Source organism: Okeania sp. SIO2C2, from assembly GCF_010692625.1.
Lineage (GTDB): Bacteria > Cyanobacteriota > Cyanobacteriia > Cyanobacteriales > Microcoleaceae > Okeania > Okeania hirsuta.
In genome coordinates this window covers 28,747-141,629 of record NZ_JAAHGM010000017.1, presented here as the reverse complement: position 1 = coordinate 141,629, position 112,883 = coordinate 28,747, and the positions used below count along the sequence as shown (strand labels likewise).

The 112,883-nt window shown below is 35.9% G+C and carries 80 protein-coding genes and 5 pseudogenes; 18 read left to right on the top strand and 67 right to left on the bottom strand.

Going from position 1 to position 112,883, the window contains the following annotated elements; genetic code table 11:
* Positions 1–710: 710 nt before the first annotated feature.
* The 5 genes from F6K18_RS16575 to fraC form a co-directional block, all read right to left on the bottom strand.
* Positions 711–1,391, bottom strand: coding sequence for an SAM-dependent methyltransferase (locus F6K18_RS16575; RefSeq protein ID WP_287522300.1), 681 nt, complete (start codon positions 1,389–1,391; stop codon positions 711–713).
* A gap of 1,047 nt (positions 1,392–2,438) precedes the next feature.
* Positions 2,439–3,266, bottom strand: coding sequence for an ATP-dependent sacrificial sulfur transferase LarE (gene larE, locus F6K18_RS16570; RefSeq protein WP_287522308.1), 828 nt, complete (start codon positions 3,264–3,266; stop codon positions 2,439–2,441).
* Between the two features lie 868 nt (positions 3,267–4,134).
* Positions 4,135–4,908, bottom strand: coding sequence for an ABC transporter permease (locus F6K18_RS16565; RefSeq protein WP_287522298.1), 774 nt, complete (start codon positions 4,906–4,908; stop codon positions 4,135–4,137).
* A 41-nt stretch (positions 4,909–4,949) separates the two neighbouring features.
* Complete coding sequence (locus F6K18_RS16560) at positions 4,950–5,987, bottom strand: DUF5357 family protein (protein ID WP_287522297.1); 1,038 nt, start codon at positions 5,985–5,987, stop codon at positions 4,950–4,952.
* Positions 5,984–6,487 carry a filament integrity protein FraC gene (fraC, locus tag F6K18_RS16555; protein WP_287522295.1) on the bottom strand — a complete coding sequence of 168 codons (504 nt, stop codon included), beginning with the start codon at positions 6,485–6,487 and terminating at the stop codon, positions 5,984–5,986. The genes F6K18_RS16560 and fraC overlap by 4 nt, the downstream gene beginning before the upstream one ends.
* 421 nt (positions 6,488–6,908) lie before the next feature.
* Here fraC and F6K18_RS16550 point away from each other — a divergent pair, with 421 nt between their 5' ends.
* On the top strand, positions 6,909–8,042 hold the full coding sequence (locus F6K18_RS16550) for a cob(I)yrinic acid a,c-diamide adenosyltransferase (protein ID WP_287522306.1): 1,134 nt from the start codon (positions 6,909–6,911) through the stop codon (positions 8,040–8,042).
* Positions 8,043–9,011: 969 nt separating this feature from the next.
* Here F6K18_RS16550 and F6K18_RS16545 read toward each other — a convergent pair.
* From F6K18_RS16545 to F6K18_RS16535, 3 genes are all read right to left on the bottom strand, one after another.
* The gene (locus F6K18_RS16545; protein ID WP_287522294.1) at positions 9,012–9,437 is read right to left on the bottom strand and encodes a hypothetical protein; all 426 of its coding nucleotides are present in this window, start codon (positions 9,435–9,437) and stop codon (positions 9,012–9,014) included.
* Positions 9,438–10,700: 1,263 nt separating this feature from the next.
* Positions 10,701–10,835, bottom strand: a complete 135-nt coding sequence (locus tag F6K18_RS16540) for a hypothetical protein (protein ID WP_287522293.1) — start codon at positions 10,833–10,835, stop codon at positions 10,701–10,703.
* Complete coding sequence (locus F6K18_RS16535; protein WP_287522291.1) at positions 10,828–11,367, bottom strand: hypothetical protein; 540 nt, start codon at positions 11,365–11,367, stop codon at positions 10,828–10,830. Before F6K18_RS16535 ends, F6K18_RS16540 begins: the two co-directional genes overlap by 8 nt.
* A gap of 111 nt (positions 11,368–11,478) precedes the next feature.
* On the opposite strand from F6K18_RS16535, the gene rpsD reads away from it, so the two are divergent.
* A complete protein-coding gene (rpsD, locus tag F6K18_RS16530) occupies positions 11,479–12,087 on the top strand; it encodes a 30S ribosomal protein S4 (protein WP_124146974.1) in 609 nt (202 codons plus the stop codon).
* Between the two features lie 417 nt (positions 12,088–12,504).
* Complete coding sequence (locus tag F6K18_RS16525; RefSeq protein ID WP_287522289.1) at positions 12,505–12,702, top strand: hypothetical protein; 198 nt, start codon at positions 12,505–12,507, stop codon at positions 12,700–12,702.
* Positions 12,703–12,754: 52 nt separating this feature from the next.
* Here F6K18_RS16525 and moaA read toward each other — a convergent pair whose 3' ends face one another.
* From moaA to F6K18_RS16475, 10 genes are all read right to left on the bottom strand, one after another.
* Positions 12,755–13,741 carry a GTP 3',8-cyclase MoaA gene (gene moaA, locus F6K18_RS16520; RefSeq protein ID WP_287522288.1) on the bottom strand — a complete coding sequence of 329 codons (987 nt, stop codon included), beginning with the start codon at positions 13,739–13,741 and terminating at the stop codon, positions 12,755–12,757.
* Between the two features lie 1,012 nt (positions 13,742–14,753).
* Entirely contained in the window at positions 14,754–15,422 is a 669-nt protein-coding gene (locus F6K18_RS16515) for a hypothetical protein (RefSeq protein WP_287522287.1), read from the bottom strand.
* A gap of 191 nt (positions 15,423–15,613) precedes the next feature.
* Entirely contained in the window at positions 15,614–16,204 is a 591-nt protein-coding gene (locus F6K18_RS16510) for a nucleotidyltransferase domain-containing protein (RefSeq protein WP_287522286.1), read from the bottom strand.
* A gap of 180 nt (positions 16,205–16,384) precedes the next feature.
* The gene (locus tag F6K18_RS16505; RefSeq protein ID WP_287522284.1) at positions 16,385–16,891 is read right to left on the bottom strand and encodes a hypothetical protein; all 507 of its coding nucleotides are present in this window, start codon (positions 16,889–16,891) and stop codon (positions 16,385–16,387) included.
* 404 nt (positions 16,892–17,295) lie between these two features.
* Entirely contained in the window at positions 17,296–19,134 is a 1,839-nt protein-coding gene (locus tag F6K18_RS16500; protein ID WP_287522283.1) for a glycosyltransferase family 39 protein, read from the bottom strand.
* 34 nt (positions 19,135–19,168) lie between these two features.
* Positions 19,169–20,386: a transposase gene (locus F6K18_RS16495; RefSeq protein WP_287522282.1), complete on the bottom strand. Its 1,218-nt coding sequence runs from the start codon at positions 20,384–20,386 to the stop codon at positions 19,169–19,171.
* Positions 20,387–20,478: 92 nt separating this feature from the next.
* Positions 20,479–21,234, bottom strand: coding sequence for a hypothetical protein (locus F6K18_RS16490; protein WP_287522280.1), 756 nt, complete (start codon positions 21,232–21,234; stop codon positions 20,479–20,481).
* A 158-nt stretch (positions 21,235–21,392) separates the two neighbouring features.
* Positions 21,393–22,898 (bottom strand): glycosyltransferase family 39 protein, encoded by a 1,506-nt coding sequence (locus tag F6K18_RS16485; protein ID WP_287522278.1) that lies wholly within the window; start codon positions 22,896–22,898, stop codon positions 21,393–21,395.
* Positions 22,899–23,172: 274 nt separating this feature from the next.
* On the bottom strand, positions 23,173–24,657 hold the full coding sequence (locus F6K18_RS16480) for a glycosyltransferase family 39 protein (protein WP_287522276.1): 1,485 nt from the start codon (positions 24,655–24,657) through the stop codon (positions 23,173–23,175).
* 55 nt (positions 24,658–24,712) lie between these two features.
* Positions 24,713–25,165, bottom strand: a complete 453-nt coding sequence (locus F6K18_RS16475) for a hypothetical protein (protein ID WP_375341326.1) — start codon at positions 25,163–25,165, stop codon at positions 24,713–24,715.
* A 79-nt stretch (positions 25,166–25,244) separates the two neighbouring features.
* Here F6K18_RS16475 and F6K18_RS16470 point away from each other — a divergent pair.
* A pseudogene (locus tag F6K18_RS16470) lies at positions 25,245–25,793 on the top strand (IS1 family transposase); the annotation flags it as partial.
* A gap of 27 nt (positions 25,794–25,820) precedes the next feature.
* Here F6K18_RS16470 and F6K18_RS16465 read toward each other — a convergent pair.
* From F6K18_RS16465 to F6K18_RS37315, 14 genes and pseudogenes are all read right to left on the bottom strand, one after another.
* Positions 25,821–27,239, bottom strand: a complete 1,419-nt coding sequence (locus tag F6K18_RS16465; RefSeq protein WP_287522274.1) for an FG-GAP-like repeat-containing protein — start codon at positions 27,237–27,239, stop codon at positions 25,821–25,823.
* A gap of 149 nt (positions 27,240–27,388) precedes the next feature.
* Positions 27,389–28,804: a flippase gene (locus F6K18_RS16460; RefSeq protein WP_287522273.1), complete on the bottom strand. Its 1,416-nt coding sequence runs from the start codon at positions 28,802–28,804 to the stop codon at positions 27,389–27,391.
* A 659-nt stretch (positions 28,805–29,463) separates the two neighbouring features.
* Complete coding sequence (locus F6K18_RS16455) at positions 29,464–30,612, bottom strand: glycosyltransferase family 1 protein (RefSeq protein ID WP_287522272.1); 1,149 nt, start codon at positions 30,610–30,612, stop codon at positions 29,464–29,466.
* 459 nt (positions 30,613–31,071) lie between these two features.
* Positions 31,072–32,757: a glycerol-3-phosphate dehydrogenase/oxidase gene (locus F6K18_RS16450; protein ID WP_287522271.1), complete on the bottom strand. Its 1,686-nt coding sequence runs from the start codon at positions 32,755–32,757 to the stop codon at positions 31,072–31,074.
* Between the two features lie 25 nt (positions 32,758–32,782).
* Complete coding sequence (locus F6K18_RS16445; RefSeq protein WP_287522270.1) at positions 32,783–33,535, bottom strand: acyltransferase; 753 nt, start codon at positions 33,533–33,535, stop codon at positions 32,783–32,785.
* A gap of 79 nt (positions 33,536–33,614) precedes the next feature.
* Positions 33,615–34,673, bottom strand: a complete 1,059-nt coding sequence (locus tag F6K18_RS16440) for an NAD(P)-dependent oxidoreductase (RefSeq protein ID WP_287522268.1) — start codon at positions 34,671–34,673, stop codon at positions 33,615–33,617.
* A 23-nt stretch (positions 34,674–34,696) separates the two neighbouring features.
* Positions 34,697–35,353 (bottom strand): class I SAM-dependent methyltransferase, encoded by a 657-nt coding sequence (locus tag F6K18_RS16435; RefSeq protein ID WP_287522267.1) that lies wholly within the window; start codon positions 35,351–35,353, stop codon positions 34,697–34,699.
* A 123-nt stretch (positions 35,354–35,476) separates the two neighbouring features.
* Positions 35,477–36,463: an NAD(P)-dependent oxidoreductase gene (locus F6K18_RS16430; protein ID WP_287522266.1), complete on the bottom strand. Its 987-nt coding sequence runs from the start codon at positions 36,461–36,463 to the stop codon at positions 35,477–35,479.
* A 154-nt stretch (positions 36,464–36,617) separates the two neighbouring features.
* Entirely contained in the window at positions 36,618–37,340 is a 723-nt protein-coding gene (locus F6K18_RS16425) for a class I SAM-dependent methyltransferase (RefSeq protein WP_287522265.1), read from the bottom strand.
* A gap of 45 nt (positions 37,341–37,385) precedes the next feature.
* Positions 37,386–38,213, bottom strand: a complete 828-nt coding sequence (locus F6K18_RS16420) for a hypothetical protein (RefSeq protein ID WP_287522263.1) — start codon at positions 38,211–38,213, stop codon at positions 37,386–37,388.
* A gap of 4 nt (positions 38,214–38,217) precedes the next feature.
* Positions 38,218–38,760, bottom strand: coding sequence for a metal-dependent hydrolase (locus F6K18_RS16415; RefSeq protein WP_287522262.1), 543 nt, complete (start codon positions 38,758–38,760; stop codon positions 38,218–38,220).
* Between the two features lie 532 nt (positions 38,761–39,292).
* A complete protein-coding gene (locus F6K18_RS16410) occupies positions 39,293–40,963 on the bottom strand; it encodes a glycerol-3-phosphate dehydrogenase/oxidase (RefSeq protein WP_287522254.1) in 1,671 nt (556 codons plus the stop codon).
* Positions 40,964–41,008: 45 nt separating this feature from the next.
* Complete coding sequence (locus F6K18_RS16405) at positions 41,009–42,358, bottom strand: glycosyltransferase family 4 protein (RefSeq protein ID WP_287522252.1); 1,350 nt, start codon at positions 42,356–42,358, stop codon at positions 41,009–41,011.
* 356 nt (positions 42,359–42,714) lie between these two features.
* Positions 42,715–42,934: pseudogene (locus tag F6K18_RS37315) on the bottom strand (HD domain-containing protein); the annotation flags it as partial.
* A gap of 1,449 nt (positions 42,935–44,383) precedes the next feature.
* On the opposite strand from F6K18_RS37315, the pseudogene F6K18_RS16395 reads away from it, so the two are divergent.
* From F6K18_RS16395 to F6K18_RS16380, 5 genes and pseudogenes are all read left to right on the top strand, one after another.
* Positions 44,384–44,701: pseudogene (locus F6K18_RS16395) on the top strand (reverse transcriptase N-terminal domain-containing protein); the annotation flags it as partial.
* A 173-nt stretch (positions 44,702–44,874) separates the two neighbouring features.
* Positions 44,875–45,015 (top strand): HNH endonuclease signature motif containing protein, encoded by a 141-nt coding sequence (locus F6K18_RS36645; protein ID WP_353735087.1) that lies wholly within the window; start codon positions 44,875–44,877, stop codon positions 45,013–45,015.
* Between the two features lie 112 nt (positions 45,016–45,127).
* Positions 45,128–45,736, top strand: a pseudogene (thyX, locus tag F6K18_RS16390) (FAD-dependent thymidylate synthase); the annotation flags it as partial.
* Between the two features lie 688 nt (positions 45,737–46,424).
* On the top strand, positions 46,425–46,853 hold the full coding sequence (gene dut / locus F6K18_RS16385; protein ID WP_287522305.1) for a dUTP diphosphatase: 429 nt from the start codon (positions 46,425–46,427) through the stop codon (positions 46,851–46,853).
* Positions 46,850–47,398 (top strand): dCMP deaminase family protein, encoded by a 549-nt coding sequence (locus tag F6K18_RS16380; protein WP_287522250.1) that lies wholly within the window; start codon positions 46,850–46,852, stop codon positions 47,396–47,398. Before dut ends, F6K18_RS16380 begins: the two co-directional genes overlap by 4 nt.
* Before the next feature lie 429 nt (positions 47,399–47,827).
* On the opposite strand, the gene F6K18_RS16375 is transcribed toward F6K18_RS16380, so the two are convergent.
* Positions 47,828–48,931: a hypothetical protein gene (locus tag F6K18_RS16375; protein WP_287522248.1), complete on the bottom strand. Its 1,104-nt coding sequence runs from the start codon at positions 48,929–48,931 to the stop codon at positions 47,828–47,830.
* A gap of 913 nt (positions 48,932–49,844) precedes the next feature.
* Complete coding sequence (locus F6K18_RS16370; RefSeq protein ID WP_287522246.1) at positions 49,845–51,128, bottom strand: SPFH domain-containing protein; 1,284 nt, start codon at positions 51,126–51,128, stop codon at positions 49,845–49,847.
* A gap of 401 nt (positions 51,129–51,529) precedes the next feature.
* Between F6K18_RS16370 and F6K18_RS16365 the strand changes: the two genes are divergently transcribed.
* A complete protein-coding gene (locus F6K18_RS16365) occupies positions 51,530–53,287 on the top strand; it encodes a VWA domain-containing protein (protein WP_287522244.1) in 1,758 nt (585 codons plus the stop codon).
* A 646-nt stretch (positions 53,288–53,933) separates the two neighbouring features.
* Here F6K18_RS16365 and F6K18_RS16360 read toward each other — a convergent pair.
* The 6 genes from F6K18_RS16360 to metK all read right to left on the bottom strand — a co-directional run bounded on the left by F6K18_RS16360 (position 53,934) and on the right by metK (position 62,703).
* Positions 53,934–54,581 (bottom strand): hypothetical protein, encoded by a 648-nt coding sequence (locus tag F6K18_RS16360; protein WP_287522243.1) that lies wholly within the window; start codon positions 54,579–54,581, stop codon positions 53,934–53,936.
* Positions 54,557–55,285, bottom strand: a complete 729-nt coding sequence (locus F6K18_RS16355; protein WP_287522242.1) for a DNA sulfur modification protein DndB — start codon at positions 55,283–55,285, stop codon at positions 54,557–54,559. Before F6K18_RS16355 ends, F6K18_RS16360 begins: the two co-directional genes overlap by 25 nt.
* Positions 55,251–57,419 (bottom strand): PAS domain S-box protein, encoded by a 2,169-nt coding sequence (locus tag F6K18_RS16350; protein ID WP_287522241.1) that lies wholly within the window; start codon positions 57,417–57,419, stop codon positions 55,251–55,253. The genes F6K18_RS16355 and F6K18_RS16350 overlap by 35 nt, the downstream gene beginning before the upstream one ends.
* Positions 57,420–58,244: 825 nt before the next feature.
* Positions 58,245–59,450 carry an AAA family ATPase gene (locus tag F6K18_RS16345; RefSeq protein WP_287522240.1) on the bottom strand — a complete coding sequence of 402 codons (1,206 nt, stop codon included), beginning with the start codon at positions 59,448–59,450 and terminating at the stop codon, positions 58,245–58,247.
* A 616-nt stretch (positions 59,451–60,066) separates the two neighbouring features.
* Positions 60,067–60,627 (bottom strand): RNA 2'-phosphotransferase, encoded by a 561-nt coding sequence (locus F6K18_RS16340; RefSeq protein WP_287522239.1) that lies wholly within the window; start codon positions 60,625–60,627, stop codon positions 60,067–60,069.
* Between the two features lie 816 nt (positions 60,628–61,443).
* Positions 61,444–62,703 (bottom strand): methionine adenosyltransferase, encoded by a 1,260-nt coding sequence (metK, locus tag F6K18_RS16335; RefSeq protein WP_287522238.1) that lies wholly within the window; start codon positions 62,701–62,703, stop codon positions 61,444–61,446.
* A gap of 766 nt (positions 62,704–63,469) precedes the next feature.
* On the opposite strand from metK, the gene F6K18_RS16330 reads away from it, so the two are divergent.
* Positions 63,470–63,679 carry a transposase gene (locus F6K18_RS16330; RefSeq protein ID WP_287522237.1) on the top strand — a complete coding sequence of 70 codons (210 nt, stop codon included), beginning with the start codon at positions 63,470–63,472 and terminating at the stop codon, positions 63,677–63,679.
* Between the two features lie 50 nt (positions 63,680–63,729).
* Here the strand turns inward: F6K18_RS16330 and F6K18_RS16325 are convergent, their stop codons facing one another.
* The 6 genes from F6K18_RS16325 to F6K18_RS16300 form a co-directional block, all read right to left on the bottom strand.
* Positions 63,730–64,464 (bottom strand): HAD family hydrolase, encoded by a 735-nt coding sequence (locus F6K18_RS16325; protein ID WP_287522236.1) that lies wholly within the window; start codon positions 64,462–64,464, stop codon positions 63,730–63,732.
* A 166-nt stretch (positions 64,465–64,630) separates the two neighbouring features.
* The gene (locus F6K18_RS16320) at positions 64,631–65,836 is read right to left on the bottom strand and encodes a 30S ribosomal protein S1 (RefSeq protein ID WP_287522235.1); all 1,206 of its coding nucleotides are present in this window, start codon (positions 65,834–65,836) and stop codon (positions 64,631–64,633) included.
* Positions 65,837–66,863: 1,027 nt separating this feature from the next.
* Positions 66,864–67,421, bottom strand: a complete 558-nt coding sequence (gene nrdR / locus F6K18_RS16315) for a transcriptional regulator NrdR (RefSeq protein WP_287522234.1) — start codon at positions 67,419–67,421, stop codon at positions 66,864–66,866.
* A 163-nt stretch (positions 67,422–67,584) separates the two neighbouring features.
* Complete coding sequence (locus tag F6K18_RS16310) at positions 67,585–67,680, bottom strand: photosystem II reaction center protein T (protein ID WP_011613950.1); 96 nt, start codon at positions 67,678–67,680, stop codon at positions 67,585–67,587.
* Positions 67,681–67,863: 183 nt separating this feature from the next.
* Positions 67,864–69,390: a photosystem II chlorophyll-binding protein CP47 gene (psbB, locus tag F6K18_RS16305; RefSeq protein ID WP_287522233.1), complete on the bottom strand. Its 1,527-nt coding sequence runs from the start codon at positions 69,388–69,390 to the stop codon at positions 67,864–67,866.
* 278 nt (positions 69,391–69,668) lie between these two features.
* Positions 69,669–69,983 (bottom strand): hypothetical protein, encoded by a 315-nt coding sequence (locus tag F6K18_RS16300; protein ID WP_124147428.1) that lies wholly within the window; start codon positions 69,981–69,983, stop codon positions 69,669–69,671.
* Positions 69,984–70,147: 164 nt separating this feature from the next.
* On the opposite strand from F6K18_RS16300, the gene F6K18_RS16295 reads away from it, so the two are divergent.
* Entirely contained in the window at positions 70,148–70,288 is a 141-nt protein-coding gene (locus F6K18_RS16295) for a hypothetical protein (RefSeq protein WP_287522232.1), read from the top strand.
* Positions 70,289–71,161: 873 nt separating this feature from the next.
* Here the strand turns inward: F6K18_RS16295 and F6K18_RS16290 are convergent.
* The 13 genes from F6K18_RS16290 to eno all read right to left on the bottom strand — a co-directional run bounded on the left by F6K18_RS16290 (position 71,162) and on the right by eno (position 82,534).
* Positions 71,162–71,344 (bottom strand): hypothetical protein, encoded by a 183-nt coding sequence (locus F6K18_RS16290; RefSeq protein WP_287522231.1) that lies wholly within the window; start codon positions 71,342–71,344, stop codon positions 71,162–71,164.
* Positions 71,338–72,120, bottom strand: a complete 783-nt coding sequence (locus tag F6K18_RS16285; RefSeq protein WP_287522230.1) for an SDR family oxidoreductase — start codon at positions 72,118–72,120, stop codon at positions 71,338–71,340. The genes F6K18_RS16290 and F6K18_RS16285 overlap by 7 nt, the downstream gene beginning before the upstream one ends.
* A gap of 125 nt (positions 72,121–72,245) precedes the next feature.
* Positions 72,246–72,656 carry a DMT family transporter gene (locus tag F6K18_RS16280; protein WP_287522229.1) on the bottom strand — a complete coding sequence of 137 codons (411 nt, stop codon included), beginning with the start codon at positions 72,654–72,656 and terminating at the stop codon, positions 72,246–72,248.
* A gap of 942 nt (positions 72,657–73,598) precedes the next feature.
* The gene (locus F6K18_RS16275) at positions 73,599–74,336 is read right to left on the bottom strand and encodes a sulfotransferase family protein (RefSeq protein ID WP_287522228.1); all 738 of its coding nucleotides are present in this window, start codon (positions 74,334–74,336) and stop codon (positions 73,599–73,601) included.
* 60 nt (positions 74,337–74,396) lie between these two features.
* Complete coding sequence (locus F6K18_RS16270) at positions 74,397–75,761, bottom strand: NAD(P)-dependent oxidoreductase (protein ID WP_287522227.1); 1,365 nt, start codon at positions 75,759–75,761, stop codon at positions 74,397–74,399.
* Between the two features lie 122 nt (positions 75,762–75,883).
* A complete protein-coding gene (locus F6K18_RS16265; RefSeq protein ID WP_287522226.1) occupies positions 75,884–76,036 on the bottom strand; it encodes a hypothetical protein in 153 nt (50 codons plus the stop codon).
* 23 nt (positions 76,037–76,059) lie between these two features.
* Positions 76,060–76,764 (bottom strand): class I SAM-dependent methyltransferase, encoded by a 705-nt coding sequence (locus tag F6K18_RS16260; RefSeq protein ID WP_287522225.1) that lies wholly within the window; start codon positions 76,762–76,764, stop codon positions 76,060–76,062.
* A gap of 313 nt (positions 76,765–77,077) precedes the next feature.
* Positions 77,078–78,007: a 2-oxoglutarate and iron-dependent oxygenase domain-containing protein gene (locus F6K18_RS16255; protein WP_287522224.1), complete on the bottom strand. Its 930-nt coding sequence runs from the start codon at positions 78,005–78,007 to the stop codon at positions 77,078–77,080.
* 412 nt (positions 78,008–78,419) lie between these two features.
* Positions 78,420–79,100 carry a class I SAM-dependent methyltransferase gene (locus tag F6K18_RS16250; protein ID WP_287522223.1) on the bottom strand — a complete coding sequence of 227 codons (681 nt, stop codon included), beginning with the start codon at positions 79,098–79,100 and terminating at the stop codon, positions 78,420–78,422.
* Positions 79,101–79,954: 854 nt separating this feature from the next.
* Positions 79,955–80,311, bottom strand: a complete 357-nt coding sequence (locus tag F6K18_RS16245) for a zinc ribbon domain-containing protein (RefSeq protein WP_287522222.1) — start codon at positions 80,309–80,311, stop codon at positions 79,955–79,957.
* Positions 80,299–80,472, bottom strand: coding sequence for a helix-turn-helix domain-containing protein (locus F6K18_RS16240; protein WP_287522221.1), 174 nt, complete (start codon positions 80,470–80,472; stop codon positions 80,299–80,301). The genes F6K18_RS16245 and F6K18_RS16240 overlap by 13 nt, the downstream gene beginning before the upstream one ends.
* A gap of 420 nt (positions 80,473–80,892) precedes the next feature.
* Positions 80,893–81,051, bottom strand: coding sequence for a hypothetical protein (locus F6K18_RS16235; protein ID WP_287522220.1), 159 nt, complete (start codon positions 81,049–81,051; stop codon positions 80,893–80,895).
* A 196-nt stretch (positions 81,052–81,247) separates the two neighbouring features.
* Positions 81,248–82,534 carry a phosphopyruvate hydratase gene (gene eno / locus F6K18_RS16230; protein WP_287522219.1) on the bottom strand — a complete coding sequence of 429 codons (1,287 nt, stop codon included), beginning with the start codon at positions 82,532–82,534 and terminating at the stop codon, positions 81,248–81,250.
* A 1,031-nt stretch (positions 82,535–83,565) separates the two neighbouring features.
* Here eno and F6K18_RS16225 point away from each other — a divergent pair.
* Positions 83,566–83,718 (top strand): hypothetical protein, encoded by a 153-nt coding sequence (locus tag F6K18_RS16225; RefSeq protein ID WP_287522218.1) that lies wholly within the window; start codon positions 83,566–83,568, stop codon positions 83,716–83,718.
* 940 nt (positions 83,719–84,658) lie between these two features.
* On the opposite strand, the gene F6K18_RS16220 is transcribed toward F6K18_RS16225, so the two are convergent.
* The 5 genes from F6K18_RS16220 to F6K18_RS16200 all read right to left on the bottom strand — a co-directional run bounded on the left by F6K18_RS16220 (position 84,659) and on the right by F6K18_RS16200 (position 91,742).
* Entirely contained in the window at positions 84,659–85,906 is a 1,248-nt protein-coding gene (locus F6K18_RS16220; protein WP_287522216.1) for an FtsX-like permease family protein, read from the bottom strand.
* A 304-nt stretch (positions 85,907–86,210) separates the two neighbouring features.
* The gene (locus F6K18_RS16215; RefSeq protein WP_287522214.1) at positions 86,211–87,245 is read right to left on the bottom strand and encodes a polysaccharide deacetylase family protein; all 1,035 of its coding nucleotides are present in this window, start codon (positions 87,243–87,245) and stop codon (positions 86,211–86,213) included.
* A gap of 215 nt (positions 87,246–87,460) precedes the next feature.
* A complete protein-coding gene (locus F6K18_RS16210) occupies positions 87,461–89,026 on the bottom strand; it encodes a bifunctional pantoate--beta-alanine ligase/(d)CMP kinase (protein WP_287522212.1) in 1,566 nt (521 codons plus the stop codon).
* Positions 89,027–90,511: 1,485 nt separating this feature from the next.
* Positions 90,512–90,715 (bottom strand): hypothetical protein, encoded by a 204-nt coding sequence (locus tag F6K18_RS16205; RefSeq protein ID WP_287522210.1) that lies wholly within the window; start codon positions 90,713–90,715, stop codon positions 90,512–90,514.
* Positions 90,705–91,742, bottom strand: coding sequence for a septal ring lytic transglycosylase RlpA family protein (locus tag F6K18_RS16200; RefSeq protein ID WP_287522208.1), 1,038 nt, complete (start codon positions 91,740–91,742; stop codon positions 90,705–90,707). The genes F6K18_RS16205 and F6K18_RS16200 overlap by 11 nt, the downstream gene beginning before the upstream one ends.
* Before the next feature lie 302 nt (positions 91,743–92,044).
* On the opposite strand from F6K18_RS16200, the gene F6K18_RS16195 reads away from it, so the two are divergent.
* The 5 genes and pseudogenes from F6K18_RS16195 to F6K18_RS16175 all read left to right on the top strand — a co-directional run bounded on the left by F6K18_RS16195 (position 92,045) and on the right by F6K18_RS16175 (position 100,688).
* Positions 92,045–93,337, top strand: a complete 1,293-nt coding sequence (locus tag F6K18_RS16195; protein ID WP_353735086.1) for a transposase — start codon at positions 92,045–92,047, stop codon at positions 93,335–93,337.
* A gap of 187 nt (positions 93,338–93,524) precedes the next feature.
* Positions 93,525–94,520: a phosphoribosylformylglycinamidine cyclo-ligase gene (purM, locus tag F6K18_RS16190; RefSeq protein WP_287522302.1), complete on the top strand. Its 996-nt coding sequence runs from the start codon at positions 93,525–93,527 to the stop codon at positions 94,518–94,520.
* Between the two features lie 829 nt (positions 94,521–95,349).
* Positions 95,350–97,131 (top strand): AarF/ABC1/UbiB kinase family protein, encoded by a 1,782-nt coding sequence (locus F6K18_RS16185; RefSeq protein WP_287522206.1) that lies wholly within the window; start codon positions 95,350–95,352, stop codon positions 97,129–97,131.
* Between the two features lie 137 nt (positions 97,132–97,268).
* Complete coding sequence (locus F6K18_RS16180; RefSeq protein WP_287522205.1) at positions 97,269–98,636, top strand: condensation domain-containing protein; 1,368 nt, start codon at positions 97,269–97,271, stop codon at positions 98,634–98,636.
* Positions 98,637–99,101: 465 nt separating this feature from the next.
* A pseudogene (locus F6K18_RS16175) lies at positions 99,102–100,688 on the top strand (IS1634 family transposase).
* A 484-nt stretch (positions 100,689–101,172) separates the two neighbouring features.
* Here F6K18_RS16175 and F6K18_RS16170 read toward each other — a convergent pair.
* The 3 genes from F6K18_RS16170 to F6K18_RS16160 form a co-directional block, all read right to left on the bottom strand.
* Positions 101,173–106,578, bottom strand: a complete 5,406-nt coding sequence (locus tag F6K18_RS16170; RefSeq protein ID WP_287522203.1) for a type I polyketide synthase — start codon at positions 106,576–106,578, stop codon at positions 101,173–101,175.
* 13 nt (positions 106,579–106,591) lie between these two features.
* Positions 106,592–110,065 (bottom strand): amino acid adenylation domain-containing protein, encoded by a 3,474-nt coding sequence (locus tag F6K18_RS16165; protein WP_287522202.1) that lies wholly within the window; start codon positions 110,063–110,065, stop codon positions 106,592–106,594.
* Positions 110,066–110,067: 2 nt separating this feature from the next.
* The coding region (locus F6K18_RS16160; RefSeq protein ID WP_287522201.1) for an amino acid adenylation domain-containing protein at positions 110,068–112,883 on the bottom strand (2,816 nt) is incomplete at its 5' end.

Genomic DNA, 112,883 nt, shown 5'->3' with positions numbered 1-112,883 from the left:
GCTGAATAAGTCTTTTAGTAGGGGTAGGAGACAGGAGACAACCCACCCCTGACCCCTCCCAGGAGGGGAAGACAGGAGACAGGAGAAATAGGAATTTAGAGGAGGTAGGAGTAACAATTGTAAGAATGATTTTTCTGCCTAAGTCTTGCCTAAAATACTAACTTTTTGAGCATAAAGAGCTGAAAAATTTGCACTGCAATTCGACCCCAAAAAGGCTAAAGCCTTTATATGTCAATGCTTTTAGATTTAATCAGCAATACCTAATTAGAGGATGTCATTTATTATAGACTTTGCCACAATTTTTGGAAATAGGAAACTGTTAAGAAAGAGTTGATTTTTATATATAGCAATATGATTTGAGTTGTGAGATATTGAAGGCTTTTAGGGAACATCAGTTATGGGAACAGGCAACAGAGAAGAAGAAAAAACGTATCATATAAATATAATAATTGCTATAATCTATACTTTTAAGGAACACCTCAATTCTCACAACTGATTCCTGATTGCTATATCAAGGAGAGAAAAGAAAAAAAATCCTTTTTTCGGTAATTGTTAATTCTTGAATTATTCCTTCATTAATTATCTTTATACTTTGGGTTTAATACCCCACTGTCACCCACAATGTTTACAATTGGTCGGGGTTTGAGTCCCCATCCATTTTTCTTCCTTTCTTCTTCCTTCTTCCTTCTTCCTTCTTCCTTCCTCCTTCGTCAAACAAATATTTGCAACATTTGATTACCTCCTTTCTGAAATTCATAAGTTACTTGTTTAATTTCTGCTTTATATCCTTTAGTTGTTAATTTTTCAATTATTGGCGTTAATAATGGTGAAATTTCTCCAGAAAGTTTAAGCAAAGGAAAAATTCGTACTTGTTTAGCAACTCTACACATTTCTAAAATTGATTCTAGATGAAATTCTGCTGAAAGATGATCGGAATATAAAAATAGAAAATGACCGTATAAAGCCAAATCAAATCTGTGATTATCAAAAGGCAGTTTCGGCAGTTCAGCAGTTAAATAACGTTTTTGCTGAAACCCATTAGGAAAGTCTAATAAAAATTTTTCCATTGCTGCCATTCTGACCTTTAGTAGATTTTCTGGCGACTTTAGATTTTGCCAAACAAAAGTATCATAATTTGCCTTTACTTGGTCAATAATATTTTGAGAAGTTGCCTGAATACGTTGAGAAATTTCATCAGCACTAAACTTATATATTGGGTCGCAGGAAATGACATTATATCTTTGAAAAGTCATTTCATAATTAAAACTTGAAGGTCCTGCTGCACAGTCGAGAATTTTTAACTTCTTCTCTTCTGGAGTAAGGTCGAACATAGAAATATATTCGTCAAGATTTCGACCCCAAGGTACTATTTTTTCTAGTTTAATTGTCATAGTTATTTTTTAGGAGTCAGAAGTCAGAAGTCAGGAGTCGTATGGGAATAGCTTTGATACTATTTATTAGGTAATAATTTATCTTTTTCGTCCAATGGATATCTCCTTTAACGAAGTCAGAAGTCAGAAGTTATTTTTGTAACGGGGATGCGTGAGCAACTCTCCAAAAATATTACGCCTTAAAAGGCGGGGTTTTAGACCCATGTTATTTTGACAAAGTATTTTAATTTCTCTTATTATTCCTAACATTCTTTTTCCAAATTGGTATTAGATCCCACTACATCCCTCAAATTTTGGTGCTTCAGAAAATGATTTGACTATTGCGGCATACGCAACACAGAGGGGGAAGTAGATATTTCTCTACGACACACTCTAAAGTTATGCGCTTCAGAAAATGAAATAATTATTGCGGCATACGCAACACAGAGGGGGAAGTAGATATTTTTCTACAACACACTCGGAAGTTATGCGCTTCACAAAATGAAATAATTATTGCGGCATACGCAACACAGAGGGGGAAGTAGATATTTCTCTACGACACACTCGGAAGTTATGCGCTTCACAAAATGAAATAATTATTGCGGCATACGCAACACAGAGGGGGAAGTAGATATTTTTCTACGACACACTCGGAAGTTATGCGCTTCACAAAATGAAATAATTATTGCGGCATACGCAACACAGAGGGGGAAGTAGATATTTTCCCACCACACACTCTAAAGTTATGCGCTTCACAAAATGAAATAATTATTGCGGCATACGCAACACAGAGGGGGAAGTAGATATTTTTCTACGACACACTCGGAAGTTATGCGCTTCACAAAATGAAATAATTATTGCGGCATACGCAATAAAGAGAGGGAAGTAGATATTTCTCTGCGTCACACTCTAAAGTTATGCGCTTCACAAAATGAAATAATTATTGCGGCATATCCCGTTAAATCGCAGATTATAACGGGAGACCCCGAGACCGTATCAAGTTGGCGGATCGAGTGTGGCAACTATATGCCTAATTATGGAAATAATTTAATTTCTCGGAAATCTACTTTAAACTTTTCCCCCTAATACCTCCGGTGACAAAACCTGATTTAACTTCCCACTCCGATATCCTTCTAAATCTAAAGTGACATAAATAAATCCAAACTCTTTAAACCTTTCTACCAACTGAGGCAAATTTATTGTCAACACAAATTCTTTAATTTGTTCAGGTGGAAGTTCAATTCTAGCAGTATCTTTTTCCGAACGAACTCGTAAATTTTTTAATCCCAAATCTCGCAAATATCTTTCCCCACGACCAACTCTTTGTAACTTTTCAAAAGTAATTTCTTCCCCATAAGGAAAACGAGAACTTAAACAAGGTTGAGCTGGTTTATCCCACCAAGGCAAACCCAATTCTTTAGCAAGTTGTCTAACTTCAAACTTACTAATTCCTAATTCTGCCAAAGGCGATCTAGCTCCTCTTTCTTTTGCTGCTTGAATACCAGGACGATAATCTCGTAAATCATCTGAATTTACCCCATCTACTACATAAGAATAACCCCGCTTTAAAGCTAAAGGTTTGAGAGTACCATGCAATTCACTTTTACAAAAATAACAACGATTTATAGGATTAGAAGTATAATTTGGATTCTCCATTTCATTAGTTTCTACCTCTTCATGAGAAATACCAATTACTGCTGCTTGAATTCGAGCATCTTCTAAATCTTCAGGTAATAAAGAAGGAGAAATAGCAGTTATAGCTAAAGCTTTATCTCCCAAGACATTATAAGCGACTTTTGCTACTAAAGTACTATCTATTCCGCCGGAGTAAGCAATCAAAGCTTTCTCCATTTCTGAAAATATTGTTTTCAGTTCTTTGAGTTTTTTTGTTAACATCATTTTCTCTATTTATTGAATTTTACTGTTGTTAATTTAATTATTATTGATTATAGCAATTACACAAGGAAGAGGGAAGAAGGAAGAAGGAAGAAGACATATTAGATATTCTGTTGTTTTAGAGATTCCATAAGTCAAGAGTAGTAATGGAAGTTGCTATAGATGCTAGTAGGGTGCGGTGGAAATACAGCTACTATTTTTATTGATCACTTATTACTCAGTTTTTTGTACAACCTCAAAGCTTCCTCTAGTTAATTGACTTGAGAAAAACCAGACAAATTATTTTTTCTAATACCATTTTCAAATCAAGATTACCCTAGTCAGATTTTCTGGGGAAATTCTCAATTAACTGCCATTGCTAGAATTAACTATTACCCAACTTTTCTCACCTACAACCTCAAAGCTTCCTCTAGTTAATTGACTTGAGAAAAACCAGACAAATTATTTTTTCTAATACCATTTTCAAATCAAGATTACCCTAGTCAGATTTTCTGGGGAAATTCTCAATTAACTGCCATTGCTAGAATTAACTATTACCCAACTTTTCTCACCTACAACCTCAAAGCTTCCTCTAGTTAATTGACTTGAGAAAAACCAGATAAATTATTTTTTCAAATCATTTTCAAATCCAAGTTTCCCTAGTCAGGTTTTATAGGGAAATTCTCAATTTCCTACGATTCTTGAAATGAGAACACTTTGCCCAGATAGTGAGTTACAGTTTTAAAATTAATCTATTTTCCCTACCCCCTACTTCCTACTCCCTAAATTCCTAAAATTTTGTACCTCCAACACTAGAAAAATTGTATAAATATTAGCTCAAACTTTCTCAGCGACAACCTCAAACCTACCACCTAAAACTTTCTTCAATTCAAAACTCTCGCCTAGCAAAAATAGCTATAGTAATTGATAAAATCAACATTGTATAAAGCAAAGCATAACCAAAATTAGTCACTAAAGTAGCTATACTTGGCAGTAGACCATAAACTGAATCATTTTTCAAATCTAATCTGCTTAAATCTGGCAATACGACATATAATCCCATCATTAACTTTTTAATTCCAGGATTATCACTTAACTCACCCAATTTAACCAAATCTCTACTTAAATTCCCCATTAAATAAATGCCAAATGTAAATAATGTCGCTAATAGAGAAGTGGTAAATACACCAAATAAAATTGCTACTGCAGTGAGTAACGACAACTGAACAAAAATAAATATTACTGCTACTAAAATACTAACTATAGGATATGAAATACCACTTAGATTCAGAATTAATCCATATATTATTGTCATAGTCAACAATAAAACAGCCAAAACTGCTGATAAACCAATATATTTACCAATAATTAATTCCGAACGACTTAATGGTTTAGCAATCAAAACATAAACAGTACGTTTTTCAATTTCTTTATTCACCAAAGCAGTGCCAATAAAAACCGTCACTATCAAACCTAAAACACTCATAACTGCTAACCCAAAATCTAAGATTATTTTATCCTCTGTACCTACAGATAATTCTGGGATTAATCTAATAGCAGCAATCATTAATAAAGCAAAAAAAATAATTAAATAAAGGATACGATCGCGAATTACTTCCCAAAATACATTTTGAGAAATTGCCAGAATTCTCCCTAGATTCATAAAATGTTTCCTAACCTCATATTTCCACTTATTTTTTATCTTTAAATTTTTGTCACATCTTCTGACTGTTTTTCTGGTTTAACAAGTTTCTTTTCTACAGCACTACATTCAACATTTCCAACTCTAATTGGTACTGCTGCATTTCGCGAAGTACCAAAACTTCTTTGCCCTACTCTTTCTTCAATTTTACAATTTTTACTCAGATAATAACTTTCATCTTTTGCTGTAAGTCCTTCCCAAAATAATTGTAACTTTAACTGATATCCAGACTGATTAGCAACTATTGGTGTTTCTAACTTCCAGAAATTATCTTCTTTAACTTCAGATATTTGTTTAGTTGCCTCATCTTTAATATCTTGCAGCTTCAACTTCATATTAGGTACTGATAAATCTACTCTTTGAGTTGCTAAATCATTTTTCAGTCTCTCTTCCATTAAACTCAGAATTTTTGCACCTCTATAATCATTTATTGAAGGGGTTATCAACCGATAAACAAATGCACTTTTACTTAGATCATCTTCTCCCATTGTCGGATATTGTTCTACTATTTCCTGAATCATAAAGTATAATCCCAACCAACAACTAACCAAAAAATTTACCAAAATTAAAATGACAAAACTAGGCTTTGATAATACATCAACCTTTTGGTCTGTCGATTCTTCTGGAGTATTCAATACTAAAATTATTGCTGCTATGCACACCGCAATTATTGGCCAAGACACTATAGCTACATACTTCAAATTGCTCTCTAATTTTTCATATAAAAGAAAGCAAATTAGCCCTGCTGTAATCCAGGGACTTAAACTGATACCTCGAAATACAAATGGTTTCTGAGTTGTTAACCATCCGACAGAAAATGTTAAAAATAACCAGCTTAAAACAGAAATAAAATCAACTTCTACTTCCCTATTACTATCAAATTCAGCTACAGCTATTGACACCAGTAATAACATTCCACTCAACAATAAAAATGTTTTCCAATGCCAAAACTGAGGAGGAAGTAATAAATTTAGTAGATTCTTTAAAAAGTCCGTAATACCTTTAAACAGATCGGTAAAACTTTTCCAAATTTCTTTCATATTAATTCAAACCTCTGCAGAAATAAAATAGATACTATTGCTAAATGACTGCAAGTATGAGCCAGTGTAATCACCAAAAACCTTGGCGTTCTTAATTGTCCTAATGCTTGTGATAAATTCATACTAGCACCACTATTTTTATATTTTTCATTCCATAAATTTTCACACCAATTCAAACTGATAAACTTCACAATTAGAGAAAGCAAAAAACTAAGAAATATGAAAAGTATGAATATAGGATAAATTGTGCCAATCTTACCAAATAAAATATAAGCTACGACTTCTTTTTCCCATATATTTGGCACAATACTTACTGCATAAAAAAAGAATATCCACCCTATACAGGTAGAAATTAAATTCATTACAGTTGCATACTGAACACTAACTTTTGGAATGAATTTAAGTCGGTATTGAAGAAAAAATGATTCAATGGCAATTACTAATAATAATATTAAAGAGCTAGAGACAATAGCCCTCAAAGGCAAAATAGTTAAGTTCATCGCTAATTTTTGGGGACAAAGTAAATAAAATATGATTCAGTCGGTCTGAATTTTGATATTATCTGAGTTAAGTGGATATAAATTTCGCTAATTTTGTTAAAAAATGTTAATTGCTTTAATAGGCATCTCCAGAAAAGAGGGAAGTAGGGAATAAGGGAAAATAATTGATGATTTATGTACGATAATTGATTTTATTTTTTATTGTTGGAGATGTCTAATATAAATTTCGTTTAGTTGAGCTACATAATGATGAAAGTAATTAGTAGCGAGAAGGTAAGTTACTTTAAAGAAATTACAATATTGTCTATTCCTCCTTCCTTATTCCCCGGTCGTGACAGTTAACTTGTAATTTTTTCCAATACGCAATTACTATCAAAAAATAATTACAAACTTTATAGATAACTACTTACTTATGAGACCTATGAGAAGAAACGGCATTGGTATACGCACCGCACAGGCCATGTCAGAAAGAATTGTGGGACAAATTCATGTTTACGATGGCTCCAGCAAAGGTAAATCTCAAGCAGCATTAGGAGTAGTTTTACGTTCCATAGGTCTAGGGATACATTCTGACTCTCCAACTAGAGTATTGCTACTGAGATTTCTCAAAGGACCTGACCGCTCTTATGATGAAGATGCTGCCATAGAAGCCTTACAGAAAGGCTTTCCTCATCTAATAGACCAAGTACGCACTGGTAGAAGCGAATATTTTGGCCATGATGAAATTATTACATTTGACCGTCAAGAAGCCCAAAGAGGTTGGGATGTGGCCAAAGGAGCGATCGCTTCTGACTTATATTCAGTCGTGGTCTTGGACGAACTCAATCCAGTTTTGGACTTAGGTCTATTACCCGTGGATGAAGTCATCCACACTATAAAGGATAAACCAGAACAGTTAGAAATTATTGCGACAGGTCGTGCAGCTCCTCCAGCATTGTTGGACATCGCCGACTTACATTCAGAAATGAAACCCCATCAACACCCAACTGCTCAAGCTCATGGTATTACAGGGATTGAAATTTATACTGGTGCTGGTAAGGGTAAATCTACCAGCGCTTTGGGTAAAGCATTACAAGCTATAGGTCGGGGTATTAGTCAAGACCAATCTCATCGAGTCCTAATTATACAATGGCTCAAAGGAGGTATTGGTTATACAGAAGATGCAGCGATCGCCGCCTTGCGTCAAAGTTATCCAAATTTAGTGGATCATCAACGTTGTGGTGGAGATGCTATTGTTTGGCGAGGACAACAAAAAGAAATCGATTTTGTCGAAGCAGAAAGGGGTTGGGAAATAGCTAGAGCGGCTATAGCTTCTGGTTTATATAAGACTATTATTTTAGATGAACTTAATCCTACTGTAGATTTAGAATTATTAGAAGTAGAGCCAATAGTTGAAGCTTTATTACGGAAGCCAAAAGATACGGAGGTAATTATTACTGGTCGTTGTCTTAATCCACCAGCATATTTTGATTTGGCTAGCGTTCATTCAGAGGTTTTCTGTCATAAACATTATGCTAATCATGGGGTGGAATTAAAACGTGGAGTGGATTTTTAAGGAATATAAATAAGTCAGAAGATAGGGAGTAGGGAATTCATTAATGGATAATGGATAATGGATAATTGATAATGGATAATTACCTCTGGTTAAAACCGCTACGGAATTGAATATAAGGAAATATTATTTCTTCACAGGAGTCGATTGGATATGGCGAAAATACCCGCTCTTATCAGAGCCGCTCCGAAGATCGCCATCCCTCGACCGCTTTTTTCCCCTTAAAAGGGGAGGCTTTAAACCAGAATTATTTAATTATTAATAATTAATAATTAATAATTCGATAATAAAATGTTTTTAGCAATTATTTGTATGAAGTAAAGATATCTTATTTGTTATTTGTTTACTCCCTACTCCTTGCCTGCAAGAAGATGTAGCAAAAATGCGTGACATTTGGTATTAGATTTATACTGAAACAACAGAAAAATACAATTTAAAAGAGGATTTCAACCTAAGTTGGTAGCTGAAAACTGTTAGCCCAGAGCTAGTTATAGCGCTATGCAAATATGTTAATATATTCCTCTGTTTCCTGTTCCCTATTCCCTTACAACTAAAATTTATTGTCCTGACCAAAAGACATCTCCAATAATAAAAAATAAAATCAATTATCGCACTCTTATTCATCAATTCTTTCTCCCTACTCCCTCTTTTCTGGAGATGCTTAAAAGACTTCAATAATTGATAATTGATAATTGATAATGGATAATTGATAATTACCTCTCCCTAAAAACGGATAGGATTGAATAATCATGAAAATTCTTTCTCTCTTGGTCGATTGGATATGGCGAGGAGACCCGTTCTTGCAGACCCGCTCCGAAGATCGCCATCCCTCGACCGCTTGTTTCCCCTTGAAAGGGGGAGGATTTTTACCTGAATTATTTAATTAATAAAGTAAAAAATTAAAAAACTCCCAGCTTTGAGTAACTGGAAGTCCTAGAGAAAATTATTTGCTTCCTATAGCAAGAAAGAAAATTATTTGACGAGAGAAATTTCTTTTTCAGCTTGCTCAGATACAACTTCATTATCTTCAACTAAGTCTAGCTCGCCACCTGGTGCTTCAGGATGCTGTTGAACAAATGTTTCTTCTGCTGGTACTTCCATAAATTCATTCTCAGCATCAACATCAGCTTCTGCTTTACGAGCAATATAACGACTAGCAGAAAAAGCACCTAATCCCATTAAACCTACTGTACCAGCAGCAATACCAGCAATAGCAAAGTCAGACTTACCGGGAAAATTTTTGCTTAACCAAGAGTTTAGCGAAACTAATGATGTTTTCGATATCGAATCTTGACCCTTGTTGCTGAAAATACAAGCTTCTGCGGTACTAGAAAAAAGTACACCACCAGCGATCGCTACAGTGGACAAAACACTGGCCATAATATGATGTTTTTTCATTATTTTTCAGTAAAGTAGCTTTTGATTAAGGGATTTTAACAGCACTTTCCAAAAGTAGCAACCAAGTAGGGGAGTAGGGGAGTAGGGGAGTAGGGGAGAGAGGGAGTGGGGAAGTGGTGGAGAAGTAAATATAAGAATAATTAACATTAACTGAGCTGTTAATTAGCAAAAAGGCAAGCGGAGTAGTTTTAATTACTTAATAACTGAAGTGTTACCTAAATATAGTATTAATGTTTATGAATTAATCTGACTTTTCTCTGTCTAAATTTCATCATTATTAGTATATATCAAATACCAAGTTACCGAAATATTGTGGTGTCGGTACCTCCCCTTTTAAGGGAATAATAAATAAAAATTTTCATAATTAGTCAATCCTCTTCTTTTCCAGGAGAGGTAATTCTAAATTCGTGCATTCGTGCATTCTAAATTCTTTAGCTGCCTCCCTTTTAAGGGGATAATAAATAAAAATTTTCATAATTAGTCAATCCTCTTCTTTTCCAGGAGAGGTAATTCTAAATTCGTGCATTCGTGCATTCTAAATTCTTTAGCTGCCTCCCCTTTTAAGGGGATAATAAATAAAAATTTTCATAATTAGTCAATCCTCTTCTTTTCCAGGAGAGGTAATTCTAAATTCGTGCATTCGTGCATTCTAAATTCTTTAGTTGCCTCCCCTTTTAAGGGGATAATAAATAAAAATTTTCATAATTAGTCAATCCTCTTCTTTTCCAGGAGAGGTAATTCTAAATTCGTGCATTCGTGCATTCTAAATTCTTTAGCTGCCTCCCCTTTTAAGGGAATAATAAATAAAAATTTTCATAATTAGTCAATCCTCTTCTTTTCCAGGAGAGGTAATTCTAAATTCGCGCATTCTAAATTCTAAATTCTTTAGGTACCTCCCCTTTTAAGGGAATAATAAATAAAAATTTTCATAATTAGTCAATCCTCTTCTTTTCCAGGAGAGGTAATTCTAAATTCGTGCATTCTAAATTCTAAATTATTGAAGACTTATAATTTATTTAGAGAAATTCAGAATGCCTCAAACTTGCCTTACAAGTTTAAAAATATATACAGTAATTACCTAATAATTAAGGTTTAAAATATCTTATTCTTTAAATAAATCAAGAAAAAAGGCGTTGCTGAATTAAGGTATGAAAATCAAAACTGAATAATTTAAAATATTTGTTATTCAATAGTTTAGCAATCGCCAAAAAACAAAAAATATAGATATAGCAGTCGAAGGAAAGGTTAGGACAGATAGAAAGCTTAAAACTCAGACAAAGCAATATTTTTCCTTCTTCCTTCTTCCTTCTTCCTTCTTCCTTCTTCCTTCTTCCTTCTTCCTTCTTCCTTCTTCCTTCTTCCTTCTTCAATCTGGAGAAATATCACTGATTTATTCATCAGGATTGAGACAATTAGATAATAATTCTTCTGTAGTTAATCCCACATTCGCACTTAAACTAACCACACAAAAAGAAAAACGCTCGGGAAGTAAACTAAGACGACAACTTTCTAAAATAGCAGCTTCATTAGACTTGTCTTGAACTGATTTATTAATTGTTTCTACACAAGTACCAAATTCATCAACTCTTCTAACTCGTTGACAATTAAATAGAATTTCTTGTGATGAAAGTTCTTTTGTTGTACTATCATAGATTTTTGTGACGCATCCTGATAAACCTCTAGGTTTGAGAGCTGCACCACAAGCATTAGCTACTTCTGTGTCAGACAAACCTACACTTAGCAATTCTTCAGAGCAAATTTCAAAAGATTTTTTATTTGCTTGAGCTATTGCTACTTCAGGAGTAGCTATTAACAAAGCATAACTAAAAACTCCTACTAAGTAAATCCAGCGCCAATGGCAGAATTTAATAGATAGAGGAAACTTCTTAAGGAATAAATTAGAAAAGTTAATGTTAGAAATATTAGGCATAATAAATAAATCAATAGGTTTACTATTCAAGAAAGGTCAATTGACAAAGCCTTGGTTAAATAGTATATAGTATAAGATTGTGGTTAAATTTGATGTTAATGAGGAAATTATATGTCTCGATATAGAGGTCCACGCTTAAGAATAGCGCGTCGTCTCGGTGACTTACCAGGACTAACTCGTAAAAGTCCCAGACGTGCTTATCCCCCTGGTCAACATGGTCAAAATCGCAGAAAGCGCTCAGAGTATGCAATTCGACTAGAAGAGAAGCAAAAATTGCTTTATAATTATGGTCTTAGAGAACGGCAACTTTTACGTTATGTAAAAAAAGCTCGTCGTGCAGCAGGTTCTACAGGACAAGTATTATTACAACTACTAGAAATGCGTTTAGATAATACTGTATTTCGTTTAGGAATGGCACCAACTATTCCCTCAGCACGACAGCTAGTTAATCATGGTCATGTAACAGTAAATGGTAAAGTTGTTAGTATTGCTAGTTATCAGTGTAAACCAGGAGAGGTAATTAGTGTTAGGCAAAAAGAGGCATCTCAGGAATTGGTAAAAACTAATCTTCAATATCCTGGTTTAGCTAATATTCCTAGCCATTTAGAATTTGATAAAAATAAACTTGTTGGTAAGGTTAATAGTATTGTGGAACGGGAGTGGGTGGCACTTCAAATTAACGAACTATTAGTTGTGGAATATTACTCCAGACAAGCATAGAGATTTTATATCAGGGAACAGGGAACAGGGAACAGGGAACAGTAGGAAAAACATTTTCCCTTCTTTGGTTTATTATCAGTCTATGTGCTAATTAGGGTTTGCTGAAAAAGTCTTTGAGTAGGGGTAGGAGACAGCTATACTGGAAACAGGAAAACGGGCAATGAGCGAGAAGGTAGGAGTAAGAATTGTTCCTTAATTTTTCTGTCATGCTCTTGCCTAAAATACGCTTCATGCATGAGCGTCAAGAGCTGAAAACCAGGCACTTTTTTCGACTCCAAAAAGCCTAAAGTCTTTAGATGTCAATGCTTTTAGATTTGATCGGTAAGCCCTAATTAACTCGTTCTTTTCTATAGTTTTTTATCTTAATTTTTGATTTACTCAACTAAACCCCGTCTAGTTTATTTTTAGGCGGGGTTAATGAAGTTAGAAGTCAAAAGTCAAAAATTAAGAGTCAGAATTTTTTTTGGTAACTGGGATTTTGAACAACTCTCCAAAAACATTTCGCCTCAAAAGGCTGGGTTTAGACCCAATTATTTTGATAATATTGAAGAAGACAGAAGGCAGAAGGAAAAATTGCTGATGATAGTCAACGACCGGTCATTTCGTGTCTTATAACCCCAAACAATTTTAAGCACTCCCGTTGATAACTGATAACTGATAACTGATTTCAACCACCAATTTGTGACATAGTTCGACCATAACTTCCAGTAGTGCCAGACTCTCTTTGTTTAAAATTAATTTCTGGTTTAATACCCAACAAATATTCTACCTGCTGCCGTAACTCCTCAACAGAAACCCCACTACGCAGGCCACTTTTTAAATCTATTTGACCCATTTCATTCAAAAGGCAAGGTCTTAACCATCCATCTGCTGAGAGACGCATTCTATTACAGCGATCGCAAAAACATTCTGACATTTGACTAATAAATCCTAGTGTCCCTTTTGCTCCAGGAATCTGAAATACATCGGCAGGTCCATTTCCTTTGACAGAAGATTCTGTTAACCCCCATCGTTTCCTAATTTTTTGCCGTAATTCTTCTGAAGATATCCAACCTCGGTCGTCAAATAATTTATCGTTACCAATAGGCATAAATTCAATAAATCTAACGTGCCAATTACGGTCAATAGTTAAAGCTGCTAAGTCTAAAACTTCATAGTCATTAACCCCAGGAATTACCACTACATTTATTTTTAAAGGGTCAAAACCTACATCATAAGCAGCTTGAATGCCATTCCAAACCAGTTGCCAACGACTACGACCCCGATTACCAATAATTATATTAAAAGTATCTGAGTCTAGAGAATCTAAACTAATATTAATTCTTCTCAAGCCAGCTTGATATAAATCTTTTGCCATACCCGCCAACAAAAATCCATTGGTGGTCATTGATAGGTCTTGGGTCTCTGGGAAAGAGGCGATCGCTTTTACTAAATCTATCACACCAGGACGTAATAAAGGTTCGCCTCCTGTTAACCGAAACCTGGTAAAACCTACAGGAATAAAAATATCTTTTAGTAGAGTTAGTAATTCATTATGAGTTAGTAAGTTTTGTTGTAATACATAGTTAATTTCTGCACCTTCTGGCATACAGTATTGACATCTAAAATTGCAACGATCTATCAGACTAATTCTTAAATAATCAACTTTATTCATGTTAAAAATATTCTATGTAATACAATTTAATATTATACTGAATAGCTAAATATTTAGCAGCTATGGCATTTTTTTGACTATTTCTGTTTGGATAAAGGTTAGTAGTTTAATTTTTTTTATTAGTCAATATTTTCTACAAAATGCTGAATTAACAGCAGTCTACTTTTTGAATTTTTATAGCTGTTTACTTGAGCAAGTTAGTTGCTGTATTCAATCAACATGAAAATTGTTATATCATTTCTTTATAGCAATTACCATATTGGTTAGGTAAAAAATCGGTTGGTTTTAAGGAGCAGGGAACAGCGAATAGAATATAAATAAAGATAAAAGATAGGTTTATCTTATTAGTCTGAGAAACCTTATATGGGGAAGATGGATAATTTATTTTCAGGATACACATTCTATTAGTTAGTGCGATTGAACAGAGTTAGGTGACTCTATATGAGACTAAAGGGAGTTTAATTATGTACCGAAAAATTACACTACGTTAAAATCAAGGAAGTATAATTTCGAGCAAAATTTTAAGTAATTTACATAGATATAATCATTATGAATAAGACTGGAACACTTTTTCAGCTGAAACTCTTTCGAGGCAAGAAACCCTTGTCTCAATCTTAACTGAAATGACTATAAATATATATTTATTTTTAGCGATTTCAGCAAACTATAATTAGTCATAAATCATGTATTATTGTTCAATTTATGATTTTTTTTACTTGATATCAAATGCCCGAACTTAAATTTGATGATTCACTAATAAAAAGCTTACATTATCAAGTTAATATAATTTAAAATATAGCAAATAACGAGTTAATTAAGACTTATACTCATCATGAAGTAAAAGCAGGAAAATGTTTTTAGACTGTTCCTTTTTACCGAATAATTAATAATTAAATAATTAATTCGGGTTTAAATCCTCCCCTTTTAAGGAAAAAAAATAATATTTCCTTATATTCAATCAAGAACAGTTTTAACCAGAGGTAATTATCAATTATCCATTATCAATTATCCATTATCCATTAATGAACTGTTCCCTCCAATAACACAAAAGCGCATAAATAAAAACAACAACTCCTAACATTTCAAGAAACTCTTCAATTGTCACCAATATTTCATAAAAAAAGTTATTAGTATCATATAAATAAGCGTAATATCCACCAACCATTTCCATACCAATTCCACCTCCAACATAAAATATTCCAGCGAGAAAAAATAGATATTTTATTTTTCTAGGCAGAGATTGAAGAAATTTTAGATACACCAATAGAACAGTTATAACTAATATTAATCCTGGAATTACCCAAGTGTAATAAAATATTCCCGTAGCATTCAGCATATCTCGCAAAGGATGAATTAGTTGTTCGTGCAAGCTAATTGTTTCATCAAGTCCTAGATAAAAAAATATGATAGATAGACCTATCCACTTCCAAAGATATTTATCATTTTGTTGCCATTTTTTATGAGCAATTATTCCCAGAATGACACAGCAAAAAAATAAAGTAAAAGATGAAAATAATGAAGGAATAGTATATTCTCCATCTACATTAAATTTATCAATCAATTCGGCAGAATTAGAGAAACCATAATATTGAAAAAACTGCCCGGTAATACTGGCAATAGTCAAGCCAATAACAATAAATATTAGAAATATAATGGTTTTTTTTGGAGATAAATAAATCATATTAAAATTACTAATTTAGGAGCGTAAAATTTTGACGACATAATCTAAATTTTTTAACGCCCCGTTCACCCGTAGCTAGTATCTTTACATATTCACAGATACCCTCTAAGCGCTTGATTTACAAGGGAACTTTTAGGAGTTACTCATGCCAAAATATAGCATAAAATTCTCAATCTTTTATTACTGCTAACCTAAAGAATCTGCTCTCGATTATCATAAATAAGTTCCATTTTTGAGAATTCATTTTCCGAGCAAATAGTAAAATCAATTTTTATTTCACTTCCTTGAAAAGATTTATTTATTTCATTTTTTATAACTTCAATTCCACTCATTGTATTCTTGTCAGGATAAACTAATATTATATCTATGTCATTAAATATTTTCTGCCTAAGATAAGAACCGAAAAGATAAACTTTACAATTACATTTAAGAATTTCACTTTTTTTCAATGCAGATGATAATCTCCTTATCCTGCTTGCTTTCTCATCCTTAAGCAGATAGTTAAAATATTTTTCCCCTTGATAACGAATTGCTCCCATGAATTCTCTGAGCATAAAAAGACCAATATTACTATTGATACATTCTTTTTTAGCACTTATAGAATAATTAGAATAAGGATTAGAGCAAATAATAGCGTCTATATTTGGATCGACTGATTGAATCTTTTCAAGTGTATATTCAGTAAAGTAATAGGTATTAGTAACAAATACTTTGAGTTCCCTTTCATCACTTAAAATAACTTTGAATATTGCCCTATTTAAAGCATTCATTTCTTTGATCAATGAATGATTTGCTAAATACTCATTTATATATTTGGAGATGGTATCTTTTCTGTACTCTATTTCCTCTTCCCCTCTAAATTATAAATCTTGCGTTTGTATTCCTAATTTATTTTTCACAAAATGATCGAACTCTCGTGGAAAAAGTTTGTAATCGTTTACCTTCTCTTCAAAAAGACAATTTTATTTGAAAGAATCCGCATGAATTTTATATTCAAGCATTTGTCTATAAAGCTCCCAAGGATATTTAAAATTGCGTTTATTCCCTTCAATTAAATCAATAATTTTTTGATTATTAGGTAAAATTGTGTCAAGACATCTTTTCTTCCATACTTTTTTCACATCGCCTGAATTTCCTTTTGTTGCCTGTTCTGAAAATGCACTATATTCCTCAAAAATAGACCTATTTTCTTCTAAAACATCATTTACTTCTCTCAAAATCTCATTTTCATCAGTGGTTATCAGAGTCTTAAAAAGTGCTTGGATTTTACTAGAGTGTTGCTCTTTCCATTTGCAGATTTTTTCGACTGAATATTTATCCTCAAGTTCATCTATCATCTTATGACAATCAAGACAAAGCATAATTAAGTTAGACGTACCATTCTTTTGTATAGAATCAGCTAGTGCTTGTTCTGAGCGAGGTCCAGTATTTCCTGCCCCAATAATATGAGCAGCATTGGCTATACTCACAGATTCATCTCCAATATCCGAAAACAGGTACTTATGACAACTAGGGTTTTGACAAAATCCTCCGCACTGAGACCATAACTTTCGTTTCGTATTAGTTGATCTTGATTCCCTAGCCATTTATGATATTTACTGTATTGATTTGGATGAAGGTTTGAAGAAGTAATACTAACATGATATTTTTAATATTTAGACAATTATTTAATGTCTAATTTATAGTTAAGAAGCACCGCCTTTTTAGGCTTATAAAAATCCCTTTGTTCAAAAGTTTACAACCAATACATCTAACAATAAGTTTACCTTTGAGCGTTAGTTTTAATGGATAATTTGGCAGAAAAATATAGTATTTTAAAAAGCATATATTAATCTTTGAACCCACTGATCTATCCGACAAAAAAAATCAAATTTTAACGGCAATGATATAACTTATAACGATAACCATTAATTTTAGGTTTAGGACGAGAAGATTTCAGACAATTGAAAGTTTCTAGATCACTTCCCTCTATCTTCAAATTAACTCCCCATAAATCTAGAGGTCGTGGTGTTTGAGATAGGAATTTAGCTAAAGCTGAATCAGTAGTTAATCTTTGTTCTTGCTGTCTTTTCATTAATAAAAATTGAGGTTGAAAAAAGTCAGAGATATTGATTTTCTCTTCTTGACGTTTAAATTCCAGACCAAGTGCAATTAAAGCCCGAATTTCAGCATGAGTTTGATAAGTTGTAGCAATTAAATACGGAATTTTAGACTGTGTTTTAATTGCCTCAACTAGAAGGTCTGCACGCCGTGATTTTTGATAGCCATAATTACTAACCACCGTTAACCCACCGCATAAACCCATTAACAAAACAACAACCACAACTCTTTTATTAATCAGTTTTAAATTTGCCAAAATTAAATCTTTTTTAGTTGCCCCTTCCTCTTTTCTTTTCTCACTTTCCCACCTCTGCAAAAAATCTCTTAACTTCAAAAATTGAAGACCTCTATATTTCTCAGAAAAAACATTTTTCGCCTCTGTCTGATTTTCCAAATTATCCCAACACTTTCCCAATATTGCAGCTAATAAAATAATGACAATAGGAAAATAAACAAAATGATAACGAGCAGCAAGAGATAAATCTTTACCCATACCGTAAATGATGAGCAAAAATAAAGCGATCGCCCCTACAAAAAAACCGAGAAAAACCTGAAAAGATAAACGGTTATCAATATCATTCATCTGTGCTTTCCCACCTCGCCATAAACCAGGAGCAACCCAAACCAACATAATCAAAAGTGTCACTCCAGATAAAATAGTCACAAACAAACTTGTCCCTTCAATGGGCAAAAGCCATACCATTGTCAATACCCAACCCAATAAACGAGGGATAGGATGCCAAATTTCATCAAGCTCAAAGCTAGTTGATATCCAGTCAGTAAGTTGACTATTGCCAATACCACCTATAATAGGCAACCAAACCAAACCAGCAATAAACGTTCCCAGAGCAACCAAATAAATTTGCCACCAATAACGTTGAAATAGGTTTTGAATATCTCTCAACCACAACCAACCAATAACTAATCCCTCCGCAGTCAACGCCAAGGCAAAAAAATAGTGAGTGGAAATTCCCAAACTATTAATTATAACCCAAAGAAAGCACAGCCATATCGGAAATATCTTGCGTTTTTGGAGATAGGGCATTATTGCTGTCAAACAAGTTACAGAAGCAATAATCCATAAAATAGTTAAAGTGTAATGACGAGATTCTTGGGCCAGGTAAATGCCATAAGGAGAAATTGCCATTAATACTGCTGCTATATGACCTATTAATGGAGAAAACGCCAAGCAACCCAAGCCAAAAATTGCCGGAATAGTAGCTACACCAAAAATAGCACTGAGCGATCGCCCTACCCAAAGAGAAACCAATTCTCCGTCAGTGGTGAATAATTTAAACCACAAATGATTTAGTACAAAATAGAGTGGAGGATGATTATCTTCACCCAGTAGATGATCAATGACATCGGTAGGAGTAGAAGTTGACTCAAATTGTAAGGGTGACAGCAATTGGTCTAGACTAATAACTAGATCTAAAGGCAGGTCAAAAAAACTATGGCCTAGACTATAACCCAATGTAGCAATTTCGATAGATGAGGCAGACTTGTCAGCTAAGTTTGTCCAACGTAGAGTAATGCCTAGAAATATCCAACTAAATAGCAGTATTAGATGCAACCACCTCTGATGATTTTGGTTAACTCGATCATTTCTCATTCTTTTGAGTGATATCTCCCACACTAAGCTGACGCTATAGTTGGGCTTCTCGTTTCGCAGTCCCGGTACCCCGTCGGACTCCACGAGCTTTAAGGACGGAATGCCCTACCGCCCTATTTTTGATATTTATCGCCGCATTTAAGTCGCGGTCTATTACTATGCCACAATGCGGACAAGAATGAGTTCGTATGTCTAATTCTTTAGGGACTTTTTCTCCACAATTTGAGCAATCTTGGCTAGTATTTTTGGGGTTCACAGCTATAGTCTTTTGTCCAGCATTTCCAGCTTTGACAGTTAAAATAGATAAGAATTGTCCCCATCCAGCATCGTTAATTGATTTACTCAAACGGGTCTTTGCTAGCCCTTTAATATTTAAGTTTTCATGGGCGATAATTTCAGCTTTTGATAACAACTCATTTGCTGTTTTCAAGTGGAAATCTTTACGCTGATCAGCAACTTTTTTATGTTGTTTAGCTACAGCTAGAAGAGCTTTTAACCATCTTTTACTACCTTTCTTTTTACGAGATAAACGTTTATGTAGAGTCTTTAATCGCTGCTGAGATGAGCGATAATATTGAGGAATGGGAACCGACTCTCCGTTACTTGTTACCAAAAAGTCTTTTAACCCCATATCTATCCCCAAAGTATTTTCTGAGGTAGGTTTAACTTCAGTTGTGAACTGAGGAACCGACTTATCTTCTAGGGATAGCGTCACATAATAACCATCAGCTTTGCGACTAATAGTAACAGTTTTGATTTGAAATTCTTCTGGTATTGGTCGATGCTGAATCAACTTTACCTTACCTATTTTGGGCAAGTTTATCTTGTTTCCTTCTATGCAATCAAACTTCATTTGAGGATAACAGAAGCTTCGATAACGTCCTTTTCCTTTAAACCTTGGTTTCCCTAATTTATGTCCATTTTTGTCTGCCTTAAACCATCTATCAAAGGCAAGTTTTACCCGTTTTGTGCAGTCTTGTAATACCTGAGAATGAATTAGCTTGTACTCAGGAAACTTGTCTTTGGTATTGACCAAATCTCGTTTTTGAGAGTAATAATCTGGATTACCTCTGAGTTGAGGAATTGGCATCACCAAGGGACAAGCGTTAACTGGACAACGATTTTCTGACCACCACGAAAACCGCTCTCCTAATCTATAGTTGTACTGCCGACGCAACAATTCTAACCACATTTCTATTGTGGCTATTTGTTCTTTGTTGGGTAATAGCTTGTACTGGTAGGCGGTTCGCATATTTACTTTGATTTGGTGTATGCTTTTATTATATAGCAATGAGCGCTGGTATATTTACAAAATTATTAATTATTAATTGTCGAACATATTCATCAATTTTTTCCAGGTGCTAAACAAGTAAACATATTATTCTTTGATTCAACTACTGGCTTAACTTGATAAATATATTTATTAATCACTTTTTCTACTTCAATTTTTACATAATCAGACATTGAAGATAACCATCCATCAATATCAATATGCATCCACTTTTTACTAGCCTTATTATCAACAGCAAACTCAAGCAAACGACTCATATTTGCTGAACCTGCTGTTTCACTCACTTCTTTCATCATAGAGTAAGTCAAGCCGTAAAAAGGTTCGGAACCTTGTTGAAAATATGTTTCCCAACCACTCCAATCTAAATCGTTACGAGTTAATATTTTCTCAGCAAAAACAGTAGCCAGACCCTCTACATAACAATCAAGTAATTGCGCATTTAATAAGTGAAAAATTTCATGACTTAACTGTCCGTGAAAAGCATATTCAGAGGGTTTACGACTTAAATAGATAGTAAACTCACCTTGATTTGCATTATCAAGTGAAGCTAAAGGAGTTGTATGTAAGCGTAAATTTACTTTTTTTACTGCTATCCTTGGCTTGCCGTAGAGTTGTTGACTATAATTAAATACTGATTGAACAAAAGAAGAAATACTAACATTATTTAAACTATCATCTAAGGCATTAACTTCAGGTGATGAAATAAATTGAGCGGAAATTTTCTGCAGTTTTAAATTAGGAATGTAGAGAAAAATCAGCAATGAAATAAATATAGTGAATAATAGCTTAGGCCTGATAAACTTTAGCATAATTTGTATCAAAATCAACACGGATTAATTTTAATTTTTTTATTTCGCTAATTAATATTGATATTGATGAAATCAAAAAAAATCTATGACTATTTCCCAAAAACAAGCGTTCAATAGAGAAATAGCCCATAAAAAAACTCAACTCGATATCGCTTATTCTATATCTCAGAAGTACGGGGTGTTAACAAGAAAAGCTCTAATGTGCCATCAACCTTAATTTTGTCAACTTCTTCAACTTTAAACTTCTTTTCAATGCCAGACAGTAGGGTTGGTGATGGATTAGCATATGCTAACCAGATGCGCGATCTAGTTTTTGGTAAACTTTCCAGCCAACTTTCTACAGCTTGGGGATTATCTTCAGGTTCGTCTATTCTTACCTCAATAGTTGCAGAACCCCTATAGTAATGATTCAGTGCTCTGGGGCGTGACTGATTAGCTTTCCAAACAATTACGTCCCCAGACTGCTCGTTGGTTTGAATAAGTTGGACAAGACCCCGCCAATCTTCTCGATCCTTTACTGTATAGTAACGCTTCAAACCCCCACCAATAGCAACAAAATATATCAGAGCGATCGCCACTGCCGGGATTCGCCACCGACGCCAAACCCCCATAAACCCTGCTGCCAAAAGGATAAAAAGATAGGGGGCAGTAAACAGAAGGTAACGATCTACCCAGAGAGAACGGGAAATTTGAGAAACTAAAAATATTGGAATTAAAGGTAAAAATCCCCAGGCAGCTGCCCAACCAAGTTTATGTGAATTTCGTTTCTCAAAAAAGGCTAAACCTATTAAACTAGCTACCATTACGGAGTAGAGATTATAAAACCAGAAAATTGCCGTTGAATTAGGTCTGCCAAATGACCAAGCAGTAAAACGTCCAGGTTGTAGTAGTACATTAATTATAGTGGGGACAGATTTTAAATTAGATTTTACATTTTCTACACTTGGGTCTACTGTTCCTCTGAATCCACCCATAAATCGAGCCGAACGAATAGCTAAATCAATTATAAGGGGAGACCATAATACAATAATAACAATCAATCCAGTAATAAAACTCAATAATACACGCTTTTGCTTACGAAACTTCCAACCAAATAAAACTATGTCTGGTAGTAATAAGAGTAAATTTAGTGGTGTAGAACGAATAGCTAAGTATCGAGCGACGGCCCAAAAACCGAGAGAAAACTTATTGGGAGATTCTAAAGCAAAAGTTAAAGCCAGAGTACCAACTAATCCAAAAAAAGTGCTCACCCCATACATCCGCACCTCTTGAGCATGATGAATAAACAAAGGAGACACAGCCATAAGTAGAGCAGAAATTAAACCTACAGGTTTACTTGCCAAACGACAACCAAGTTGATAAATTAAGAAAACGCTACCTATAGTACAAATAACGCATAACCCGCGCAGCCAACTATCGCTATAGCCAAATACCATCCAACCTTTGAGGAGAATGAGATGAGTACGGCCTCTCCACAAGAGATCTAAAATATCTCTTTTTGCTCGATCTACACTGATGAGTTCATCTATCCAAAGGCTTTCTGTACCTAGTTGATAGAGATATAATCCAGTAGCTAATAATAGAATTAAAGTAATTGGAATTATCTGCCAAAATAAATCTGATTTAGCTTGATTTTTTGTAAGATTCGAGATTTTTTCTTTCATATCCAAAAAGTACACCCCTTACAATCATCGGACTTATGCAGAGACCATGTATTATGTAGATAGAGTCCAAAAACTATAACGTTATCATTTTTGAAATCTATCTATTCTATTCTATTCTATCTTATATATATATAGTACTATAGTAAATTTTATTATAACTGACCCGTCCGTTAGCGTAGCTCCCCCGGAGGGGGAACATGATATAATTAATTTTGCATAGGCACTTATCTAGTGCTATAATTGATTTGATTTTTTATTATTGGAGATATCTATTTTAATTAGGAGTTGCGAGAAAAAGGTGCATCAAATCTTTTTCTCTATAAAACTGTTCATTAGTAAATGCCCAGTGTTTTTCTACTTTTAACTGATCTCCAAAAGTCTTTTCAAACAAGGTTTGATCAAAATCACGTTGGCAAACTAACCAAAGTCTTTCTATTGGTAATAGATTAGATAACTCTACCTCTAAATCAGTTTTGTTCACCTCCGAAATAGAACAAATATTTTTACGATAAATAGATGCAGTACCATGATAGTAATGAGCTAGTGCAGTAGTCATTTTTTCACTACCTATAGATAAAACTATTTTATCCCCTGGTTTTTCTGTAACATTAATCACTTGTGCGATAGCACGCCAATCTTGGCGATCTTGAACAGTATAGAAACGAACTAACCCATTAGTAGTGGCAAATAAATAAATAATTGCTATTACAATAGCTACTGTACGCTGCAAATTCCACACTCTCATAAAACCAGCAGCAAGTAAAATCAGAATGTAAGGACATACGAATAATAAGTAACGGTCTATCCATAATCTCTGAGAAACTAAAAATATCATAGCTGCAGGTATAAAAGCCCAAGCTGCAATCCAAAGAAGTTTTCCTGAACGATGCTTTTTAATCAGGCCAAAGCTGAATAAAAATAGTAAGATGATTGTATAAGCTTGATAAAATAAGCTGATTGCTTTTGATGTTGAAGGGAATGGAAAAGCTGTAAAATGTCTTAACTTGCGTATTACTTCTAATATACTGGGAAATGCGTGTCTACTAGAGGATGTCTCAACTTTGTCAGATATTGTTAATGCTGAAGTCAAGAAACCTATAGTGCTTGAAACTAATGCCCATAGAGATGGAAACCATAAAACTAACCCTACTAATACCCATTTTCCAAAACGGAATAATACATCACGTTGTTGGCGAAACTTCAAACAAAATATGAGAATATCTGGTAGTAGCAAGGTGGCATTCAGTGGGGCAGTTATGTTCATTAACACTCGCGTGCCAGCCCACCAAGCCATTGAATAATTAGTAGGATTCTCCAGTGCATATACTAAAGCAAGGGAACCACCAATAGCTAAACAAGTACCCAATGAGTACATACGTACCATTTGAGCGAAATTAATGAAAAGTGGTGAAAGTGTCAGCAACAGAGCTCCTATCAAACCTGTTCCCTCTCCAGATACACGACGACCAAGCTGATAAATTAAAAATACACTAGCTAATCCAAACACAACAGATAAGCTGCGTAACCAACTATCGCTAGTACCAAATAACATCCAAAACTTTAGGAGGATGTAGTAGATTGGGCGTATCCCAAATAAAGAGATATTACCTTTAGCATCATTAATACTGTAAAGTTCATCAACCCACATACTTTCTGTGCCAAGTTGATAGATATATAATCCAGTAGCCAATAATAGAATTAATGTGATTGGCATCCATTGTTGCCAGTAAAATTTTTCTTTGTGAGTACTTGTATTCATAAATTTATCAGTAAGAATTAAGTAGCTTATGGGCGTTGGTAAATAGAAAAATGAATTAAACGCGCCAAGAGCTATGAAGCGAGTAAAATCTCTGAGTACTTCTGAGTACTATAAAACCCCTAACCGTATCTTTGCGGGGAAAACCATATTTGTCCATCTGTACCATCTGCCTGCAACCATGTCCCATTGCTGTTACCATTAGGGGTTGATTCGTCAGCATTGTTAACTTTTCAACTTCACCAATACAAGCCGCATCTATCCAATGTTCCTTTGGTAAATCTAATCGACAACGATTGTATTTAGTACGCGCACCACTTCCGGTAGTAATGGGCAAACCTTTTGCTTTTAATGTTTCAAACAATTTCCATCGGGTAGCATTTACAGCAGCAGCATCTTTAAGTGGTGCTTTAGCTTCGGATAAAATTCGTATAGCCAAATTGGGTTTACCCCTAAGAAAATCTTTAATATCTTGGTTTCCCTTCGCTTCATTCCATGGACGACAAGCCAAAGTCAAATTACTAATCCGGTTACTACCACCTTTAGACCATTTAAGCGATTTGAGCGTTTTGATGAGATTTGTGGTTAGTCTTTGTCTCAAAATGTACGGCAATGCTATGCTTTCCGGGGGATTAGTCAAGTTACTAGTGTAGCCCATACGACCATGAGCAATGGGGTGAAACAGGTGGGAGAGCTTTTACCCCATATCTACAGATCCAGAAGACACACCTCAAGTTGTAGAACAGGATGAATTGCAGACTTTTGTCACTAAAAAAACAAAGTCTGGATTTGGACAGTTGTAGATCATTTTCGGTCAGGAATTCTGGGTTGGGTAGTAGGAGACCGTAGTGCTAAAACTTTGATCATTCTTTGGCAGGGGATTGCTGACGCAAAGCTTCGCTAACGCTTATTGGCAGTGTTACTTCTGGGTAAGGGACGGTAATCCTGTCTATGGAAAATTTATACCTAATTGAAGATCGCATAGTTAGTAAAACCTACATGACGAGGGTAGAAGGAGAAAATACCCGTTTGAGGCATTACTAACCTGGAGTTACTCCAAATCCCTAGATCTGCCTAAGCATTCCCTGAGACTTTTAATTCATTATCTCAAGTTCGGCGATCTACCTATTCCTGCTTGATTCATCTTTATAAATTACCAACGCCACTTATGGACTATAATAATTCCATGTCATTTTACTACGGCGATAACGATTTTGAGACCATAATCGAGAGCGATTCGGATTTGGATTTGGTTCGGGGTTACTATAAATGTGCAACTGATTTCCGTTAAGAACAATCAATTCCTCTCGCCAGTCTCCAGACACATCTGCTACATAGAGGCGATCAGCTTTTTCTTTAAACCTGTAGACAAATTCCCCAGTCAAAGGATCGAAAATTGCCACATCTCCTGATTCATGGCGCTCTTTGGCAGCAGCTAACTGTTTCTCTTCTCCTGTCCAATCTATGGTAAATATGACTTCTACACCTCTGACTGTCCAACCTCTAGGCGCAACATTGTCCATTTCATAGTTGGCAATGAACTGACCCTGAGCATCAAACACAAAAGGTTTTTGATGTTCACCATAACGACTGCGAGACCATATTTCTAACCCCGGTCGATTGGGGTCAAAGTCACCAATAGCAGCATTTTGAGGTTCTTGATTTTTGTAGTGAGTTTCCCAGATTAAGCGATCGCTATTAAATAGAAAAACTCGATTACCATCACTACCACCACGCTCTTCCAAAGCTACTACCTCTAATCCAGGAATATCTGGACGCACATCAGTAACATAGATAGCATCAAGATGACCCTTGAGGGGAATTTGCACCAATATCTCTCCATCTGGTGAAATCAGGGTAGCACCTAAAACTTCATCTTTGCCATCTCCATTTAAGTCTGCTACTCGTGCCCCATTATGGGCATTGGGTACAAAATCATCTCTTGTCCATAAGGGTTGGGGGTCTTCTTTTTTCAGCAAGTCATCTATTGCATAGGCAGCTAAAAAGACTCCCGTGCGATATCCTTCTGAGTTAGTGGTTTGCAGTAATAAATCCCTATCCCCTTGCCCACGGAAATTAGTAATTACTAAGTGTTCCCATCTTTCTGTTCCTGCTGGTGATTTCAGAGTGATAGTTTTCTTGGTTTTTCCACTTTCACCCTCAACAATATGAATAGTGTTATCTTTAGTTAAGAATAATACTTCTGTTTTACTATCTCCATCTACATCACCTGCTTGTACTCCAGGTCCGTGCCATCCAGGTAATCCATTCTTCTCTGATTTTTTGGCAACTTGAATATCGATTTGTTTTGCCCAAAGTTTTTGTCCATTTCCTTGATAAACCACAAGATGACCGGGTTTAGTGACGATTAAATCTTTCTGACCATCATCATTCACATCTGATGTAATTAGTCCACCTATTCCTTCATCTTCAGCAGGTAAATCTAATTCTATGCTCTGAGGTTTAATCGAAGAATAGGGTAAACTTGATAATTGACTGCATCCACTACTCAGAAACAATAGAAAAAATAAGAATATGTCAACTCTAAATTTCAAGAAATTTCTTTTGATCAAGTAAGTATTCATAATTGATTTTATTGATTTTTTAGTATCTATAACTATCGCTCTAGGGTTTGCTGATTAAACTATCAGCTGAAAAAGTTAGCATTTTAAGCAGACAAGATTCGATCTCTTAATCCTCTCCGCACTCCCCACAGTCCCACTCTACTTTCTTTTCAGCAATCCCTATCTATACTATTACTATACCTGAAAAATTGCTTGGGAACCATCAAGAAAACAATAGCTACTATACTTGTAGTCATTATTACCATAGCTATACCAGGGTTTAATCCATACAAAATTAGAGATGGTATCCCCGCAATTAATAAGCTAATTGTTGCAATTAAACATAAATATCGACCTATTTTATATCCCATGTAAACCATTAAACCCAAACCAGAAATCGCTAAGATAACTTCACTTAATAAAGTAGCGATCGCTGCACCCACTGCTTGTAGATGAGGAATCAAAATTGCATTAGCAGCAATATTTACGATTACCGTTACTAGCAATAATTTTAGCAAAGATTTTTCCCTTCTGGTAGTCTGTAAAAAAGTTTCTACTAAAGTGCCAAACATTTTGATGCTGAGACTAGGAAGTAGGATTGCTAGAGAACTAATAGCAGGATCAAATGCTTCCCCATAAATGATATCAATGATGATAGTCTGACAAAATCCAGCAACAATAATCGTTGGTAAAACTATAGCTACTAGAAGCTTGGTTGATTTGTAAATTTCTGTTGTCAGACCTTCAGGATTTGTAGTGAAGCATTTAGCAAACCTGGTAAAACCTACACGAAAGACTACGCGAGGGAAAGCAGAAAATATCTCTATTACTCGGTAACTTGCACTGTAAAAGCCTGTTTCTTCTGGGGTTGTCAACCCCTTAAGCATTATTAAGTCAATTTGATAGTATAAAATCCAGAGAACTCCAGATATGGCAAATGGGTAAGCCATTTTCAGGGATTCCCAGAGATTACTAAAATTAATGGGAGACCAAATAGATGTTTTCTTGCTCAGGTAATAAAGTAGTGCTAGGATATCGAGGGTACGAAATACTACTACAGTTATCAACACCCATACCAAGTTCTCAGACCAAAATAATACTCCACTTGCAAATAATACTACTAAAAACCGCTCTATAGCAACAGAAATACTCTCACTACGAAAATCTCCTAAACCTCGTAAGACACACCGTAGAGTTTGTTTAGCACTACGACAGACTTCAGAAACAACGGCTAAGTAGCAAACTATTATACCCTTTCCCTCAAAACCTAGTAATTGTGCAATAGGCAATAAAACTAAAAGAATGGGTAGAGAATTTAATACTTCGAGTAAAAGAAATCTGATAGTAGATTTAGGAGACTCTACTGGATTTGCAGCTACCTCACGAGTCATCAGGGTAGGAAATCCAAATTGAATGAATAGAGAAAAAACTGCTGCTAGAGCAATTGCTCCAGCAAAAACCCCATACTCTTCAGGTCCTAAAACCCTTGCTATAACTATATAGAACATGAAGGTTAGAGCTAGAGTTGCTTCACCTAAAAAAGCGTATATATAGGAGAAGTCGATTCGAGAGAGTAGGGCTTTCATAACAAGTCAAAATCAGGCTAAAAATTTGTTTGGTAAGGGTCTTTGACTGAGGTTGGTACTTAACCAATGGATAATGGATAATTGATAATTAATCCCCAAAGGTTTAAAGCCTCTCCTTTTAAGGAGAAAAAGGGCATTGCACAGTGACGAATGATTTGAGATTTTTGATGAACAAGATTTTGGATTAATCAATTGCTATAATAATTAATATTAGGTTTTTTTTAGTCAAAGTCTAAACTATTTTTTGGCAATATCATTCCATAATGTGCAACCCCAGAAAAAGAAATAAGATTTCCCCATATTCAATCATTTCAGTTTTAACCATAGGTAATTATCCATTGTTGATTATCAATTAATGAAAGCAATTTGAGAAATACCCACAATTTAAAAAACTGGTTGAGAGACTTTTGTTACCGTACCTCATAAACCTGAAATACCCTGTATACATTTTCTTGGCTATAAAGCAATACGGTTCAGTGAAGGATTTTTTTGGTACATCACAGATTTGCCAAAGCCTATTTTTAGGTTCACTATCAGATGAATTTTTATCTTACCTGAACCGTATTGGGCTATAAAGTGCATGCAAAAACACTACTTGTATACCACTACTAAAATAATCAGCTTAATCAAGACCCAGACTTAGATCTACAGTTATGTAATCAAGGAATTTCTGCGGCTTGTATATCCTTATATCCTTCTTCTTGAAAGATTTTAATCAACTTCTCGGCACTCTCCTGCCAACTAAACTTTTTGGCTTGCTTCAATCCTTTTTCCGATAGCTTCTGACTCAGTTCAGGGTTGTTTAATATACTATCCATTGCGTTAGCAAGTCCCTTGAAATCTATAGGGTCTACAAGAAGAGCTGCATCACCAGCAATCTCAGGACAACAGGTTTTTGTAGAAGTAATTACAGGACATCCACAACCCATTGCTTCTACAATTGGAAGACCAAAACTTTCAGAGTAGGAAGGGAAAACAAGCATTTTTGCCAGACTGTATAAATAGGGCATATCTTCCTGATAGACCCAACCAGTATAAAAGAACCTAGGATCGTTAGCCATATCCTGACCAAATACTTCAGCAATGTATTCATCGCATCGGTTTCCTGCTAGTAAAAGCTTCAAAGATGGATATTTTTCTTTAAGTAGCATAAATGCCTTAACGATATTGTCTAGGTTTTTCCGAGGATATAGTTTGTTAGCTTCGTAAGGATGTGGTAGACATATAATGTAGTCTTCAGGTAGTTGATGTTTTTTTCTAATAGCTTCTAATTCTTGTTTATCCTTCCGCGGATAGAAAAGCTCGGTAGTACCAAAATATACAGTTTCCATCTTTTCATAAGGGACTTTAACATATTTATGGATATCGTCCTTTAGATCGTTGGATATGGCAACAACTTTTACAGCTTTCCGATAGTAAAGAGGCAAAAATATCTTGACGTACATTAACAAATACCGTTCATAGAATTGAGGAAAGGTATAGTATTCAAGACCATGACATATAACAACTGTCGGGATTTTTGATAGTAGTGGAACGGTAAATTTAGGACTGAAAATTAGTTGTACTCCCTCCTTATAAGCAGCATTAGGAACCAATACTTGATCCCAAATTAGTTTGTTGGGTGCTTCTAAGAGAATTTCTTTAACGTTTGAATAGTCTTGGTATCTACCAAATGTTTTTGAAGTTTTATAAAAAACAACGTATTCATTCTCCCGATCTAGCTTAATAATATTATCAATATAATGTCTATTACCTATCCCTATTCCTTTACCATCATCAAGAGTGCGACCCATAATAGCAATTTTCATAATATTCTTTCTATCCTTAGAAAATCTATTAATTTAACTGAACTACCTGATAAAATAGGACTTATTTGATATCGCGTTTGTATTTTTGGTAAATATTTCAGATATTTCCATTACAATTAGTATCTTTGCGTAAATCCTATAAACAAACTATTATAACATAAAAGTTTTAAGTAGTCAAGCAAAATCAATTTTTTAGTAAATATACTATTTGGTTCTATCTGCTCTTTTTCTGATGTCGAATGCAGCCTAACATAGACAATTATAGTGCTTCCCGTTATTATGAGGTACAATAGCTAGACTTCTGAGGGGATAAATATTTTTTGTTTGTTTCCCTACTCCCCTACTCCCCTACTTCCCTACTCCCTAAAAACTGTCAGTATATGTACCTCATAGCTTCGGAAACTGCTGTAATTTTCCCAACTACTGACTGCCAGTCAGCATCTGGTCAAAGCGTATTTACTATTGGTATACGACTTCTGGAGTTGGACGGATAATGTAGGAATCTATAACTTCTTGTAGCTCTAATTCTAAACGAGAATTATTCCAATTCAACTCCTTAGCCATCAATTCTCCACATACACGAACAGAGTGATCGCCTGGATAACCTAAAGTACCTAAATCTGTCCGTCGTAAAACTACATCAACTAATTTCTCTGCCATTTCCTCACGAATAGCATAGATTACCTCTACTTGGATAATATTACTGTTTGGTATTACTTCTGCCCATGCAGGGTTTTCATCTAAATAAGACAACACTTTTGCATAATTTGAACCATAGGTTCGGACAAGATGACGAATTACCTCAGAATTGAATCGCTCTGATTCTTTGAGTATAGCTTGGTTCGTAAACTCATCCAAGTACTCAATATCACCTCCCCATACAGGTATTTGGTGAGTGCTACATTTAACTGATTTTAGTTTTAACTTTTTCAACACTAAATCTATTGCTTTTTGTGCTACATCACGAGCTGTTGTATATTTGACTCCTACTACACTAATTACTCCTTCCCAACCATCTTCCTGTAGATGATCTAATATCTCGTAATGTTTAAGTGGAGCTGCGGAACCTTTTTTGTCAGCAGGTATGATTCCCCACAATATATGAAGTATATCTTCGCGACGCAGTTGGGCAGCAGGATAACCCTCATTAATTAGATCGATATAAGCTTTAATTTCTGCTTCTGAGATTGTCACTTTATTGGGATCGTCGTCGCATGGTAGATGTAAAGATCCAATTAAAGAATGACCACGCCAAGGAATAGCGAAAGATAGATTGGACTTTTTATTAATGATTGCGTATTCATCATCATATATAGGTCTATGGGAAATTACGATTGCGTGTTCCTGACTCAATGGACGGGTAATGAAACTAAAAGCTTTAGAAGCATGAACGTTATGGTCTTTAGAATTTTCTCCAGAAAGATTCAAAGTTTTCACTATCCATGCACCAGTAGTATTTAATATGGTTTTGGCACGAACAGTAATTATTTCTCCACTAACTCGATCTTTAGCTTCAACACCGACAATAGCGTTACCAGATTTGATAAATCCTACAACTTCTGTGTAATTTGCAACGTCTGCTCCTCGCTCGGATGCTGACAATACACGGGATAGAGTTAATCGCTCGGTATTGTGCATTTGTCCTTCATACCAAATTACTCCACCAGTAAGACCTTCTGGGTTTAAACCGGGCATAATCTTGAGGACTTCTTCCTTAGAAATAACGTAGGAGTTTGGTACAGCTCTAGCGGGATCTTTTTTCCGCCTGTAATCTATACTTAACAAGTCATAAATTGCAAAATACATGGTCATGGTCTCTCGTCCTTTGATACCATGTCCGTAGATTGGAAACATAAAAGGCTGCTTTTGATCGATTAAGTGTGGAGCAACATCAGCAATTAAAGAACGTTCGCGAATTGATTCCCGCATCCGCTTAAAGTCAGCGTGTTGTAAATATCGCGAGCCACTGTGAGCAATTTTAGCACTGTTAGAAGATGCCGCCCATCCAAAATCATCACGTTCGAGAAGAGCTACACTCAATCCTCTAATGGAAGCATCCCAAGCGCAAGCTGCCCCGTATACTCCACCACCAACAATCAAAAGATCATATTCTTGGTTTGTCAGTTTATTAATGTCCCGTTTCATATTTTACCTCTTAAAATTTTTATAATTAAGCTTGAACTTTTTCTGAGCGAATTTGGCTTTTGACTTGTGCGGGTACACCTGTTGCTACTACAGCATCAGGAAGAGTTTTAGTTACTACTGCACCTGCACCTATTACAGTGCGATCGCCTATAGAAATTCCGTCCATAACTACCGCTTTTAGGCCCAACCAACAACCTTTACCTATTGTAGTCGGTCCATTACTGTAGCTACTTTGGTCTGCCAATGGAATTTCAGAGCGATAATCATATCTACCACCACTTAATATACAATTATAGGCTGCTATCATTGTACCTTCACCAATTTCTACTTCTCGCTTGGAGTATATTTGGCAATTTGCACCTATATTCACCCGAGGTTGAATGTTTATATCTCCATTCTTACAGTAGATAATGGTATTTCGACCAATATAAGCACCATCCCCTATGACAATTCCTGAATTAGAGGTCCCCTTACCATCTAATACGCAGTTATCGTCAATAATCACATTTTTACCAATCTTAATTTTATGGGGATGACGAAAGGTAACTCCACGTCCAAATATTACATTGGAGCCTACCTCTCCTATAATTAGGGGATAAAACTTGCTACGTAGGTATAATCCTAATGCTCCTGGTAGATCTATTAAAAAAAAAGTAATGATTTCATATTTTAATAAGCTGAGTAGGTCTGTTTTTCCTACCATTAATTCTGCATATTGTTTCCAGCGAGGAACTTTTCCTTTGCCAACTTCTTTTACTTTAAAATTTTGTTGCTGCATTATTTTTAGTTTCCTTAAAGAGATAATTTATTATTATTTTTTACCCATCTCTTACTGATTTTATTTTTATGAAAAATTATCAACTTTTAGATCGAGATATCCAGCCATTCTCTAAATACCATTGAGCTTGTTCTTTTAATCCTTCTGCATCTGAATGAGCAGGCACAAACCCTAATAACTTGCTCATTTTTGTTGTATTAAATGAGCGGTCTTTTGTATAAAATGCTAACCTTCTTCTATATATCGGTGGTTCAATTCTTAAAGGGCGACAAATAAATTCTAAAATGTCTCCGAGTGCAAATACAGGAGCTGCAGGGAACTGCAAAAATTTTGCCGAAACTCCATAATATTCACTAATTATTTTTACCATATTTTTAAATGTCATAGCTTCAGGACTACCACAGATAAAAATTTCCCCTACTGCTTGGGGATGAGTTGCAGCTAATATAAAAAAGTCAGTTAAATCGTCAACATGAATAAAATGTAGTAAGTTATTACCATTGCCAATGATTGGTACTTTGCCTTTTGCTACCCATTGAAAAATTTTTAATAGTCTTTTTTCTCCCGGACCGTATATTCCAGTAGGTCTGACTATGCTAACTGGTAATCCTTCTTTTTCCCCAAATGTTTTTATCCAAATTTCCCCCTCTAATTTAGTTTCTTGATAGATATCTCCTGGTTTCATCGGACTATTTTCATCCCCTGGCGGGTTTTCTACATGACCATGAATTCCGATAGTAGAAACGTGAACGAAACGTTGAAAATTTGCTTCTTTTAATGCTGCTTTTGCTAACAATTGAGTGCTTAAAACATGAACGTTATAATAACCAACATCTGCAGATTTTGCTTCCCTAAATGGAGTTACCATGTGAAATATATAGTTAACTCCTTTGACTGCTTCATCTATTAAATTTTGGTCAAAAACATCTCCTTTAAGCCATTTTATTGGCATTCCGGCAAAGGGTTTTAAGTTTGAAGTTGGACGAGCTATCGCTACTACTTCTACCCCTTGTTTAACTAATTTATTTACCAGCACTGAACCTGTAAATCCTGTGGCGCCAGTTACTAAAGCAGAAGAATTAGGAGAAAGTTTATACTTGTAGTCTACCATATAACATTTTTTTTGTTTGTTAACCACAATATATATTCTAAACTATTAATTCATTTTCGGCATTTAAGTAACATCAAACCAGTAAAAACTTTTTTATGATCCATAAACTTATTAATGGTTATTATGTCACCAAAAATTTTTAGCTGAGCTTCTGTTACTAAAGCCTTCATTTCCTTAGTTGTGTAGTATTTAACGTGACTTTCTTCAAAGTACCGTCGTCCCCTATCTTGCAACCAGATAGCAAATGAAACATCTCTTGCTGAATCTAGAATTACAATTGAGCCATCCTGTTTCAGAACACGCTTCATTTCTGACAAGGCACGGACGGGGTTTTGATAATGATGAATAGAGAAGGTACAGATAATTGAGCTAAAAGATTCATCTGGATATGGTATTGCCTCAGAATTACCCACCTGAAATTCTATGTTTTGATTTTCTGCATCAGGAGTTTGTGCTAAGGCATTTTCAATCATCTTGGGAGAGATGTCAATTCCACATGATTTACCAAATTTGAGCTGTTTAGCAGCTTTCCTTACAGCCCATCCAGTGCCACAACCTACATCTAAAAATCCGTGTCCCTCTGTCAGATTTAGCTTGGACATTGCTATAGACTGGTAGAATGTAAACCAAGAGGAAATACGATCCTCACTATATGAGTCTGCCCATTGATCGAAACGGTTTGCTGCTTGCTGGCTATGACTTTTCATTATTTACTTTTTCCAGTTAGAAAATTTATTAACTGTTAGTTACTTGTTAGTTTAACCTTGGAGTAAACCTGAGATATCTACTTATCTGGCCAACTAGGTTTTTTTGATTCCGATAGACTGTTGTCAGATAATGCCCTTTTCCTGATACCATTTAGCAGTTTGTGCTAATCCTGTATCTAAATCTACTTTAGGTTGATAACCCAACTCTCGCTTTGCTTTTTCAATACTGAAGGCACGATTTTGCCTAAACCAATCAACTCTTCGTGGAAATAAAGGGGGGTCTACGCCGGGGAAAGGTTTATAGAGCAACTCAGTTAGAAAAGCTACTGTCCAGACAGGCCAAAATGGGATATAGGTAATTTTGCAATTTATATTTAAAGCTTTAGCTATCGCTGTGACTAGATCGTTAAGGGTAGAGTATTTTTCATCTGCAATTAAGTAAGTTTCCCCATGACATTTATCAGATGCTGTAGCTAATTCAAAGGCATCTAATAAGTTATCTATGTATAGAGGATGGTAGTGACTTGCACCACTTCCGCACATAAAAAAATTTCCTGTCTTCACCCGTTTGAACAGGATGGAAAATCGCTCTGGATCTCCCGGCCCATAAATTGCAGCAGGTCTCAGAATAACAACTTTTAGGCCTTTGTCTACAAATTCAGGGATAATTTTTTCCCCTTGATACTTTGTGTATTGATAATAATCTGCGGGAGCAATAGGAGCATCTTCACCAGAGGGTGTCTGTTTCACATCTCCATGCACCCCACAAGTGCTACAGTAGACAAACTTTTGTACTCCATATTTGAGAGCAGCTTCAAGTAGATATCTTGTTCCCTCTACGTTTACATCCCAATAGATATTTTTAGCAAGGTTGACCTGACGAAATGCTGCTGCTAGATGCTGAACAACTTCACATCCTTGAGTAACCCGATCAACTAGATCTCGGTCAGCTACGCTCCCAATGTGAAGTTCTGCTCCTAGTTCTTTAAGTTCGTCATAAAATAGCCCTGGTTTGTTATCAAGCACTACAACTTCATTGCCTTTTTTTAAAAGACGGCGGGTCAGATGACTGCCTGTAAACCCTGTTCCACCTGTGACTAATATTTTCATTCTTATTCTCCGAAAATACTGTGATCAAAAATTTTCTAGCATTACTTTAAATAATTTTTGACTATCCACTTAATTTATGTTAGTGTTAGACAAACATAATTATGCCATGCTTTCCATTAGATTTAGAGAATCTGAGATGATTTTGTGTCCTCTATTACTTTTGCATTTTCAAAATTACAGGAGAACCAAATAAACTGGTTAATCCTGTCAATCTAATTGACTGTTCTAATACTGAAGAAATACCCGGAGATTTTAAGGCGCGATGAACTACCATTGGCATAAAAAATTGTGCATAGCGTTCTGTTTGTTTTAAACCTAGAGATTTGAAATAATCTAAAATTTCTGATTCTTGATAACAGATAAATGGTCTTGTATTACCTTCCAAACCTTTCTTGAGTTTAAACAAATAGGGAGCAATGGAATTAACACTCCGCACTGTAGGATAATCTATTATTACTGCTTTTTTAGCCACCCTAGTTAGCTCAGTTAAAAAATTCTGCCATTGAGTTACATGAGCTAGAAATCTATAACTAATAACTACATCAAAAGTATCATTTGGATAGGGTAAGTCTAAAACATTCCCTACTTGAAATGAGCAAAGATTAGCATCTACAAATTTCTTAATTCTTGCCTGACAAATCTCGGCACTACCTAGGACTGTAAGTTGGTAGTTCTTGTTAATTAAAGGTTCTGTTAATTGACCATGACCACCCCCTACATCTAGTATTTTAGCATTGGGATGGGGAGCTAACATCTTTAAAGTCGCTTCTTCCTGTATTTTCAGCAACCAAGCACCGATATTTCCCGCAAAACGGGAAGCATAATCATCGGAAGATGTTTCTATATCTGCTGTTTCTGGAAAATTAGTAGTAACCATATTTCATATTCCATTCTTTACCTTGATTAAAAACTTTCTATTTTGCTAATTATGAGCACCATATCTAATCGCAAATTGGTTACGAATAAATCTAAATGGTGTTTCCAGGGAACCATAGGGTTGAATTGAAGTAGTAGGATCTAATAAAATTTTCTTCATGCTTTTTCCTGGTTCCACTATATTAAATTCACCCTCTACTATAAACCCAAAACTTCCTGGCCTAGTATATTCGGATTTTAAGGGTAGAGGGTCTGTTCCTGGTAAAATTTTCCACCCTTTCTCTTCAGCTAGTTGAAAATAAGATGGTCTTGACCAAAAATTAGGACGACCACTATTGTCACCCAGATTTACCATAGAAAGGGTATCTGAATTTAATAACTTTTGTAAAATATTACCTCTCTTTCCTACCCATTTTCCTACTCCCCAAGGTAATACTGGTATACTCTCTTTTGATACTATATTTTTAATGGTAGTTTCTACTGTTAAACCATCTGCAAATTCATTATCTGAAATTAAGGCTAAAACTTCTAATTTTTCTGCGGTTACAATTTGCCGACCAGCAATGATGAAAATTTTTTGATTCTCGTTATTAGTGGCAGAAATTGATATTAACTCTTGAGTTGGAGCTAATTTCCAATTATTAATTTGCTGATGATTTTGAGCAGATTCTAATATTTTACTAAATTCAAAATCACCAAGCATTTCTGTTAAAAATATCAAAAAAACCGAGTTTTCAGTATCGGTTTTCATTCTTGATATTTTCTGAAAATTTACTAGAGATGCATTCAATAGTTGGTCAAGTTCAAAACATTTATGAATATGAACGTGAGCATCCGCAATAATTTTTTGATTAATTGTGACTTGACTATTCATTTGTTCATTCAGATAATTTTCTAGAGCTATAATTTTTCCAAAACCACAATACACTGAGAACTAAGATTGAGTAACATGATTCCCAAATAATAAATATTAAATGACTTGGGTCAAATAATCCTCTGGAGTGATGAACTGAGGGAAAAAACGGTATTGCTGACTTCAAATATGTATCTGTAAACGGCCAGAAAAGTTGTAAACCAGAACCACTTGTGGCAGTGAAAAAATCTAATACCAAATGAGAACTATAGATAACTAAAGTCAAGAAAAATAGTTGTTTAAAGCAAGATTTCCGACAATAACTAATTAGCCAACTAACTATTAAACTAAAAGCAATGGCAAAAACAAAAGTATGAGTAATACCCCTATGAAATCTTTCGCCTGTGATTAACTGAGGCAGAAAATCAAAGTCAGCAAAAATAGCGACAAAAACAGGATAAAAAATTTCCCAGCTCCACCAACGAGAGGGATAATATTTCAATTTTTCCTGGGGTAGAAACTTAGCTAGTACATATCCAGAAACTGAGTGAGCTATTGGAGATGGCATAGTTAAAAATTGTTGATATAAAGGAAAAGTATTAAAATAATTTTGGCGCTGGTATCAGGATAGTTATACTAATTAACTTAAACGTAACTATTCAGGTGCTGGGGTTGACAAATAATCATATCTATGTGTTTATCACTTTCCAGAAACCTTTTAGTCTCATTTATAGACTATTTAGTATTCTTAGATACAGTTTTCAGCTTTGAAACACTGAGTATGCAAAAAATCAATAATAATGCAACCCCAAGACCTGAATGCTTACACTTAAACAATCTCCCCGATAATTTCACAACTAAGGGGATAAAATAATCAGCTCAATTTTTGAGGGCTTAAAGTTGGTTTTTTTTCAGATAATTTTACTTTCAATTTTCTGAAAAAAAAATGTCTCAAGCCTCCACTTTGAAGGGTATGAAAAAAACAAATCCATTAACAGGAAAGGAAAGGAAAAAACATAGTTACCACTTAGGAGGCTAACTGATAAATGATAACTGAAATGACTTGGATAAAACCAAATTAGAGATTTCCTGGAGTTTATCTAGACGGAAATTTTGACTGGGGTAAATCCAAAAATATTTTGGATTTCCTCTACTTCTTGTTGTAATTTTGTCGGACTCCAACCTAACTCTTTGCTCATAACTTCAGCACAGAATAGAATAGTTTCATCCCCTGGATATCCAGCACTACCTAATTCTGTCCGGCGCAATATTACATCACTTAATTTATGAGCCATTTCTTGATGGATAGCATGGAAAATTTCAGCTTTAATAACTTGCAGTTCACTCTCAGGATTATCCAAATAATTCAGAACTTCTGGATAAGCAGAGCCATAGTTATAAACTAGGCGACGAATAGTTGATTCTGTTAAACCTTTTCCTTGGTTTTCTGCAATAGCATTCTGTAAAAAAGCGTTAAAATTTTCTATTTCTCCACCATATATAGGTGTAACTGATGAAACTGACTTAGGAGATTTTTTCCCTAATGATTTGAATAGATAATTAACTACTTTTTCAGCTACGTCTCTGGCAGTGGTATATTTCACTCCTACTATTGAAATTAAACCTAATAATCCAGTTTCGGAATGATCTAAAATTTGATAATGTTTGGCTAAGACGAGTTCGCCAGTTTTAGGATTAACATTAGTTGTTGGTAGCATCCCCCCATGTACAAATGAAATTTCTTCCCGCTTTAACTTTGCTCCTGGGTATGCTTGGTTAATAGCAGTAATAAATTGATTTATGTCTTCTTCTGTGATTTTAAAATCATCGGGGTCTTGAGTATAAACTGCATATTCTGTACCAATCATAGACCGCCCACGCCAAGGAGAAATAAATAGAAAGCGACTACCTTTGTTAACTATACCATCTGAGTCAGCAGAACTATTTTTACTGGTAATACCTACTGCATATTTTTCAAATAGAGGGCGAGTGGTAACTAAATTCATTGCTTTAGCCAAACCAAAAGGCGATCGCTGTTGTTGGTTGACCATACCTAGAATTTTATTTCCCCATGCTCCACAGGTATTGATAACTGTTTTGGCGCGGATGTCAAACTGATTTTCAGTGAGTTTGTCTGTTACTGTTACTCCATTGATGCGATTATCATTTTGGACTAACCCAGTGACTTCGACATAATTTGCTAAAGTTGCGCCTTTTTGGTCAGCAGATCGTAAAAATGATATGTTCAGTCTTTCTGAATTATAGACTTGAGCATCATAGAATATAGCTCCTCCGGTCAAACCTTGAGTCGGAATATCAGGAAGTAACTCTAAACATTTTTGCTTGGAAATGACACGACCATGAGGAATATGCTTTTGGGAGTCTAGGAGTCTGTTGCGATCGCAACTTACCAAATCATTAATTGCTAATGCCACAGATAAAACTTCTTTTCCCTTCAACCCATGTCCATAAGTAGGAACCAAAACTGGTAGTGGATGAATCAGATGGGGTGCTATTTTCATCAAAGCTGTGCGTTCGTGAATTGACTCCCGCATCCGCTTAAAATCGGCATTTTGTAGATATCGCAGTCCTCCGTGAATAGTTTTTAAGCTATTAGCAGAAGTCGCCGCACCAAAATCATTTTTTTCTACAAGGGCTACAGAGAGGCCACACAGACTTGCTTCCCTAGCTAGAGTAGCTCCATATATTCCTCCACCTATTACCAGTATATCGTAAACTTGATTAGTTAGTTCCGTTAAATTTCTTTCCATAATATCTGAAATCTAAGGATGTAGATGAAGATAACTTTACTAACCTTAAGATACTTGATAATCTCCTGATTCCGCAAGCTTTTTTTCAGAATCTCCATTCTGATTTTTGTCAGAGTTAATTGTTTCTTTGACTTGATTGTAAAGACTACCTAACTTTTCACAAAAAGCAGCATAACTATGTTTTTTCTGAACCATGATTTTACCTGCTTCCCCTAATTTCAATCTTAATTCAGGGTCTTTAATTAGAGAAATTATTCCTTTGGAAAAAGCTTGAGGATTAGAGTGAGATAACATTGCTGTTTTGTCATCTAATACCTGAGTATGAGTTGGTAAATTAGTTGCTAAGACAGCTTTGCCACTATCAAGATAAGAATATATTTTCATTGGTGTATTCTTACCTTTTATCCGAGGAGATACTAAAACGTCAGCTTGAGCAAGATAATTTCCTAATTCACTAGCAGGTTTCTTTCCTAGAAAATATACTTTTTCTTGAATGCCTAACTTTTTAGCTTTATTTTGATATTTTTTAATATCTTCTTGTTCTCCTCCTACTATCACTAAATCAACTTCTTTTGTTTGTTTTAGTGCTAAAGCAAGACTATCTAGCAGTAAGTCCATACCTTGGTATTGTTCCAAATTACCCACATACATTAGCATTGTATTGCTAATTTTTAGCTCTTTTTTGAGATTATGCTTAGTTGCAACTTGTTTTTCATTTAACAAAGAAATATCTGGTAATAGTACAACCTTTTTGGGTTGATATTGATTGATATTATTAGCCAAAGCTTGACATACTGGAACTACAACTTCTGCATTTTTGACTGCGTGTTTCTCAAACCACTTTAAGACATAAATAAAAGGTGAAAGAAACGGATATTTTTCGATCATTTGCTGAGATAAAGAAGAATCCATATCATAGATGTAAGGAATATTCAACAAAAATTTCAGTAGTAATGCGATAAATACTGATTCTTCTACAGCATGAATTAAACTATAACGTTTCTGGGAAAGTAGTCTAGCTACTTCTAGGAACATTAATAGGTCATAAATAATTTTCTTCCAAGAAAATCCAGGACGTACATTCTTGACAAATGGGATGTTGATTGTACGGTATATATTAGTATTTTTATAGTCAACATCTTTTCCTTGTGGATAGGTTACTACATCAATTTTATCGTTTTGTTGTGATAAATATTTTAAAACTAAATTATCAGCAATAGGTGAACCTCGGTCTTGATAAAAAGGATGAGGAATTAAAAATAAAATATCTAAAGGAGAATTAGCGTTTTTGGTTTTGTCATTGATTATTTCCAGATTTTCATTGTTTTTTGCACCGTTTTTTGCACCAAAAAACTGTCTTCCGTGATTTTTAGTTAAAGTAAATGATTCAACCATAATTAAAACCTTTTTAGCACCTCATAAATTTTTGCAATTATAATATTTGATAACGCAATTTTATTTGCAGATAAATCAAAAAGCTAGATATACTTGAATTCACAAAAGTATAGGTTGTGAATTCAACAGTTAATTGCTTGTAGTAAGCATGAATTTCAAAGTTTTTTCTATTACTTAGTATCCTAACAATCAGCATCAGCAATTTCAAGTAGTTTCGAGGAACTTTACCAAAACTTTAAAAATTATGGCCTTTAGATCCGATGATCTTCATCAGAATTTCATAATTCTCTTGTAAACTCAAGATTACATAATTAAATTCACTACTTATATTAAATATGTATATTGAAAACTTATTCATATAGAACATTACATTCCTCTCTAGGAGGTTTCGGAGTTGTATCCGTATCGGTACAACCATCTACTATTTCTGTTACTCTCTCCAAACTGTAGTCTAATTTCTGTCCAAATCAGGTTGCCAACCTTGATCTTCTATTGCATCGTGAAGTAGTGCTACTATGGCCTCATCCTCATTCCATATTCAAGGGCAATACTAACTACCCCTAAAAGCTGAGAAATGTGACCCACATCTTGAAGTACAAAATGTAGCACAATAAATATACAAGCATCGTCATCAGAATTATCAGTCTACTTATTCTTGTATAGATAAAAAAGCGAGGGTTAAAGTATTGTTCCTGAACAATAAGTTGCTATAATCACCAGAAAACAGAGGAGCAACAATACTCCCGTAGATCGCGTCAATCAATTTTGAGTATTAGGTAGTGTAATCGCACACCACTCAAATCAGTCATAATATTTTTGACAAGTAGAGGGTAAAATTTCTCAAATAAAGCTTCGTTCTGATGTAAGATTTATTACTTGTTTTCGACCATTTATTATTGTGAATAAGTGAGTTCCTTGCAAATATTGAAATATTCATCTTAATGTTGGATGTTCTGTAAGTTTTCCTATTTGGGTAGGGTGTAACTCAGTGGCGTAGACTAAAGCTTCTGTCAAATTGTGGGAAAGTATCATTTGTTTAAGTTAAAAGTCAAAAATAAGAAAAATCTATCACTTTTTAGATAGTCAATCTGAGGATGCTTTAATAATAATTGTTCTTGGATATCAATCAACTATAAAACTATAAGATTGATTGAATATAGAAAAATTTTATGGATAAATTTCGGGTAGAAGTGATTGCTAAAACTCCAAATCCTCAACAGGTAATTTATGCAGCTCTGCATCAAGACGTGCGGTTCGTTTGAGGTGTAATGGCCTCAGCACCTGTCTTTATATTGAAAGACAGGTCAATAGGGAAGGGATAAAACCCGATACCGAGACAACTCACTTCCCGTAAGGGTGAGTCAAATCACGACCAGAATCACATGGTCAATAAACATCAGATCATGACAAAATTTAACAAAAGTTAATATAACTACGTTAAATAAATATCAAGATTTGACAAGTCCCTTCTCGAAAGTACCTCGATGACAGCATATACCCCAATGTTGAGCAGGTAGCGACTACTGACATTGAAGCGGGTATAAAAGCGAACAAATACCTTAACCTAAATGGAAAATTTTCGCAAGCATTCAGTCATGGGTAACGAAAGTGAACTTCTGCATTTGTCGTGAGCAGCAAAGTTGCGAAACTAGGTTGATACGCAGCGGTCAAAATGACCAAAGGTTAAGGGATAAATATGAGTCTTGGTATTTATCGGTACTCCAAAATAACCTCGGCAAAAAGGAAGACCCTAAAACTGATACCAACGGGAAATGGGAACGAATTAAATCTAAGGATAGGCTCTTAAAGTGGTCGAATCTTTGAGTAGTAGCTAGCGTAAGCCACCTTAGATGGGATTGAATCCGAAGCTAATGCCAATTTGTAATGAGTTGGATATGCCCACAGATTCACGATTTAGGAATTATACGTTCTTAAGTAGGAGTAAATATGTCCAGAACAGAGATAAAATCAACGTTGGAATGGAAAGACATAGACTGGAAAGCAGCCGAATAAAACGTCTTCAAGCTCCAAAAACGAATCTATAATGCTTCTAAAAGTGGAAATGTGAGGTTAGCCCACAAACTACAAAAACTTCTTGTCAAATCTTGGTCAGCAAGACTCATCGCAGTAAGAAGAGTAACACAGGACAATAAAGGGAAGAACACAGCAGGGGTAGATGGGAAAAAATCCCTTCCTCCCTCAGAAACACTAAAGTTAGCTCAAAAGCTAAAGTTAAGTCATAAAAGCACGCCAACCAAAAGAGTTTGGATACCCAAACCTAGAAGGAAGGAACAAAGACCTTTAGGAATCCCAACCATATTACCGCGAGACACAAGCGAGTAAAACGTATGTGAAAGTCAAGGGAGATGCTTCCCCTGACAACGGAGATAATAATTATTGGTCAAAGAGACTAGGGGATAAATATAAAACCTGAGACTCTCAAAAAGCCAGAATCATGAAAAGACAAGAAGGAAAATGTACCGAATGCGGACTAACTTTCGCGCACTGGAGATATATTGGAAAAACACCACATTGAGCACAAAGCTAGAGGTGGAAACAATACCGATAAAAATCTAGAAGTACTACATTTACACTGTCATGACAAAAGACATGACCCTCGGAAGTTGCTGCAAGCAAAGGCAGCAGTCCTAAATTGAGGAGCCGAATGAGGTGAAAGTCTCACGTTCGGTTCTGAAGCCGAGTATATAAGGTAACTTATATGCTTAGGGTAACTATAGTGAAGGATTTGTATTTGACGAACAAGATAATTGGCCTACGGAAAAAAAATGTGGTGAAATAATTGTCAAGAGACTTTTGGCAGGAGACCGTGGGCATTATGGATGTATAGAGCATCCGCAAATTACTTTTAATTGTGGATTTTTTCCTCATAGTGTTATGCAGCAAGCAAGAACTCATCGCGTGGGAGTTACTTTCGATGTACAAAGTTATCGATTTTGTTCGGGAAAAGTTATTGCAGTTGCAGAGGGAAAAACGGATATAGAAACTGCTTTTTATTTACGTCCAGTAGGGGAATATTCTGACCGTCAAGGTAAAAAATATTATTATTCTGCTGAACAACGAGAACAAGATTTACATTGGTGTTTGGAGGCAGCTAAGAAATACAAACTTGATATGGAATTTGGAATGTCTGAAGAACACGCAAGAGGAAAAATTCCTTTTGATTATCGTCAGCATTTTATTGTTAGTTTTAATTGTCGTAGTTTGCTACATTTTTTGGATTTACGTTGGAAAAAGAATGCTCAATTAGAAATTCAAAAACTTTGTGAGTTAATGTGGCCTCATGTTCAATATTGGGTGCCGAATATAGCAGAATGGTATGAACAAAATAGGCTAGGAAAAGGTAAATTATCTCCTTAGTCTACTGGTGAAAAGATGGGAAAATTGGGAAATAGGTAAAGGGAGCAAGGGAGTAGGGGAGACCTGGAATGAAAAAAACTGTGAGTAGGAAACACACCGAAATACATCTTCTATTCTTTGTATGTAATTGAGCTGAGGTAATTTGTCCCAAGTTCAATCAATACCATTACGGTTGCAGGAGCGCCAAAATTGGGAAGTTCCTATCAACCTAATTCTTTTGGGAAATGGAATTATTAGATGATAACTGACCTCAAAATTCTGCTCTAATTTTTGTTTTTGCTCCCCAAATATCATCTGCCTTACTAGCAAATCTCAAAAAGTTTGTTATATATCTTTGTAATGGGAAGATAGGGAGACGGGGAGATGGTAAGATAGTAATTAAACATAGCATTACTATTCATAAATGGTATTACTAGCATAAAGATGTACTTACAGCGCTTTTGAGGATGGTGAGATACATTGATTAATTTATTTTCCCTTTTGTCTGTTCCCTAGAACAATAAAATTTTATATCTCATTAATATCATGTCCGGATAATTAGTGATCAAAAAACTTTCTCCTTTTCTTCCTATTTTTTCTTGCTTCTTCCCTCCTGAATCCTGACTCCTGACTCCTGACCCCTCCGTCGTTTATTTATAACTATTCAACCGGACATGATATAACTCGATAACTGCTGTAATTGAAAATGATGAAACTTAAAGTTAAAAAGTTAGATGAATTAGCAATTGTTCCCTATTATGCACATCCACAAGATGCCGGATTAGATTTATTTTCTATTGATGAATTAACTATTAATCCTGGAGAAAGCCAATTAATTCATACAGGTATTGCTATCGAATTACCATCAGGAACAGAAGCACAAATTCGTCCTAGAAGTGGGTTGGCTTTAAAACATCAAATTACAGTTTTGAACACTCCGGGAACTATAGATGAAACTTATCGTGGAGAAATCGGAATAATTTTAATTAATCATGGGAAAAATTATTTTCAAGTCACCCGAGGAATGAAAATAGCTCAAATGGTTATAGCATCAGTATTATCTGTTAAGGTAGAAACAGTTGATGAATTAAGTACAACAAAAAGAGATATTGGCGGATTTGGTTCTACAGGAACATGAAAGAAGAATTATATCAAAGACCAACCTGGGATGAATACTTTTTAATGATAGCTAAACTAGCTGCTACTCGTTCAACTTGTCTTGCTTTTCCTGTGGGTGCAGTAATAGTTAAAGATAAACAAGTTTTAGCAACTGGTTATAATGGTTCTCCTTCGGGTTCTGTGCATTGTACAACTCAAGGTTTTTGTTATCCTGAATTAAGTAGTTGTGATGCTAGTAAAGTTTTACCATCTCGTTCTGTTCATGCTGAAGCTAATGCTATTGCTCAAGCTGCTAAACATGGAATTTCTACAAATGGAGCTGTTATTTATGTCACCTTAGAACCTTGTCTTTATTGTTTGAAATTAATTATTTCTGCTGGAATTAAAAAAGTTTTCTATGAGACTACTTTTAATAGTGGGGAAAAGGCAGCTTTAAGAGATATGTTTATCAAAGAGGGTTTAGTTACTATTCAGCAAATTAAAGTCTCAGAAACAATTGCTCAAAAAGCAGCAATATCTTTACTTCATCCCACATCAATAACAGAAGAAAAGAAAAATATATAAACAGGAATTTGAAAAATAAAAGAGGAGGTAATATTCCAAATAATCAGGTCAAATAAGATTATTAATGTCACAATTTCCATTAATTTGAATAGACTTTTTCACAAGATAAAATCTATTTATACTAACTATTGACTATTTACTACTAAAAATCACTATTATCTTTAGTAGCAAATATTTCTTAATTGAGTATAACTCTGTTGTGATGTCCCATAGAATATTACTAAAGAGTTATATGGTGATTAATTAATGTTACTTGAGATGAGAATCTTTGTTGAATAATCAAGCGATCGCTACTATAAACAGATTGAACTTGCTAATACTTAGTTTCTCTCAATACTACTGTCCTTAAAAGTTGTGATGATGATGAAGATTTCACCTTAGAAAGATAGTGATGGTCTAACACTATACTTGACTCCCATTCAAAAAGTACTAATTAAATTTTATTACTAAAGTAATAACTATAGCTACCATAGCTAAAGCAAATAAAATAGTAAAAGTTATTTTTAAGATACTGTAAGGGCGATCGCCTTGAACTTCTCCAGTACAAGCATTAACCATTACTTGATAAGTTTTATTTTGATATCTATATGCTGTTAAATAAACAGGAAGCAATATGTGTTTAAAAGTAATTGCACTATAGGAAGTAGATGAATGATTAATATTTTGTTCATCTCCTCCAATATCCCGACGAATATCAGACCTAATTTTTACATCCATAACTCTTTTAGCTTCTTCAAAACCATCTTTAAGAGAAACTTGAGGTTTTTGTGCTTCAAAACCTGCTAAAAATGATGATTCGTAGGGGCGAAGAGATTTGTTTAAATGCCAAGGTTCAAGGGCATCCAAACGTTTTTTATCGACTGAGAAAGTAGCACTAATTAAAATATCATCAAAAAAACGACTTACTTGTCCTGATGCACTATACCACATTGTATGACGAACTGTACGAGTTTTTGTTTCTTGATTTTCTGTATAGGTTTCAGTAGTGTAATAATAAACCCCTCTTTGCCCACGATAATTAGTAGCAGTATAAGCATCATAAGTCCAAAAAGGCAGATAAATTCCTTTTATTTTCTCCATTTGAGCTAATTTTTTTAAAGCATTAGGAGCAAACCATAGTTTATTAATCCATGATTGCACTTCTTCTCTAGCTTTTTTACGTCCAATGGTAAAAGGAATTAATCCTTCTGGTAAAATAGTGGGGTCTGAACTGGTAGGAGATGCAACTATATTTGAGCCACAAAAAGCACATTCTCCAGCTATTTGTGGTGGTTCAAATTCAACAGTTGCACCACAATTATTACAACTAACTTCTAAGGCTATTTCTGATAGAGTAGCTAATTTAGCATTACTTTGATTAAGATATTGTTCATAAGACTGTTCTTGAATTTGTTCGTCACTATCAGGGATAACATCTTCCCAGCCACAATATTCACATTTTAATTGAGCAACTTCGGGATTAAAACTAACTTTTGCTCCACAACTAGGACAAGGAAAGCGTTTAATTGATGAGGAACTATTACTTTGATTCATCTGTAATTTTTTTAGTTAGTATTTAGTTCTTGATTAATTTTATCGGGAAGATTTATTCGTAAAAACTTTGTTCTTCCGGCATTATAAACTTTAACAAACACGTAAGCATTCAGCGGTCAGCTATCAGCTATCAGCTTTATTATCTTTAGTGGACAATTTAAGCTCTTTATTCTTGTGCTTCAATTCTTTGTTTAAAAATGTAGTAGAAGTTAAGCAAGTCCTTGCTTCATTCATTTTGATTGCTGTTTGCGCAGCATTCCGTAGGAATAGCTAACCGCTAATAGCTGAATGCTTACACAAACACAAAGTTTAATGTATTGAAATGAACAGATTTTTAGGCGTTGCTGAATGGAGGTATGAAACTTTTGAAAGTGAAGATTCAAGGTTGATAATACTAAGGTCTAAATAGGGCTTGATGATTAAATATCAAAGCATTTATATATAAAGGTTTTAGCCTTTTTTACTCTGGAAAAATTACCTAGTTTTGAGCTGCTTTATGCTCAAAAAGTCAGCATTTTGGGCAGGAGAGTAGCCTAAAAATCACTCCCCTACTCCCCTACTCCCCTACTCCCCTACTCCCCTACTCCCCTACTGCTTAAAAAAGACTTTTTCAGCAAACCCTAAATATTGTCACTATTGGGAAATAAAAAAACTCTTTTAACTACTAGCTACTGACTACTAAAAAATCATATAATCATTGAGCAACGCCAATTTTTAAGTTTTTTTTGTTTTTTTACCGAATAAATAATTAAGGTTTCAAGTCTCTCCTTTAAAGGAAAGACTTGAAAAAGTTTTCCCTACCGCGTCAATCCTTTTCTTTTCAAGGAGAGGTAATTGTTAATTATGAATTATTAATTATTAATTGTTAATTGTTGAACCTACTTTTTCTATGTCAACAGATAATTAAAAAAACTTACATTAATGGAGGAGGAGGTGGTGGTGTAGAATTTAATAAGAAGGCTAATTCTATCACTTCTGAAGCTTTTTTCCAACCTTCCATACCATTAGTCCAAACATGGGTCTCTCTTGTTAAACCCTGTTGTGATAACTGCTCTTGACTCAAAGGACCAATTTTCTCTCCATTAAGATACATATACCATTGTTTTTCCATACTAGGTGGTGGTGGTGGTGCAGCAGGAAATAGAAAAGTTAATTCAGGTATTTCTGAAGCAGCTTTCCAAGCATCCATTCCTGCTTTCCAAACTTGAGTTTGAGGGGTTAAACCTTGCTGTGATAATTGATTAATAGAAAAAGGACCTAATTGTTGATTATTCTGATAAAGATACCATTGACCTTGAGATGGTGGTGGTGGTGTCATAGGTAACTGTTGTTGAGGTGATGATTGAAATTGCATTCCATTCATCATTTGATTAGCTATTGCCATACCCATACCTAATTCCATTCCAGCATTGCTAGTACCTGGTTTTTGGGCAGATTTTTCAATTGCTTGAGCAGTTTGATATTGAGTATATTGTTGCATATTTCCTAGTAAACCCATAGAAGCTCTCTTATCAAGAGCTGCTTCAACTTCAGCAGGTAAAGAAATATTTTCAATCAGAAGTTGAGTTAACTCAATTCCCACTTGAGCAAAATCTGTTTGAATAGCTTGACGCACTTGCTCTCCTAAAGAACGATAATGAGAAGCTAAATCAAACAAAGGAGTTCGATTTTCTCCTACCCAACTTGCAAAGGAAGTCATAATCATATTACGAAGATGATCGCTAATTTCATCAGTTTGAAAAAGTCCATCCGTACTTACTAATTCTTGTAGTAATTTAGAAGGATCGTTTACCCTAAAACTATAGTTTCCAAAAGCTCTAAGTCGAACTGGTCCTAATTCAGGGTCTCTAATTGTAATGGGATTAGCTGTTCCCCATTTAAAATTAGTAAAAACTTTAGTACTAAAAAAATATACTTCTGCTTTAAAAGGAGAATTAAAACCATATTTCCACCCTTTTAATGTACTAATAATTGGTAAGTTTTGAGTAGAGAGTTCATACATTCCTGGCGAAAAAACATCAGCTATTTTACCTTCATTAACAAATACTGCTACCTGTCCCGGACGCACTGTTAATTTTGCACCCATTTTTATTTCATTTTTATGTCTTTCAAAACGATAAGAAATTGTATTATCGCTGGAATAAAGCCATTCTATAATATCAATAAATTGACTACTAAATTTATCAAAAAATCCCATTTTTTAACTCCTAGATAGTAATTTTTTCAATCTATCTATATTTGATTTTACCTTGGAAATATTTGATTTTTAAGATTTAATAAAAATTAATATTTATTTGAATCTAAAATAGCCCATTTGTACCCAATCTAGATAACTTGTGGTACATAAACAGCTATTCCATCTACTATAGTAAGAAATTTTTCTCAAGTTTCAGGAAAGCGATCGCTCTTTTTTGTAGTTCAGACTAATTTGCTGAAATTACAGCAGTTTTGGAGTTGATGATGTACAAAGTTTTACGAGTTTAGTAAATAGGGAATAGAGATTAGTATTAAACTTTACCTCACTATCCTCAAAAGTGCTGTAAGTAAAAATTTTTAGTCAAATTATTTCAATACTCAATCAATATTAGAGCCAAGAATATGAAGATAAAAAATGTCAAGTTCGACCAATTTAGCCTAATAAAATTATTATTAGGCTTGTTTCCTTTATTAATGTTAATAGCTTGTGGAAGTCAATCAGAAATAACGCAAGAAGCAGTAATTTCATCAGCGCCACCTGCACCTGTACCGCCACCTCCAGCAACTTTAAATACAACTCCTCAAAGCTCAAGATTTTCTCAATTCAGGGAAGGTGCTACTAGAGGAGGAGGTACTAGAGGGCGTCAAAAATCAGCAGATATGGCTCTAACACAAACTGCTCCTAGTTTTTCACAGTTTGAAACGGATTCTACAGTAGAATTAGAATCCTCAAATACAGAAGAATATAACCTCATTAATGACAACCCTTTTAAAATAGTAAAAAATAATCCCCTCTCAACATTTTCGATTGATGTAGATACGGCATCTTATAGTAATTTACGTCGCTTTATTACTGAAGGTAGACTACCACCAAAAGATGCTGTAAGAATTGAGGAATTAATTAATTACTTTACTTACGACTATCCCCAACCAGAGGCTAATCAACCCTTTTATATTACTACAGAAATATCTGATTCTCCTTGGAATTCTCAACAGAAATTAGTTCATATTGGCATTCAAGGCAAAGATATAGTTACAGAAAATTTACCCTCTAGTAATTTAGTATTTCTCTTGGATGTTTCTGGTTCGATGAATACACCGAATAAACTACCCTTAATCAAATCAGCTTTTCAATTATTGGTAGATGAACTAACAGAAAAGGATACTGTTTCAATAGTTGTTTATGCTGGAGCAGCAGGAGTAGTTTTACCTCCGACAAAAGGCAGCGAAAAAGATAAAATTCTCGCAGCAATTAATAATCTAGAAGCTGGAGGTTCCACTGCTGGAGGTGAAGGAATTAAACTTGCTTACGATCTAGCTAAAAGGTTTTATCAATCTTCAGGAAATAATCGAGTTATTCTGGCAACTGATGGAGATTTTAATGTGGGAGTTTCTAGTGATGCTGAGTTGGTAAGAATGATCGAAAATTATCGAGATGAAGGAATTTTTCTGACGGTGCTTGGTTTTGGTACGGGTAATTTTAAAGATGCCAAAATGGAACAGTTGGCTAATAAAGGAAATGGGAATTATGCTTATATTGATAATCTTTTGGAAGCGAAAAAAGTGTTAGTGACTGAGATGGGAGGAACTCTACTAACTATTGCTAAAGATGTGAAAATTCAAGTGGAATTTAATCCAGCAAAAGTACAAGCTTATCGTTTAATTGGTTATGAAAATCGACTGTTACGTTCTCAAGATTTTAATGATGATACAAAGGATGCAGGAGAGTTAGGTGCAGGACATTCGGTTACGGCACTTTATGAAATTGTTCCTGTGGGAGTAGAAAGTAATGTGAAATTGCCAGAAGTTGATGAATTGAGATATCAAGATAATCAAGTTGACCAGGCAGCTTATAATAGTGATGAATTAATGTTGGTTAAGTTGCGTTATAAGGAGCCAAAGGGTACAACTTCTGCGTTGATAAAACAGCCAGTTGTTGATAAGGGAGTGAGTTTATATGATGCTTCAAATGATTTTAAATTTGCGGCTGCTGTGGCTGAGTATGGAATGATTTTGCGAGAGTCTGAATATAAAGGTGATGCTAGTCTTAATGAAGTGTTGAAGTTGGCAAATGAGTCGAAAGGTTTAGATTTAGAAGGTTATCGAGGTGAGTTTATTAATATGGTTGAAAATAGTCAGAAATTGATGGATAAAAAGTAGATGACTGAAATTTCGACATAACTTACCCAATTTTAGATTAGTATACACCAAAATTTGCGACTTTTATCGGTAGTACATCAGAAAAGTGTGGGATAAATAATTATGTCTTTCTAACTCCAAGGAGGGATATAGCTGCTGCTAGGCGGGCCCAACGACCTTTGTGCAGCAGTATTTTCTTTGGGACGGGTGAACCCAAATCCAATTGAAATAGGCGATCACCAACCTATATGAACCATTGGTCCTTTTTGAGAAGCAGCTTTTACCAAACTAACTACTGTATATAGGCCAAATTCACTGTTCGACTAATGCCTCTCAAACTACTGCCCTCAAGTTGAGCTTGTAGAACCATGCGCATCTGTTCAGGTTGAATTTTTCAGAGAATATACACCGTGTCAAAAGTAGAGCGTGTTTGCCCAGCATTCCGCAGTCAAAGTTTGTAGGGCAATCAACAGTATTAAAATAATTCGACAAAAATCGACATACTTATACACAGGACTTACGCACAACCACCATATCTAGTAGGGGCGAATGGCATTCGCCCTCTACAGATAGCGTTTTATCTAAGAATTTGCGTAAGTCCTGATACATTTATTGTGACATAGTGTATATATGTCTAACTTATTAACGGTTTACATTAGCACTGCCTCTATTCCTGGATGTCAATCTCTTTAAGTTTTTTTCTAAACTTCTGGCAGCTTTCGCACTCCCCTTCCCCCCAGACTGTATCACAGTTATTGCAGTGAGCGACTCTATACCCTTCAGGACTAAAACGCCTCCGCTTACACTTTAAGCAGCGACCCTGACCTAATACTTTGTCACATTTAAAACACCATCTGACACGAGGTCTAGATATTCTCACTTTTCCTCGATTCCATGGAAGCAGATATGGTTCATCGCTAAACTTCTCTAATGCCTTTTTTAAAGCCTTGATCACTTGCTGGCGCTTATTTTCTTTTCGTAGAGCAAGTGGTAATCTACTATACCATGTTTGGAGTAGACTGTGATCTGGTTTCTCCTGCCAGTTCGGAGATATTGATATGCGAGAACTTGGGTTGAGTTTTTGAGAGTAGAAATCAAGACAGAGCTGAATCTGGCTGATTGACCAAAATCGGAAGGTAAAACCACAAACGTGAACATAATAAATGAACTCGGGAATGATGGCAGGATCTGGAGAAAACTCAGGAGGAGCTGCATCATCTAACATCGGACAATCAACTAGAAACGAGGGGATCGGGCGACTACTTGGCTTCCATCTTCTATCCTGAACTCTTAGTTCTTTCCAAATCCTTGCCATAGTGTATTGAGAAAATTGATTTCTATAAATACTCTAGCACTAAACTTAGTAATAATTTCTTGCTCGTCAGTTCTAAAATAAACTGCCGTCACCATTATTTTGCAATCATCTTGTATCATTAATTTGACATTTTCATCAGCATAAGAAAATAATCTATGTTGACCATCAATTACAGAAATACTTCCATACTTTTTAGGAATATACAAACAACTATTACCATCTCCATCTTTCATATATTTACATTCTTTAGATAGAATAACCAAAACATTAGATGGGAAAATAAAATCACACTCAGTTAATAAATTTTCTCTTATTTTTTTTAATTTATTGGGATTTAAAGGTCTTTGATAATTATAAGTTGAACTATTCTGTAATGAAGGAAGTTCATCTTGTCTATATACATGAACTATATCTAGTATCTCGTATGGCGATATAGTAAATGTATATAAATCTAATAAAGGAGCATCGTTATCTTCATATTTTTTACTAATTTGCTTATTGGTACTTCTAATTAGTTCATGGTTTTTCTCATAGATTGAAATAGAATTATGTGTCCTATGATTGAGAGAAAATTTATTTAAAAAATAGTTTCTAGTCCATTTTCCTATATTTTTAGAATATTCAGATAATCTAATAAAATCTGATTTATAAAAAATAACTACATCTTCTTTAACTTGAGAGAGAAAACTTAATAGGAATCTCAATTATAAATTCCGAACCTACTCTCGCTTGAGAATTGCAGTACAATTTTCCATGATGTTTTTCAACAATTAATTCTTGAGAAATTGACAAACCTAAACCTATATTTTTTTCCGTATGTTTAGTAGTAAATAGAGGTTCAAATATACGATTAGATATTTCTTCAGTCATGCCATAACCATTATCGGTAATAGCAATCTCTACAAAATTATCTTTTACTTTTGTAGTAATTAAAATCTGTGGTTCAAATGGTTGATGATTGATATTTTTTGTTACTAAATCTTCGTGTTTCTCCTCCAGTGAATCAATAGCATTAGTTAAAATGTGCATAAAGACTTGATTCAATTGTCCAGGATAACATTCTACTTTTGGTAAACTCCCATATTGTTTAATCAAATTAATATCAGGACGACCTCCTTTACCTTGAAACTGATGCTGTAAGATTAGAAGTGTACTGTCTAAACCTTTGTGAATATCTACTGCTTTTATAGATTCTTCTTCTACTGTAGAAAACTGTTTGAGCGAACGTACTACATCTTGAATTCTTTCTGATCCTGCCATAATTGACTCTAATAATTTTGGCAAATCTTCTTGAATAAAATCTAATTCTATATCTTCAATTTCTGACTCAATTTCTGGCAAAAGACGAGGATAATTTTTTTGGTAGATATCTACTAAATACAACAAATCTTTAACATCTTTTATCGCATGAGCAATATTGCCAGAAATAAAATTAACAGGATTATTCACTTCATGGACAATACCTGTAACAAGCTGCCCTAAGAAAGACATTTTTTGCTTTTGAATTAACTGAGTAGTTGTCGAGTTTAGTTTCTGCAAAGTTTGCTCTAATTGATAAGCTTGTTGCCGGAATTTTTCCTGACTATTGCGTAGTGAAGCCTCCATCTCCAAACGTTCTGTAATATCTAAACCGACAAAGACTGCAGATGGTAACGATACTTCATCACGATAATATTTTTGAGCAACTATTAGATAAGTTCTACTATTTCCTCTAACATTAGTTTTTACTTCTTTGGCATAATTCCAATCTGGTTTAGCAAAAAATTCATAAACAAAATCATTAAATTCTGGACTTGTTTGCAAAAATCCTACTTCTTGATTAATAAAAGTTTCTATGGGTAAATTATAAGCATTAGCTAAATGTTGATTAACTCCTATGTATCGCAGGTCTGCATCTACCCATGAAACTAATCCTGGCACAGCATTTAAAACAGCTTGCAATTGTTCCTTAGCTTCTCGTAAATGTAGATTAATATTTCTTTGCTGAGAAATTTTACGCACAAAAACACATTGGTATTCTTTACTCTGAAATTCTAAATAATTAACATTAACTTCTACAGGTAAAATATTGCCTTTTTTTGTCAGAAAATTAGACTCCAATCTCAAAGAACTTTGATTTTTAACTTCTTGCCAATGAGCTTGCCAAACTTCTGCTGATAATTCTAAGTCTATATCGTGAATTGTTAGTTCTAGTAATTCAGATTCCGAGTAGCCAAGAAAATCACATCCCTGTTTATTTGTGTAACATATTTGTCCATCAATTGTTATCCAGAAAATAGCATCAGCAGCATTATCTATTGCTAACTGAGTTAATTCTAATTGTTGTTGAAGTTGTTTGTCTGGTGTTATTTCCTCTATAGATATAATCAGGCCACCAATAACACCTTCATCTGTATGCCAAGATTTGACATTCCATTTTACCCACTGTATAAGTCCATTAGGAGCAGGAAGGGTAATTAGATGTTCTAAATCAAATTTGTCAATCATACCCAGTAGGCATTTTTTAGCTTGTTGATGCCAAGAATCTGGGAGATTAGGAAACAGTTGATAATGATAATTACCAATAATTTCATCAGATTCAACTTGCCAATATTGTAACCACATCCCAGAAGTTGCTAAGTAGCGCATTTCCTTGTCCAGCATTGCTATAGCAACAGGTATGTGTTTGATAAATTGGCATAATTGATGGTGACTTCCATGTATCTCTGGATATTGATGACTCTGGGGAAGGGTTGAATGACCATCATTAGTTGCTTTAGTTGCTTTTGTTGGCCTTTGTTTCATTTTTGAAGTTTCTTCCCTAGTCTGATTTGCTGTTTGTACTGTCAGATTGTACATAATCTCAGTTTGATAAATTAGGGGGTGTTGAATATGATTGGTTTCACCACCTCTACTATCATCTTTTTAAAACTAACTTGTCTATAAATGCAAGTTGTCAAATCTTAATTAATAGTTAATTTTTATATTAAGAATATCTCAGTTGGAGAAGTTAACTATGATTTTTTTTAAATAGAAGAATCAGAAAAATATTTATCAGACTTCTTCATAAATTCAAAAGTTATGAATATGAAATAAGTAAATCAAAAATATAATAACTACTAAATAAAAAAGCAAAAATAACTCTCAAAATAGATTGACTATCAGGATTATTTTCTATTTTCTGTATATTTTTTTTTACTTCAGGAAATTGTCAAAAAAAAGGTAAGCATTCAGCCGTCAGCATTCTGCAGGAAATGCTTACAAAAAAAGTTGATTCAATCTAAAATTCACAAATAGGCCACATCAATTACCTGAATATTAAGTGTATAGATGGTTGAATATAATTTAAGCTACATTTATTGTTTTCGGTAATTTCCCACTAATACATAGTTATTTGTCACTTAATCAAATACAGGTTTGAAATTTTTATACTGAACAATAAATATTGAAATGGACTTTTTCATATATTATTAATTCTTGCCAATAAGCCAATAAAAAAAATCCTATATTTTTTATTATCCAATTTTTATGATTACTTTACCTGTAAACATTTATAAACTCAATTCTAAGTATATTTTCCACTTAGAATTATAATTCTCCTCTTTAAGATATTTTAGCAACCTTTTGTGTAGAAACTAAAGTCTACATCAAAACTTTATAAACCAAACTACATTTTACGCAAATTTACACAAAGCAGTAAGTAAATTCATACATTAAATCTACTCTACCTTTGCGTAAAATAGCTGGATCTAGCCTTTCTTTAGTATTACAGGTCATTAAAACAACTAATTTCTGTTTCAGATAAATCCCTGATTCATCTACGACACTTTGATATAAAGTACCATCTAGCAAACTGAGAATATGTTCTGTTTTATTATTAGTTTGTGCAGCTTGAAGCGAGCGGTCTTGAGCTAAATTATCTGCCTCATTGATAATAATACAAATTTGTTCTAGATATGTTGGTGGTACAAAATTCTCTACTGCATCATGATCTAATATAAAAATTACATATCCTAAAGGAACTAGAACTTCTTTTGCTACTGCTTGAGTCCAAGCTGTTTTACCTGTTCCTGGTTTTCCACTTACTAATACAGCTAATTGATTTTGTTCTAGGATTGCTTGTTGTACTGTATCAGTAAAATTTTGAATATCTTGAGGAAATGTATTGATCAGAAATTGACTTTGAACTTGTCCTATACGACATTGATAACCACTTACCATCACTGCCATATTATAGGTTGATTTTCTTACAAGTGGTGCTATATCTTTAGCAATTAAACTGTAGTAACGTCTACCTTTATCATAAGATTCTATTTGTAACCAACAGGAATATTTTGACCAATAAGCATATACTGTTCCTAAAGTTTCTAGACTTTGCCAACTGATAAATCTTTCTATCGGATAGTAAAAATTTCTTTCCATGAATGACTGGGTAATTATGTCAGGTTTACCCAATAAATCAAGTATTTTAAAAATAGTAATTTCCTGTAGTCTATTGAGTATGTTCTCAATAGCAATAGTGTCTCTAGTAATAGTGCGTATCACAGGTGTTTCTACACTCAATACATCTTGATAACGATAATCTGGAGCTGGAGGTTGAGGAGTTATATAGTCCCAAAACTCATCAAATTCATATCGTGTATTTTCCGAAAAAACATTTAATATATTCGCCCACCAAGGAAATTGATGACGACCCAAAGCATCAGCAAGATCGCTCACTATATCAAGAGTTTTTTGACTGAGTTCCCAAGGATCGTTAGATAATAAGTGCCATAGATATTCCCAATCAAAGTCTCGGTTAAGTGGTCGCCAACCAGCTCCTAATAAACCTTTATTTTGAGGATTATTTTGTTGATAATTTTCTTTGCTGCCGAAATATTCTGTTCCCATATTTTGTCAAAAATCTACTTGAAGAAGGAGTCAGGAGTCAGGAGTCAGGAGAAAAAATTGCTTATGGATTTGCTCCCCCAAACAATTTTGAGCACCGCGGGTGAGGTGTGGGATATTATACCAGTTTGATAAATCTTTGCTACAAATATTTAGGTTACCGCTTAGAAGTCAGGAGACAGAATGAATAGGTTTTATACCATTCTTTATGTAGTAATTTATCTTTATTCGTCCAACAGATATTTTCTATAAATTACTTTAATACTGCTTACTATTTGTAACATTCTTTTTTCACGCATGGTATTAAACCCACAAAAGAAAAGATAAATAAATTCCTTTTGGAAATAGTCTTTATATCATTCAGTATTCAACTTTCATAATTAATTTGATACTTGATTAATGTCAGCATTTCCTGCGGAATGCGGAGCAAACAGCTATTAGCGGTCAGCTCTCAGCAATAAAAATGAATGAAGTAAAAATTAGTTTAACTTATACTACATTTCCCACTCATCAATTGAAGCACAAGAAAGACTTATTTTGAGTTTTTAACCATACAATTTAAGCTAATGAAGCTGATAGCTGAATGCTTAATGCTTAATGCTTAATGCTTAATGATTAATTACTTTGATTCTTTTCTCATTATTTGTAAATACTGTGAGGGAACTTCATCAACTAACCAGACATGATTTGCAGAAAAGTAAAATTTATAATCATCTTTGTACATGGCACTCGCATCTACAGCAAATACTGCTGGTTTTCCTTTTCTTTTCCCAACATTTATAGCAGTATTAATATCTTTTGATAAATGAACATGATGTCGAGACATTTTTTGTAGACCAGTCTGTTTAATCAAGTCAATTAAATGATTTCCTGTGCCATGATAAAGTATATCTGGAGGCTTTATTGTTTCTAGTTGCAAATCAACTGTTAAACTGTGTCCTTGATTAGCACGAATTAAAGTCCTAGTAGAGTCTAAAGAAAAGCGTTTTTTATCATTTTTTTCTACAACCTCATTTAATTCCATCTCAGTTATAGGAAAGTTATGATTTTGAGATTCTTTCAACAGTTCTTCAATAGCAACCCAACCATTGACATCAAGTTTTATTCCTATTTTATCCGGGCTATGTCTCAAAACCCAACTCAGATACTTGCTGATTTTTTCTATATGATAATTATTCATATTATTATTAGACTTCTTGTAGAAGCTAGGGAATAGGGAATAGGAAATAGGGAATAGGGAATAGGGAATAGGGAGATAAAATTGTTGATTTCAGAACTTGAATTAATTTAATTAAAACTTTTGCCACAGGTATATTCTTATAATTCGTTATTTTTTCAAAATTAATATATTTATTTTTGCTTGTTCAACTGAGCAAATTAGGATAGCTTATACTGTCTAGAAAATCAAATACAAAAGTAAAATTAATCCCTTGTAATCCTATTATATTACATTAAAAATACAAAAAGTGTCAAGGATAGGTAAAAATGATGTAATCTTTTTGACTTTGATGAGCTAATACCAATTGGGAAAAAGAATGTTACGGATAATCAAGACAGTAGGGGTTTCCTGGCCATTCACCCCTACTTGACAGGAGATTTTCCTTAGACTAAAAAGATAAATTATGACCTAATAAACTGAATACTAATTATTACAAATTGTTCAAGATGACTCCCGTTATAATCGTTAGCTTTAACGGTGAGATGAATTTTAACCAGAAAAATAATTGAGCAATACGCGCGCAGATTTTTGGTGTTATAATTGTAATCAATAGCCGTGGTGCACACGGTCTGAGAAAAAGCTTGTGGAGATAGTCTGACAGGGGTGCAACTCAATTTGTTTGATTTGTTACCTAGCCCGAGAATCTGTGATACAATAACCTCCCGTTAGAATCGCGAGATTTAACGGTGAGAGTGTCAAAAAACAGCAACCAAAAGAAAGTTCTCTTGGTTGCTCAAAATCAGATATTATTTATAGTTCAAACTCTATAGACACTTATTACACTGTAGAAGCTAACTGTGGACTAAATGCTTCCTTCAGTAACTCTACCTTATCTGTTTGCTCCCAAGGTAAATCTAAATCAGTACGCCCTAAATGACCATAAGCAGCAACATCCTGGTAACAACGACCTCCTCTTTCCGCAGGTAAGTTTCGGAGGTTGAAAGTCTGAATAATTCCTGCTGGACGAAGTTCAAAGTTTTGTTTAACTACCTCTAGTAACTTATCTTCATCTACTTTAGAAGTACCAAAAGTTTCAATCATCATGCTCACAGGTCTTGCTACTCCGATCGCATAACTAATTTGAACTTCACATTTTTCTGCTAGACCTGCTGCGACAATATTTTTTGCTATGTAGCGACAAGCATAAGCTGCGGAACGATCTACTTTTGTAGGATCTTTACCAGAAAAAGCTCCTCCACCATGACGGGAATAGCCACCATAAGTATCAATTATAATTTTACGTCCTGTAAGACCACAATCTCCCTGTGGACCGCCAATCACAAATTTACCAGTGGGGTTGACAAGGAAACGAGTTTGTGAATCTGGCTTAATCTCTATATCTGCAAATATAGGTTCCACAACATACTTCCAGAGGTCTTCTTTAATCTTTGCTTGAATTTCTGATAATTCTGTAATTTCCCCAATTGTAGCGGCGTGTTGGGTAGAAATTAAAATTGTATCAATACCAACAGGACGACCATCTTCGTAAGCAATAGTAACTTGGCTTTTGCCATCTGGCCGTAAATAAGAAAGTTGACCAGTTTTTCTAACTGCCGCTAGTTGACGACAAACGCGGTGCGCCAAACTGATAGGTAAAGGCATTAATTCAGGAGTTTCATTACAGGCGAAACCAAACATCAAACCCTGGTCTCCTGCACCCACTGCATCAAGTTCTTCGTCACTTAACTGCTCGCGAGTTTCTTGGGCCTTGTCTACTCCTTGAGCAATGTCTGCAGATTGCTCATCTAAAGCCACTAATACTGAGCAACTATCTGCAGAAAAACCATTTTCTGCATAAACATAGCCAATATCAGCAATTTTTTTTCTAGCTAATTCTATGTAATTTACTTGTGCCTTAGTGGTAATTTCACCAGTAATTAGGACTAACCCGGTGTTAACTACTACTTCAGCAGCTACACGACTCTGAGGATCTTGGGTCAGTAGAGCATCTATAATTGTGTCAGAAATTTGGTCGCAAATTTTATCTGGATGTCCTTCAGTAACAGACTCAGAAGTGAATAAGTAACGACTAGACAATAGTAGTTCCTCCTATATTTTTCCAGGCATTAGCCGTTCAATCAACTTCAGCTTAGGGGGTTAGGTTGTAAAAAATAACTACTTTCTACTATCTGTGAAGTCGGATGATTTTAAACGGCCTCACCTGAGATTATTTTTACTTGTCAATACATTTTTTTGGCCAGAAGCAGAAAATTCTAAATTACTTTTTACAGTCTCTAAGCTAAAAGTTGTTTTCTACTATAACAGGCGTTGGTTATGCAAATACACAAATAATTAGGGTTTGCCGAAAAAAGCAGAGTGTGGGAAATGTGGGGAGCGTAGGGAGAAAGAGAAAGTAGGAAGAATCATTTTACCTGTATCTTTCTGTGCTTGTCTGCCCAAAGTCCTAACTTTTTGGTCACTCAAGCTGAAAACTTGGCACTTTTTTTAGCTCCAAAAAGGCTAAAACTTTATATATATCAGTGCTTTTAGATTCGGTCGGTAAACCCTAATTAGGGTTTGCGCTCAAAAGTCTTTTTGTGAAGGTAGGGAGTAGGGAGTAGGGAGTAGGGAGTAGGGAGTAGTTAAGAGTCAGGAGGAATGGGAGTTATAGAGGAGGTAGAAGTAACAATTATCTTTTAATTTTTCTGTCCTACTCAACTTTTTCTGCTAACTTTTTGCGCCTTTTTGACCTCAAAGCTGCTACAATTTGGGGACTAAAAATTGCTTTTAGCAATATCAGTCAATGCTTTCATATAATTTCAGCAAACCCTAATTAATCTCGTAGCCAAGTAAATGTCGCGACTTGTATATATTCTTTTTACCTAAGTATTGCTCAGAAATGAACCCAATTGAGCTGGAGTGGAAGCATCTCAAGAAAGATGAATTATCAGGTCAAATGTTTGATGACAAGTTAGATCTTGCTTATGCAGTAATTGACGGTATTCAAGCTAGGGGAGAAAAGGGAAACTACAGTACGGAACGTTTTAAATTTTACTCAAATCAAACTGCTTAAAATTTCTTTACATACTTTGGTTTTTTTTCACCGACTTACTTAATTTCTATTTACAATACTTTGATTTCTTCTAAATGGGCGATCGCTACATCTGCTCCCTGTAAATAGTTAACTTCTGACTTGCCCCAACAAATTCCGATACAACCTGCTGCTCCTGCTTTTTTAGCCATTTCTATATCCATGGGAGAATCTCCCACCATTAACACTTTGTCTGGTGTAACACCTAACTTTTGGCAAGCTTGTAAGAATAGTTCTGGATCTGGTTTACTAGGACCATCATCAACCCCCATTTCTAGTTGGATATAATTGTTAAGTTGATAGTATTTAACAAAATTTTGTACTGCTTTTGTGGAAGCTGCGGATAATATGCCCAGTTTTATACCTTTTTCCCAGAGATACTTCAGCACTTCCATACTTCCTGTAAATATAGGAGAAGGTTCAGATTGTGGCAAGATTTTTTCAGCTTCCTCAAAAGTCTCTTTGGCAATAGCTAGTGACTCTAACCATCCTCGACCTGTTTCAGCAATATAAGCTGCTGCTGCAATTTCATTTTCTCGCCTACTTCCAACTGCCATTAATCCTGTCGGGTTAAGACTTTGTCCATCAATCCCAAAAGACATTAGTAATGGTTCTCCAATTCCTGGTATTTTGGCATCGATGAGGCGAGCTAGCTTTTGTCCTAAATTTCTGAGAAACTCTTGGGAGTTTTCCAAAGTGCCATCTTTATCAAAAATTATTGCTTGAATATCTGGGAATATTACATCTCGGCAGTTAATAGCTACCATTCTTTAAAATAGGGAAAAATATATTTTTAATTATTACTAGAGTTTATTCTGATTAAGAATATCAAGTCAGCAGGATATAGGGAGTAGTTATAAGTTATTTTTGATTTAGTTATTTTCTAACTTATTCTTTTATTTACTCCCTATTCACCTACTAACCTCAATCTACTTATTCTACAGTTGCTGCTGATTTTTCTTCATCTTCTGTTGTTTCTGCTGTCGCTTCAACTTCAGGTGCTTCTGCTGCTTCTGTTGTTTCTGCTGTCGCTTCAACTTCAGGTGCTTCTGTTGTTTCTGCTGTCGCTTCAACTTCAGGTGCTTCTGCTGCTTCTGTTGTTTCTGCTGTCGCTTCAACTTCAGGTGCTTCAGCTGCTTCAACTTCAGGTGCTTCTGTGGTTTCTACTGCTGCTTCAACTTCAGGCGCTTCTGTGGTTTCTACTGTAGCTTCCACTGTTTCTTCAATCGTCTCTCCCCGTTGTGCAGCCAGCATTTTTTCTCTAAACTTAGCCGCCATTTCTTCTGCTTGGTCATATACCAGTTGTGGATTTTTGACCATTGCCCCTGGTTCTGGTTCTAGTTGCTTAGTTGACAGAGATATTCGGCCTCTGTCAGAATCTAGGTCAATAATCATAACTTTTAGTTCATCATTGACTTTTAGTACACTACTAGGAGTTTCAATATGATCGTGAGAAATTTCTGATATGTGCAATAGGCCACTAACACCACCAATATCAATAAAGGCACCATAGGGCTTAATACCACGAACTGCTCCTATAACTACCTCTCCCACTTCTAAACGATTCATCTTCCGCTCAACTAAGGCGCGACGATGACTTAGAACCAAGCGATTACGTTCTTCGTCTACTTCTAAGAATTTCAGAGGCAATTCTTCGTTAAGTAAATCTTCTTTTGGTTTACGCGTACTAATATGTGAACCAGGAATAAATCCACGCAGTCCTTCTATCCTAACTAAAGCACCACCACGGTTTGTTGCAAATACTTGTGAGCGTACTGTTGCATCTTCAGCTTGTAATTGTCGGACCCTTTCCCAGGCCCGCATATATTCTATTCGTCGGATGGATAAAGTTAGCTGTCCATCTTCATTTTCATCTGTTAAGATAAAAAATTCTCTTGTTTCATTTGACTGTATAACTTCTTCAGGGTTTTCGACCCTATTGATTGACATTTCTTGGATAGGGATATAAGCAGCAGTTTTTGCTCCAATATCAATCAATGCTCCTCTTGGTTCTATGCTAAACACTGTTCCTGCTACAATATCTCCAGGACTAAAGTGATAGTCATATTTATCTAATAAAGCTGCAAAATCTTCGTGAGTAAAGCCAACTTCTTTGGCCGGTGTTTTCAAATTTGTCATGCGTTATAGTTTCTTGGGATTTCTCTCCTTAATGTTTTTTACTTGCCTGATTAACACTCTCACTGTTAAATCGCTTGATTATAACGGGAGACTTTTGTGAGTGCTGACGCAACTACGCGTTTTTGGTGCGGAATGCTACGGAAACATATAGCGGAGCTAAACACAAATTCTAGGTCTAGGTAACAAATCAAACAGGTTAAGTTTTACTCATGCTACTACCATCTCCACAAGCTTTCTTGCTCCATCTTTACGGTTAGGAGACTTCAGCGCAGGGGGTGCGCTTTTCTCGGGCGGTGTGCCCGGCCACTATTAACCCTCTACTTCTGATACTGGATTGATTCGCTACCACTCAATTAATTGGCTGGTTAAAATTTGCGTTGGGGCTGTCTGCGTGGGTTTACCGGGCAGTTTATACCCCTCGTCTCACCGCTAAATTCAAAATTATACCGGGAGTCCTCTTTCAAGATTATTTATAGAGCTAAAACTCTAATGTCATTATTGAGGCATTCTTGCACCTAGATATTAATTACAAAGCTCTTGTACTGCCAGGACATCAGCTCTTAGTGAGACCTTTAAAGTCTTTTGGCTAATACTTCTTGCCTAGTTATGGGCTTTCACTTCATTAAATTTAGGTCAGTCTCATTCAGAGTTAAACTTCATCTCAAGTCTTAAAGTCCTCTGGTCTGGTTAAGAATATCATATAGAATATAGATTTTTCCAGCAAAAGCTAACCCTAACCTACAATTATTACTCAAAACAATTTATTTTACCATAAACTTTGATGTTGGTTTTTCATTAACCACTTGTTATCCCAACAGTCCTAACCAATAGTTTTGTATGTCTTTTAGGACAAATATCTTGCAGATTATTGAACCTGATATCTAATAATTTGGTTCGCTTAAGTTACCTAATTCTTTTCTCTAAGTAAGTTTGAGGCCACATTAATTTATTGATCCACTATTCTTTTAACTAGTTCAGCTCCAAAATATCTTGAACTTACTTACTGTTATAGTTATCATCATTAAATTTAAGATGAGGTTGCACAAGAAGCAGGGGTTTCAAAATCAATAGCATTTGTTTTTGGAGAAACTTCAGAACTTTCTAGATGAGTAGAATTAAAATCTAAATTATTTTTTTGATTTTGGAGATGGTCTAAAGTATCTACAAAATCTCTAATACCTTGAAATTTACGATAAACAGAGGCAAAACGGATATAAGCAACTTCACTAATGTGAACCAATTTACTCAGGACAATTTCACCAATTTCAGCGCTGGTAACTTCTCTCTGGGATCTACCCTGTAGTTCAACTTCAATTTCATCTACAAAAGCTTCGAGTTCAGCAGGTTCAATACCAGTTTTTTCACAGGAGCGGATAATACCTCGGAGTAATTTCAACTTGTCAAAAGACTCTTTTTTACCGTCCTTTTTAATCACTGTTACTGTAACAAACTCTATTCTTTCATAAGTCGTGAAACGATGCTGACAGTCCAAACATTCCCGTCGGCGTCGGATACTCTTACCAGATTCAGCTGAACGTGACTCTAGAACACGACTATTTGTATGTTGGCACACTGGACATCGCATACTTTAAATTTCTTAGACATAAATTCAGACATAAATATTCTATCCTAAATTAGGCCAATAGTAACTTATTTAAACTTAGAAGAAATGAGTACTGAGTTAAGAACTCAGCACTCACATATCATAAAAAAAGCAATTTATTTGATAATAAAACGATCAAAACTAATTACTTTCCAATTCTGGGAGGATCGCGGAAGGCGATCGCAAAAAATATCACACCCAAGGCCAAAGCCAATACTAATATATAAGCTGCACTTTCCATAAGGGAATTTCCTGAAGATCCAGTTCTATATTAGTTTACCAGCTGAACGTAAATAAAAGTCCAACGAAAATACTTTGTAACTTTTATCAAAGTAGTCGTTGGACTTTTCTCGAAAATTTGAAGATGAGAGATACCTAGTTGTCTTAGTGGTTTACCTTTATTATTTGTTAAACCACATTCGCTTTAGGTTTCCTTCCTACGAGTACTTAGGTCACCCAATTTCTGGAATAGACCAAACTCTACTTGTTCCTCTAAGTCTGGGTCAATACCTGCGAATACGTCGCGGAACAATGTCCGACATCCGTGCCAAATATGACCGAAGAAGAATAGCAAAGCAAAACAAGCATGGCCATAAGTAAACCATCCACGAGTGCTAGTCCGGAACACACCGTCAGAGCCTAAAGTTTCTTGGTCAAACTCAAAAGGTTCACCTAACTGAGCTTTACGAGCAAACTTCTTAACATCTGTAGCTTTAGTAAAGGTTTGACCATCAAACTCTCCACCCACTATGCTAACAGTTACACCCTGTTCCTCAAAACTATATTTTGACTCTGAACGACGGAAAGGAATATCAGCCTTGACTACACCATCAGCATTGGTCAAGATAACTGGGAAAGTTTCAAAGAAGTTTGGTAGACGACGCACAAATAATTCCTCGCCATCCTTATCCTTAAATATTGGATGACCAAGCCAACCTTGAGCAAGACCATCACCATTATTCATTGGGCCGACACGGAATAGACCACCTTTGGCAGGGCTATTACCAACATAGTCGTAGAAAGCCAATTTTTCAGGAATAGTTGACCAAGCTTCAGAAGCAGTTTGACCTGCTGCTATTTCAGATTGAACGCGACGATCAATTTCTTGCTGGAAGTAACCGCTGTCCCACTGATAACGAGTAGGACCAAATAATTCAATCGGGGTAGCCGCACTGCCGTACCACATTGTGCCAGCCACAACAAAGGCTGCAAAGAAAACTGCTGCAATACTGCTAGAGAGGACTGTTTCAATGTTACCCATCCGCAATGCTCTGTAGAGACGTTCTGGTGGTCTTACAGATAGGTGGAACAAACCAGCAATAATTCCCACAATTCCAGCAGCAATGTGGTGGGCGACAATGCCACCAGGATTGAATGGGTTAAACCCTTCCGGTCCCCAGGCCGGGGCTACTGGTTGAATAGAACCCGTTAATCCATAGGGGTCTGAAACCCACATTCCTGGACCAAATACTCCTGTCAAATGGAAGGCTCCAAAGCCAAAACAGAGTAGACCTGATAAGAATAAGTGAATACCAAACATTTTTGGTAGGTCTAGAGCAGGTTCTCCGGTACGTTGGTCAAAGAACAGCTCTAAGTCCCAAAAAACCCAGTGCCATACAGCAGCTAGGAACAGCAGACCAGAAAGAATAATATGAGCTGCTGCTACACCCTCAAAAGACCAGAATCCAGGGTTAGTAGCGGCTTCTCCAGTAACACTCCAGCCACCCCAAGATTGGGTAACACCTAGACGTGCCATAAATGGCATGACGAACATTCCCTGACGCCACATAGGGTTCAGGACTGGATCGCTAGGATCGAAGATTGCTAGTTCATAAAGGGCCATTGAGCCAGCCCAACCTGCTACTAGAGCAGTGTGCATTAGATGCACGGAAATTAGTCGTCCTGGATCGTTCAGAACAACTGTATGTACTCGATACCAAGGTAGTCCCATTGACTACACTCCTCCTAATTAAGTGATGTCTATTCTGAAAGCTTTTTTCTTTTGTTTGTTATGCTCTTGTCTAAAATTGTCTTAGTTTTAGTCCAATAGTCAATATAGTTACTGACAACATGGCCAATTCTATTCAAATAGGAGCATAAAAATTAAAACTATTTCAAGAATTGTATAGAGTTTTTAAGTTAATAGCAAGCAAACATTACAAAAGGAAAAAGTTGATGATGAATATTCAGTTAGATCAACTTTTGACTTTCAACTTAAGCCTAATGACTTTAGCTAATTTGACAGATGGCTGAGGTAGTACAAAGATATTCCAAGACTTTTTCAGAATTAATCAAGCGAGTCAACACCACGTTGCCAATATTCTGACTAGAAACAGACTTTTGAGCTTCAGCAGTGGGGTAAATCTCTACCATCAATACTGGATCTTCGACTCGATGCAGCCACATTTTTTCATTTTTATCCAAAATACAAAGATTCATTTTTTCAATATCTGGTGCTCGTCTCCAAGCTGTTTCACTCCAGAGACCGCCGACAGTCCAAACTCTACCTACGGCCCATCCCTCTGATAAGAAGAAGTATTTCACAGACTTTTCTAAACTTGAGTAATTTATCAGAAAGTTTATCAAAGATTAAACCTTCTTTATGTTTTCAACTTAAAAGGTTCAGGACTTAAGATGTACGCTATATGTAGCGTACATCTTAAGTTTAGTTGGTAAAGAAAAAGAAAATACTATTTAAAATAGTGTTAATGGATAGTTTATCTGCTACTCAAATACTGATGGCTGTAATTGATAATCTAGATCAGATTTATTATTGTCCTCTCAAGAGTAATCGTTTAGTCGATGATACTGGTGGTGTAAAAAAAATATCAAAATCTGGGAACATTTAAGTTGGATTCAAGGGGAATTATTATCGGGAAAAATTATAAAAATCAAGGGTTTTCCTAGGGATAAAAAAGCGAGTGCGTAATTCTGACTCAAGATAGTCAAATTATTTAGGGGTACTGTTAATAACAGAACAGAATTTATTGTGACTAATGATTTAAATAAATCTGCTATAGATGATAGCGTAGCTCCTCTGAAAGAGGCTGTATAATTTGAGTATCAAACTAGGTGTAAAATTGAGGAGTTTCACAGGGAGTTCAAGCAACTAACTAGACTTGAATGTTGTCAAGGCAGTTCTACACAAATTCAAAAAAATCACATTGCTTGTGCAATACTGCCGAGTGAATCATCTGAAGAATTTAGCATATAATTTAGGAAAAACTATTTATCAAATTAAGAATGGGTTATTATGAAAATATCTCACTTAGGAACTGAAATATCCAACCATAAGAGCTGATTTATAAAGCAAATATTAAGAGATTTAATTCTTTGCAATACAAGGGTTTTAGGAGTTATAGCCCAATAATACCTAAATTTCTGAGAGTTAGATTACATAAAGGTTTTAGCTAAGTTTACAAATCAGCTCTAAAAATGACAGTTATTTAACTTTTTCAAGATTGGGGATTTAGTTAGTAAATTGAGGCTATCTGATTAAAAATCGACTAACATTTCGGTTACGCTACGCGACATGAAAAGCGGAGCGAAAGCCTCAGAAATCCCCAAATTTGTTATGCATTATACCGCATTTTTGCCTGATTCCTGAAATCTTGAGGCGATCGCTAAATTAGTAGGTGCTATATGCTATATATATTGTCTTTGGGTAAGTCCTGAGGTGATTAAAAAAAATATATAGAACTCTTCATTCCTGGATCATACAGTCAAGTGCAGTGGAAGTCGCCCGCAGTGTTATCCATAATGCCAGATTTGATTATCACTAGAAGTTTACCATGATTCATGTAGCAATTAGAGCGATCGCCACAAGGGAAAAACCAATTTCCATCACCTGTTTTCCAACTGACAAATACTTCAACGTTGCTATCAATCCAATTTTTTTTCACCACAGGGAACCTGCTGATATTGTTATATCCTCCATTGTAATACCCAATGCCTCATCACGACAAAGGAAAGCTGCTAGTTTGCCAACTTCTTGTGGTTGTATAATTCTCTTCTGAGGATAGCTATGCTTGATTTCCTCTAAGTATTCAGCAGCAGTTCGACCTTCAATTTTAGCAAGTCGTCCGATCATCCCTTCAGCTAATTTAGTTTCTACCCACCCTGGACTAATTGAGTTACAAGATACTCCATAAGGTGCGCCTTCCAAAGCGACACAGCGAGTCAGTCCAAGAATTGCTGCTTTAGAAGTACAGTAGGCAGCGTGAAGCGGAGCACCTACTGAAGCAGAAGTCGAGGCAATATTAATAATACGACCCCATTTCCGTTTTATCATTCCTGGAAAACATAGCTTAGTAGTGCGATAGATACCATTGAGATTAATATCAATGACCTTATACCACTCTTCATCAGGATGATTGCACATTTGATGCTCATAAGCGATTCCAGCAGCATTGACAAGAATATCAACTTTGTCAAATGCTTTTATTGTAGTATCATAAAAAGCCTGGACTGAGTCAGTTGAGGATACATCCAGATTCATTACTAGAGCTTTAACACCTTGTGACTCAATTTCACCCCGGCATGAACTCGTGGTAGCAGAACGAGAACCGACTGCTACATTAGCTCCACTTTGAGCTAAAGCAATAGCAATAGCTTTACCGATACCAGATGTACCACCTGTTACTATTGCTATGCGATTTTGAAGAAATTTTGCTTGACTCATATTCCTCACCAACTATAAGCCTAAGAAGCTAATTTTACAGAATTTTTGAGAATAGTCAGGTATAATTTAAGACTAATCTAAACCTTGCTGATTTTAGGAACCTCCGATGTTGAGGTGAAACCTATTTATGTAGCAATTAGAGCGATCGCTGTAAGTGCAAAAACAACTCCAATTAGCTGTTTTAGGGTCAAAGTTTCACCGAAGACAATTAACCCCAGAGCAATAACTACCAAGGGATAAAGAGCTGATAGGGTAGAAACAATTCCAACTGAGCCTTTGGAAACAGCTTTGATATAAAATAGCACCCCCAAAAAGTTGAGCATTCCGGCAAAAATTGCCAAAAGACTACCTTTGGGATGAATTTCCAGCCGATCGCTTAGATTGTAAAAAATTAGTAAAGCAATGATCGCTCCTCCTAAACCCTGATATACAATAGCACTCCTGCTACTAATGTACTGAGCAGAAAACCTAGGCAAGAAAGCCCAACCTCCCCAACAAAAAATTGCTGCTAATGTTGGTAAAAACCATTCTTTCATAACTTCAAGTCTCTAGTATTGAGATCGACTCCCGTGGAAAGATTTTCAAAAAACGCATCAGTAGCGATCGCTTCCGCCACGCTTCTGACAAAACTTACTTTCAGTCAATCAATAATTTATTTATCTATAAAATAAATAATGTTTATCTATTTGATAATATAAATGGAGGTTAAAGCAAATTTGGGATATTTTCAGATTTTTTTTAGCTTCTGTTTTAATAATTATTAATATAGTTAGTAAGATTTAATAAAGTTTTTGAAGATGCTCGCTCATGACAAAACTTTTTAGGATAGTGAAGTAAACTTTTAAATTAACTTTTCCTATAAGCATTCAGCGGTTAGCTATTAGCTATTAGCTTTCAGGAAATATCTAAAATTTCCTGCCAAACAATGTATGGGTTGATAACTCAAACCCTCGTTTTTTTACTTCAATTTATGCCTTGAAAATGTACGACAAGTTAAAAGATTTGCTTGACTTATAAAAGATATGATAGCTGATTGCTAATAGTTGAATGCTTACCATGTATGAAATCTCTTTATTTCTCTCATTTTTCTAACAGATAAATTATTTTATTGATAGTGGGAGTCTTAACTTTTTTATCAAAATTATAGTCTTTAAATTTATAGGAGTCAGGTAGGGGAGCCGTCGGATTGGCGACGTACAGGAGTAGAGAGAATTACAAAGATGTAGTAGTTATGAGGATTGAAGATTTTTTTTATGTCCAATTCCCCCGGATTTGATATTAAAGATTAGTGTTGTTTAAAGTCCGGAAAAAGCTCCTTTATAACTGCTGAGTCCCGATCAAGTAATTATACTCAGCAACGCCCTAATCTTCTATTGCCTATTCCTTAAAATCCTAAAATTTTGTACCTCATTAACTCGAAAACTGCTGTAATAATAGACAGGGAGAACCGACTACTTAGTATGCAGAACAAAAAATTGTTATTCAATCCGCAGTCGATTTTCGTAAAGTTTTTGGTAGTAAGGTAAACAAAATTCATAGGCTTTCTTAAGGTGTTCGCTATCTTCAATCTTTACATAATCCTTTTTTTCTCTTTCTTTAAATCCTTGACTAGATAATACATAATTATGCCATCCCCCTTCCCATTGATTGATTGCAGGTTGAGGCTCAGTTTTCCACTCTAAAGCTTTTTCAATAAATGGTATACCTATAACATCACAATAGGCTTTAACAGTTGCTTTAGGTTTCTTTACTAAATCATCCGAATCAATTACTACTGGAAGTTTTCCACTAATTTCTTCAGCCATTTCAAACAGCTTATATAGTTGAGCATATCCAGTTTCTTCTAAGGTAAAATCAGACCAATTGTTAAAAAGAGATGGCAACATTTTTTCTGGATGTCTAATCAGAAAACTATTATTAAAATTAGACAAAAACTCTTGATTAGCTACAGGTGCAACCTGGTAACTCATATCTTTAATAAAAACTGGCTGCTTTTCATTTTCTTGCTTTAATCTTTCCAAAATACAACTAAAATTGTATTGGGGATCTGGTTCTATATCTGGATAACGAGTAGTATTACAACGTTCTTCAGAGTAGTAAAAAGATTTTCCAAAAGGTTCGTCATCTACGAAAAAATCTCCTCTTTCCCGCATCATACGCTCAAATGCAGTGGAAGTTGAGCGTGGTACTGCCCACAAAGCTAATATTTTTTTCATTTTTTAATATCCTTCTTAGTTTACTTTAGTTTAAAATCTCTTAATTTTGTCTTGCTTATCTCATTCTTCTAACACAGCAATTATCTTATTAATTGTGGGAATATTGACTTTTTGATCGAAGTTATAGTCTTTAAATTTGGCAACTATTCTATCACTAGGTTGATAGGAATTTTCATTGTCAGACACCCAACTACTTCCACAACCCCAGCGAATAACATCAACTAATAAGTCTTGACTTAATCCTATATTCTGACCTAATTTATAAGCCTCCTGTAAAATAAGGTAATTGATATATGCCATTAACTCTGTTAGAGTTTGAGCAATTTCTTCTAAGGGTTCTTGTAATTTCTGCTGAGGTCTATCATAGTTGAATTGATAGGGATGAGGTTTTATCCGACCAAAATCATCTTTAACAAACTCATTAGAATAAACATAGTTCCGATTTAAACCATAGGGGGAAGGTGCTGTAAATCCTGGTATTCTCAAATCAATGTTATTCTCATCTTCAACTAATTTAGTTACAATGATGTAGTTATCAGAAAATTTATATGTCTCTCCAGCTTGCCGATATCTAGCCTCAATAATTCTCCCTAGAGGTAAAGGAACATTGAATTCTTCAGCTAATTTCACAGTTAAATCACTATCCTTAGCTGCAATTTCTAAACTACAGGAATTGTCGTAACTGCCATCAAAGATAAATGGAGATATTTGTTCTGCTGCAAAACTATTAGCTTGGGATGCTTTCATAAACTGCCACATCCAATCTAAGGGAATACCACAGGTTTTAGCAATGATCAGCACTTCCCCCAAAACAACTATAGCAGTATAACACAGTAAATTAGTCAAAAGCTTCACAGCTTGTGCTTCACCAATTTTACTCATCACGAAAAAGGATATTTTGCCTACATCATTCAAAACTTCCTGACTAGCGTCAAACCCCTCTTTATCTCCACTAACATAAAAACTCATGTTACCAAAATCTACCCCCATGTGGGATAAATTACTCACAGGAGCTTCTAGACTATAAACACCTTTTTTCTTAGCTTCCCCAGCAATATACTTGGTATTATGATAATCTGTGGTTGAAAAATCAATCCAAGTCGATCCAGTTTTCATTCCATTCAAAGCCCCATTTTCCCCTAATATATTTTCTGTAACATGATGGGGTAAAGGTAGATTAGTGATCAAAATATCAGCATTCTGAGCCACTTCTTGGGGACTATTACACCAAACTGCTCCAGCTTCAATTACTGTTTTAGCTGCTTCTGGATATTTATCATAAACTTGCACAGGATACCCTAATTCTAAGAGTTTAAAAATCATAGGTCGTCCCATATGACCTGTTCCAATATAAGCAACTGTAGCTTTGTTTTTCATCTCAAATTTTTTCTCACTTACTTTAAGATTATTTGTTAAATAAGTCAATTCATTTTTCGGCTTTACGCTCAATCTCAGAAAGGTAGTTTTCAACAATTAATAATTAATAATTACCTCTTCTTTTCAAGGAGAGGATTGACTCAAAGGAATCTTTTTATTTATTATTCCCTTCAAAGGGGAGGCTTTAAACCGCAATTTTTCGGTAAAATAGAAGAAGCAACTAATTTAATTAAGACTTTTCCCGGCTGAGGAATGGGTTTTGGTACTTGGGCATATTCCAGTTTTTCCATTTCTCCATACCCTTTTAGAATAACAGCTTTCATTAATTGTCTTATAATTACTATAATTATTTGTAGCTGACTAAAAACTTGCTATCAATAATCTGATATCCTTGATTAAATCCAGCATCAATCAGCGCTTGAGTTGTCTTTCCCCCATCAAAAACATAAAAACGGCAAAATTGCTCGCTGAGAATTTCCCCACTAGCTTGAGAAAACACATACCATTTATCAAGATAATTTCCCTCCTTCTTGATTTTCTGCTCATAAAAAATATCATCTTTAATTTCCTTTTTATAGTTGGTATGACCTCCCTGAATTCCCAATGCTAATAATCCACCCTCGTCTAACTGACTGTGTAACTTTGCCAGCAACTGCTGATTTTTTTCTGGATCGATTATGTGGCTAGAAATTCTATATTCTCCATCTTCTTCCAATATACAAATAACACCTCCAGTTGAAACTATAGCTTCAAACTTTTCCTCAATTTCAAATTTTATAATATCTTGACAAATCAACCTAACATTTAAATTTGCTAATCTATTCTTAGCAATTTCTAACATTCGGGGAGAAAAATCAACACCAATAATCTTATAGTTTGCCAAAGAAAGCATTTTTTCAGTCAGTAATCCAGTTCCTACACCAATATCTAAGACTTTTCTTCTAGCACCAAGTAAGTTGTACAACGTATTACTAAGGGCATCAAAGTCAAAGTATCCACTTGTCAATAAATTGTCATAGTAATTGGCTATCCCAATGTACTCATTAATCATTCATTTATTCTCATTAATTATTCCTCTGCTGATTAAATCTCAAAGCATTTACAGATCAAGGTAAGTGCCTTTTTAGATATTGAAAAAGTGCCTATTTTTCAGCTATTCATGCTCAAAAAGTCAGCATTTTGGGCATTAGTCGGGCAAAAAAATTACTGCCCCTACTCCTTAAAAAGGACTTTTTCAGCAAACCATAATTATTTTGAAGGTAATCCAATTTATAGTAGGTAATGAAATATTTTACACTACTCAAACAGGATTGGTATATTAAAGCTTAATTTGTGGAAACTCAATAATTTTTATCTATCTATAATTAAACTAATTCTTTCGCCCTACCTGCCCCTTCATGGGTTTCCCAAATTGACACAAAATTCTTCAACATTACTTCTTTAGAACTAATTTTTTCAGTAGTACCAAATGGCTCAATTATTGTATCAATATTAGGATAAACAAAGAAGGGAATTGATATTCGAGTTGCATCAGAATTACTATGAAATACTTCATGGGGCGTACTGACAAATAAACCTTTTGTCCACATTTGCAAAAGATCCCCTAAATTAATCACAAAAGCGTCTTCTACGCAGGGAGCATCTATCCATTCTTCTTTAGTATGAACTCTCAAAGAAGGCTGGGGAAAATATTCTTGAATTAAAACTGTAAATATGCCATTATCAGTGTGTTTTCCTGCTTTTCCCATCCCCGCAGGATAATAAATCGTGCGCTGGATTAATGTCGGTTCTGTAAAATATCGATCGAAGAAATTTGCTTCTAATCCTAAAGCTAAGGCTAATCCTTTTAATAATTTAGGAGTTACCTTTGTCATTATTTCTTTTTGTAGCTGATAATGAGAACTAGCAAAACCTGGAGCTACACTATCATCAGGTATAACTGTCGGACCGGTAAAAGGTTCCTCAGATAGAGGTCTTTCTATACCTAAATCGAAAACTTGTTTGGGGTCAAACCCAATTTCTTTATTCAGAAATTCTCCATACAAAGGAACGTAACCCCTGCAAGTTTTGGGATAAACTTTTTGGATATCTTGACGGTAGTTTAATTTAACATCTTCAGGTAGTTCAAAAAAATTCCGGGATGCCTCAATAGTTCGATTGATTATTTCTGAGGAAACTCCATGTTCTTTAAGATAGAAAAAACCATGTTCGTAGCAAACATCGTACAATTTTTTGATTTCTTGAGGGCTAGCTTTTTCTAATTCTGATAAGGAGATAATTGGCAGACTTTTCATAGAATCAATTTTATTTACCTATATAGTTCAATTTTACGTCTGAATTGCCACAATAAAAACCATAGAGTTAGCTAATTTTTGCTTTCCTCTATTGCTAGAAAATAGTTAAGGTTTTGGTAAAACCTAGGGAGTTGATTCTATCAGGTTTCCTGTTTGACTCTTTTGCCCTATTATGGAAGTAATAAGGGCTATCTTAAAAGTACTAAGACTAATTCAAAAACAGTACCCGAGCGAAACTTTTAACAACCTCCTGTTCATAGAGAGAAACAGGAGTAGTGCTGCATAACTTTTCGGGGTGGAAAAATTATCAGAATCAACATCCTAGGTAAAACTGGCTGCACGTGATCGCTAAAGCTATGTAGTTAGCTTTTTCTTGGGTAGCTTTCACTCTTCGCTCACAGCAGCTTGTCAATTAACAAACTGCAAAAGCCCAATAATGCGCCCCTTCTTCGGCAATATATGGACTATCTTTAACATGGTTGACCAATTTAACTTTACCTTCCTGTTGGTAGCAGTCGCAAACTGCTTGGAAGTTAGTGCTATCATAATAGCTCTTGCGAGTACTTACTACTACCCATCCTCCTGGTTTGGTAATGCGGATTAGTTCTGACAAAGCAGTTGGTGGTACATGACCTAAAGTGAACACGCCACAACAAACTGTCGCATCATATTGGTTGTTCTCATAAGCTTCATTTTTTTTCGTGAGGTCTATTCCACTTTCCAAAAAATTATAAACACCTGTCGAGCGAGCTTGTTCTACCATTCTTTCAGACAAATCAGCTCCATCTATATTCTGATAACCTTTTTGCTTGAGGACAATACCTACTAAACCAGTACCACATCCTGTATCTAAAATTTTTATCTGACGATCACTTGAGTCTACTGTTTTCAACCCATTATCGCTTTTTAGTGTTGTCAAGAAGTTGACTATGTATTCTGGCCCTATATACTGTTCATTGGAGACATCACTGTCATATGCAACCGCCCATTTGTCGTAGTATGTTTGGAGCTTTTCTGCATCACCAGACAGAGTATGAGCTTCTTTTATTGCGTCAAAACTCTCGTTGTCTTTACTTTTTACTGCTTGATTCATTGTTTTTATTCCTAACTACACTATATTTTGTCTGATTTACTATTTTCATATTAAGTTTCTAGCTCGTGTCCTGTTAATTACACATAGCTAGTTAACGTTTGAGGTGCTATCGAGCTTTTGCTAAATTAAACTCTCCCTCAAAATTTTTAATGCTTTACTTACTCTACTGAAGTCAGTCAAACCTAGCCAAAACTGATTTTTTGGGAGACTAGCTTTGGCATTGTTTTGAAGAGTACTAGCATACTTTTTTACACTAGCAGTGGGTTCTCATTTTTTTGTTCCACAGTCTTAGTAATCTGCGGTATATCTACCCACTACAAGTTATAAAGATTCAAATACTTGCTACATCTTCCTCTTTCACAGAGGATTGTGGGTATCTTCTGTAGCATGATTTTTCGTCTTTAAATACAATAACTAATATTTTCACAATTTTTGATTCACTATCAGTTACTATTACTAATATATTGCTTTCCTTAGTGGTATTAAACTTTAGGGTTTTGTTCGCCGTTAGCTGCTTTCTACTATTAAATCCCCGTCGCTACCAGTAGTACCACTAACTAATGAAGAACAATATAGTCCTGGTATTAAGCGCGAGTGATTTTAGCTGATAAATGAATCCTCAAAATTTATAGCTAGCTAGTTAAACTATTTCTCCGTTCTTAGAAACCTACGATTATCTACATAAACCTATGATTTTCGTGCTGATAATCTGTTCTATTCCTGCTTCAACCTGGCAACGTCGGCGTTATCCAGTCTGCAAGCTGTCACGGTCGTTTGCTGCACAACGCTAGCGCGAAACGCGGAACGCGGAGCGTAGCTCTCACTGACCGCCATAGCTAAATTTAGCGCTGCATTCAAATCTCGTTTGCGCTAGCATTGCGGAGCAATCGCAACTGAAATTGCGAACACTGCAATTTGATTACGCGCTCTAATAAAAACAGAGACTTTTTAACAGTTCCACACCTACTGCAAGTTTTAGAACTAGGAAACCATCTATCAACGATGATTAACTCAGAACCATATAACTCACACTTGTACTCTAACTGTCTACGAAACTCATAAAAACCCATATCAGTAACGGCCTTAGCTAGCCTGTGATTTGCTATCATTCCTGATACATTAAGGTCTTCACCCACCCCTCTAGCTCCCCTCCCGGGAGGGGATGGGGGTGGGTTGTGGTTTTTAGCCAAATAGGTTGTTAGTTTATGCAATGTATCTTTCCGAATACAGGATTATTGGAATTGTGATTAAGAATGTTTCTAGTTAGCCATAATCCCCAATTCCAAGCATGGCGAGCCACACCTGCGTGTTTAGCTAGTAAGGTTTTTTGTTGGTTATTTGGGTGCAGTTCAGTTTTGAATCCTAGTAGCATAAAATCAAATATAGATAATCAGAGATTATTATAGATAATACCAGATTATAGACAACAGTTAAAAACCCTCATACCTACTATCTCCCCTGGGACTTGCTTGCGAATGATTGCTATTGGCGATCTTCTTGTGCTAGTAATATATTGACTGGTATTTCAATTTTTTTTTACCTAGCTTTACTTGCTGAATGCTATCTTGTTAGATCAGATTTTAATTGTATTGAGTATTCAATACTTTGCTGAAAAGAGAGCATAAGGCAAGCAGGTTGTCAACATATAACTTTTTCATAGCTAATTGTCCCTATTTTAATATGACAAAGGACTTCATGTTGATAGTTTTTTTAGTTATTTCAAGCATTGCATTAATTTAGCTTAATTTTCGCCTTCTATTATATATATAATATATATAAAATATCATACTTTCTAGATTACGCTACTTACGCCTGTTGCGAACGCTGGTTTTCTTGCTTTTTTATCTCTTTCATCTACTTTCGTCTGGTTGCCTTTTTCAAGTAGTTTGAATATGATTGGACAGCCTATTGTACCTGTGGCAATGAATGAAACTTTAGTTTGATTTTTCATCAAAAACTTTCCTGATTTAAGGATTTAACAAGTTTAACAGTATCAAGTTTAATTGAGAAAGTAACTATCGTCAACAGTCAACTTTTGGCTTAATTGCTGATAAATGGGAAGAAACTCTGGTATTACCACATTTGAGTTTCTATCCCTGATAGTTTTCCTGTTGTTGCTTAGTTTTTGATGGTATTAGACCACTAACCTAATTTCGGCCTTTTGGTCCTAAACCTACTGCACCTGCATAAACTGCACGATCGCCTAACTCGTCCTCGATCCGTAACAGTCGATTATACTTAGCTACTCGTTCGCTACGACAGAGAGAACCTGTTTTGATTTGACCTGCCCGTGTTCCTACTGCCAAGTCAGCAATAGTTGTATCTTCTGTTTCTCCCGAGCGGTGACTGATAACTGAACGGAAACCATTACGAGTTGCTAAGTCAATAGTTTCTAGAGTTTCAGTCAGGGAACCGATCTGGTTAAGTTTAATTAAAATTGAGTTACCAGCACCCATATCAATGCCTTTTTGTAAACGAGAAGGGTTGGTAACAAATAAGTCATCTCCCACTAATTGAATTTTGCTACTTAATTTTTGGGTGAGCTGTACCCAACTGTCCCAGTCGTCTTCATGTAGGCCATCTTCTATGGAGACAATGGGATATCGATCTACTAAACTAGCTAAATAATCAATCAATTCAGTGGGAGAATGAGTTGCGCCGTCGTAAATATAGTTACCATCTTTGTAAAATTCGCTAGCTGCTACATCTAGGGCAAGAGCTACTTGTTCTCCTGGTTTGTAACCAGCTTTCTCAATCGCTGCAATTAATATATCTAATGCTTCTTGGTTTGAACCTAAGTTGGGAGCATAACCACCTTCGTCTCCTACTCCACCTAGTAAACCTTTGTCTTTGAGAACTCCACTTAGGGTAGCGAAGACTTCTGCACCCCAGCGCAATGCCTCTTTAAATGAAGGTGCACCCACAGGTACGATCATAAATTCTTGAATGTCTACGTTATTCGCAGCGTGAGCACCGCCGTTAATGACGTTCATTAGGGGTACTGGAAGCAGACTTGCTTGTGGGCCACCTAAATAGCGATACAATGGCATACCAACAGAGTTAGCTGCCGCTTTAGCTGTTGCTAGGGAGACCGCAAGGATAGCATTTGCTCCTAGGTTGCTTTTGTTAGGGGAACCGTCTATTTCGATCATTTTGCTGTCAACTAAGGTTTGGTTGAGAGCATTAATTTTGACTAGGGTGGGGGTAATTTGTTCTTCTACGTTTTTGACTGCTGTGAGTACCCCTTTGCCACCGTAGCGTCCCTGATCTCCATCCCGAAGTTCATGAGCTTCAAAGCTACCTGTAGATGCACCACTAGGTACTTGGGCCAGTCCAACTATACCGTTGCCTAGGTGGACTTCCGCTTCAATTGTTGGACGACCACGGGAGTCGAGAATTTCTCTGGCGTGGATTGATTCAATAGCTGTCTCCATATTTTTTCTTCCTTATTCTGTCAAGTTTGATGGTATTGGCTAAATGCTAATTACGGGTTTCTTGTGCTATGGGGAGTCACCTTTGTCAACCCAAATTAGCAAAATTTAGTATTTCCACTGACAGAATAGAAGGTTAATCCGGCTTTTGAGCTAGATATCAAAAATGTTTAATAATTTTATCAATTCTCTTTCTATACCACTAATTTTACCTAAATATGTAATTTCATATATTTTTTTAATAATTTTTTAAAATATATTTAATCTCAATATTTCTATTCGTACTCATATCAAAATGATGAGTTTTAGTTGAATATTAATGATGAGTTAAGTTTTAAAAATATACTTTTTTTGACTAGAAAAAATTGATTTAATGGTTTTATATATGCTATTTTTATTGGGATAAATAACTCTATAAATTTATAAAATTCTTACTTTAAATTAAGGACATTATACGTATTTTAATCTTTTTTTTTGCTAAAAAAAACTTGATTTGCTTTAGGTAGTATACTTTTTATAGGGATAGGAAAAATAGGATAGCTGTTGGTTTTGCCAGGTAAATAGGGGAAAAGGTAGTAAGGTAGTAAAGATTAAGACGAGGCATGAAAAACTACTTTTTGATCGGCAGATTTGGTATCAGGAAGATTTAACCGCTTTTTGAATCAAAAAATAAAATTGTAAAAACTTAATACCAAGTTAATATGAAGTTGCATAGAATAATATTTTAATCAGAGTGAAATGTAGATCGAGACAGACAAGTTAATAAATTTCATAATTCTGTGGAGTCTCACATAATATTGGTATAACACCTAACAGCTAATACCTAACACCTAATTCTGTAGAGTCTCACATAATATTGGTATAACGGCAGAAAAAAAATTAGTAGTCATGAATAGAGTTACTTATAGAAATATCAAAAGTTATACCAAATTCAAAAAAGTATGGTCATAGTCTAGAAGAAGGGAACAAGGACTAGGTAACGTGCATCTCGGAACAGAGTTCTATCACTAATTAGGGTTTGCTGAAAAAGTCTTATGGGTGAGGGTAGGAGACAGGAGACAGGAGACAGGAGACAGGAGACAGGAGAAATGGGAATGAGCGAGGAGGTAGGAGCTAAGTTTTGTCCCAAGATTGTTCTGCTCAACTATGCGCCTAAAATACGCTCCTTTTTGAGCGTGAATAGCTGAAAACTAGGCACTTTTGAAAGACCCCAAAAAGGCTAAAACCTTTATCTGTAAATACTTTTAGATTTAATCAGCAAGCCCTAATTATCCGGACTTGATATATAGCGCTGTGCGCAGGCAACAGGCAACAGGCAACAGGGGGGATAAATTGCCTATAATATAAGACTTTTAGCTATTGGGCATCTCCTGCAATTTGTAAATATACCAGCGCTCATTGCTATAAGTAAAGAGATTTGCGCTCCTGTTAATTCTTAGCTCCTGATATCAAATCCGGTAGCATCGGTATAAAATCTTTTGAAGTAGGAGTCAGGAGTCAGGAGTTAGGAGGGAAAAAATTTATGAAGATTTGGTAATGGTGAAGATCAAGAATGTTTTTATACCGAATTAAACGGATTTGATATGACTCCTCCTTTTGCAACAGCCACTATAAAAAGGTAGTCCTGCATAGTAGTGGTAAGATAATTTAAGGATAGAATCAAAAGTTTTTTGATAGTTAGATAATATTGCTAAGGCTTGGGAAAAAACTTATTGTTGCTCGGAAGTGATAGAATCGTTATGATTAACTTTATCTCAACGTTGGCAGAAGACCTGCGCTCTCAGGTCACCGGAGCGTCGGGATGAATGCCAATCAATATTGCGGTTTCACATATTATCTGTTGGGTTCTATAGTAATTATTTTGGTCAAAAAAACAGGGGTGGAAGCATCTTCCTCCCTTATAGCACCACCCGCAAGTCAGATAGGGGAACAGTGGAATTGGTGAGGTACAGAAGTAATTGACTGAGGAGAGAGCATTTATAAACTTCCTAACCTTTGCCTTTACTACTTTACTAGGCGTTGTTCACTCCCATATACCATTACGCGACCAGGACTACTAAACCTAAACCCTAACACCTACAACCTTCTTCAAACCAACTTGCGATCAACAACTGAAATTGTTTATTTCTAAGCTTTAAATACAATTGCAGGATCGATACGAGTTACTTTTTGAATGGCAAAGAAAGCTGACCCGACACACATAAAAACAGTTATACCTAGCACTCCAAGTGCAGACAAAGGTGTAATCAAAATAATAATTCCTTTGCCTGCCACCCAAGTACTCAATCCTAAACATACCAACATTCCAGGGAGATAACCTAAAACTGCCATCCAAATTGCCTGCTCCACAATTACTGCATACAATTCTTGATCAGATGCACCCATTGCCTTGAGAGTACCAAATTCCTTCAGGTGGTCAGACACAGATGAATACAAAATCTGGGCAACCACTACTATGCCTACAATTACACCTACTACTGCACCCATTCCCAAAACTAAACCAATATTTGTTCGTGCCAACCAAAAAAATCTGGTTTTCTCAGATAGTTCATTTTTAGTGTAAGCATTGGTAGCTGGCATCGCCTCTTCTATTTTTTGTTTTAATACTTGTAAATCTTCACCTGGTTTAGCTTTGACTAATATATAAGCGATCGGATCTGCTACTTCTAAATTTTTTGGTGCTGGTGTTTCTTTCAATTTTTGAGTGGGGTCTTTTTTTTCTACTACTTTTGTACATTGAAGATTTCCTGCCCCTACAACTTTGCAGTTAACTTCGGCGTTAATACCTGCACTAATATATGTGTTAGCGTTTTCTAGGGATGTAAATAATAAGGTACTTGATACAATTGACTGAGTACCTTTGGTAACTGCGACTAATTTTGCTGGTAGGGAACCTGCGATCGCCATTGTTCCTACTCCTTCTGCAAGCATGCTAGATAGCCTACTTTGGTCGGCCATCACAGCGAATGGTTGTTTCAGGTCACTGACGTTACCCTCAATGACTTTTCCTGGGTTAAACAGTTGTCCATCTGGGTTAAATCCCACCACCATTAATGGACTCATTTCTCCATTCTGAGGCCGCCATCTGACTGATCCTAAAATCAAAGCTTCTGCTCGTTGGACACCTTCTATAGTTTTGGCTTGATTCAATTGACCGTAAAGTAAGGGGTCTGTCAGCTCGAAGTTGACCATTTGATTAGAGGCGATCCAAATATCTGCTTTGGATTTATCTATTAGTAGGGTTGTGGAACGAGCAAACCCATTTAATATGCCTGTTTGAATTGTCACTAAGCTGACTGCAAATAATATCCCTGCTTGGGCTACTATAAACCGAGGAATATCTTCTAATAAATTTTTGCGAGCTATAGAAGCCATCTTGTTTTAGTCAAAACTACTAATAGATAGGTTTACCAACAATATATAGCAGGCAACAGGCAACAGGCAACAGGCAACAGTGAGAAAAGTATTTCTCTGTCTTACAGTTCATCATCAATCTATGTCCTAACTAACTCGTCCTTTGCTATAACAATATCAATCTGATCTGCTCTGAAGTGTTATACAAAACTCACAACTAAATACGGTAAAAGTATTTCGATCCACCTTCGGTTGAGAGAAGTAGTAAGTAGAAAATCAAAGATCAAATCTTTCTCTTTGGTCGTTGGATTTAATATCTCATTGTTTACTCCTTGTTTCCTTCTGCCTTTGTTTCTTGCTTTTTAATTTCTCTTTGTTTTGCTAATTCTTCCTGATGTAGCTCTCTATCTTTAATTGTTAGTAATTCTGGTATGGTAACAAATTCATAACCTTGTTTTTTCAAGCCAGCAATAATATTGGGTAGAGCTTCAACAACGTGACCTCTTGGGCCACCACCATCATGTAGTAAGACAATTCCACCATTGCTAGCTTTATTCAAAACTTTTTTAGTAATTTCTTTAGCTGACCTGTAATACCAGTCTACGGAATCAGCAGACCATAAGACTACGGTGTGTTTCCGTTCTTTGGCGTAGTCGGCTAAACCATTCACTAGAACACCTCCTGGAGGACGAAATAGATTGGTTGTCCTGCCTGTGATTTTGTATATCAGGTCTGCTGTACGTCCAATTTCACTTTTGATCCGGTCTGGACTCATTTTACTCTTTTTAGAAGGGTGGTTCCATGTGTGGTTAGCAATAACGTGACCTTCTTCTACTATTTTTTTGCCTATTTCTTGACGTACGTTTAAATGTTGGCCGACTACGAAAAAAGTTGCCCGAATATTATGCTTTTTGAGAATATCTAATATTTGTTCTGTAGTTTTGTTCCACGGACCGTCGTCAAAGGTTAAGGAAATAACTTTCTGTTTGCTATTGAGAGTAATATTTTTAACTGTTTGACTTTGGAATCTTTTGGGGACACTAAAGTTAAAGGTTTTTAATTCTAATTCCCTCAATTTTTGTTTAGTATTATTAATTTTTTTGGCAACAACAGAACTAATTTTAATTATTTCTAATGGAGTTTCTTTGCTATTTACCGATTGATTGATTGTCTTTGTACTTGTTGCTGTTTTTACTGTATTTGTATTTGTTGCTGTTTTTACTGTAGTTGCTTTTGTGGTTGTTTGTTGATTTGTCCAGATTTCCATGGGCAATAACATTCCGATTAAGAAACTTCCACTAGCAGCTATTACTGTTGCTAAAGATTTTCCTTGTCTGGATAGCGAACTTAAGTTTGTCATATTTCTCCTACACACCTTGTGTCATTGTGTGAAATTATTCGGTAATTTTTTCAAGTTCAAACTTTTTAATTTTTAGGTACTCTAACCATTATTTTTATTTTGAAATAATAGCTATTATTAAAAAAAAATTATTGAGAAAAATAAAATACTTGATTCTCCTCCTGAGTTTAATCTAACTAATCTTAATCTACTAAGTATTTCCCGGATTAAATGAACTATGGTAGTGGATTTTTTTGTCTGTAAATATCTACAATTTTTTGAGTAACTTCAGCTATGCTTAAACCATCGGTGCTAATTTCTATAGCATCTAGAGCTTTTCGTAAGGGAGAAATTTTCCGGTTAGCATCTTTTTGGTCTCGTTGAATAATATCTTTTTTTACCTGTTCTAAGCTGATATTAGTTTGACCTTTTTGTTGTAACTCTAGCAGTCGCCGTCGCGATCGCTCTTCGGCAGAAGCTGTTAAAAAAATCTTTAGTTCAGCATTGGGAAATACATGAGTACCAATATCTCGTCCTTCTGCTACTATTCCTCCTTTTGTTCCAAATTTTTGTTGTTGTTCTACCATAAAATACCTGACAGTTGCCTGAGCTGCAATAGCTGAAACATGATTTGTAACTTCCCTGCTCCGAATTGCTGTTGTCACATCCTGGCCATTGATCGTGACATGGTTATTTTCAGGGCCATTAAAGCTAATCTGGCATTGACTGACTAATTCTGCTACTTGAGGTTCATCTTCTACTTGGATACCAGCTTGTAAAACCATCCATGTTACGGCTCGATACATTGCCCCGGTGTCCAAGTACAAAAGTCCTAATTTTTGTGCGACTAATTTAGTTACTGTTGATTTGCCAGCTCCAGCAGGACCGTCAATGGCAATTATTGGTTTACGGTTTCTCAAAAGTATATTATCTATTAAACGGCAAGAACCAATATGAGCAGCGATCGCTAATAAACCTATATGCTGAATATTTTCTAAAGGTTGTAAACTTTCTAGATCTACTATTTCTACATACTCTAGTTTTATAAATGGTAAAGTTGCCAATTGTTCCTGCACAGCATTTTTAATTTTTTCTACAATATTTGCTGCATTTAGATTTTCTAAAAATACTTTTCTACCATGACAAAGAGAACTATATAATATGGCAGCTTGCTGTTTTTGTTCAACAGTTAAATATTGATTGCGAGAGCTAATAGCTAATCCTGAAGCTTCGCGAATTATTGGACAGGCAATAATATTAACTGACAAACTGAGGTCTTTAACCAACCTTTGAATAATTGCTAATTGTTGAGCATCTTTTTGCCCAAAATAAGCATTATTTGGCTGAACTAAACTCAATAATTTAGTTACAATAGTGGCAATTCCTTGAAAAAAATCAGGTCTAGAAAGACTACACATAATTGATGTCATGCTAGATGGAGGAACAACTGTAGTTGTAGAATTTTGAGCATTAGTAGACAGCTCATTTTCCATGCCCATAGTTTCAGGAGTGGGAGCAAAAATAATATCTACTCCTTCTTCTTCACATAGTTTTTTATCTGCTTCTAACTGCCGAGGATATTGTTGGAAATCTTCAGTAGGAGAAAACTGTAAGGGATTAATAAAAATAGTCACAACAGTAATTTTATTCTCTTCTCTAGCACGTTTAATTAAACTTAAATGTCCTTTGTGTAAAGCTCCCATTGTTGGTACTAAACCAACAGTATGTGGAAATTTGTCGAGGTCATTTTTAAATAAATTTAAATAGCATTGCAAACCTGCAATAGTAGTAAATAAACGCATTTTTTATAAAAATAATATTGATAATTGGGTATTGGTAATGGGAAGATAAATATTTTTTCCTAGGAGAGAATAGAAGAAGGTTATTATGATTTACCAGTAAAAACATTACAGCGCTTTTGCCGATCTCTGAACAACATCGTCACAACAAAACAAAAATTTTGTAGGGGCGTTAGCGCAGCTTTGCGTTAGCAAATGGCCATTCGTCCCTACAATAGTTTATCGAAATGAAAATCGCTGTAAAATCATATCTAATATTGATAAAGCTGCATATAACTAGAGCTTTTAAAAGCATTGCCTTATTCAAGTTTATCCTATACAAATTCACATTAACTTACCTCCCATGACCGAAAAATTGTGGTTGAAAGCCTCCTCTTTTAAGAGGATAAAAAGAAAAATTTTCATGATTAGTCAATTCTATCCGTTTTAAAGGAGAGGTAATTCTAAATTCTAAATTCTTAATTCTAAATTCTTGAATAATTACCCAAGTAGTCAAGTAAAATTACAAAATTCATTGTATATTTGATTGTCATCTTAGAGGCTATTTGTAAACAAAAGATTAAGTAGTGGCGTGACACACCTAAAATGTTGCAATAGTAGGGGCGGGTTCCACCTTAAATTAATAAGTCTTAAGCAATTAGATGAACCCACCCCCACCCCAATAATCTAATGCTCTTTTAAATAAGTAAGGAAATTTATTTTTAGACCGACTGCTCAAACATAAGCATATTTTATTTCTTATACCAATTCCCAAAAGTATTGCTATACTTGGGTAAGACTTCAGTTATTAATTAATCAAAACAGGTAGAGTTACTTTTTTGCTAAAAATAGCCCAATTAATGTTAATTCTTCTTACTTTTTACTTCTCCCCCACTCCCCCACTCCCCCACTCCCCTACTCCCCTACTCAATAAAATGTAGAAAAGTTTTTGAGAAATGGTATTATTCCCTATTCCCTATTTCCTAGTGACAAATGTTAAATTAATTTTGCACAGGTACTTACTTAAGCAACAGAAAAAAGGAGGAAAAGTCTATCTTTTCCCCCTAATTAAGGCTTACCGATCAATTATAAAAGTATTTATATATAAAGGTCTGAGGATTTTTAGGGTCGCAAAAAGTGCGCCTGTTTTAGTTGAAAACGCTCAAAAAGCTAGTATTTTGGGCTGACTATGGTAGAAAAATCAAGGGACAAAACTTAGCTCCTACCTCCTCGCTCATTCCCATTTCTCCTGTCTTCCCCTCCACGGTCGGGGTTAGGGGTGGGTTGTCTCTTGTCTCCTACCCCTACTAGAAAGACTTTTGAGCGCAAACCCTAATTATTTCTATAGAAACTCTCACGAAACTATGAGAGTAACTACTCCTTTAATGATGCAAAGTGAAACATTAAATAGGGTTTACCGATCAAATATCAAAGCATTGATAGATAAAGGTTTTAGCCTTCTGATATTCCCAAGGGGTGCGCTTGTTTTAGTCTAAAACATTCAAAAAGTTAGCATTTTGGGCAAATCAAGGACAGAAAAATCAAGGGACAAAACTTAGCTCCTACCTCCTCGCTCATTCCCATTTCTCCTGTCTTCCCCTCCACGGTCGGGGTTAGGGGTGGGTTGTCTCCTGTCTCCTGTCTCCTGTCTCCTACCCCTACTAAAAGACTTTTGAGCGCAAACCCTAAATAAATGCCAAAATTAAGACCCACGAGAATCAATAACCTCAACTTTTACAGGAGCAACTCCACTATGAATCATACCTAAAATACGAGCTGCCGCAGCGGATAAATCAATAACTCTGCCTCGAATAAATGGGCCTCGATCGTTAATTCTGACAACGACTGAACTACCATTATTGAGATTAGTTACTCGTACCTTTGTCCCAAAAGGCAGAGTTTTATGGGCTGCTGTCATGGCATATTGATTGTAACGTTCGCCACTGGCACTTAAGTTACCATGAAATCCAGGGCCGTACCAAGAAGCCCAACCTTGATCTTGGAAAGTAATAGGCCTAACAGCTATTTTTTGTGGTTCTGGCTGTAGTCTTGGTTTTGGTTTACCCACTATTGATTCTAGAGGAGGGGCATTATTAACTTGTCGTCTTAGACGGTTAGTTGCTTGTAGGGTATCTGTTGCTAAATCGTTGGTACTATCTGGCAGAATAGTTTGATCATCTATTTCTACTAATTTTTGGTCATTGACCAGAATTATGTAGCTTTCAGTATCTATGTCCCACTTGGCTGTAATATCCAGATTAGGGTTTTCCTGCATAAGCTGATTTAGTTGAGAGGCAACTATTGATGCTCGCCACACAGGATCTGTTTGTTGATTTGAATGAGAAGATTGAATAGTAGCTACTTTCACCGAAGAGTCTGAGTTAGACTCTGGACCAATATTATTTGCCTTCTTATCCTTAGAGTCAAGAAAAGTAAGAACTGGAATATTACGAACATAGAGAGTTGCAGCTTGACGACCAGTTAATTCATGGGCAAGAATTTCAGTAACAGTATCTTCTCCCTGTTGTCTATTTAACTGGTATTCTCCAACTTTCAGCACATCTGCCTGCCTATTGGCAACAGTTTTCTGTAAGTTATCATTTGTTTCTAAGCTTCTATCTATTGGTTCGTTCTTTTGATAAATTTTGTCTTCTTGAAGAGTATCTGCATAAGAGTAAGCTACACCGACACTAGAAAATATCAAGAAAGAAGTAAGGCCAGTCCAAATTTTGTGCTTCATAAACCTATTTTTTTTAAGCAGCACTCGTTGAGTTGAATTTATCTGGGTATGGTCTAGCCATTACTATTCCAGAGAACTCAAACTCTTCGATGTTTAAGTATTATTAAGAGACTGGAATAGAGTATCACAAACTTTTAAGATTGGGAATCAAATTAGAAAAAAAATTTGGTTAATTTCATCATAAAAATTTAGGGATGTGGGAAACCAGTCCGTTTTAACGCCTGGATGAAAACTAACTGACAGGTTTTAACCTGCCCTCTAAGTATTGCCTTTCATAACTGTTTTCGCTATACTTATACTATATGGCGAAAATAGTTGAAATGTATCTGACCCAAAAAAACAAAATTAGGAACTTGTCCATTCAAGAGTTTAAAGCTCTCAGACAGTTGTGCAGATTATCCAAAAATATGTATAATGTAGCGCTTTACTCTGTGAGACAGTTTTATTTTGCAGAAGGTGGGTATCTCAGATATGAATCCAACTATCATCACTGCAAAGATAATGAAAATTATCAGCTACTTCAAACCGATATTGCACAACAAACATTAAAAGTTGTTGATAGGTCTTTTAGGTCGTTCTTCAACTTAATAAAAGCTGCCAATGAGAGGCTGTATCGCTTTGAACAAATACGAATGCCTAGATACTTAAATAAAGAGGGGTATTTTCCTTTGATTATACCTCGAATTATTGTCAAAGATGGATATTTTAAGATCCCAATGTCTAGGAAATTTAAGGCTGAGTATGGGTCCGTAAAAATCCCTTTTCCGGAGCGATTAATAGATAAAAACCTTAAGGAAGTTAGGGTGATTCCTAGATATGATGCTAGGTTTTTTGAAGTAGAATTTATTACTGAAGTTGAACCACAACCAGCAAAAAAAACTGATAAAGCTTTAGCTATAGACCTTGGTTTAAATAATTTAGCTACCTGTGTATCAAATACTGGGTCGTCGTTCATTTTGGACGGAAGAAAACTTAAATCAATCAACCAGTGGTACAACAAGGAAAATGCTAGATTACAGTCATTAAAGGATAAACAAGGTATCAAAGGGTTGACTAAGAAACAGGTTAACATCACAGTCAATCGAAACAATAAAGTAAGGGATTATCTGAATAAAGCAGTTAGATATCTCATTAACTGGTGTAGTCAAAATCAAATATCTACTATTGTTGTAGGTGTTAATCCCGGAATGAAAAAAGATATCAACTTGGGCAAAAAAACTAATCAAAAATTTGTACAGATATCACACTATAGTTTGAGATTAAAGTTAAAAGCTATGTGTGAAAGATATGGATTAACTTATTTGGAACAAGAGGAGTCTTACACATCCAAGGCTAGTTTTTTGGATAGAGATAATATACCTGTTTATCATGCTCATAATTCAATTGAATATAGCTTTAGTGGCAAAAGAATTAAACGTGGTTTGTACAAAACAAAGCAAAATAAATTGATTAATGCTGACTGCAATGGTGCAGCAAATATTGGATTAAAAAGTAAGCTGAATGGGTTTACCCCAGACAGACTAGAGGCATCTTTGGCTATGCCATTAAGGGTTAAATTTGACGTGGATTTATCCCGGCAAATTTATTCTGCTTAAGAATTCGCGTGGATTTATCCTGCAGAGTGTCAAAGAGACAATACAGATGGTAAACTTCTAAAGGCTAGACATCCTGACAAAAGCAGGGATTTATGAAATTGCCTTTGCAAGATCGAGAATCTTCAGAAATGGGTTTCTTAAATTTCTTGTTGTCTAGCGCACAATCAAAGTTTTGGCCTAAAACATGATGGATTATAAACAAGCTGGTGTTGATGTTGAAGCGGGTCGTGAATTTGTAGATAATATCCGCAATATGGTTATTAGTACCCACCGACCAGAAGTTTTAGGAGCATTAGGTGGGTTTAGTGGATTATTTGCTTTGCCAAGTGGCTACACAGAACCTGTTTTGGTTTCTGGTACTGATGGTGTGGGCACAAAATTAAAATTAGCAAATACTCTTAACCGTCATCATACTGTTGGTATTGATTTGGTTGCTATGTGTGTCAATGATGTGTTGACATCGGCGGCCGAACCTCTATTTTTTTTGGATTATTTAGCAACAGGAAAATTGGATCGGCAACAGTTAACTGAAGTGGTTTCTGGTATTGCTGAAGGATGTCGTTTGGCGGGGTGTGCTTTAATTGGAGGAGAGACTGCTGAAATGCCTGGTTTTTATCCATCTGGTGAGTACGACTTAGCTGGTTTTTGTGTAGGAATTGTGGAAAAAAGCTTGATTTTGGATGGCTCTCAGGTGCAGGTGGGCGATGTGGCGATCGGGTTGGAAAGTAGTGGCGTTCATAGTAATGGTTTTAGTTTGGTGAGAAAGATTATTGACGAGTATAATATTTCTCTACAAGACTGCCCAGATGCTTTGGATAAAAAAAGTTTAGGAGAGGTGTTATTAACCCCAACAAAAATTTATGTTAAACCAATTTTAGCAGCGCAAAAAGCGGGTTTAGATATTCATGGTATGGCTCATATTACTGGTGGTGGTTTACCAGAAAATTTACCTCGTTGTTTGCTAAAGGGAATGTCTATTGATATAGATAAAAGTAGTTGGGATATTCCTCCTATTTTTAGATGGATTTCCGAAGTTGGTAATGTGGATGAGGAGGCGATGTTTAATACTTTTAATATGGGGATTGGTTTTGTAGTTTTGGTGTCACCAACTCAGGCAGAAATAACGATTAATTGGTTTGCTTCTCAGGGAATAAAAGCTTATTGTTTGGGTGAAGTAAATTAGTTGGTTTTTGATAATGGGTTGCGCAAAAAAATAGGGGCAGATTTATTGATGATAAATTAGGCACTTGTTAAAGTAATTTATGCAATTATCAATCTTTTTTATTGTCGTCAAATTTATAATTTGAAATTACCTAAATCACTGAAATATATCTAGGTTGTTTATGAAAAAAAACATCAAAATTAGTGATAAATTAGTATTATATTTGCATTATATAAATTGAAGTAAAGAGTTTATTTTGTGATTCAACTATGAATCTAAACCTAATTACAGCAGATGCCGAAGTTAGGAGGTACAAATATATTATAAAAGCTTTGTAGGACAGGCATCTTGCCTGTCACAATCCTACCTCACGGAGCATAAATCCACTGTCAAATGAGACTTGAATATTGCGATCGCAATATTTCATCTTAGTTTGCTAAATTTCCGATGGTTGATGGTGATTTATTTGAATAAAAATTTCCTTGATTTGATTCCTAAGTAAATAAATATGAAATTGCAAATTCGTTAGCGATCGCTGTTGTATAAAATATCTGATATGTAGCAATTTTTCCAAAATTATTAAACAGTTTTCACTATCTAGTTAATTAAATGAATATTAATTATTCTAATAATAATTCTTAAGAAGATTATTTTAAAGGTGTAACTTTTCTATAGTCTTATCTCTGGAAAAATGTGTATTAAAGGATTTTTCTATATTTATAATTATGAGTATTTTCAAGATAAATTATGAGGAGATTCATAGACTTAAATCAAAAGTAAACTTAAAAAAAACAACAGTGAAATAGTAAAATACACAATTAATAAAGAAGTTATTTGTCTAATTGAAAAGATGATCAAGAAGAAGTATATCCCTACATATATAGTTGAAAAAAAAGACCGGAAAAAAGTAAAGGTCGTAGAAAATTTGGAGACCCGTCGCTTATCAATCATTTATATTATTTGGCGATTCATAGTTTATTTTTTAGGGGTACAATTTCGCAGATTTACTGGCAAATCAGATGTGCAAAAAACAGCTACTCAGTTGCGAGAAATTTTTGAAGAGTTTGGTGGTTTCTGGGTAAAAACAGGCCAGTTATTAGCATTGCGCAGTGACCTATTTCCAGATGAGGTATGTGATGAATTACTAAAGTTACAGTATGAAGCTATTGGGTTTCCTTTTGATATAGCACGGTCAACTATTGAATCAGAATTAGGCAAACCAATAGATAAGATATTTGAAGTTTTTGAGGAGGAACCTTTGGCTGCTGCATCTATTGCTCAAGTTCATAAAGCAGTTTTGCGGAAGCGGAAAAAGCTAATTCCTGTGGTGGTCAAAGTTCAGCGTCCTGGTTTAGGGGAAGCTTTTAAACGAGATTTGGATCTGATTAAGATTTTTGTCAATTTCTTGATATCTCTTAATATTGGTAGTTATTTACGTTTAGATGAAGCTGTAACAGAACTAGAGAAAACTTTTAGAGAAGAGTTAGATTTCCGCTATGAAGCATCAAGTATTCGTCAGATGAAAAAAACACTAAAGGCACACAAGATATATGCTCCAAAAGTTTATGATAAATATTCTAAACGTCGAGTTTTGGTGATGGAATTTATTGATGGTGTGTTGATGTCGGATTATATTAAGACTTATCAACGCGATCGCGCCAAAGCTAGAAGATGGGAAGAGGAAAACGATGTAGACCCCAAAAAGGTAGGGGAAGGCTTATACTTATCATTATTGCGACAAATATATGAAGATAATCTCTATCATGGTGACCTACATCCAGGTAATATTATTTTGTTGCGTAAGAGCAAGTTTGTGCTAATTGACTTAGGAAGTACAGGTTCTCTAGACACAGAATTGAGAACGACCTATTTGAAATATAATAATGCTTTAACAGAAGGAAATTTTGCCAAAGCTGCTGACTATGTTATAAGGTTTGCTGTAGATGTACCCAAGATAAATATTTCTAAAGCACGGGTAGAGATAGCACAAGCAACTCAGATTTGGGCAGCTAAGTCAGGACTTAAGGGGTTATCATACAAGGAAAAATCCTTGGGTGGAGCTACAGCCGAATTTTCTCAAGTTTTAATTAAATATGGTATCCCTAGTAACTGGTCTTTTCTGAAAGTTAGTCGCTCTCTTTTAACATTAGATGGTTCGCTTCAGTATTTGTTGCCAGATTTCGATTACTTCAAGGTTAGCAAAAAGTATAACAAAGAATCAGAGCGTCGTGCTTTAATTCAAAGTTTGCGCCCGGAGAGTATGATGGCATCAATGAATAAATTATCAGAAACTGTTGCTGAGTATAACGATCTGATTTTGCCTCAACTCCGACAGCGAACTATACCTTTTGAGTTAACAGTTAACAAGTTTGCTCTGTCGTTGGCAGTGATTTTGCGTACTTTGTCATCTGTATTGCTCATAGGTGGGTTTAGCACATTGTATGTATTCCTCTATCAGCAATATTTTGAGATTATTCAACCTATTAATGTTGAAGTTATTGATGAAGTTGTGAGACAGTTGCCATATATACCATATTTGAAGTGGTTAGGGATATTAATTGGTGGGGGGTTAGTTTACAAGGTCTTATTAGATTGTGCAAATATTCTGGAGCGTAAAGAGTTTGGTAATTAGAGACGTCGATTAACTAGATAAGAATTGAAGTAGGAGTCAGTCATCAGGAGTCAGGAGGGAAAAAATTTATAAATATTTGGTAATGGTGAAGATGGAGAATGTTTTTATATCGAATCCGGTAGCATCAGTGTTGTATTATGAAAATGTCACTAACTGTGACGTTTTATCTCGGTTTTATGAAGCAAGAAATATTCATGATTGATAACAGAAAACTCTGTGGGGCAGAGCAAGCAGTTGAAATATTGAATCGCCTTACTAATTCATCCAATGTAGTGGTTAGCGGGCGCATATTTGGTCTTCTGAGTGAAGAAGTTGTCAGACAGGGACTCGATCTTATTCAAGACCATCATGCTCGACTTAATTCTCGAATCGTCGGTGATTTGGATAATCTTCGTTTTGAAACTGGTGCAAAAAAAATTCCTTTGCGAGTTGTGGATAAAAAGCACGAGGGACAATGGCAAGAAACACTCATCGAAGAACTAAACACCAAAATTGAGAGTAGTGAAGTGCTGTTGCGAGCTGTACTTGTGCAAGAACAGGAGCTTGGTGAAAACAGCACTAGCCATCTGATAATCACCATACACCACGCCATTGCCGACGCTTTATCAAGTATCCACTTATATTCAGAACTTTTGAGCTACTGCTCGAAAGTTGCCTCTGGTGAACCTCCCGTTCCGGTGTCCAGGTTATCGGCGCTTCCATCTATAGATGAGTTATTTCCCCCATCCACAAAAGGCTTCCGGGGTAAGATAAATATTCTGTTGTCTTTGCTGCGATTTCAGTTAAAACTGCTTTTGCACCGACCAGAAAACTTGGGTATTGAAAAGTCTATACCTCTTGAGTTACGGCGTTGTGGCAATGTTTATCGACACTTAGATGCTGACTTTACTCAACAGTTGGTCAATCGTTGCCGTCAAGAAAAGACAACAGTACAAGGTGCTTTATGCGCAGCAATGATGTTGGTTGCAGCAAGAAAAATTAGGCCAGATCGGACAACGCGCGTGTCTTGCCGGAGTTATGTTGATTTACGCAAATATTTGAAACCAGTAGTCAGCAATGAACACATGGGGACACTGATTTCTGGTGTAAATTCATTTCACACTGTAGACACAAAGAGATCCTTTTGGGAATTAGCGCGGGATGTTATCCAACAGCTAAAAGTTGGCTTAAAGCGCGACGATATGTTCATCGAAATGTTGCTTTTGAGGAAGAGTACCGACTTGATGATCTCCCGCGCTAGTCAAGTACCTCTAACAGTGGGACTATCTAATGTTGGTCAAGTAAACATTCCCAAAGTTTACGGTAAATTTGAACTATCAGAAATCAGTTTTGTTCCCTCACAGGCTACAGTTGAGGGGTATGTTCTTGCTAGTGTTACAACTTTTGAGGGAAATATGTTTTTGCATTTCCCCTTTTCTGTGCCTGCAATCAGTCAGGAGACAATGGAGACCTTTGTAGATAAGGTTCTGTCCTGTCTAGTTGATGCTACCAAGGTGAAAGTATAACGCTGGAGCAGTTAAAATATACGGTTTAAGGCTTACAGGGTTTTGGTTATGGCCATGTGGTTCATCAAGAGCGAAAAGCGCTGTAATAATAATTTGATAAATGTTTGTTACAAATGACTAGGCTGTTTATTAGGAGTCAGGAGTCCCATGGGAATTTAGATCAATACCATTTTTTTAGGTCATAAATCATCTTTTTCGTCAAAGGGACATCTCCTGTCATTAATAGATCGGGACTTACGCAAAGGCACTATATATGGAGTGCTAGTGCGTTAGGCTAGCGCTAAAAAACCCTACGAATAGGGTTCATGCGTAAGTCCTGTTGATATATGACAGATAAAACCCACATTCCGCACGACAAAATGTAGTATGCAAAGATGGTAAAACTTGAGTAAGTATTTAGACATCTGAAAAAAAACCTCAAAGTGTAATTATAGATAATTAAGTGAAGATAAAAAAGAGGAGAAAATGTCAATAGAAGTGACTAATGTAGACCATCTAGGTTTGGTAGCAGGAATTATTGACGAGATTGGCATAGAACAGAAAATTAATCGACTACTTGGAGAATAGTTACCAGAAAAAATAACAGGGGGTCAAGTAGTTAAAGGAATGCTCTTAAATGGGTTAGGATTAGTTTCATCCCCACTATATTCCCGATCGTAAATTTTTTGATGGAAAAGCTATAGAACATTTAATCGGAACAGGTGTAAAAACAGAGTATTTTAATGATGATAAATTAGGGCGGGTGTTAGAACAACTATATCGCAGAGGATTAAATGAGATTTCTATGTCTGTGGTATTAGAAGCTGTGAAAATCTATCAGCTAGAAACAAGGACAGTCCACTTAGATTCTACTTCATTTCATGTGGATGGAGATTATCACACAGATGAGGATGAATAAATGCCAAGATAAGGAGCCAAAAACTATCAAAATCACCTATGGATATTCCAGAGATAAACGACCCGATTTAAAGCAATTTCTCATGGATTTAATTTGTACAAATGATGGAGATGTACCATTGTGGATGAGAATAAGGTCGGGAAATGAATCTGACCAAAAACAATTTGTCCAAGCCATGAAAGATTTCAAAAAGCAGTTAAATTTTGACAGTTTAATGGTGGCAGATAGTGCTTTATACCAATACGAAAATCTACAGTTATTAACAAATATTAGATGGTTAAGCAGAGTCCCAGTTCGTATAAAAGCAGCTCACAAGTTAGTTCAAGAAAAAGATGGTTCAGATTTGACTCCCAGTCATATTAAGGGATATAGCTATCAAAAACTATCAAAAACTTACGGCGGAGTTGAACAGAGATGGTTAATAGTTGAAAGTCAACTAAGGCGAGAATCGGATTTGAAAAGTCTAGAGAAAAAAATCCAGAAAGAACGAGTTGAAGTTGACAAAAAACTGCGCACTTTAAAATCTGAAAAGTTTGCTTGTCAAGCAGATGCAGAAACAGCAACCAGAAAGATTTTAAAAAAGCTTTTATATCACGAATTTAAAGAAATTAATGTTAAATTCGTAGAGTCGAAATATGATACAGATTTTCCTTATGAAGTCCAAGTTAAAGTGGGTTTAAGAGAGTAACAAATAGAATTAGAAAAAAAACTATCGGGTCGATTTATATTAGCAACAAATCTCCTGGATAAGATGGAATTAACTACAGAAGAAATGTTGTCTAAATACAAGGGACAACAATCTGTATAAAGAGGTTTTAGGTTTCTCAAAGACCCCCTGTTTTTAACTGATAGTGTCTTTCTTAAATCACCCCATAGAATTGAAGCTTTGGGGTTAATTATGGCCTTATGTTTATTGGTTTACACGCGATTGCCAGCGTCAACTTCGTCAAACCTTAAACCGGACTAAATCTACTGTCAAAAATCAATTAGGTCGTCCTACAAATAGACCAACATTACGTTGGATATTTCAATGTTTTCAGTCGATTCATTTATTAATTAATTCTGGAGTTAAGAGTATATCTAATTTAACTCCAGAACGTTTAGAATTATTAAAGTTTTTTCCTCCAAGTTGTCAAAGATACTATCTACTCTAAGAATAAGAAACTTGAGCTAAAAACAGGTAGAGGGCAAAAATAATCAACGATTGAACAATAGTGTAGAATTAACCACTTGGCAATTATTTAAGATGCGATCGCTCAAGTGATAGAGAAGCTTTAGCAGTTTTTGGAGATATCTATTGGTGAGTTCCGGCAACTGATGATTTGCGTTGGCGGAGCCTAGCGGCAGCTATATCGCTTCTTACCCCATACTATAAGTTTAAATACTTACTCAAGTTTTACCATCTTTGCATACTACATTTTGTCGTGCGGAATGTGGGATAAAAGTTTTAGTCTTTTTAGGGTAGAAAAAAGTGTCTGGTTTTTGGTACCTCAAGTTCAAAAAGTGAGCTTTTTGGGCAAGAGTTGGGACGAAAAATCAAGGGACAAAACATCCAACTACCTCCTCTATAATTCCCATTTCTCCTGAGGGCTGACTCCTGACTCCTAACCTCACCCATAAGACTTGATTTAGTAAACTCTAATTATTCTGTTCAAAGTAAACTTTGAGTTTTTCTGCTATGGTCTGAACGTGAGGTTCATAATTCATAGTAAGGTGAGTTCCAGTAACTGGGTGGATTTCTATCCCTGAAGCAGCTAGTTCAATCCAAGGGTATTCTGGGTGTATTGGGTCATATTTTTCACGCCTGTCTTGGGCACGGAAAAATATAATTTTTCCAGCATATATATGTGGCTTGTAGTTCCACATTGCCTCCATATTTGCCTTGAAGACTCGGATGATTTGACGAGTTTGAGGGATTTCAAAATCATTGGGCACCAAGTTGGCAATCTTTGCTTGCTCCAAAGCATACATTACTTGTTCTTCAATATTACCCGATTCTGGAAAAGAGTTGAATGAAAATAAACTTTTGTCTAACTCGAATAGGGTATTAAGAATATAAGCGGCGATCGCTCCTTCATCTTCTAATTTAACCCCCATGTGACCAGGGCCAGGGGTATCGATCATGGCTAGCAATGCTACCTTTTCGTCTTCTGCATGGAGTTGCTGTGCCATCTCGAAAGCTACAGTACCTCCTAAGGAAGTACCTCCGAGAAAATATGCACCACTAGGTTGAATGGTGCGTATCACTTTGATATATTCAGTTGCCATCTGCTCAAGAGAGGTGGGTAATTCTGTTTTTCCATCTAAACCCAGTGCTTGGATTCCGTAAACTGGTATATCTGAGTCTAAATAACGAGCTAAATCCCTGTAAATGTAAGCTGTCCCGCCAACTGGATGTAATAAAAAAAGAGGCTCTTTGTTATTGCTCCCTGCTTGAAGTTCCACCAGCAAGGAGGAACGCGCTTGTGGTGTTTTCTGATCCGGAATATTTTGAGATGAAGTTGTTGCCTGAATTGATTCAAAAAGCTTGGCAATAGTACCAGAATTTAATATAGCCTCCAGAGGCAAATCAATTTGCAAGGTTTCACGTAATTTATAAATTACCTGAACTGCTATGAGAGAGTCACCCCCTAACTCAAAGAAGTCATCTTGAATCCCTATTTGCTCAATGCCTAAGATTTGTTGCCAAATCTGAGCAATAGTTTGCTCTGTCTGATTGCGTGGTGCAATATAGGAAGTTGCCAATTTAGGTCGTGAGTGAAATGAGGAAGGTTCTGTTGTTTTCTTTCGATCGGACTGTTTTAAGGCTTTAAGTTTCACCCATTGGTTAATGCGATCTTGTAAGTTGGCAGTCGAGATAACTATCCGATGGAGTGCATTTGTGGATAAAATTCTTTGAAAAACATTGATACCTTCTTCTGGCAAGATCACCAATTCAGCTAAAGAAGAACCTACAGATTTACTTTGTTTTGTCACTTCCATCACGTGCCAGCCATCCCAATTAACACTTACCCAGGGTACAACGCTGGTCTGGTTGTGCTGATGGACGAAAGCATCCATAAAACTATTTGCTGAAGAATAGGCAACAAAACCTAACCCTCCTAAAACTGATGATAAGGAAGACATTAAAATACAAAAATCCAGCTCAAGTTTCTCCAGAGTCTTAGCCAAAACCAAAGTCCCCTTGATTTTTGGCTGAAATTGTTGTTCGCACTCGGTTTTTGCTGCTTTGACAATAGTTTGAAATGACTTTTCCCCAACTATCCCCGCTGCGTGAATTACTCCATTAAGTTTACCAAACCTTTTTATACCTTGAGCGATCGCATCTTGCATTTGTTGGACATTTCCTACATCAGTGCAGATGTTCAAGACCTCAGAACCTAGAGCTTCTAGTTTCTGAATTTTGTGTATTTTTTGACTAATACTATCTTGAGCGTCGTGACTAGCTAACCATTCTGACCATTCTTCTCTGGGAGGAAATTTTGAACGCCCAATCAACATCAGTTTTGCTTGTACAGTTTTTGCCAAATGTTCTGCTAAAACAAGACCAATACCTCCAAGTCCACCTGTAATTAGATAAACTCCCTCCGGTTTTAATTTGAGGTTTGTTTTCTCTCCTAACTCCAATCTAACTGGTTCAAAGGTTTGCTCCCAGCGATCGCCCGTTCGGTAAGCAACCATTTTCTCCGAATGCTCGATCGCTAATTCCGAACTGATTTGCTCTATCAGTATTTCTTCGTCTGGGGTTCCAGGTTCTGGAAGCACCACATCAATACTTCTACAAATTATGTTAGGGTACTCTTGACCAATAGTTAGAACTGGTCCTATTACAGTTGCTTGCTCTGGGTTTAACAAAGCTTCCTCACCAACTTTCTGCATATTGTTAGTCACCACTCCTAACAGTAACTCACCATTAATCTGCTGTCTTCCCAGTGCCTTAGCGAAGAACAGCAAACTGTAAAAGCCTAGATTTTGTGACTTTTCCACCCACTCAATTTCTAATCTATCTTTGCTCTGAGGTGCGATACTCCATAAATGAAGAATAGTTTTTGGTATCTCGTTCCGTTCGCGAAGTTCTTGGCATAAAGCATTATAGTCATCCTCTCGTTCGGGATTGAGTTTGTATAGGCGATCGCTTACTTTTCTAAATTCTGCCCCTGCTTTCACTGTAATAACATTCTGACCATTCCTTTCCATTTGTTGCACTATTTGGTCGCCCAAACCAAACTCATCAGCAAACACAAGATTAGTCGTGGGGATAACAGGCTCAATATTATCAATATTAGAGGGTTTCCAAGATGGAATATAAAACCAGTCAGCTAGATCGGTTTTTTTCTGAATTATGGATGGTTTGGGTTGAACATTCTGCTTTGGAACTCTGCTATCAGCAATCCAATAACTCTGGCGCTCAAAAGGATAAGTAGGTAAAGGAATACGGTAACGTTTTTGATGGCTGTAAAATCCCTCCCAATCTACCCTTACCCCAGCTAACCAAAGTTGACCCAATGTGTTGAGCAAAAAATTTAGATCGGAGCGCTTTTCTTGGGGATGGCGTACTGAAGTTAGTAAAATATGCTCCTCTGCTTTATCTGGATGCCGTTTAGCCAAACTACTCAACGTCCGCCCCGGCCCAGCTTCCAATAAGATTTGGGAGCTATCGCGCAAAAAATGTTGTATACCTTCAGCAAAGCGTACCGGTTGACGTAGATGTTTTGCCCAATATTTGGGATCTGTTGCTTGCTCTGCTGTAATCCAAGTACCAGTGACATTGGAAATATAGGGAATTTCTGGAGGATGCAACGATATTTGTTGAAAATACTCTATAAATCGCTCTAAAACTGGCTCCATCATCTGAGAATGAAAAGCATGGGAAGTATGAAGGCGACGAGACTCTACCTTTTGTTCTAACAAATGCTGCTGCAAAGTATCGATCGCCTCTGTTGGACCTGAAAGCACACATTGGGATAACCCATTAATAGCAGCCAGCGACACTCGCTCATCCAGAAGACTTTGGCATTGCTGTTCTGAGAGAGATACAGCTAGCATTGCTCCTGGTGGCTGTTGCTGCATCAATTTTCCCCGTTTCGCTACCAATGCGAGAGCATCTTCTAAGGAAAACACACCAGCAAGAGTTGCTGCCACATATTCACCAATGCTGTGTCCGATCGTAGCTTGAGGAGATACTCCCCACTCTTGCCATAAAATAGCTAAAGCATAGGAGACTACAAATATTGCTGACTGAGCGATCCCTGTCTGTTTCAGTTGTAAAGTTGCTGTCTCTATTTCTTCTGGTTGTGGATAGAGGATATGGCGCAGGTCAACTCCTAAATGTGGAATCAGTAGTTCTGAGCAACTATCTACCTGAGCGCTGAATGTTGATTCTGTTTGGTATAGTTCCTGCGCCATATTTACATATTGCGCTCCCTGACCTGAAAACATAAACACTACAGGTCGCTTGGTGAGCTGCTGGTAGTGAGTCAACACAGGTTGAGTTTCTGGTGTCGAAAGTGCTTTCAGAGCATCATCTATATCTTGACAGACTAACATCCGGCGATACTCGAAAGCTGTGCGACCTACTTGTAGGGTGTAGGCAACATCTGCAAGATTAATTTCTGGATGCTGTTTTAAGTGTGTAGCGAGGTTAGTCGTTGCCGTTTCTAAGGCTGAATTTGTTTTGGCAGAAAGCATCAACAACTGCCAGTTGCGAGACTTTGAAGATTGCTCTAAAATAGGAGCTTCTTCAAGAACTACATGAGCATTTGTACCACCAATACCAAAAGAACTTACTCCAGCGCGGCGAGGTGTTCCATTGGTGTTCCACTCCGAGAGAGTAGTATTAACATAGAAAGGACTATTAGCAAAGTCAATGGTGGGGTTCGGTGTTTCAAAATTTAGGCTTGGTGGTATTTTTTTGTGCTTGAGGGCCAAAACAGTTTTGATCAAGCCAGCAACACCTGCTGCTGCATCTAGATGTCCCATATTAGTTTTCAGCGAACCAATGGCACAAAAGCCTTTTTTTTCGGTACTCCCTCGAAACACTTTGGTTAAGGCTGCAACTTCAATGGGGTCTCCTAGAGGAGTTGCGGTTCCATGAGCTTCTATGTAAGAAATTGTTTCCGGGTCAATGTCAGCTATTGACTGTGCTTCAGAGATCGCTCCTGCTTGACCTTCTATACTAGGCGCAGTGTAGCCAACTTTTGATGAACCATCATTGTTAATAGCAGAACCTTTAATCTGAGCATATATGTAATCCCCATCTGCGATCGCATCTTCTAATCTCTTCAAGACCAAAATACCCAATCCAGAACCAGCTAAAGTGCCTTTTGCTTTAGCATCAAAGGAACGGCAATGTCCATCAGGGGAAAGAATCATCCCCTCTTGATGTAAATAACCTGTTTTTTGGGGAACGTGAATGGAAACACCACCTGCTAAAGCCATATCGCATTCACCACTGAGTAAACTTTGGCAAGCTAGATGAACGGCAACTAAAGAAGTGGAACAAGCAGTTTGAACTGTAATACTAGGTCCGGTTAAATTGAGTTTATAAGAAACCCGCGTTGATAAGAAATCATGACTATTCCCCAGAAGAAATTGATAAGCGTTTCCTGGTTCGAAATTTTCCAGATGGGGATAGATATTGTTGCGGGCGTAACTACTTTCACTCAGACCAGCATAAACTCCTATAGCACCCGAATAAGTTTGTGAGTCATAACCAGCAACTTCTAGTGCTTCAACAGCAGACTCCAGAAATAAACGTTGTTGTGGATCGATAATTTCAGCTTCTCTAGGATTATAGTTAAAGAAATTAGCATCAAAGAGATCGATGTCTGAAATTACAGTTCCTGCTTTAACATAATTCTGTTTTTTTAACAAGGTGGGGTCGATCCCTTCCTTTAATAATTCTTCCTCAGAGAAAAACTCAATAGACTCCACACCCTCTTGTAAATTTTTCCAGAAAATATCAATGTCTTTAGCCTTGGGAAAACGACCAGAAATGCCAATGATAGCGATCGCTGAATCATCAATAATATCAGTAGTAATCATTTGATTTATAAATTTATTTATTTCTACGATTCTGCTGTCTTTGTAGCCTTTGCTGTTTAATCGAAGTTTTCCTGTCAGTACGAGCCTTTGCTTGACCAGTAGTCAAGGAATCAGTTACTTCTTGCCTTTCTAAATCTATTAAATATTTAGAAAATTCCGATATATTTGGGTATTGAAACAGTTTAAGGACTGAGATATTTTGTGGATATATTTCTTGTAACTTTTTGTGAACTTTAATTATTAGTAATGAATGACCTCCTAATTCAAAGAAATTATCATAAATTCCCACTTTTTCTACCTGTAGAACCTCTTGCCAAATCTTAGCCAGAAGTTGCTCTGTTTCCGTCTGAGGCATCAAATAAGCTGTTGATAAACCGGAAGGAACAGTGTCAGGAACTGGCAAAGCACGACGGTCAATCTTGCCATTGGGGGTTAGAGGAAAAGCATCTAGTAACACGAAAGCTGCTGGAATCATGTATTCAGGTAGCTTTTGCTTGAGAAATTGGCGAATTTGAGGAATTAGGGAGGTGTCTTGAGTAGATTCCTGCTTAGAAGTTATATAGGCTACTAAGCGTTTGCCTCCTGTTGGATCTGACTGAGCAATGACTACATTTTCCTTAACATCAGGGTATTGTGAAACAAAAGCTTCGATTTCTCCGATTTCAATGCGGAAACCTCTGATTTTCACTTGATGGTCAATGCGACCGATAAATTCGATGTTGCCATCAGAAAGATAACGTACTAAGTCTCCAGTTTTATATAACCTTGTAGATTTTGAGTTGTCAAAGGAATTGGGAATAAATTTCTCAGCTGTGAGTTCGGGGCGGTTATGGTAGCCTCTTGCTAGTCCATCTCCTCCAATGTATAATTCTCCTGCTACTCCTATAGGTACTGGCTCTAAATGGGAGTCTAGTATGTATACTTGGGTATTGGCAATAGGACGACCAATAGTGGGTTCAGTTGTAGTTCCCTGATTTAATAAAGTAAATGTGGTATAGGTTGTGTATTCAGATGGTCCATAGAGATTATATACACTCTGAATGTTTTCTTGCTGATACAGTGTTTGCACCAGTTGATTTGAGAATGGTTCTCCTGCCAAGTTGATTACTTTTACTGAATCAGGTATAGCATTGATGTTAGAAAGTTCTCTAATTGCCGAAGGAACTGTATTAATTAAGGTTATTTCACTTTTAATATTGAGTATAGACAAAGCATTCTGAGCCAGAATTACTTGACCCCCTTGACTCAATGTCACAAATATTTCAAAAACAGATAAATCAAAACATATAGAGGTTGAAGCTAATACAGCAGCTAATTCTTTGAATGTAAACACCTGGGAAGCCCAGTAACAGAATGCTACAGGGCTATGATGTTCAATAGCAACCCCCTTTGGTTTTCCTGTAGATCCAGAAGTATAAATCACATAGGCTAAATTTTCTGGAGTTACTTGACTGGCAGGATTATCAATAGAGTTGTTAGTAATAGCCTCCCCTATAGTATCCAAACACACTATCTTGGCTTGATGCTCTGGTAAAGAATCCAAAACTGATTCACTTGTCAACAAAACTGATACTTCTGCATCATCTAAGGTGTAAGCCAACCGTGCTGATGGATAACTGGGGTCGAGGGGTACATAAGCTCCTCCCGCTTTGAGTATAGCTAATAAACCTACTACCATCTCTATTGAACGCTCTATACATATTCCCACTAGGCTTTCTGGAGCTACTCCCAACTTTTGCAAGTAATGAGCTATTTGATTAGCTTTGCTATTTAATTCCGAATATGTCAGTTTTTGCTCTTCAAATACTACTGCTATTGCATCTGGTGTTTTCTCTACCTGCTCTTCAAATAAGTCATGGAGACATTTGTGATCTGGGTAATCGGTTTTTGTCTTGTTCCATTCTAGCAGTATCTTTTCTAACTCTGCCTCTTTCATTAATGGCAACTTGCTAATAGGTTCCTCTGGTGTCTCTACTACTGCTGATAACAAGTTCTCATAATGTGACATCATCCGACTAATTGTTTCTGCCTCAAATAAATCTCTATTATAGGCACAAAATCCTTTGATTTCCTCTCCTACTGGCCACAGATGTAACTCTAAGTCAAACCTCACTGTCATTTCCGCTCCAGTTTCTTCATACCAACCTACCTCTAAGTTAGGTAAGCTCAAGGATGGTTTTAATATTTCCTCTTGTTGCACCGCAAACATCACCTGAAATAAGGGGTTTTGGGATAGTGTCCGTTCTGGCTGCAACTCTTCTACCAATTTCTCAAATGGTATGTCTTGGTGACTATAAGCTTCTAGAGCTGTTTGTTTGACTCTGTTTAATACTTCTGTAAAACTAGGGTCTCCTCCCAGGTCTGTGTGCATCACTAGAGAGTTGACAAAGAAACCAATTAACCCTTCTATTTCTCTGCGGTTGCGGTTGGCTATGGGTGAACCTACTGCTATACCCTCTTGACCACTGTAACGAGACAGTAATACTTTGAAGGCTGCTAACAGGGTCATAAATAGGGTTGTTCCCTGCTTTTGGGTCAGTTGTTTAACTTTTGATGTGAGTGCTGCTGGTATGTTTATGGGTATACCTGCTCCATTAAAAGTTTGAACCGGGGGTCGAGGATGGTCTATGGGAAGTTGTAGTTGGGGTAAATTTTGGAGCTTTTGTTTCCAGTAACTTAGTTGAGTTTCTAGGGTCTCACCTTGTAAGTAGTTCCTTTGCCACACTGCAAAGTCTGCATATTGTATTGGTAGTGAGGGTAATGGAGGTGGTTGGTCTTCAAGGGTGGCAGTGTAAATTGCTGATAGTTCTTTGGGTAATACTGTCAGTGACCAGCCATCACTTGCTATGTGATGTAATGTGATTTGCAGTATGTGTTCTGTTGTTCCTAGTTGATACAACCGAGCGCGTATGGGGGTGTCTACTTCTAGATTGAATGAAAGTTCATTTTCTGTTTGCAGTAGTTGTTGGAGTTTGGTAGTTTGTTCAGATGATGTTAACCCACTTAGGTCAATTATGGGTAGTTGTAATTCAAAAGAGGGTTTAATTATTTGTGCAGGTGTGCCGTTGATTTCACTGAAAGTGGTTCTTAGGGTTTCATGGCGAGCAATGATTTGATTAAGACTTTTTTCTAGGGCTAGATAGTCTAGTTTACCTACTAGGTGTAGGGTTAATGGCAGATTGTAGGTGTTGCTACTCAAAGCCATTTTTTCTATAAACCATAGCCTTTGCTGTGCATAGGATAATGGTGGGGGATTGCCGTTTCGCTCAATAGGTTTAATTTGAGACTGCTGTGAGTATACAGATTGTTTGGCACTGTACAAAAAGCTGAGGACTTCTCCTTTGCGTTCCCGTAGTTGATCCAGCAATGTGGGTGTAAGTTTTCCTTCAGGAGCACTATAGTGTAGTCGATCTCCTTCAACCCAAAGTTGGATGTCTTGGTTGCGAAGCTCAAATAAAAACTCTTCTATCATTTCCATTTGTGTCATACCTAGAGAACTCCTTGATTCCGTTTGTTAGATTTATTATCTTGGGTGATTGGATGTGTTTTTGCTGCCCAAATACAGGTATCTATATACTTACTTATACTTTCCACTGTAGAAGACTCAAATATTTTCTTTAAAGGAAACTCTATATTGAAGGTTTGTCGTATTCGAGACACAACTTGAGTTGCCAGCAAAGAATGACCCCCCAAATCAAAGAAGTTATCATGTATTCCCACCTTTTCTCTGCTCAACACTTCTGCCCAAATCTCTACTAATACCTTCTGTGTCTCCGTCTCAGGAGCCACATACTCCGTTGACACAACACTGACATGATCCGCTAGCGATAATGTCTTACGGTCTATCTTACCACTAGGAGTTAGTGGCAGTTGCGACAACACTACAAACCCGCTTGGTATCATATACTCCGGCAACCGCTCTTTCAGAAAATGTTTCAACTTCTTTATTTGTTCTGTTTCTAATACTTCTGGGTTGGAGCTAGCTGGAGTTTTGGTTTCTGGCACTATGTAAGCCACTAGACGCTTAGTACCCAGATTGTCTTTGGTGGCAACCACTACTGTTTCTTTAACTATAGAATGTTGAGTTAGGGTTGCTTCTATTTCTCCGGTTTCGATCCGGTATCCTCGCACTTTGACTTGGTGGTCTATTCGCCCTAAAATTTCTACGTTGCCATCAGGAAGATAACGTGCTAGGTCTCCGGTTTGATATAATCTTGTGGCTTTTGACTTCTCAAAAGGATTGGGGATGAATTTCTCTGCTGTTAATTCTGGACGCCTCAGATAACCATTGGCCAGGCATACTCCACCAATGTAAAGTTCTCCTGGGACTCCAACTGGCACTGGTTGTTGCTCACGACTGAGAATATAAAATTGAGTATTGGCAATCGGACGACCTATGGGAGGAAGTCTAGGCCATTTATCGACATCTGATTCTAATGTGTAACAAGCAGCTGTATGGGTTTCTGAAGGTCCACAGTGATTTTGCATTCTACATTGAGGTAGTCGCTTCATCAACTTCACTATGTCTGCTGTCACCTGCAATTGTTCTCCTAATGTGATGACCTCGCGTAGTTGTGGCAATTTTTGGAATTGAGAGGCGACTGAGGCCAACTGTTGCAAAGCTACAAAGGGTAAAAATACTCGCTCTACCTGCTTATGACTTAAGTATTCCATCAATGCTAACGGGTCACGCCTCAGTTCTGAAGAAACTAACACGATAGTCCCCCCAGAAGACCAGGTGGGGAATATTTCTTGGAATGATACGTCAAAGCTAATGGAAGCAAATTGTAGAGTTTTTGCCCCTTGACCAACTACTGTTTCCTCCTGCTGCCAAAGAGTCAGGTTCACCAGAGCAGCTTGATTCATGGCGACTCCTTTGGGTTTACCTGTGGAGCCAGAGGTATAAATGATATAGCCCAAGTTTGATGGTTTAACTTCACTGCTCAAATTGTCTTGAGAACAGTCAGACCATAGCTCTTCATTACTATCCAAACACACTATCTGAGCTTGATGCTCTGGCAATAATGTTACTAATGATTCCAGGGTAAGCAATACCGACACTTGGGCATCAGACATCATATAAGCTAAACGTTCTGATGGATAACTGGGGTCGAGGGGTACATAAGCTCCTCCCGCTTTGAGTATAGCGAGTATTCCTACTACCATCTCTATTGAACGCTCTATACATATTCCCACTAGGCTTTCTGGAGCTACTCCCAACTTTTGCAGGTAATGAGCTAGTTGATTAGCTTTACGGTTTAATTGAGAGTAGGTCAGCTTTTGCTCTTCAAATACTACTGCTATTGCATCTGGTGTTTTCTCTACCTGCTCTTCAAATAAGTCATGGAGACATTTGTCATTTGGGTAATCTGTTTTAGTCTTGTTCCACTCCACCAGTATTTGCTCTAGCTCTGCTTCTGTCATTAGTGGCAATTGGCTAATAGGTCTCTCTGGAGTCTCTACTACTGCTGATAACAAGTTCTCATAATGTGACAACATCCGACTAATTGTTTCGGCCTCAAATAAATCTCTATTATAGGCACAAAATCCTTTGATTTCCTCTCCTACTGGCCACAGATGTAACTCTAAGTCAAACCTCACTGTCATTTCCGCTTCCGACTCTTCATACCAACCTACCTCTAAGTTAGGTAAGCTCAAGGATGGTTTTAATATTTCCTCTTGTTGCACCGCAAACATCACCTGAAATAAGGGGTTTTGCGATAGTGTCCGTTCTGGTTGCAACTCTTCTACCAACTTCTCAAAGGGTATGTCTTGGTGAGAGTATGCTTCTAGAGCTGTTTGTTTAACTCTGTTTAATACTTCTGTAAAACTAGGGTCTCCTCCCAAGTCTGTGTGCATCACTAGAGAGTTGACAAAGAAACCAATTAACCCTTCTATTTCTTGGCGGTTGCGGTTGGCTATGGGTGAACCTACTGCTATACCCTCTTGACCACTGTAACGATACAGTAATACTTTGAAGGCTGCTAACAGGGTCATAAATAGGGTTGTTCCCTGCTTTTGGGTCAGTTGTTTAACTTTTGATGTTAGTGCTGCTGGTATGTTTATCGGTATACCTGCTCCATTAAAGGTTTGAACCGGGGGTCGAGGATGGTCTGTGGGTAGTTGTAGTTGTGGTAGGTCTTGCAGCTTTTGCTTCCAGTAACTTAGTTGCTTTTCTAGGGTTTCACCTTGCAAGTAGTTCCTTTGCCACACTGCAAAGTCGGCATATTGTATGGGTAGTGAGGGTAATGGGGATGGTTTCTCTTCCAATATGGCAGTGTAAATTGCTGATAGTTCTTTGGGTA

What these genes read in the sequence shown, in the direction of transcription:
- F6K18_RS16575 (WP_287522300.1), bottom strand. Translation starts at nt 1,391, where the DNA reads ATGACAATTAAACTAGAAAAAATAGTACCTTGGGGTCGAAATCTTGAC.
- larE (WP_287522308.1), bottom strand. Translation starts at nt 3,266, where the DNA reads ATGTTAACAAAAAAACTCAAAGAACTGAAAACAATATTTTCAGAAATG.
- F6K18_RS16565 (WP_287522298.1), bottom strand. Translation starts at nt 4,908, where the DNA reads ATGAATCTAGGGAGAATTCTGGCAATTTCTCAAAATGTATTTTGGGAA.
- F6K18_RS16560 (WP_287522297.1), bottom strand. Translation starts at nt 5,987, where the DNA reads ATGAAAGAAATTTGGAAAAGTTTTACCGATCTGTTTAAAGGTATTACG.
- fraC (WP_287522295.1), bottom strand. Translation starts at nt 6,487, where the DNA reads ATGAACTTAACTATTTTGCCTTTGAGGGCTATTGTCTCTAGCTCTTTA.
- F6K18_RS16550 (WP_287522306.1), top strand. Translation starts at nt 6,909, where the DNA reads ATGAGAAGAAACGGCATTGGTATACGCACCGCACAGGCCATGTCAGAA.
- F6K18_RS16545 (WP_287522294.1), bottom strand. Translation starts at nt 9,437, where the DNA reads ATGAAAAAACATCATATTATGGCCAGTGTTTTGTCCACTGTAGCGATC.
- F6K18_RS16540 (WP_287522293.1), bottom strand. Translation starts at nt 10,835, where the DNA reads ATGAATAAATCAGTGATATTTCTCCAGATTGAAGAAGGAAGAAGGAAG.
- F6K18_RS16535 (WP_287522291.1), bottom strand. Translation starts at nt 11,367, where the DNA reads ATGCCTAATATTTCTAACATTAACTTTTCTAATTTATTCCTTAAGAAG.
- rpsD (WP_124146974.1), top strand. Translation starts at nt 11,479, where the DNA reads ATGTCTCGATATAGAGGTCCACGCTTAAGAATAGCGCGTCGTCTCGGT.
- F6K18_RS16525 (WP_287522289.1), top strand. Translation starts at nt 12,505, where the DNA reads ATGAAGTTAGAAGTCAAAAGTCAAAAATTAAGAGTCAGAATTTTTTTT.
- moaA (WP_287522288.1), bottom strand. Translation starts at nt 13,741, where the DNA reads ATGAATAAAGTTGATTATTTAAGAATTAGTCTGATAGATCGTTGCAAT.
- F6K18_RS16515 (WP_287522287.1), bottom strand. Translation starts at nt 15,422, where the DNA reads ATGATTTATTTATCTCCAAAAAAAACCATTATATTTCTAATATTTATT.
- F6K18_RS16500 (WP_287522283.1), bottom strand. Translation starts at nt 19,134, where the DNA reads ATGAGAAATGATCGAGTTAACCAAAATCATCAGAGGTGGTTGCATCTA.
- F6K18_RS16495 (WP_287522282.1), bottom strand. Translation starts at nt 20,386, where the DNA reads ATGCGAACCGCCTACCAGTACAAGCTATTACCCAACAAAGAACAAATA.
- F6K18_RS16490 (WP_287522280.1), bottom strand. Translation starts at nt 21,234, where the DNA reads ATGCTAAAGTTTATCAGGCCTAAGCTATTATTCACTATATTTATTTCA.
- F6K18_RS16485 (WP_287522278.1), bottom strand. Translation starts at nt 22,898, where the DNA reads ATGAAAGAAAAAATCTCGAATCTTACAAAAAATCAAGCTAAATCAGAT.
- F6K18_RS16480 (WP_287522276.1), bottom strand. Translation starts at nt 24,657, where the DNA reads ATGAATACAAGTACTCACAAAGAAAAATTTTACTGGCAACAATGGATG.
- F6K18_RS16465 (WP_287522274.1), bottom strand. Translation starts at nt 27,239, where the DNA reads ATGAATACTTACTTGATCAAAAGAAATTTCTTGAAATTTAGAGTTGAC.
- F6K18_RS16460 (WP_287522273.1), bottom strand. Translation starts at nt 28,804, where the DNA reads ATGAAAGCCCTACTCTCTCGAATCGACTTCTCCTATATATACGCTTTT.
- F6K18_RS16455 (WP_287522272.1), bottom strand. Translation starts at nt 30,612, where the DNA reads ATGAAAATTGCTATTATGGGTCGCACTCTTGATGATGGTAAAGGAATA.
- F6K18_RS16450 (WP_287522271.1), bottom strand. Translation starts at nt 32,757, where the DNA reads ATGAAACGGGACATTAATAAACTGACAAACCAAGAATATGATCTTTTG.
- F6K18_RS16445 (WP_287522270.1), bottom strand. Translation starts at nt 33,535, where the DNA reads ATGCAGCAACAAAATTTTAAAGTAAAAGAAGTTGGCAAAGGAAAAGTT.
- F6K18_RS16435 (WP_287522267.1), bottom strand. Translation starts at nt 35,353, where the DNA reads ATGAAAAGTCATAGCCAGCAAGCAGCAAACCGTTTCGATCAATGGGCA.
- F6K18_RS16430 (WP_287522266.1), bottom strand. Translation starts at nt 36,463, where the DNA reads ATGAAAATATTAGTCACAGGTGGAACAGGGTTTACAGGCAGTCATCTG.
- F6K18_RS16425 (WP_287522265.1), bottom strand. Translation starts at nt 37,340, where the DNA reads ATGGTTACTACTAATTTTCCAGAAACAGCAGATATAGAAACATCTTCC.
- F6K18_RS16420 (WP_287522263.1), bottom strand. Translation starts at nt 38,213, where the DNA reads ATGAATAGTCAAGTCACAATTAATCAAAAAATTATTGCGGATGCTCAC.
- F6K18_RS16415 (WP_287522262.1), bottom strand. Translation starts at nt 38,760, where the DNA reads ATGCCATCTCCAATAGCTCACTCAGTTTCTGGATATGTACTAGCTAAG.
- F6K18_RS16410 (WP_287522254.1), bottom strand. Translation starts at nt 40,963, where the DNA reads ATGGAAAGAAATTTAACGGAACTAACTAATCAAGTTTACGATATACTG.
- F6K18_RS16405 (WP_287522252.1), bottom strand. Translation starts at nt 42,358, where the DNA reads ATGGTTGAATCATTTACTTTAACTAAAAATCACGGAAGACAGTTTTTT.
- dut (WP_287522305.1), top strand. Translation starts at nt 46,425, where the DNA reads ATGAAACTTAAAGTTAAAAAGTTAGATGAATTAGCAATTGTTCCCTAT.
- F6K18_RS16380 (WP_287522250.1), top strand. Translation starts at nt 46,850, where the DNA reads ATGAAAGAAGAATTATATCAAAGACCAACCTGGGATGAATACTTTTTA.
- F6K18_RS16375 (WP_287522248.1), bottom strand. Translation starts at nt 48,931, where the DNA reads ATGAATCAAAGTAATAGTTCCTCATCAATTAAACGCTTTCCTTGTCCT.
- F6K18_RS16370 (WP_287522246.1), bottom strand. Translation starts at nt 51,128, where the DNA reads ATGGGATTTTTTGATAAATTTAGTAGTCAATTTATTGATATTATAGAA.
- F6K18_RS16365 (WP_287522244.1), top strand. Translation starts at nt 51,530, where the DNA reads ATGAAGATAAAAAATGTCAAGTTCGACCAATTTAGCCTAATAAAATTA.
- F6K18_RS16360 (WP_287522243.1), bottom strand. Translation starts at nt 54,581, where the DNA reads ATGGCAAGGATTTGGAAAGAACTAAGAGTTCAGGATAGAAGATGGAAG.
- F6K18_RS16350 (WP_287522241.1), bottom strand. Translation starts at nt 57,419, where the DNA reads ATGTACAATCTGACAGTACAAACAGCAAATCAGACTAGGGAAGAAACT.
- F6K18_RS16345 (WP_287522240.1), bottom strand. Translation starts at nt 59,450, where the DNA reads ATGGGAACAGAATATTTCGGCAGCAAAGAAAATTATCAACAAAATAAT.
- F6K18_RS16340 (WP_287522239.1), bottom strand. Translation starts at nt 60,627, where the DNA reads ATGAATAATTATCATATAGAAAAAATCAGCAAGTATCTGAGTTGGGTT.
- F6K18_RS16325 (WP_287522236.1), bottom strand. Translation starts at nt 64,464, where the DNA reads ATGGTAGCTATTAACTGCCGAGATGTAATATTCCCAGATATTCAAGCA.
- F6K18_RS16320 (WP_287522235.1), bottom strand. Translation starts at nt 65,836, where the DNA reads ATGACAAATTTGAAAACACCGGCCAAAGAAGTTGGCTTTACTCACGAA.
- nrdR (WP_287522234.1), bottom strand. Translation starts at nt 67,421, where the DNA reads ATGCGATGTCCAGTGTGCCAACATACAAATAGTCGTGTTCTAGAGTCA.
- F6K18_RS16310 (WP_011613950.1), bottom strand. Translation starts at nt 67,680, where the DNA reads ATGGAAAGTGCAGCTTATATATTAGTATTGGCTTTGGCCTTGGGTGTG.
- psbB (WP_287522233.1), bottom strand. Translation starts at nt 69,390, where the DNA reads ATGGGACTACCTTGGTATCGAGTACATACAGTTGTTCTGAACGATCCA.
- F6K18_RS16295 (WP_287522232.1), top strand. Translation starts at nt 70,148, where the DNA reads ATGGATAGTTTATCTGCTACTCAAATACTGATGGCTGTAATTGATAAT.
- F6K18_RS16285 (WP_287522230.1), bottom strand. Translation starts at nt 72,120, where the DNA reads ATGAGTCAAGCAAAATTTCTTCAAAATCGCATAGCAATAGTAACAGGT.
- F6K18_RS16280 (WP_287522229.1), bottom strand. Translation starts at nt 72,656, where the DNA reads ATGAAAGAATGGTTTTTACCAACATTAGCAGCAATTTTTTGTTGGGGA.
- F6K18_RS16275 (WP_287522228.1), bottom strand. Translation starts at nt 74,336, where the DNA reads ATGAAAAAAATATTAGCTTTGTGGGCAGTACCACGCTCAACTTCCACT.
- F6K18_RS16265 (WP_287522226.1), bottom strand. Translation starts at nt 76,036, where the DNA reads ATGAAAGCTGTTATTCTAAAAGGGTATGGAGAAATGGAAAAACTGGAA.
- F6K18_RS16260 (WP_287522225.1), bottom strand. Translation starts at nt 76,764, where the DNA reads ATGATTAATGAGTACATTGGGATAGCCAATTACTATGACAATTTATTG.
- F6K18_RS16255 (WP_287522224.1), bottom strand. Translation starts at nt 78,007, where the DNA reads ATGAAAAGTCTGCCAATTATCTCCTTATCAGAATTAGAAAAAGCTAGC.
- F6K18_RS16250 (WP_287522223.1), bottom strand. Translation starts at nt 79,100, where the DNA reads ATGAATCAAGCAGTAAAAAGTAAAGACAACGAGAGTTTTGACGCAATA.
- F6K18_RS16240 (WP_287522221.1), bottom strand. Translation starts at nt 80,472, where the DNA reads ATGCTACTAGGATTCAAAACTGAACTGCACCCAAATAACCAACAAAAA.
- F6K18_RS16235 (WP_287522220.1), bottom strand. Translation starts at nt 81,051, where the DNA reads ATGAAAAATCAAACTAAAGTTTCATTCATTGCCACAGGTACAATAGGC.
- eno (WP_287522219.1), bottom strand. Translation starts at nt 82,534, where the DNA reads ATGGAGACAGCTATTGAATCAATCCACGCCAGAGAAATTCTCGACTCC.
- F6K18_RS16225 (WP_287522218.1), top strand. Translation starts at nt 83,566, where the DNA reads ATGGGTGAGGGTAGGAGACAGGAGACAGGAGACAGGAGACAGGAGACA.
- F6K18_RS16220 (WP_287522216.1), bottom strand. Translation starts at nt 85,906, where the DNA reads ATGGCTTCTATAGCTCGCAAAAATTTATTAGAAGATATTCCTCGGTTT.
- F6K18_RS16215 (WP_287522214.1), bottom strand. Translation starts at nt 87,245, where the DNA reads ATGACAAACTTAAGTTCGCTATCCAGACAAGGAAAATCTTTAGCAACA.
- F6K18_RS16210 (WP_287522212.1), bottom strand. Translation starts at nt 89,026, where the DNA reads ATGCGTTTATTTACTACTATTGCAGGTTTGCAATGCTATTTAAATTTA.
- F6K18_RS16200 (WP_287522208.1), bottom strand. Translation starts at nt 91,742, where the DNA reads ATGAAGCACAAAATTTGGACTGGCCTTACTTCTTTCTTGATATTTTCT.
- F6K18_RS16195 (WP_353735086.1), top strand. Translation starts at nt 92,045, where the DNA reads ATGGCGAAAATAGTTGAAATGTATCTGACCCAAAAAAACAAAATTAGG.
- purM (WP_287522302.1), top strand. Translation starts at nt 93,525, where the DNA reads ATGGATTATAAACAAGCTGGTGTTGATGTTGAAGCGGGTCGTGAATTT.
- F6K18_RS16185 (WP_287522206.1), top strand. Translation starts at nt 95,350, where the DNA reads ATGATCAAGAAGAAGTATATCCCTACATATATAGTTGAAAAAAAAGAC.
- F6K18_RS16180 (WP_287522205.1), top strand. Translation starts at nt 97,269, where the DNA reads ATGAAAATGTCACTAACTGTGACGTTTTATCTCGGTTTTATGAAGCAA.
- F6K18_RS16170 (WP_287522203.1), bottom strand. Translation starts at nt 106,578, where the DNA reads ATGATTACTACTGATATTATTGATGATTCAGCGATCGCTATCATTGGC.
- F6K18_RS16165 (WP_287522202.1), bottom strand. Translation starts at nt 110,065, where the DNA reads ATGACACAAATGGAAATGATAGAAGAGTTTTTATTTGAGCTTCGCAAC.